General features: G+C 73.3%; 102 protein-coding genes and 1 pseudogene. 44 read left to right on the top strand and 59 right to left on the bottom strand.

The genetic code is table 11. From position 1 onward, the window contains the following. Positions 1-97: 97 nt before the first annotated feature. The 6 genes from ACZ6NC_RS17495 to ACZ6NC_RS17470 form a co-directional block, all read right to left on the bottom strand. The gene (locus ACZ6NC_RS17495; RefSeq protein ID WP_465733587.1) at positions 98-526 is read right to left on the bottom strand and encodes an SHOCT domain-containing protein; all 429 of its coding nucleotides are present in this window, start codon (positions 524-526) and stop codon (positions 98-100) included. Between the two features lie 112 nt (positions 527-638). Then, positions 639-1,214 (bottom strand): NUDIX domain-containing protein, encoded by a 576-nt coding sequence (locus ACZ6NC_RS17490; RefSeq protein ID WP_465733585.1) that lies wholly within the window; start codon positions 1,212-1,214, stop codon positions 639-641. Between the two features lie 84 nt (positions 1,215-1,298). Further along, complete coding sequence (locus ACZ6NC_RS17485; RefSeq protein WP_465733583.1) at positions 1,299-2,432, bottom strand: type III polyketide synthase; 1,134 nt, start codon at positions 2,430-2,432, stop codon at positions 1,299-1,301. A 100-nt stretch (positions 2,433-2,532) separates the two neighbouring features. After that, positions 2,533-3,741, bottom strand: a complete 1,209-nt coding sequence (locus tag ACZ6NC_RS17480; protein ID WP_465733581.1) for a cytochrome P450 — start codon at positions 3,739-3,741, stop codon at positions 2,533-2,535. Positions 3,742-3,939: 198 nt separating this feature from the next. Next, the gene (locus ACZ6NC_RS17475) at positions 3,940-4,611 is read right to left on the bottom strand and encodes a hypothetical protein (protein WP_465733579.1); all 672 of its coding nucleotides are present in this window, start codon (positions 4,609-4,611) and stop codon (positions 3,940-3,942) included. A gap of 48 nt (positions 4,612-4,659) precedes the next feature. Further along, positions 4,660-5,337, bottom strand: coding sequence for a hypothetical protein (locus ACZ6NC_RS17470; protein WP_465733577.1), 678 nt, complete (start codon positions 5,335-5,337; stop codon positions 4,660-4,662). Positions 5,338-5,694: 357 nt separating this feature from the next. On the opposite strand from ACZ6NC_RS17470, the gene ACZ6NC_RS17465 reads away from it, so the two are divergent. The 4 genes from ACZ6NC_RS17465 (at position 5,695) to ACZ6NC_RS17450 (ending at position 10,358) form a co-directional block, all read left to right on the top strand. Then, positions 5,695-7,146, top strand: coding sequence for a DUF4331 domain-containing protein (locus ACZ6NC_RS17465; RefSeq protein WP_465733575.1), 1,452 nt, complete (start codon positions 5,695-5,697; stop codon positions 7,144-7,146). Next, positions 7,143-8,465, top strand: coding sequence for a tetratricopeptide repeat protein (locus tag ACZ6NC_RS17460; protein ID WP_465733573.1), 1,323 nt, complete (start codon positions 7,143-7,145; stop codon positions 8,463-8,465). Before ACZ6NC_RS17465 ends, ACZ6NC_RS17460 begins: the two co-directional genes overlap by 4 nt. A 55-nt stretch (positions 8,466-8,520) precedes the next feature. After that, positions 8,521-10,020, top strand: coding sequence for a nickel transporter (locus tag ACZ6NC_RS17455; RefSeq protein WP_465733571.1), 1,500 nt, complete (start codon positions 8,521-8,523; stop codon positions 10,018-10,020). Positions 10,021-10,199: 179 nt separating this feature from the next. After that, on the top strand, positions 10,200-10,358 hold the full coding sequence (locus ACZ6NC_RS17450; RefSeq protein ID WP_465733569.1) for a hypothetical protein: 159 nt from the start codon (positions 10,200-10,202) through the stop codon (positions 10,356-10,358). 100 nt (positions 10,359-10,458) lie between these two features. Here the strand turns inward: ACZ6NC_RS17450 and ACZ6NC_RS17445 are convergent, their stop codons facing one another. After that, positions 10,459-11,118: a DUF1062 domain-containing protein gene (locus ACZ6NC_RS17445; RefSeq protein WP_465733568.1), complete on the bottom strand. Its 660-nt coding sequence runs from the start codon at positions 11,116-11,118 to the stop codon at positions 10,459-10,461. Positions 11,119-11,480: 362 nt separating this feature from the next. Further along, entirely contained in the window at positions 11,481-12,500 is a 1,020-nt protein-coding gene (locus tag ACZ6NC_RS17440; RefSeq protein ID WP_465733566.1) for an ArsR/SmtB family transcription factor, read from the bottom strand. A gap of 654 nt (positions 12,501-13,154) precedes the next feature. On the opposite strand from ACZ6NC_RS17440, the gene ACZ6NC_RS17435 reads away from it, so the two are divergent. Together ACZ6NC_RS17435 and ACZ6NC_RS17430 are read left to right on the top strand one after the other, a co-directional pair. Continuing rightward, positions 13,155-13,706: a VanZ family protein gene (locus tag ACZ6NC_RS17435; protein WP_465733564.1), complete on the top strand. Its 552-nt coding sequence runs from the start codon at positions 13,155-13,157 to the stop codon at positions 13,704-13,706. A gap of 309 nt (positions 13,707-14,015) precedes the next feature. Then, positions 14,016-14,657 (top strand): SCO2400 family protein, encoded by a 642-nt coding sequence (locus tag ACZ6NC_RS17430; protein WP_465733562.1) that lies wholly within the window; start codon positions 14,016-14,018, stop codon positions 14,655-14,657. 105 nt (positions 14,658-14,762) lie between these two features. On the opposite strand, the gene ACZ6NC_RS17425 is transcribed toward ACZ6NC_RS17430, so the two are convergent. Next, positions 14,763-15,500 (bottom strand): MBL fold metallo-hydrolase, encoded by a 738-nt coding sequence (locus tag ACZ6NC_RS17425; RefSeq protein WP_465733560.1) that lies wholly within the window; start codon positions 15,498-15,500, stop codon positions 14,763-14,765. 39 nt (positions 15,501-15,539) lie between these two features. Continuing rightward, positions 15,540-16,430 (bottom strand): phosphatidylinositol-specific phospholipase C, encoded by an 891-nt coding sequence (locus tag ACZ6NC_RS17420; RefSeq protein ID WP_465733558.1) that lies wholly within the window; start codon positions 16,428-16,430, stop codon positions 15,540-15,542. 229 nt (positions 16,431-16,659) lie between these two features. Between ACZ6NC_RS17420 and ACZ6NC_RS17415 the strand changes: the two genes are divergently transcribed. Then, entirely contained in the window at positions 16,660-17,340 is a 681-nt protein-coding gene (locus ACZ6NC_RS17415) for a hypothetical protein (RefSeq protein WP_465733556.1), read from the top strand. Here the strand turns inward: ACZ6NC_RS17415 and ACZ6NC_RS17410 are convergent. Next, a complete protein-coding gene (locus ACZ6NC_RS17410; protein WP_465733554.1) occupies positions 17,312-18,841 on the bottom strand; it encodes an SDR family oxidoreductase in 1,530 nt (509 codons plus the stop codon). The two genes, ACZ6NC_RS17415 and ACZ6NC_RS17410, sit on opposite strands and share 29 nt — an antisense overlap. A 224-nt stretch (positions 18,842-19,065) precedes the next feature. On the opposite strand from ACZ6NC_RS17410, the gene ACZ6NC_RS17405 reads away from it, so the two are divergent. After that, positions 19,066-19,716 (top strand): LysE family translocator, encoded by a 651-nt coding sequence (locus tag ACZ6NC_RS17405; protein ID WP_465733711.1) that lies wholly within the window; start codon positions 19,066-19,068, stop codon positions 19,714-19,716. A gap of 35 nt (positions 19,717-19,751) precedes the next feature. On the opposite strand, the gene ACZ6NC_RS17400 is transcribed toward ACZ6NC_RS17405, so the two are convergent. Continuing rightward, entirely contained in the window at positions 19,752-21,275 is a 1,524-nt protein-coding gene (locus tag ACZ6NC_RS17400) for a carbohydrate binding domain-containing protein (protein ID WP_465733552.1), read from the bottom strand. Between the two features lie 279 nt (positions 21,276-21,554). Between ACZ6NC_RS17400 and ACZ6NC_RS17395 the strand changes: the two genes are divergently transcribed. The 3 genes from ACZ6NC_RS17395 to ACZ6NC_RS17385 all read left to right on the top strand — a co-directional run bounded on the left by ACZ6NC_RS17395 (position 21,555) and on the right by ACZ6NC_RS17385 (position 24,112). Further along, positions 21,555-22,358, top strand: a complete 804-nt coding sequence (locus ACZ6NC_RS17395) for a hypothetical protein (protein ID WP_465733550.1) — start codon at positions 21,555-21,557, stop codon at positions 22,356-22,358. Between the two features lie 82 nt (positions 22,359-22,440). After that, positions 22,441-23,049: a GDSL-type esterase/lipase family protein gene (locus ACZ6NC_RS17390; protein WP_465733548.1), complete on the top strand. Its 609-nt coding sequence runs from the start codon at positions 22,441-22,443 to the stop codon at positions 23,047-23,049. A gap of 106 nt (positions 23,050-23,155) precedes the next feature. After that, a complete protein-coding gene (locus tag ACZ6NC_RS17385; protein ID WP_465733546.1) occupies positions 23,156-24,112 on the top strand; it encodes an aldo/keto reductase in 957 nt (318 codons plus the stop codon). 77 nt (positions 24,113-24,189) lie between these two features. Here the strand turns inward: ACZ6NC_RS17385 and ACZ6NC_RS17380 are convergent, their stop codons facing one another. The 4 genes from ACZ6NC_RS17380 to ACZ6NC_RS17365 all read right to left on the bottom strand — a co-directional run bounded on the left by ACZ6NC_RS17380 (position 24,190) and on the right by ACZ6NC_RS17365 (position 28,606). Further along, positions 24,190-24,771, bottom strand: a complete 582-nt coding sequence (locus tag ACZ6NC_RS17380) for a GNAT family N-acetyltransferase (RefSeq protein ID WP_465733544.1) — start codon at positions 24,769-24,771, stop codon at positions 24,190-24,192. Between the two features lie 75 nt (positions 24,772-24,846). Beyond that, positions 24,847-25,521 (bottom strand): nitroreductase family protein, encoded by a 675-nt coding sequence (locus ACZ6NC_RS17375; RefSeq protein WP_465733542.1) that lies wholly within the window; start codon positions 25,519-25,521, stop codon positions 24,847-24,849. Between the two features lie 76 nt (positions 25,522-25,597). Beyond that, complete coding sequence (locus ACZ6NC_RS17370; protein ID WP_465733541.1) at positions 25,598-27,235, bottom strand: ABC-F family ATP-binding cassette domain-containing protein; 1,638 nt, start codon at positions 27,233-27,235, stop codon at positions 25,598-25,600. A 162-nt stretch (positions 27,236-27,397) separates the two neighbouring features. Beyond that, on the bottom strand, positions 27,398-28,606 hold the full coding sequence (locus ACZ6NC_RS17365; RefSeq protein WP_465733539.1) for a hypothetical protein: 1,209 nt from the start codon (positions 28,604-28,606) through the stop codon (positions 27,398-27,400). Between the two features lie 435 nt (positions 28,607-29,041). Here ACZ6NC_RS17365 and ACZ6NC_RS17360 point away from each other — a divergent pair, with 435 nt between their 5' ends. Further along, positions 29,042-30,649 carry an ABC-F family ATP-binding cassette domain-containing protein gene (locus ACZ6NC_RS17360; protein WP_465733537.1) on the top strand — a complete coding sequence of 536 codons (1,608 nt, stop codon included), beginning with the start codon at positions 29,042-29,044 and terminating at the stop codon, positions 30,647-30,649. Between the two features lie 105 nt (positions 30,650-30,754). On the opposite strand, the gene ACZ6NC_RS17355 is transcribed toward ACZ6NC_RS17360, so the two are convergent. From ACZ6NC_RS17355 to ACZ6NC_RS17330, 6 genes are all read right to left on the bottom strand, one after another. Continuing rightward, entirely contained in the window at positions 30,755-31,438 is a 684-nt protein-coding gene (locus ACZ6NC_RS17355; RefSeq protein WP_465733535.1) for a Pr6Pr family membrane protein, read from the bottom strand. Between the two features lie 126 nt (positions 31,439-31,564). Next, a complete protein-coding gene (locus tag ACZ6NC_RS17350) occupies positions 31,565-32,284 on the bottom strand; it encodes a response regulator transcription factor (protein ID WP_465733533.1) in 720 nt (239 codons plus the stop codon). Further along, the gene (locus tag ACZ6NC_RS17345) at positions 32,281-33,570 is read right to left on the bottom strand and encodes a sensor histidine kinase (protein ID WP_465733531.1); all 1,290 of its coding nucleotides are present in this window, start codon (positions 33,568-33,570) and stop codon (positions 32,281-32,283) included. Before ACZ6NC_RS17345 ends, ACZ6NC_RS17350 begins: the two co-directional genes overlap by 4 nt. A 94-nt stretch (positions 33,571-33,664) precedes the next feature. Beyond that, on the bottom strand, positions 33,665-34,696 hold the full coding sequence (locus ACZ6NC_RS17340) for a hypothetical protein (protein ID WP_465733529.1): 1,032 nt from the start codon (positions 34,694-34,696) through the stop codon (positions 33,665-33,667). A 5-nt stretch (positions 34,697-34,701) separates the two neighbouring features. Beyond that, a complete protein-coding gene (locus ACZ6NC_RS17335; protein ID WP_465733527.1) occupies positions 34,702-36,867 on the bottom strand; it encodes a WXG100 family type VII secretion target in 2,166 nt (721 codons plus the stop codon). 32 nt (positions 36,868-36,899) lie between these two features. Next, positions 36,900-37,370: a hypothetical protein gene (locus ACZ6NC_RS17330; protein WP_465733525.1), complete on the bottom strand. Its 471-nt coding sequence runs from the start codon at positions 37,368-37,370 to the stop codon at positions 36,900-36,902. Positions 37,371-37,645: 275 nt separating this feature from the next. Between ACZ6NC_RS17330 and ACZ6NC_RS17325 the strand changes: the two genes are divergently transcribed. The 4 genes from ACZ6NC_RS17325 (at position 37,646) to ACZ6NC_RS17310 (ending at position 43,563) form a co-directional block, all read left to right on the top strand. After that, the gene (locus ACZ6NC_RS17325) at positions 37,646-38,842 is read left to right on the top strand and encodes a CaiB/BaiF CoA transferase family protein (protein WP_465733523.1); all 1,197 of its coding nucleotides are present in this window, start codon (positions 37,646-37,648) and stop codon (positions 38,840-38,842) included. 10 nt (positions 38,843-38,852) lie between these two features. Further along, positions 38,853-39,995, top strand: a complete 1,143-nt coding sequence (locus ACZ6NC_RS17320) for an acyl-CoA dehydrogenase family protein (protein WP_465733521.1) — start codon at positions 38,853-38,855, stop codon at positions 39,993-39,995. A 145-nt stretch (positions 39,996-40,140) separates the two neighbouring features. Then, positions 40,141-41,355 carry an acetyl-CoA C-acetyltransferase gene (locus ACZ6NC_RS17315; RefSeq protein ID WP_465733519.1) on the top strand — a complete coding sequence of 405 codons (1,215 nt, stop codon included), beginning with the start codon at positions 40,141-40,143 and terminating at the stop codon, positions 41,353-41,355. Positions 41,356-41,391: 36 nt separating this feature from the next. Then, positions 41,392-43,563: a 3-hydroxyacyl-CoA dehydrogenase NAD-binding domain-containing protein gene (locus tag ACZ6NC_RS17310; RefSeq protein ID WP_465733517.1), complete on the top strand. Its 2,172-nt coding sequence runs from the start codon at positions 41,392-41,394 to the stop codon at positions 43,561-43,563. A 110-nt stretch (positions 43,564-43,673) separates the two neighbouring features. Here ACZ6NC_RS17310 and ACZ6NC_RS17305 read toward each other — a convergent pair whose 3' ends face one another. Continuing rightward, positions 43,674-44,420, bottom strand: a complete 747-nt coding sequence (locus tag ACZ6NC_RS17305) for a MerR family transcriptional regulator (RefSeq protein WP_465733515.1) — start codon at positions 44,418-44,420, stop codon at positions 43,674-43,676. Positions 44,421-44,561: 141 nt separating this feature from the next. Between ACZ6NC_RS17305 and ACZ6NC_RS17300 the strand changes: the two genes are divergently transcribed. Next, positions 44,562-46,754, top strand: coding sequence for a hypothetical protein (locus tag ACZ6NC_RS17300; RefSeq protein WP_465733513.1), 2,193 nt, complete (start codon positions 44,562-44,564; stop codon positions 46,752-46,754). On the opposite strand, the gene ACZ6NC_RS17295 is transcribed toward ACZ6NC_RS17300, so the two are convergent. From ACZ6NC_RS17295 to ACZ6NC_RS17275, 5 genes are all read right to left on the bottom strand, one after another. Then, positions 46,719-48,065, bottom strand: a complete 1,347-nt coding sequence (locus ACZ6NC_RS17295; protein ID WP_465733511.1) for a hypothetical protein — start codon at positions 48,063-48,065, stop codon at positions 46,719-46,721. The genes ACZ6NC_RS17300 and ACZ6NC_RS17295 overlap by 36 nt on opposite strands. A gap of 14 nt (positions 48,066-48,079) precedes the next feature. Continuing rightward, positions 48,080-48,529: a hypothetical protein gene (locus ACZ6NC_RS17290; protein ID WP_465733509.1), complete on the bottom strand. Its 450-nt coding sequence runs from the start codon at positions 48,527-48,529 to the stop codon at positions 48,080-48,082. 213 nt (positions 48,530-48,742) lie between these two features. After that, the gene (locus ACZ6NC_RS17285) at positions 48,743-49,951 is read right to left on the bottom strand and encodes an isopenicillin N synthase family dioxygenase (RefSeq protein WP_465733507.1); all 1,209 of its coding nucleotides are present in this window, start codon (positions 49,949-49,951) and stop codon (positions 48,743-48,745) included. A 307-nt stretch (positions 49,952-50,258) separates the two neighbouring features. Beyond that, a complete protein-coding gene (locus tag ACZ6NC_RS17280; protein WP_465733505.1) occupies positions 50,259-50,948 on the bottom strand; it encodes a response regulator in 690 nt (229 codons plus the stop codon). Further along, the gene (locus ACZ6NC_RS17275; protein WP_465733503.1) at positions 50,900-52,369 is read right to left on the bottom strand and encodes a sensor histidine kinase; all 1,470 of its coding nucleotides are present in this window, start codon (positions 52,367-52,369) and stop codon (positions 50,900-50,902) included. The genes ACZ6NC_RS17280 and ACZ6NC_RS17275 overlap by 49 nt, the downstream gene beginning before the upstream one ends. 378 nt (positions 52,370-52,747) lie before the next feature. Between ACZ6NC_RS17275 and ACZ6NC_RS17270 the strand changes: the two genes are divergently transcribed. Both ACZ6NC_RS17270 and ACZ6NC_RS17265 read left to right on the top strand, forming a co-directional pair. Next, positions 52,748-53,452 carry an ABC transporter ATP-binding protein gene (locus tag ACZ6NC_RS17270; protein WP_465733501.1) on the top strand — a complete coding sequence of 235 codons (705 nt, stop codon included), beginning with the start codon at positions 52,748-52,750 and terminating at the stop codon, positions 53,450-53,452. Further along, a complete protein-coding gene (locus ACZ6NC_RS17265; protein WP_465733499.1) occupies positions 53,449-55,812 on the top strand; it encodes an ABC transporter permease in 2,364 nt (787 codons plus the stop codon). Before ACZ6NC_RS17270 ends, ACZ6NC_RS17265 begins: the two co-directional genes overlap by 4 nt. A 250-nt stretch (positions 55,813-56,062) precedes the next feature. Here the strand turns inward: ACZ6NC_RS17265 and ACZ6NC_RS17260 are convergent, their stop codons facing one another. Both ACZ6NC_RS17260 and ACZ6NC_RS17255 read right to left on the bottom strand, forming a co-directional pair. Further along, complete coding sequence (locus ACZ6NC_RS17260; protein ID WP_465733497.1) at positions 56,063-56,824, bottom strand: MerR family transcriptional regulator; 762 nt, start codon at positions 56,822-56,824, stop codon at positions 56,063-56,065. Positions 56,825-57,152: 328 nt separating this feature from the next. Further along, positions 57,153-57,290: a hypothetical protein gene (locus ACZ6NC_RS17255; protein WP_465733495.1), complete on the bottom strand. Its 138-nt coding sequence runs from the start codon at positions 57,288-57,290 to the stop codon at positions 57,153-57,155. Between the two features lie 184 nt (positions 57,291-57,474). On the opposite strand from ACZ6NC_RS17255, the gene ACZ6NC_RS17250 reads away from it, so the two are divergent. After that, on the top strand, positions 57,475-57,987 hold the full coding sequence (locus ACZ6NC_RS17250; RefSeq protein WP_465733493.1) for an SgcJ/EcaC family oxidoreductase: 513 nt from the start codon (positions 57,475-57,477) through the stop codon (positions 57,985-57,987). Positions 57,988-58,120: 133 nt separating this feature from the next. Here the strand turns inward: ACZ6NC_RS17250 and ACZ6NC_RS17245 are convergent, their stop codons facing one another. Both ACZ6NC_RS17245 and ACZ6NC_RS17240 read right to left on the bottom strand, forming a co-directional pair. Further along, a complete protein-coding gene (locus ACZ6NC_RS17245; RefSeq protein WP_465733491.1) occupies positions 58,121-59,704 on the bottom strand; it encodes a sensor histidine kinase in 1,584 nt (527 codons plus the stop codon). After that, positions 59,701-60,396 carry a response regulator transcription factor gene (locus ACZ6NC_RS17240; RefSeq protein WP_465733489.1) on the bottom strand — a complete coding sequence of 232 codons (696 nt, stop codon included), beginning with the start codon at positions 60,394-60,396 and terminating at the stop codon, positions 59,701-59,703. The genes ACZ6NC_RS17245 and ACZ6NC_RS17240 overlap by 4 nt, the downstream gene beginning before the upstream one ends. Before the next feature lie 372 nt (positions 60,397-60,768). On the opposite strand from ACZ6NC_RS17240, the gene ACZ6NC_RS17235 reads away from it, so the two are divergent. After that, positions 60,769-61,209 (top strand): hypothetical protein, encoded by a 441-nt coding sequence (locus ACZ6NC_RS17235; RefSeq protein ID WP_465733487.1) that lies wholly within the window; start codon positions 60,769-60,771, stop codon positions 61,207-61,209. A 113-nt stretch (positions 61,210-61,322) separates the two neighbouring features. Here ACZ6NC_RS17235 and ACZ6NC_RS17230 read toward each other — a convergent pair whose 3' ends face one another. Continuing rightward, positions 61,323-62,216 carry a LysR family transcriptional regulator gene (locus tag ACZ6NC_RS17230; RefSeq protein ID WP_465733709.1) on the bottom strand — a complete coding sequence of 298 codons (894 nt, stop codon included), beginning with the start codon at positions 62,214-62,216 and terminating at the stop codon, positions 61,323-61,325. A gap of 115 nt (positions 62,217-62,331) precedes the next feature. Between ACZ6NC_RS17230 and ACZ6NC_RS17225 the strand changes: the two genes are divergently transcribed. From ACZ6NC_RS17225 to ACZ6NC_RS17215, 3 genes are read left to right on the top strand one after another with little or no spacing between them, the layout of a single operon-like run. After that, positions 62,332-63,324 (top strand): DMT family transporter, encoded by a 993-nt coding sequence (locus tag ACZ6NC_RS17225; RefSeq protein WP_465733707.1) that lies wholly within the window; start codon positions 62,332-62,334, stop codon positions 63,322-63,324. Further along, the gene (locus tag ACZ6NC_RS17220) at positions 63,321-64,724 is read left to right on the top strand and encodes an MFS transporter (protein WP_465733485.1); all 1,404 of its coding nucleotides are present in this window, start codon (positions 63,321-63,323) and stop codon (positions 64,722-64,724) included. Before ACZ6NC_RS17225 ends, ACZ6NC_RS17220 begins: the two co-directional genes overlap by 4 nt. Before the next feature lie 9 nt (positions 64,725-64,733). After that, on the top strand, positions 64,734-65,171 hold the full coding sequence (locus ACZ6NC_RS17215) for an SgcJ/EcaC family oxidoreductase (RefSeq protein WP_465733483.1): 438 nt from the start codon (positions 64,734-64,736) through the stop codon (positions 65,169-65,171). 54 nt (positions 65,172-65,225) lie between these two features. Here the strand turns inward: ACZ6NC_RS17215 and ACZ6NC_RS17210 are convergent, their stop codons facing one another. The 5 genes and pseudogenes from ACZ6NC_RS17210 to ACZ6NC_RS17190 form a co-directional block, all read right to left on the bottom strand. Then, on the bottom strand, positions 65,226-65,549 hold the full coding sequence (locus ACZ6NC_RS17210; RefSeq protein ID WP_465733481.1) for a hypothetical protein: 324 nt from the start codon (positions 65,547-65,549) through the stop codon (positions 65,226-65,228). Between the two features lie 118 nt (positions 65,550-65,667). Next, the gene (locus tag ACZ6NC_RS17205) at positions 65,668-66,636 is read right to left on the bottom strand and encodes an oxygenase MpaB family protein (RefSeq protein WP_465733479.1); all 969 of its coding nucleotides are present in this window, start codon (positions 66,634-66,636) and stop codon (positions 65,668-65,670) included. A gap of 152 nt (positions 66,637-66,788) precedes the next feature. Then, a pseudogene (locus tag ACZ6NC_RS17200) lies at positions 66,789-67,021 on the bottom strand (DUF2199 domain-containing protein); the annotation flags it as partial. A gap of 2 nt (positions 67,022-67,023) precedes the next feature. Beyond that, on the bottom strand, positions 67,024-67,689 hold the full coding sequence (locus ACZ6NC_RS17195) for a response regulator (protein ID WP_465733477.1): 666 nt from the start codon (positions 67,687-67,689) through the stop codon (positions 67,024-67,026). Then, positions 67,686-69,017 carry a sensor histidine kinase gene (locus ACZ6NC_RS17190; RefSeq protein WP_465733475.1) on the bottom strand — a complete coding sequence of 444 codons (1,332 nt, stop codon included), beginning with the start codon at positions 69,015-69,017 and terminating at the stop codon, positions 67,686-67,688. The genes ACZ6NC_RS17195 and ACZ6NC_RS17190 overlap by 4 nt, the downstream gene beginning before the upstream one ends. A gap of 131 nt (positions 69,018-69,148) precedes the next feature. Between ACZ6NC_RS17190 and ACZ6NC_RS17185 the strand changes: the two genes are divergently transcribed. The 3 genes from ACZ6NC_RS17185 to ACZ6NC_RS17175 all read left to right on the top strand — a co-directional run bounded on the left by ACZ6NC_RS17185 (position 69,149) and on the right by ACZ6NC_RS17175 (position 71,699). Next, positions 69,149-70,069, top strand: coding sequence for an ATP-binding cassette domain-containing protein (locus tag ACZ6NC_RS17185; protein WP_465733473.1), 921 nt, complete (start codon positions 69,149-69,151; stop codon positions 70,067-70,069). Next, positions 70,066-70,929: an ABC transporter permease gene (locus ACZ6NC_RS17180; RefSeq protein WP_465733471.1), complete on the top strand. Its 864-nt coding sequence runs from the start codon at positions 70,066-70,068 to the stop codon at positions 70,927-70,929. Before ACZ6NC_RS17185 ends, ACZ6NC_RS17180 begins: the two co-directional genes overlap by 4 nt. Positions 70,930-70,991: 62 nt before the next feature. Then, positions 70,992-71,699 carry a formylglycine-generating enzyme family protein gene (locus ACZ6NC_RS17175; RefSeq protein ID WP_465733469.1) on the top strand — a complete coding sequence of 236 codons (708 nt, stop codon included), beginning with the start codon at positions 70,992-70,994 and terminating at the stop codon, positions 71,697-71,699. A gap of 226 nt (positions 71,700-71,925) precedes the next feature. Here ACZ6NC_RS17175 and ACZ6NC_RS17170 read toward each other — a convergent pair whose 3' ends face one another. After that, positions 71,926-72,396, bottom strand: a complete 471-nt coding sequence (locus tag ACZ6NC_RS17170) for a DUF6193 family natural product biosynthesis protein (RefSeq protein WP_465733467.1) — start codon at positions 72,394-72,396, stop codon at positions 71,926-71,928. 159 nt (positions 72,397-72,555) lie between these two features. Here ACZ6NC_RS17170 and ACZ6NC_RS17165 point away from each other — a divergent pair, with 159 nt between their 5' ends. The 5 genes from ACZ6NC_RS17165 (at position 72,556) to ACZ6NC_RS17145 (ending at position 80,101) form a co-directional block, all read left to right on the top strand. After that, positions 72,556-73,320, top strand: a complete 765-nt coding sequence (locus ACZ6NC_RS17165) for a hypothetical protein (protein ID WP_465733465.1) — start codon at positions 72,556-72,558, stop codon at positions 73,318-73,320. 1 nt (position 73,321) lies between these two features. Then, positions 73,322-75,409, top strand: a complete 2,088-nt coding sequence (locus tag ACZ6NC_RS17160; protein WP_465733463.1) for a DNA polymerase Y family protein — start codon at positions 73,322-73,324, stop codon at positions 75,407-75,409. 91 nt (positions 75,410-75,500) lie between these two features. Beyond that, positions 75,501-78,818, top strand: coding sequence for an error-prone DNA polymerase (locus ACZ6NC_RS17155; protein ID WP_465733461.1), 3,318 nt, complete (start codon positions 75,501-75,503; stop codon positions 78,816-78,818). Between the two features lie 85 nt (positions 78,819-78,903). Continuing rightward, positions 78,904-79,332 carry an NUDIX domain-containing protein gene (locus tag ACZ6NC_RS17150; RefSeq protein WP_465733459.1) on the top strand — a complete coding sequence of 143 codons (429 nt, stop codon included), beginning with the start codon at positions 78,904-78,906 and terminating at the stop codon, positions 79,330-79,332. A gap of 226 nt (positions 79,333-79,558) precedes the next feature. After that, the gene (locus ACZ6NC_RS17145) at positions 79,559-80,101 is read left to right on the top strand and encodes a DUF4232 domain-containing protein (protein WP_465733457.1); all 543 of its coding nucleotides are present in this window, start codon (positions 79,559-79,561) and stop codon (positions 80,099-80,101) included. A gap of 107 nt (positions 80,102-80,208) precedes the next feature. Here the strand turns inward: ACZ6NC_RS17145 and ACZ6NC_RS17140 are convergent, their stop codons facing one another. Then, on the bottom strand, positions 80,209-81,042 hold the full coding sequence (locus tag ACZ6NC_RS17140; RefSeq protein WP_465733455.1) for a TIGR03084 family metal-binding protein: 834 nt from the start codon (positions 81,040-81,042) through the stop codon (positions 80,209-80,211). A gap of 231 nt (positions 81,043-81,273) precedes the next feature. On the opposite strand from ACZ6NC_RS17140, the gene ACZ6NC_RS17135 reads away from it, so the two are divergent. After that, positions 81,274-82,107 (top strand): LuxR C-terminal-related transcriptional regulator, encoded by an 834-nt coding sequence (locus ACZ6NC_RS17135; RefSeq protein WP_465733453.1) that lies wholly within the window; start codon positions 81,274-81,276, stop codon positions 82,105-82,107. Here ACZ6NC_RS17135 and ACZ6NC_RS17130 read toward each other — a convergent pair. From ACZ6NC_RS17130 to ACZ6NC_RS17120, 3 genes are all read right to left on the bottom strand, one after another. Continuing rightward, the gene (locus ACZ6NC_RS17130) at positions 82,100-83,632 is read right to left on the bottom strand and encodes an AMP-binding protein (RefSeq protein WP_465733451.1); all 1,533 of its coding nucleotides are present in this window, start codon (positions 83,630-83,632) and stop codon (positions 82,100-82,102) included. The two genes, ACZ6NC_RS17135 and ACZ6NC_RS17130, sit on opposite strands and share 8 nt — an antisense overlap. 73 nt (positions 83,633-83,705) lie before the next feature. Continuing rightward, positions 83,706-84,134, bottom strand: a complete 429-nt coding sequence (locus ACZ6NC_RS17125; RefSeq protein ID WP_465733449.1) for a MerR family transcriptional regulator — start codon at positions 84,132-84,134, stop codon at positions 83,706-83,708. Between the two features lie 63 nt (positions 84,135-84,197). Further along, positions 84,198-84,989, bottom strand: coding sequence for an SDR family NAD(P)-dependent oxidoreductase (locus ACZ6NC_RS17120; protein WP_465733447.1), 792 nt, complete (start codon positions 84,987-84,989; stop codon positions 84,198-84,200). A gap of 180 nt (positions 84,990-85,169) precedes the next feature. Here ACZ6NC_RS17120 and ACZ6NC_RS17115 point away from each other — a divergent pair, with 180 nt between their 5' ends. Genes ACZ6NC_RS17115 through ACZ6NC_RS17105 form a run of 3 tightly spaced genes read left to right on the top strand, consistent with a single transcriptional unit; the run spans position 85,170 to position 86,609 of the window. Next, positions 85,170-85,631 (top strand): group II truncated hemoglobin, encoded by a 462-nt coding sequence (locus ACZ6NC_RS17115; protein ID WP_465733445.1) that lies wholly within the window; start codon positions 85,170-85,172, stop codon positions 85,629-85,631. Between the two features lie 5 nt (positions 85,632-85,636). Next, positions 85,637-86,188 (top strand): GNAT family N-acetyltransferase, encoded by a 552-nt coding sequence (locus ACZ6NC_RS17110; RefSeq protein ID WP_465733705.1) that lies wholly within the window; start codon positions 85,637-85,639, stop codon positions 86,186-86,188. 40 nt (positions 86,189-86,228) lie between these two features. Continuing rightward, positions 86,229-86,609: a VOC family protein gene (locus tag ACZ6NC_RS17105; protein WP_465733443.1), complete on the top strand. Its 381-nt coding sequence runs from the start codon at positions 86,229-86,231 to the stop codon at positions 86,607-86,609. Positions 86,610-86,773: 164 nt separating this feature from the next. Here ACZ6NC_RS17105 and ACZ6NC_RS17100 read toward each other — a convergent pair whose 3' ends face one another. The 6 genes from ACZ6NC_RS17100 to katG form a co-directional block, all read right to left on the bottom strand. Continuing rightward, positions 86,774-87,253, bottom strand: a complete 480-nt coding sequence (locus ACZ6NC_RS17100) for an ATP-binding protein (protein WP_465733441.1) — start codon at positions 87,251-87,253, stop codon at positions 86,774-86,776. A gap of 121 nt (positions 87,254-87,374) precedes the next feature. Then, positions 87,375-87,767 carry an STAS domain-containing protein gene (locus ACZ6NC_RS17095; RefSeq protein ID WP_465733439.1) on the bottom strand — a complete coding sequence of 131 codons (393 nt, stop codon included), beginning with the start codon at positions 87,765-87,767 and terminating at the stop codon, positions 87,375-87,377. Between the two features lie 143 nt (positions 87,768-87,910). After that, positions 87,911-88,864 carry a SigB/SigF/SigG family RNA polymerase sigma factor gene (locus ACZ6NC_RS17090; protein WP_465733437.1) on the bottom strand — a complete coding sequence of 318 codons (954 nt, stop codon included), beginning with the start codon at positions 88,862-88,864 and terminating at the stop codon, positions 87,911-87,913. Between the two features lie 39 nt (positions 88,865-88,903). Beyond that, positions 88,904-90,022: a mechanosensitive ion channel family protein gene (locus ACZ6NC_RS17085; RefSeq protein WP_465733435.1), complete on the bottom strand. Its 1,119-nt coding sequence runs from the start codon at positions 90,020-90,022 to the stop codon at positions 88,904-88,906. 135 nt (positions 90,023-90,157) lie between these two features. Next, positions 90,158-90,508 carry a WhiB family transcriptional regulator gene (locus tag ACZ6NC_RS17080; protein WP_465733433.1) on the bottom strand — a complete coding sequence of 117 codons (351 nt, stop codon included), beginning with the start codon at positions 90,506-90,508 and terminating at the stop codon, positions 90,158-90,160. 480 nt (positions 90,509-90,988) lie between these two features. After that, the gene (gene katG, locus ACZ6NC_RS17075) at positions 90,989-93,223 is read right to left on the bottom strand and encodes a catalase/peroxidase HPI (RefSeq protein ID WP_465733431.1); all 2,235 of its coding nucleotides are present in this window, start codon (positions 93,221-93,223) and stop codon (positions 90,989-90,991) included. A 325-nt stretch (positions 93,224-93,548) separates the two neighbouring features. On the opposite strand from katG, the gene ACZ6NC_RS17070 reads away from it, so the two are divergent. After that, complete coding sequence (locus ACZ6NC_RS17070) at positions 93,549-93,995, top strand: Fur family transcriptional regulator (protein ID WP_465733429.1); 447 nt, start codon at positions 93,549-93,551, stop codon at positions 93,993-93,995. 178 nt (positions 93,996-94,173) lie between these two features. Further along, on the top strand, positions 94,174-94,821 hold the full coding sequence (locus tag ACZ6NC_RS17065) for an NAD(P)-dependent oxidoreductase (RefSeq protein WP_465733427.1): 648 nt from the start codon (positions 94,174-94,176) through the stop codon (positions 94,819-94,821). A gap of 58 nt (positions 94,822-94,879) precedes the next feature. Here ACZ6NC_RS17065 and ACZ6NC_RS17060 read toward each other — a convergent pair whose 3' ends face one another. Beyond that, entirely contained in the window at positions 94,880-95,662 is a 783-nt protein-coding gene (locus tag ACZ6NC_RS17060) for a dioxygenase family protein (RefSeq protein WP_465733425.1), read from the bottom strand. A gap of 92 nt (positions 95,663-95,754) precedes the next feature. Here ACZ6NC_RS17060 and ACZ6NC_RS17055 point away from each other — a divergent pair, with 92 nt between their 5' ends. Next, positions 95,755-96,231: a MarR family winged helix-turn-helix transcriptional regulator gene (locus ACZ6NC_RS17055; protein WP_465733423.1), complete on the top strand. Its 477-nt coding sequence runs from the start codon at positions 95,755-95,757 to the stop codon at positions 96,229-96,231. Here ACZ6NC_RS17055 and ACZ6NC_RS17050 read toward each other — a convergent pair. The 4 genes from ACZ6NC_RS17050 to ACZ6NC_RS17035 form a co-directional block, all read right to left on the bottom strand. Further along, positions 96,197-97,495, bottom strand: coding sequence for an RNA polymerase sigma factor (locus ACZ6NC_RS17050; RefSeq protein WP_465733421.1), 1,299 nt, complete (start codon positions 97,493-97,495; stop codon positions 96,197-96,199). The genes ACZ6NC_RS17055 and ACZ6NC_RS17050 overlap by 35 nt on opposite strands. 136 nt (positions 97,496-97,631) lie before the next feature. Further along, positions 97,632-98,009, bottom strand: coding sequence for a YciI family protein (locus ACZ6NC_RS17045; protein WP_465733419.1), 378 nt, complete (start codon positions 98,007-98,009; stop codon positions 97,632-97,634). A 235-nt stretch (positions 98,010-98,244) separates the two neighbouring features. Beyond that, the gene (locus ACZ6NC_RS17040) at positions 98,245-98,748 is read right to left on the bottom strand and encodes a PucR family transcriptional regulator (protein WP_465733417.1); all 504 of its coding nucleotides are present in this window, start codon (positions 98,746-98,748) and stop codon (positions 98,245-98,247) included. Positions 98,749-98,828: 80 nt separating this feature from the next. Continuing rightward, positions 98,829-99,248 carry a TOBE domain-containing protein gene (locus ACZ6NC_RS17035; protein ID WP_465733415.1) on the bottom strand — a complete coding sequence of 140 codons (420 nt, stop codon included), beginning with the start codon at positions 99,246-99,248 and terminating at the stop codon, positions 98,829-98,831. A 266-nt stretch (positions 99,249-99,514) separates the two neighbouring features. Here ACZ6NC_RS17035 and ACZ6NC_RS17030 point away from each other — a divergent pair, with 266 nt between their 5' ends. Genes ACZ6NC_RS17030 through ACZ6NC_RS17020 form a run of 3 tightly spaced genes read left to right on the top strand, consistent with a single transcriptional unit; the run spans position 99,515 to position 101,091 of the window. Continuing rightward, positions 99,515-99,817 (top strand): ArsR/SmtB family transcription factor, encoded by a 303-nt coding sequence (locus ACZ6NC_RS17030; RefSeq protein ID WP_465733704.1) that lies wholly within the window; start codon positions 99,515-99,517, stop codon positions 99,815-99,817. A gap of 1 nt (position 99,818) precedes the next feature. Then, entirely contained in the window at positions 99,819-100,700 is an 882-nt protein-coding gene (locus ACZ6NC_RS17025) for a cation diffusion facilitator family transporter (RefSeq protein ID WP_465733413.1), read from the top strand. 25 nt (positions 100,701-100,725) lie between these two features. Further along, entirely contained in the window at positions 100,726-101,091 is a 366-nt protein-coding gene (locus tag ACZ6NC_RS17020; RefSeq protein WP_465733411.1) for a nuclear transport factor 2 family protein, read from the top strand. A 55-nt stretch (positions 101,092-101,146) separates the two neighbouring features. Here ACZ6NC_RS17020 and ACZ6NC_RS17015 read toward each other — a convergent pair whose 3' ends face one another. Continuing rightward, positions 101,147-101,788, bottom strand: coding sequence for a TetR/AcrR family transcriptional regulator (locus tag ACZ6NC_RS17015; RefSeq protein WP_465733409.1), 642 nt, complete (start codon positions 101,786-101,788; stop codon positions 101,147-101,149). 38 nt (positions 101,789-101,826) lie between these two features. Between ACZ6NC_RS17015 and ACZ6NC_RS17010 the strand changes: the two genes are divergently transcribed. Together ACZ6NC_RS17010 and ACZ6NC_RS17005 are read left to right on the top strand one after the other, a co-directional pair. Next, positions 101,827-102,153 carry a rhodanese-like domain-containing protein gene (locus tag ACZ6NC_RS17010; RefSeq protein ID WP_465733407.1) on the top strand — a complete coding sequence of 109 codons (327 nt, stop codon included), beginning with the start codon at positions 101,827-101,829 and terminating at the stop codon, positions 102,151-102,153. Between the two features lie 198 nt (positions 102,154-102,351). Further along, positions 102,352-103,281 (top strand): lysozyme, encoded by a 930-nt coding sequence (locus ACZ6NC_RS17005; protein WP_465733405.1) that lies wholly within the window; start codon positions 102,352-102,354, stop codon positions 103,279-103,281. 436 nt (positions 103,282-103,717) lie between these two features. On the opposite strand, the gene ACZ6NC_RS17000 is transcribed toward ACZ6NC_RS17005, so the two are convergent. The 4 genes from ACZ6NC_RS17000 to ACZ6NC_RS16985 all read right to left on the bottom strand — a co-directional run bounded on the left by ACZ6NC_RS17000 (position 103,718) and on the right by ACZ6NC_RS16985 (position 105,747). Further along, positions 103,718-104,206 (bottom strand): hypothetical protein, encoded by a 489-nt coding sequence (locus ACZ6NC_RS17000; RefSeq protein ID WP_465733403.1) that lies wholly within the window; start codon positions 104,204-104,206, stop codon positions 103,718-103,720. A 290-nt stretch (positions 104,207-104,496) separates the two neighbouring features. Next, complete coding sequence (locus tag ACZ6NC_RS16995) at positions 104,497-104,976, bottom strand: YybH family protein (RefSeq protein WP_465733401.1); 480 nt, start codon at positions 104,974-104,976, stop codon at positions 104,497-104,499. A 36-nt stretch (positions 104,977-105,012) separates the two neighbouring features. Continuing rightward, positions 105,013-105,549, bottom strand: a complete 537-nt coding sequence (locus ACZ6NC_RS16990; protein WP_465733399.1) for an allene oxide cyclase barrel-like domain-containing protein — start codon at positions 105,547-105,549, stop codon at positions 105,013-105,015. A gap of 54 nt (positions 105,550-105,603) precedes the next feature. Then, on the bottom strand, positions 105,604-105,747 hold the full coding sequence (locus ACZ6NC_RS16985) for a hypothetical protein (RefSeq protein WP_465733397.1): 144 nt from the start codon (positions 105,745-105,747) through the stop codon (positions 105,604-105,606). Between the last annotated feature and the right edge of the window lie 158 nt (positions 105,748-105,905).

Raw genomic sequence — 105,905 nt, 5'->3', positions numbered from 1 at the left:
AGAGGATGAGGAGAGGGGCGGCGGCGCGGGAGCGCAGGAGGCCGGGGCCGCGCGACCCCCCCCCCCCCCCCCCCCCCCCGACCTGCCGGGAGCGCGGTCAGGCCAGGAGCTTCTCCTTGGCCTTCTGGTACTCCTCCTCGGTGATGGCGCCGGCGGCCTTGAGATCGGCCAGCTTGGCCAGGTCCTCGACGTGGCTGCGGCCTCCGCCCCCGCCGCCCGGGGCCCCGCCGCCCTCGGGTGTGTCGGTGGCGGCGTCACGGATGTATGCCTTGAAGGCGGCCTCGCTCTTCTGGGCCTGGGCGACGTCCCGCTCGCCCATCGATTTGCCACGTGCGATGACGTACACGAGCACGCCGATGAGCGGCACCAGGATCACCAGGATCAGCCAGCCGGCCTTGCCCCAGCCGCTGAGGTCGTGGCTGCGGAAGATGTCCGTGATGATCTTGAAAAGCAGGAAGAACCAGAGGATCCAGAGGAACAGCTCCAGCATCGTCCAGAAGATGTTGAGCAGCGGGTAGTTGTCCATGACGCTCCCGTCGGTGCAGACCCGAGTTCAAACGAGTCATATCACCGCATATCGGACAGTACGCTGCGCTGTTCGGCCATCCCGGTGATCTTCGGCCCCGACAGGCATGGGTTCAGCCCGCGGCCGCGCGCCCCCGCAGCTCCACCGCCAGCCCGACCAGCTCGCCCCACCAGGCCTCGTGGCTGCGGACCAGCAGCCGCTGTGCCTCGGCCGGCTCGACCGCCCGCACCTCGACCACCTGCTCGCCGTCGTCGGGGTTGGTCGGCGTGGAGTCCACCGCCACCTCGGCCCAGCCCCAGAGCCACGCCTTCTCGGGGTGCGGCTGCCACGGCCGGTAGGGCACGGGGTTGTCGGTCACGCAGCGGTGCGCGCCCAGCCAGACCGGCTCGCCGAGCAGGCGGGCGCCGGCCTCCTCCTTGAGCTCCCGGGTCAGGCAGGACGCGATCGACTCGCCGTGCTCGCGGGTGCCGCCCGGCAGGAACCAGTGGTCGCGGTCGTCCCGGCAGAGCACGATGCGCCCGCCGTCGAAGCCCACGAGGTGGATGTTGGTGACGAGTTCGTCCGGCGGCAGCGCGGTGGAGAACTGGGCGTCGAAGCGCCCCCAGGCCCAGTACTGCGGCGCGTGCAACTTCGGGAACCGGGCCGGCAGGTCCGTCAGCCCGCCGGCTCTCTCGGTGGTGTCCGTCATCTACTGATCATAGTCCTCGGGGCTCGGGGCTCGGCCGGTCCGTCAGGCCGCCTGCCGGTGCCGTCATGCCACACCGCCGGTGCGTCAGGTCACCGCCGGCACACCGAACGTCGGCTGCAGGTCGGCGGTGCCGAGGGTGCGCGGGCGGTGCGGGATGGCCGCCTCGATCGGGGCGCCGGCCCAACTGCCCAGCGAGATCTCGGCGGTGATGCCCGGGCCGAAGCCGGCGATCAGGCCGTGGGTGCCGTCGGCGACGGTGCCCTCCGCGAAGAGGCGGGCCAGCGCGTCGAAGACCACCGCGCTGGCGATGTTGCCGCGTTCGGTGAGCGTGGCCCGGCTGAACCGGAAGGCGGCCGGCTCCAGTTCGAGGAAGTGGCAGAGGTCGTCCAGGATGCGCGGGCCGCCGGCGTGCACGATGTAGAAGCCCAGGCCGGAGACGTCCCAGTTGTGGTCGGTGGCGAGCGTGCGCAGGGCCGGGGCCAGCATCTCCATGGTGCCGGGGACGCGCTTGTCGAGCTGGAAGTGGAAGCCGGTGTCCTTCACGCCGTAGGAGATCCAGTCCTCGGTGTGCGGGACGAGGTGCGAGCCGTTGCGCTCGACGTGCACGCCGGTGCCGCCGCGGCCGCGCATCACGGCGGCGGCGATCGCGTCCCCGAACAGGCCGTTGGAGAGCAGCGAGCCGACGCCGAGGTCGGTCGGCTGGTAGCAGAGCGAGCAGAACTCGCAGGCCACGATGAGGACGTTGGCGCCGGGATAGGCGCGGCAGAAGTCGTGCGCGCGGTTGACCGCGGCGCCGCCGGCCGCGCAGCCGAGCTGGGCGATCGGCACCTGCCGGGTGTCGGAGCGGAAGCCCATGGTGTTGATCAGCCAGGCGGTCAGCGAGGGCATCATGAAGCCGGTGCAGGACACGTAGACGATCAGGTCGATGTCCCGGGCGGACAACTCGGCGTACCCGAGGGCGCGTTCGACCACCTCGGGGACGCGGCGCTTGGCCTCGCGCTCGTAGACGGCGTTGCGGGTGGTGAAGCCGGGGTGCCGCAGGGTCTCGTCGATCGGCTGGACCAGGTGCCGGGTCTGCACCCCGGTGTTCTCGATCAGCCGTAGCGCCAGGCCGAGTTGGGGGTGGCCGGCGTGCAGGGTGCGGGCCAGGTCGAGGGTCTGGTCGAGGGTGATGACGTGTTCGGGTACGGCGATGGCGGGACGGCAGAGTGTTGCCATGGGTGTGAGGTCTCCCCTGGTGACCCGCGCGGCCGACGGCCGGCGCGGGCGGTGGCCTACGGGTGCGGTGGACGGGCGCCGGGACAGTGCGGCGGGGAGGTCACCAGGCGACCGGCAGGGTACGGGGGTAGCGCCAGATCGAGCCGGTCTGCCAGTCCAGCTCGGCGGCCGGCACGGCCAGCCGGAGCCCGGGGAAGCGGGCCAGCAGCGTGCCGATGGCGACCTGGAGCTCCATCCGGGCCAGGTGGGCGCCGGCGCAGTGGTGGGTGCCGTAGCCGAAGGTCATGTGGTTGGCCGTGCCGCGGTCGAGGTCCAGCTCGTCGGGGCGTTCGAACATCGCCGGGTCGCGGTTGGCGGCCAGGTAGGAGACGTGCACGGCCTCGCCCGCCCTGATCAGTACGCCTCCGAGCTCGACGTCCTCGGTGGCGACCCGGGCGATGCCGACGCCCTGGCGGAACGGGATGAAGCGCAGCAGCTCCTCCAGGGCGCGCGGCAGCGTCTCCGGCTGGGCCCGCAGCTTGGCGAGCTGCTCGGGGTGGGTGAGCAGGGTGTAGGTGATGTTGCCGAGCTGGTAGGTGCTGGTGTCGTGGCCGGTGACCAGCAGGACCATGGCCATCACGGCGAGCTCCTGGTCGTCCAGCAGCTCCTCGTCGTCCCGTGCGGTGGCGAGCGCGCTGATCAAGTCCTCGCCGGGGTCGCGGCGGCGGGCGGCGGTCAGCTCGGAGAAGTAGGCGCGCAGGGCGGCCTTGGCGCGCACCTGGCCGTCGCCGCTGCCGGGGCCCATCGCCATCATCGCGACGGCGTTCCCGCGCAGCTCGGCGCGGTCCTGCTCGGGGATGTCGAGCATCTCGCAGATGGTGGTGAGCGGGAGCCGGTCGGAGAGGTGGTGGACGAGGTCGGCGGGGGAGCCGTGCTCCTCCATCGCGTCCAGGAGGCCGTCGACGATCCGTTGCGTCTTCGGGCGCATCCGTTCGACCTGGCGGTTGGTGAAGCCCTTGGCGACCAGCCTGCGCAGCCGGTTGTGGGCGGGCGGGTCCATCAGGTTGATCGCCTCGACCTGGGCGATCGGGGCGGGCGTCATCCGGGGGAGGTCCCGGCCGATGCCGGCCGCGCGGCTGAACCGGCGGTCGGTCGTGACGATGCGGACGTCCTCGTACCGGGTGGCCAGCCAGGCCTCGCCCTCGCCGTGTGGCAGCCGGATTCTGGCGATCCGCTCCTCGGTGAGCAGCAGTTGCTTGAGGAGGGGGTCGAACTCCAGGCCTTCGGTGTGGTTGAAGGGGCAGTCCCACACGGGGGCGGAGGTAGTCACGGGCTGATCCAAGTGGCCGGAGTCGGTACCGCCCGGACGTTGGTTCGTTCGGGCGCGGACGTGCTGATGTTCCCCCATCGGGCGGCCGAAATCCTGATACGGCGGATTGTTCGCTCGATCGAGCGAGATAGCTGATTGTCATGCGATATTGGCGAGTTGGGGCCGGGCCCGCCCCCGGGAGGACGGGCCCGGGGTGGGTCAGCCGGCGGGGACGTAGTCGAAGCGCGGGGTGAGGGTGCCGAGGACGCTGCCGGAGCGCGGGCCGGGGCGGCCGGCGTACCGGCCGATCAGGTCGGTGGTGTCCTGGGTGATGTGGAACGGCAGCCGCTCCAGCTTGAAGCCGGTGAAGGTCGGGCGGCCGCTCGCGATCACCTCGCCGTAACTGGTGTCCGCCACCGGGAACTCGGGTGACACCTCGACGCCGTCCACCTTGAGGCCCGAGGACCAGAGCGGGGTGGGCATCACGCGGATGTACGTCGGGACCAGGGTGAAGTCGTGGCCGGAGCCGGGGTGGTGGAGGGTGATGCCGCCCGGGTAGAAGATCCGGCCCTTCTCGTCCAGGTGGTCCCCGGCGGTCGAACCGATCGGCATCTCGAAGCCGTTGCCGTCCGCGTCCATCCTGAACGGCTCGATCGCGGTGACGGTGACGTGCTCGTCGGCGATCCACTTCCTGGTCTCCTCGCTCATCGCGAGGTGGGCGCTGCCCCAGGGGGAGATGTAGACACCGGTCGCGCGGGTGGTGGCGCCGGCGTCGGCGGAGGCGGCGGCCTGCGGAGCGGCCGAGGCGGTGGTGGTGGTCGCGAACGCGGCGGGGGCGAGCAGGGCGGTGGCGGCGGCCAGGACGGCGAGCCGGTGCAGGGTGCGGCGCATGGTGGGTTCCTCGGAAATCGGCAACGGAATAAGGGAGTCGGGGAGTGGTCAGGCCGGGAGGTAGCGGAACTCGCCGGAGAGGACGCCGAGCTCCTCGCCGGCCTTGAACCCGGTGCCGAGTGCGCGGTTCAGTCCGTCCGCGCCGAGCTGGGTGAGGGTCAGCGGCACCTTGGCGGTCTTCACGGCCACCTTGGCCGGGTCGAGGCCCCAGCCGCCGCCACCGATCGCCGCGCCGGGCAGCGTGTAGGTGACGAAGAGCTGCTCGCGGGTGCTCTTCTCGCCGTTGATCACCGGATAGGCGGAGAGCCCCTGGGTCGGGAAGAACCGCAGCCAGAAGTCGTCGGCGGTCCAACTCCCCCTGGTCTCGGTGTTGGTGAACGTCCAGCCGCCCTGGTAGTAGACCCGGCCGAACTCGATCAGGTCGATGGACGAGCCGGCCGTGGAGCCGATCGCGCTGGTCAGCCCGGAGTCCTCGGGCAGCCTGGTGACGGGCGCCAGCGGGGTCACGGTGACGTGGTGGGCGTCCAGTGTCGCCTTGAAGCCGGGGTTCCAGGCGACCTGGGCGTCGCCCCACGGCGAGACGTACGGGCCCGGGGCGGTGACGGCGGCCGGGGAGAGGGTGGCCGGCCCGGCGGCGGGGGTTGGGGCGGCGCCGACGGACGGCGCGCCGACCGCGGTGACGGTGGCGGCGGCCAGCAGGGCGGCCAGGGCGTGACGGATCTTCATGCTGATCTTCTGCTCCTTCGGGACGGGATCAGTGGGGTGGGGAATATGGGATGACGAACCGTCAAAAGCCTTGGCACACCGACTGGTCGGAAATGCGTTCGGCTGCGAAGGGTTCGTGATCAACAGGGATCGTAGGTGCACGGATGTGCTCGAACCCGCCACTTTCCCTCTCGCGGGGGAAAACCCGAACACGTCCGGGTGAGGACGCCGCCCCGAGGTCGAACCAAGATCGCTTGGCGGCCTAGGTTGAGCGGCGGCCCCTCGCTGTCGGCCCCGCTCTGCCCTCGTTTCTGCTTCCCGCTTCCCGCTTCCCCTTCTCCCCTCAACTCCCCCTCCCCCGGACTCCTGGAGAGCCCTGTGCGGAACCCGAACCCCTCGCGACGCGGCTTCCTCGCCGCCGCGACCACCCTGCTGACCGCCGCCTCGCTCGGTGGCCCGCTGCTCGGCACCGGCCGGGCCGGCGGTCACTTCGACGCGCCGTCCGTCGCCCTCGACCAGCCCGCCAACCTCACCGACGTCTACGCCTTCACCAGCCCCGACGCGCCGGACACCGTCACCCTGATCGCCGACGTGCAGTCCGCCCAACTCCCCGGCGCCGCACCACTGAACTACCCGTTCGCCACCCGCGCCCGGTACGAGATCCACGTCGACGCCACCGGCGACGGCGTCCCCGACCTCACCTACCGCTGGACCTTCCGCACCGAGGACCGCCGCCCCTTCGGCACGGGCCCGATCGCCGTCTCGCCGGTCCGTTCGCTGCGCGACCCCGGCCTGCTCCTCCGCCAGCGCTACACCCTGGAACGGATCCGACCCGGCCGCGCCCCCGAGACGCTGCTCGCCGACGGCACCGCCGCGCCCACCCACACCGGCCTCGCCCTGATGCCCGACTACCGCTCCCTGCGAACCGAGGCCACCCGCGGCCTCCCCGGCGGCGGCCGCACCGTCGCCACCCAGACCGCCGAGTCGTTCATCGCCGACATCCGGGTCTTCGGCCTCTTCGTGCTCGGCACCGTCGGCCCCGTCCCCGGCGCCCTGCCCGGCACCAACCCGCTCTCCGCCGTCAACGTGAGCAGCCTGATCCTCCAGGTACCCAAGAGCGAACTCGCCCTGAACGGCGACCCGCAGCGCAACCCCGTCGTCGGCGTCTGGGCCACCGTCTCCCGCGAGGGCGCCGACCTCGCCCGCGACCTGCGCGCCCAGGACGCCGTCTACCGACAGGTGGCCCGGCTCGGCAACCCGCACATCTGCTTCGCCCTCTGGGGCTCCTCCGCCGCCAACGCCACCCCCGGCGGCCCCGAGGACCGCTTCAACGCCCGCGCCGCCGCGGACGACCACAAGGACCAGGCGTTCCTCGACGCCACGCTCAACCCGGTGCCGCCGCAACGGATCCAGGCCGCCCAGGGGTACACGGCCCCGCCCGGCCCGCGCGAGGACATCCGCGCCCTCTTCCTCGGCGGCATCGGCCGCGACAACGGCGCGCGGTTCGGCTTCGACCTCAACACCCAGGCGGTGAACGCCGACGCCGACCCGCGCGCGCTGGTCTGGGCCGATGAACTGCGGCTCAACCTCGCCACCCCGGTCAGCAGTTCGCCCGACCCGGACGGCGTCCTCGGCGGCGACCTCCAGGGCTGGCCGAACGGCCGCCGCCCCAACGACATCATCGACCCGCCGCTGCTGCGGATGCTGGAGGGCGAGCCCTGGAACGGCCGCTCCGCCGCCGGACTGCTCCCGCCGCCCGCCTTCGACTGGCAGCCGAAGCCGGCCACAGCGGTCTTCCCGTACCTCAACCTCCCGCACGCCGGGCCGTGACGGGCAGGGTGGGGCGGGCCGCGCGGTCGGGCCTGCGGCCGGCGCTGCGGTTCCTGGCAGCCGGGGCCGTCGTGCTGGCCTGCGCGGGCGGGCTGCTCGCACTCGGGCCGCAGCCGGCGGCGCCGGGCGGGCCCGCCACCCGTGGGCCGGTATCGGCGCTGCCGCCACCGGACCGGCTGGCGGCGGCCCTCCTGGTCACCGAACAGCGACCGCAGGACCCTTCCGGCTGGGCCGAGTTGGCGCTCGCCCGGCTCGACCGGGCCCGCCTCACCCTGGACGCCGCCGACCTCGCGGCCGCCGAACGGGCACTCGACCGCTCCATCGCGCTGCGGCCCGAACGCAACTACGAGGCGGTGGTCGGGGCGGGACAACTGGCCGCCGCCCGACACGACTTCGCCCGGGCGAAGGATTCCGCACAGGCGGCGACGGCGATGGCCCCCGACCGGCCCGCCGGGTACGCCGTCCTCGCCGACGCCCAGATCCAGCTCGGCGACTACGCCGCCGCGACCGCGGCGGCCCAACGCCTGCTCGACCTCGCCCCGACCGTCGCCGGCTACACCCGTGCCGCCTACGACCTGGAGACCCACGGGCGTGCCGAGGAGGCCCGACTGGCCCTCGAACGCGCCCTGGAGACCGCGAGCACACCCGGCGACCAGGCCTTCTGCGAACACCGGCTGGGCGATCTCGCCTGGGAGGCCGGGCAGTCGGACGCCGCCGAGCGGCACTACCGGCGCGCGCTGGCCGCCGCTCCGGCCGACCAGAACGGGGAGGCCGGCCTAGCCCGGGTGCTCGCCGCACGGGGCGAGGTGGACGAGGCGGCGCGACGGTACCGGGCGCTGTCCACCCGGGCGCCGGTACCGCAGTTCCTACTGGAGGAGGCGGAGTTGCTGCTCGCGGCCGGTCGCCCCGCCGAGGTGCCGCTGAGCGCGCTCGCGGCCGAGGCCCGGCTCCTCCAGGCCTCCTCCAGTGGGGGACCGGTCGATCCGCACCTCGCCCTCTATCTCGCCGACCACGGCGACGCCGGTACCGCCGTCACCCTGCTGCGCGGCGAATGGGCCGCCCGGCACAGCGTGCTGGTCGCCGACGCGCTCGGTTGGGCCCTGCACCGCGCCGGCCGGGACGAGGAGGCCGTCGGCTACCTCCGCGAGGCCGCCCGGACCGGCTGGCACAGCGCCCCGCTGGACTACCACCTCGGTGCCGTGGAACACGCGCTCGGCCTCCCCGAGGCGCCCGACCACCTGCGCAACGCCCTCGCCCGCAACCCGCAGTTCTCCCCGTGGCACGCACCCCTGGCGGCGGCGCTGCTGGCGGATCGGTGACCCGTCTCTCCCCGCCCTCCGCCCCGGCACCCGCGCCGCCCTCCGAAGGACACGTATGACCCGCCCACCCGCCGCTCACACCGCGCTCGCGGCGGCGCTGCTCGCCCTGCCCCTCCTCCTCGCGGCCGCGCCCGCCGCGCAGGCACACCCGCTCGGGAACTTCACCGTCAACCGGTACGACGGCCTGCGGCTGCTGCCCGACCGGATCGAGGACACGGCCGTCGTCGACACCGCCGAGATCCCCACCGCCCAGGAACAACCGGCCACCGACACCGACCACGACGGCCGCATCAGCGACGCCGAGGCGGCCGGCCGGGCCGCCGCCCGCTGCGCCGAACTCGCCCGGACCGCACGGGGAACGGTGGACGGAACGGCGGTGTCCTGGGAGGTGGGCGCCGCCGCGCTGGAGTACCGGCCCGGCGCCGCCGACCTGCCCACCGCCCGGCTCAGCTGCACCCTCCGCGCGTCCGCCGAGCTCGGCCGGCCGGCCGCCGTCGCCTTCGACTCGGGCGCGGACCGGGGCCGGGTGGGCTGGAAGGAGGTCAGCGCGAGCGGCGACCACGTCCGGCTCGCCGCCTCCGACGTCCCGGCGGCCAGCGTCAGCGACGAACTGCGCAGCTACCCGGAGGAGTTGGCGCAGCAGCCGCCCGCCGTGGTGTCGGCGGCACTGCGGACCGAGCCGTCGGACGAGGGAGCCGCCGCCCTACCCGCGCACTCCGGGCGTCCCGGGGCGGCACCACCGCTCGCCGGTGAACCCGTCCTCTTCCCCGCGCTCGAACGGCGGCTGGCCTCGCTCGCCACCACCAGCGACCTCACCGTCCCGGTCGGTCTGCTCGCCCTCGCCCTCGCCCTGCTCCTCGGCGCCGGCCACGCCGCGCTGCCCGGCCACGCCAAACTCGCCGTCGCCGCCTGCCTGGCCCGCCGCCGGGGCGGCGTCCGGGCCGCCCTCGCGGTGGGGGCCACGGTGACCGCCACCCACACGGCGGGCGTGCTGGTCACCGGCCTGGTGCTGACGGCCTCGATGACCCTGGTCGGCGAACACCTGCTGGGCTGGCTCGGCGCGGCGGGCGGCGCGCTGATCGCGGCGATCGGCGTCGGGCTGGTGGTCACGGCGGTCCGCACGCTCTCGGGGCACGGCCACTCCCACCATCACCATGACCACCATCACCACTCCCACGACGGCGAGGGCCACCACGACAGGGGCCATCACGGCGAGGGACACCATCACCACCACGGCAGGCTCCCGCTGCTCGGCATCGGCCTGGCCGGCGGCCTCGTCCCCAGCCCCTCCGCCCTGGTCATCCTGCTCGGCGCGGTCGCCCTCGGCCGGACGGCCTTCGGCGTACTCCTCGTCCTCGGCTACGGCCTCGGCATGGCCCTCGCCCTCACCGCCGCCGGCCTCCTCCTCTCCGGCACCACCACCCGCCTGGCCGCCCTCGGTGCGGACCGCCTGCCGGGCCTTCGGAAGTACGCGCCCTACGGCAGCCTGGTGACGGCGGTGGTGGTGCTCGCGGTGGGCGTCGGTCTGGCGTTGCGGAGCGTGGCGTCGGTGTGAGGGGCGGGGCGGCGGTACCCGGTCCGGGCCTGGCCCTCGGCGGTGTGGCGGTGCTCGGCCGGCTCCCCGGAGCGAAGCCCGCCGGGCAAGCCCTAGATGATCGATTCCAAGAGGTTCAGCGGTCTGAGCAGGGTGAATTCGCCGAGACCACCGCCGACGCGGACGGTAGCGTGTTCCGGGTGGACCGCACCTCGCTGCGCTTCCTCGACGTCGAACCGCTCAACGCCCTCCTCGCCGAGGCCGGCTTCGAGGTGCAGGCCCAGTACGGCGACCCCGGCCACGGGCCGATCGGCGCGAACAGCAGCCAGATCATCACCATCGCCCGCCGCCGCACCTGAGCCACACGTTGCCGGGTGCGTCCGGACCGTTCCGGACGCACCCGGATCCACAAGCCGCAGTCGGCTGATCGCAGCTGCGATCAACTGCGATCAGCCGCGATCAGCGCTCGGCCGCCAGCACCAGCGTGTCCTGGCGTACCTGCCGGGCGACCGGGTGCGGGGCTTCCACCAGGCGGCCGGGGCCGGCCGGAGCAGCCCCGGCAACGGTGAACTCGAAGTCCTGGTGCACCTTGCCGTCCACGGGCACCGGTAGCTGCACGCGCCCGGCCGCGACCAGGCGGCGTATCCCGCTGCGGCTGAGCCCGAGGCCGAGCATCAGCAGCCGCTCCAGCCGGACCGGTACGGGCAGTTCGAAGGCCACCCGGACCGTGAGCGGACCCGGCCCGTCGAGCGCTGGGCTGGGCGTGTCGGTCTCCAGCGCCCAGGTACCGGCCCAGTCCAGGTGGTAGCCGTTCTTCGTGGCGAGCGACGCGCTCATCGCCAACTCACGGACCATCGCCGGTGAGTTGGCCTCGTACGCCTCCCGCCGGGCGGGCTTGAGCGCCGAGACGTGCACGCGCTCGTGGACCGGCGCCTTCGAGGTCCGGTCACAGCCGTCGCAGCTCAGCAGCAGCCAGACGTCGAGCAGCTTGCCGTTCGCGTTGACCCGGATCTTGCCGGAGGGGTGGTGCCGCGCGCTGGAGCAGTCAGGGCAGCGGCGGACGATGGTGGGCAGGCCGGACTGGCGCACGGCCCACTGGGCCTTGCGGTCGATATGCATGATGATGGGTTGCTTTCATGGCTGAGCGGGAGCTCTCGCGGCCCAGGGCCGCGGCTCCCAGCATCTGGAAAATGCACACGCGGGCGCGATCGACCGCTACGGCAGCCGGGTACTCAGGCTCCGAGGTCGTGCGCGCGACTGGTTCAGTTGTCGGTACGTGGCATCTCACAGGTCCATGCGGGCAATAGTGATCTAGCCCGCAGCCTGCGGCAACCGGTTTTTCCACCGGGCTAGATGATCTGGTGATTGTCGGCTTGGCCGGAAACCGGACGGCGCAGGACTGGATCATCAGCGGCGCGGGAGTCCCGGCCGCACCCTGACCGCCTACGACCATTGATGCCCGACGCCCTGGAATCGATCATCTAGGCGGGGGCCTGCCGCCCCGGAGGGCGGGCGGTGGTGGTGCGGTTGAGCAGGTCGGTGCCGAGCGGCGTGATCGTGTGCAGAACGGCGCCGCCGCGGCGCTGGGTGGTGATGAGGTTGGCGTTGCGCAGCACGGTGGCGTGCTGGCTGGCGGAGGCGGCCGAGACGTTGAGCCGGTGGGCCAGTTCGGTGGTGGTGGTGCAGCTCGCCGCGACCGCGTCCAGGGCGGCGGCCCTGGTCCGGCCGAGCAGGGCGGTGAGCGAGTGGCGTCCGGAGCCGTCCACCTCCTCGCCCCACAGCGAGGCGGCGGTCAGCACGTCGCGGACGGTCGGGATGGCGAGGGTGAGCGGCGCCTGAAGGTCCTGCTCGTCGGTGAGCAGCACGGGAGGGTCGGGGAGGAAGACCACCGGGGCCAGTACCAGCCCCCGGCCTTCGAGCCGGACGTCGTTGTCCCTGGGGTAGTCGACCTCCAGGACCGGGGCCCGCCAGCGGATCCGCTGCGGGTGGGCGGTGGCCAGCAGCAGTTCGACGCCGCCGTCCAGCAGGGTGCGCGCGTAGTCGGCCCGGACGGCGTCCAGGTGGGTGCGCAGCCGGCTCCAGTGCGGGCCGACGGTGAGGTCGTGGCAGGCCGCCAGCGAGTCCGCCAGCAGGCGGCGGGCGGACAGGTCGCCCTGCAGCAGGGCGGTGTGCCAGCGCGGGTCGGTGCGGGCGGTGGCGGTCCCGGCGATCTCCAGCCGGAAGGTCCGGTCGGGGGTGCCGAGCAGCTGGTCGATCCCGCCCTCGACCGTGGTGTCCCGCTTGGTGAGCGTGCCGAGGTCCAGGTGGGGGCTGAGCGAGGCCAGCGGTCGGAGCTCCTCGCCGATCCTCCGGGAGAACCGCCGGCGCCAGGGCCGGAACTGCGGGCAGCCGCCCGGGCCGGTGAGCTGGTGCAGGCCGAGGAAGGCCTCGGTGAGGGGGCCGAGCGTCGGCGCGACCCGGACCCGGGCGAGATCATCGGCGGTGAAGTGGATGCGGAGCAACGGCCCTCCCCAGCGGTTGCGTTGAGTCTCCCGCAGGCTGCGCACCGCGTCCAGCAGGGGCTTTAGGCGAGCGCTGAAACCCTTGGCCGAGGGCCCGGTCGGGCGGCCAGGATGGGTCCGACGCCGGTGCCCGGTACGGGGGTCCGGGCACCGGCCCGGTTCGTGCGCCGGGTCGTGGCCGATACCGGCCACGACCCGTGCGGCCGTCAACGCGACTGTGGCGCAACGGATATGGCATGCACGCCACTAGGCAACCGGTCGGTAGCCGCCCTACCGTCGAGCATCAGCACACCCCGCGCCGCCGTCACCATCGTCCGGGACAGGGCCGCCGGCATCCCGCGCATCACCGGTACCACCCGCTACGGAACCGAGTTCGGCGCGGAAATACGTCGGCGCCCAGGGCCGACTCTGGGTGAACCGGCGCCGCCCTGGCGGACCTGCGGGCCGAGGACGTGCTGCCCGAGCTGCTGAGGGTGATCCGCAGCGCCCCGGGGACCGACCCCAAGAGCACCTGGCAGAACCGCCCGACCTACCAGCAGGTGGTGCAGTTCTCCGCCCACCGCTGAGTGCGCTCCGGCGCCCGGTGCTCCGCCCTCCTTCCCTTCTAGCGGCGGGCGGAGAACCGGGCGGGCGTTCGACGGCGTCCGTTCTGGCGTGATCAAAGCTGTCCTCGGCACGATGCCGATGTTCTGGCCCGGGCTGCTCTGCTCGCTGGTGCCGGCCGCGCTGCTCAACCGGCCGGTGGGGCGGCTGCTGCGGGCGCACTGGGCGGTGGCGTTCGTGCTGCTGCTCGGACTGGGCGGGCTGGTGACGCTCTCGCTGCTCCCCGACACACAGGGCCCGTTCTGGGAGTACTCCCGCTTCGCCGTCCGGCACTGCACCCTCGACGGCGCGCGGCTGCGCCCGCCCGGCGAGTGGATCACATCCCGGCAGGCCGACCTCGACATCCTGGTGTTCCTGCCGATCGGCCTCGCCGCCGCCCTCGCCGGGACGAAGCCCCGGGTGGCGGCCGTCCTGGTGGGCGCGGCGGTACTGCCGTTCGCGGTCGAGTTCGCCCAGTACGCGGTGCCCGCGCTCGGGCGGGCCTGCGACCTGCAGGACGTCTGCGACAACCTGCTCGGCCTCGCCCTCGGCGCGGCGCTCGGCCTGCTTGCCGGCCCGTTCGCCCGGGCGGGCGCCCGTTCGCTGCGGGAGGGCCGCGCCTGACCGCCGACGGCTGCCGGTGCGGGAAGGAGGGCAGGCGAGAGGAAGGCAGCGGAGAGGAGGCCACCGCACAGGAGGGCAGGCGAGAGGAAGGCACCGCGGAGGAAGGCAGCGGTGGCGGTGGGCACGTTCGGCCGGGCCGGCCTGGCAGAAGTGCACTCTGCGGGGCGCAATCTTTGCAGAAGCGCCACAGAAGGGTCTGGAACCCTCACAGTCGGGATGCCTAGGCTCCGCATGCGCACGACGGTGTGCGCGGAGCCGGCCGACGACAACCGGCGTGTGCCGGCCGCCCCGGCAGCACGGGAAGATCACATGGACTACTGCGCACCCTGCCGCCGCCACCTGAACGGCGCCCTGGCCTGCCCCGGTTGCGGCACGCCCGCGGCGACCCCGGACCCGCCGGCGGACACCCTCGTCATCCCGCGTCCGGCACCCGGGCCGTCGCCCCTGCCGTCCGACGGGCCTCCCGGGCGGGCCGCCTCCCGGCGCGCTCCCCGGCGGGCCGGCCGCCGGCCGGGCGTGCTGGTGCTCTCGGTCGTCGGCCTGGCCGTCGCGGGGCTCGGCGCGGCGGCCCTGGCCGCGAACGGCTCGGAGGACGCGCCGCCCGCACCCGATGCGGGCCGGCCGGTCACGGTGGACTCGCGAAGCGGCCAGGCCACGGACCCTGCCACGCCCACCGCCGCACCGAGCGCGACCAGGGCCCCGGCCACGCCGACCACCCAGCGCAGCGGCTCCAGCCCCACCCCCTCGGCCAAACACAGCACACCGGCCGCACCGACGGCCACCCGCGCTCCGGACCCGGACCCGGGCCCGGCCACGCCCGCCCCACCGTCGCCGCCGAGCACCGCCCCGTCCACCGCTCCACAGCCCTCGACGGCCGTCCCACGGCCCTCGGCCACCCCGACACCGAAGCCGACGCCCAGCTGCACGCCGTTCCTGTTCTGGTGCAACTAGGGCTGGCGGTAGCGCCCGATCGGGCGGCCATGACCTCACATGGACGTGTGGTCGCAGGGTGGGCCCGTGCCCGCCGGGGCGGCCGACCGCGTGGTCCGCAGCCGCCTAGAGCGTGACCACCAGCCCTTCTTCGGCCGCGAGGACCTCACCGGCGAAGGTGTCCCGGGCCTCGGCGACCGAGCGGCCGCGGTCGCTGCCCGGCCAGAAGTGGGTGAGCATCAGGCGTCCGGCTCCCGCCCGGGCCGCCCAGGCGCCGGCCGTCGTGGCGCTCATCAGGTGGGGGTCGTCGCCGTCGGGCGCGGTGCCCTGCAGGGTGGCCCCGGCGATGAACAGATCGGCATCCGCTGCCAGTCGGGCGAGCGCCTCGTCCGGACCGGCGTCGCCGCTGTAGGCGAGCCTCAGGCCGGGGGCGGTCAACCGCACGCCGGCGTGCGGGACATGGTGCGGCAGCAGCGCCGCGTCGAGGTTGAAGGGGCCCACCCGGTGGCTCCCCGGGAGGTCGTGCACGTCGAAGACCTCGCGCAGGTCCTCGGTCGGTTCCATCGCCTGGACCCGTCCGACGACCCCCGGCGGGCAGTACAGCGGCAGGCGGGGTCCGCGCGGTTGCGCGAAGTAGCGGGCGCGGCAGAGGGCGCTGAGGTCGGCGCAGTGGTCGGGGTGTTCGTGGGTGACGACCACCGCGTCGACGTCCCCGGCGGGCGTGTGCTCCAGCAGCCGGGGGAGCGTCGCGTAGCCGAGGTCCAGCACGAGGCGGAACCCGTCGTACTCCAGCAGGAAGCCGCTGGCACCCCGCCCGGCCTCCGGCCAGGCCCCGCACGTTCCCAGCACCGTCAGTCTGCGCATCAGGTGATGCTCTCATGCGGCCGGGCGGGGCCGGCCGGGTCAGGCGCCGAAGTTCAGCGCGTACAGGGAGCGCACGGGATCGGCGGTGACGAAGTCCATGGGGACGGTGCCCAGCACCGGCCGGGCGGAACGGTCGAGGCCGCCGAGGTAGCCGCGCAGTCTGGGGCTGATCGCGTCGGCGGCCTGGCGCGGCCAGAGGCCCCAGCCGGAGCTGGAGGTGAAGGTGAGGAAGAGCCGTTGCGGGTCGGTGGCGGCGCGGGCGGCGTCGAGGTGGGCGGAAACCTCGGGCCACTTGCGGGAGTTGAGGTCGAAGATGGTGCCGATGTCGTAGTCGTCCTCGATGTCGGTGTGCGAGCCGCCCCATCGCAGGCCGGGCAGGCCGGAGTTGTCGGCGAGCAGGACGACCCGGCCGCGGACCTCGCCCAGGCGCGGGATCCGGTCCTCGGTCCAGAACAGGCCCGGCCACCGCCGCTGGTAGTCGGCGAAGAGGGTGCCGAACTCGGCGTCGGAGACGGTGGAGTACTCCTGCTTGACCCGCATCACCAGGGTCTCGGCGGGGTGTGCGGCGAGGAAGGCCTGGCACTGGTTGAGGACGTCGCCGAAGAAGATCCGCTGGAAGACGGGGCCGTGGTGGATCGCGAACACGCCGTCGATGAAGCGGCAGCGGATGTCGAGGAAGCGGATGCCGATGGCCAACTGATCGGGAACCGACAGTGTTTGGGTCTGCGTCAGGCCGCCTCCGTACAGCGAGCAGGTGTCGTGCGTGCCGGGGAGGGTGAGCCGCGCGAGGGAGGCCTGCGGATCGACGGCGCCCAGCCAGTCGGCCCCGCCCGGGACGGTGGCCGCCGAGGCGTGCGGCGTGCCCACCCCCAGCCCGGCGGTGGCGAGGGCGCCCAGCAGGGCGGTGCGGCCGAAGGTGCGCCTGCTCATCGGTGTACGGGTGCTCAAGGACACGGCGTGGTACCCCCGTTGGGTGTGGTGGGGCGGGAGGAGCGAGTGGCATGCTCATTGTCGGGACGCCGGCCCGCTTTGCCCAGGGGTGTGGACGGTGGAACCGGCACCCCGCGGGCACTCGTCCGGATGAATGCCGAGTCCGGGGCCGACCGACGGGAGCGTGATGGACCGCAGAACGGTGGGCAGGATACGGGTCGGAGTGGGCGTGCTCGGGCTGACGGGGACGGCGGTCTGCCTGGCCGTCGGCGTCTGGCCGACCGCCGACGGCGGCAGCCCGCTCTCCCGGGACGGCTGGATCCTCTGCGGGATCTTCTTCGCCGTCTCGGTGCTCGGCCATCCCAGGATGCGGTGGAGCGGCCCCGGCTGGCTCTACGGGACGGCCTACCTCGCACTGCTCGGCGTCGCGATCTGCGTCGGCAGCGTCCACGCGGGACTGCGCCGGAGCGGCATCCAGGACCGCACCACCCGGCCGGTGACGGCCACCCTGACCAAGTGCGACCAGATCCACCGGAGCGGGGACGGCCCGGACACCGGTCCCTTCCGCTGCCTCTACAGCTGGACCCTCGACGACCGGCAGTACCAGGAGACCCGGAGCACCATCGAGCCGCACCGGGACGGCGACCGCGTCCGCCTCTGGGTCGATCCGGAGAACGGCCAGACGGACGAGCACGACGCGAAGCGGCCGGTGATGATGTTCGCCCTGGCCGCCGTCACCGGCCTGCTCGTGCTCGGCTACCTGGTCCTGGTGGGTCGTGCCCTGGCGGCGGCCCGGCGCCGCCGGAGGCGGGCGGAGCAGCGGATGGCCGAGCGGGCCGCCCGGCGTACGGCCCGGCCGGGGGCTCGGGGTGCGAGTGAGGTCACCACGCCGCCTCGCGATAGTCCTTGAGGAAGACGCCCGACAGCGGCGCGCCCGCCTCGCCGCGGACGATCGGGTCGTAGACGCGGGCGGCGCCGTCGACGATGTCGAGCGGGGTGCGGAAGCCCTCGGCGGCGATCCGGGCCTTCTTGGGGGCCGGGTTCTCGTCGGTGATCCAGCCGGTGTCGACGGCGCACATGTGAACGCCCTGGCCGGCGAGCTCCTCGGCGCTGGTGCGGGTGAGCATGTTGAGGGCGGCCTTGGCCATGTTGGTGTGCGGGTGGCCGGCGGTCTTGTTGCGGACGGCGAACCGGCCCTCCACCGCGGTGACGTTGACGACGTAGCGCCGGGGGTGCGGGGAGGTGAGGAGCAGCGGGAGCAGCCGGTCGCAGAGCAGCGCGGGGGCGAGGGCGTTGACCAGCTGGGTCTCCAGAACCTCGCCGGGGTCGAGGCTGCCGAGCCGGGCGGACCAGGAGTTGGCCGGCGCGAGATCGGGCAGCAGGCCGGCCTCGTCGGCCAGCTCGGGCCGTACGTCGGCCGTCAACCCCGAGGGGGACACGTCGAGTTCGGCGGCGGGCCAGGCCGGGGAGAGGGCCGGCATCGGCCGGAACCCGGGCGCGTGCGTCACCGCGGCGGCGGAGGCGGCGGGCAGTGCGGCCCGCTCGCCGGCGGCCAGCAGCGCGTAGGAGTCGGGCGGGCGGCGCAGGGTCTGCGCGGCGTTGTTCACCAGGATGTCCAACGGGCGCCCGTCGGCGCGCAGTTGTCCGGTGAGGCCGAGTACCTGACGCGGGTCGCGCAGGTCGATGCCGACCACGGTGAGGCGGCTCCACCAGTCGGCGGAGCCCGGCGCGGCGCGGAAGCGGCGGACGGTGTCGTGCGGGAAGCGGCTGGTGACGATGAGCTCGGCGCCGTCGCGCAGCATCATCAGCGCGAGCTGGAAGCCGATCTTCACCCGGCCGCCGGTGAGCAGCGCGCGGCGGCCGCGTAGGTCGGTGGCGAGGGCGCGGCGGGCGGTGTTGTCGGCGGCGCAGGCCGGGCAGAGCAGGTGGTAGAAGGCGTCCACCTGGCGGTAGGGCTGTTTGCAGACGTAGCACCGGCGGCCGAGCCGGAGCTCGCCGAGCGGGGCCGTGGCCGGAGCCGTGGCCGGGTCCCAGGCCAGCGGCGCGTCCTCGCGGCGGTCGCGGGCCCCGGTGGCGGTGGCGGCGAGCAGGTCGGCGTCGGCCTGCCGGGCCTCGTCCTTGCGGCTCTGGCGGCGGCGCTTGCGGCTCTCGCGGACGAAGGACTCCAGCTGGCGCTCGGCGTGCATGCGGATCCGGTTGCCGGCGGGCAGGGCGCGCAGGCGTCCGAGGGTGCGGCTGAAGGCGGCCAGTTCCTCCGTGGTGACCTCGCCGGCTGTGGTGCACTCGTCGGCGGCGGTGACCTCGCCGGCTGTGGTGCACTCGTCGGCGGCGGTGACCTCGCCGGCTGTGGTGCACTCGTCGGCGGCGGTGACCTCGTCGGTCGTGGTGTGCTCGTCGCTCCGGACCGCCATGTCCGTCCCCCTTGTGCGCTGTGCTGCGGTGCCTCGGTGGTCCCGGCCGGATCGAACCGGCGTGCCCGATTCTGCAGATCGGTGCGCCTGCCTCCGCGCTCCACCCGGGCAGTGCGAGGGACTGTACCGGCTGCGCCGGAGGAGTGAGATCACATTATTCGTAGGATGAGGGCCTTGATCGCGGCGGGACGTGCCGCGAGCACGACGGGGAACGGGTGAGCATGATGGTGAGTCTCGGCGCGATAGCCGGAATCGCGATGGTGGAGCTGGGAATGGTGCTGTCCCCGGGGCCGAACATGATCTACCTGGTCTCCCGCTCGGTCGCCCAGGGCCGCCGGGCCGGGCTCATCTCGCTGGCGGGCGTCTTCGTCGGGTTTCTGACGTACCTGTTCGCGGCGACGGCGGGTATCGCGACGGTGTTCGCGCTGGTGCCGGAGATCTACCTGGCGATCAAGTTCGCCGGCGCCGGCTACCTGCTCTGGCTGGCCTGGAAGGCCGTCCGCCCGGGTGGCAGTTCGGCCTTCGCACCGACGGAGCTGGCCCCCGACCGGCCGGGCCGGCTCTTCGGCATGGGCCTGCTGACCTGCCTGCTGAACCCCAAGATCGCGATCCTCTACATCTCGCTGCTGCCGCAGTTCGTCCAGCCGGAGCGCGGCCACGTCGCCGTCCAGAGCCTGCTGCTGGGCCTGACGCAGATCGCGGTCGGGATGGCCGGAAACGCGGTGTTCGTGCTGACGGCCGGTTCGGTGTCCTCGTTCTTCTCCCGCCGCCCGCTCTGGCAGCGGGTGCACCGCTACCTGATGGGGACCGCGATGGCGGCCTTCGCGGTGCGGATCGCGGCCGACCGCTCGCGGGTGGTGCTGGCGACCCCCTGACCCTTCGACGGGCAGGGGGCCGCCGGCACCACGGCTCAGCCGCCGTACTGGGCGAAGATCTTCGCGAACTCGTACGGCTGCTGCGGGATGTTGGTGCACTTGAACAGCGCGCCGGTGCAGGCGTTGGCGTCCCGGGTGGCGTCCCAGAAGGCAAGCTCGCCGAGGTGGTGCTGCTTGGCGAAGGCGACCAGCTGCTGGGCGTCCGCCTGGTTGTAGATCTGGTGGTCGTCGTTCTCGCCGATCATCGGCGTGACCCCGACCATGGCCCAGAGCTGCGCGTCGCTCTTCGCCGGGTACAGCGTCTTGAGCTGCCCGTACAGCGACTGCGCCGCCTGGACGGCCGCGTCGCCGTAGTCGGCGCCGCTGCGGTAGTAGTCCATCGCCATGATGTTCACCAGGTCGACGGCCACGCCTGCGTCCCGGGCGGACTTCACGATCGCGACGCCCTCGGTGGTCAGGCCCTCGGGCAGCACCGGCAGGGTGAACGAGACCCTGAGGCCCGGGTTGGCCTTCTGCAGCTTGGCGAGCGCGGCCGAACGGCGGTCGTTGGCGACGGTGTCGGCGATCGCGGCGCCCTCGATGTCGAAGTCGACGTAGCGCAGGTTGTAGGCCTTCACCACGGCGTCGTACTCGGCGAACAGCGAGTCCACCGTGGTGCAGGCGGCGGCGAGTTCGGTGCCGCTGGCGCCGCCGAAGGATACCTTGACGTCGCCGCCGGCCGCCCGGAGCGCGTCCACCTGGTCCTTGGCCCAGCCGGTGCGCGGGTCGTAGGCGTTGAACCAGCTGGCCTTGCAGCCGACGCCGGTGACGAAGCCCATGGTGAAGGACTTCAGGTTGCCGGCCTGGGCCATCGCGGGCAGGGACGGGGTGGGCCAGGCGCCCATGTCGATGTAGGGGGCCACCGGGACGGCGACGTTCGGCGGTGGCGTGGTGGGCGTGCCCGTGGCGGTCGGCGACGCCGTCGGGCCGGTCGAAGTCGGCGGCGGGGTGGACGGGTTGCCGTCGGGGCCGGTGAGCGTGACGTCGTCGGCCAGGTAGGCGCCCTGCCCGTACCAGCCGTGCAGGTAGACGGTGACGCTGGTGGTGGCCGCGCCGGTGGTGAAGGTGGTGGAGAGCTGCTGCCAGTTGGCGCCGCCGGGCGTCCAGACGGCCGGGTCGGTGACCCCGCTGCCGGTGGCGCCGAGGTAGACGTACTGGCCCTGCACCCAGGCGCTCAGCGTGTACTTGGTGTTGGGCTGCACGGCGACGGTCTGGCCGCACTGCGCGGTGTCGCTGCTCCCCACGGCGCCCTTCAGTGCGTACGAGCCGCTGTGTGCACCCGAGTTGACGGTCGAGCCGGTGCCGCCGGAACAGCTCCAGGGGGCGGGCGAGCCGCTCTCGAAGCCGGCGTTGGCGAGCAGGTTGCCGTCGGCCGCGCCGGCGTTGCCGGCGAGGGTGGCGAGCCCGCCGGCGGCGAGTGCGGTGGCGGCGGCGAGGCTGAGCAGCTTGGCCCGGCCGGCGGGACGGCGGTGCCGGTTGGCGGTGTCGGGCGCGGAGGTGTCGTGGGGCGCGCGTGGCATGGGGGTGCCTCTCGGGACGGCGCCCGGCCGCCGCCCGCCGCGGTGGGGAGCGCGGGCGGGCGACCGTGGGCGGTGGGGGGGTGTCCGGTGTGGGGGAGGTGCGCGGTACTGGGCACCAACGTGGACTAGACCAGCTGTGCACGTCAAGAACTTCCGAGGCATCAAAGGTCCGCCAGGGAACGGCTTACGCGTGGTTTAAGGAAAGCCCGGGGGCGGCCCGGATGCCGGCCGGGGCAAAGGAAGATCATCCGATGGCCCGGCTGTGGTAGGACCATCGCCATGATCTCCACAGTCGGCGCCGGGTGGCGCCACCGCATCACGCTCGACGGCTACCGGGGCCCGCTGGTCCTCGCGGCGGCGATCGCGTTCGCCGTCGCCGTGCCGAAGACGCTCCTCGACATGTTCTACCTGCTGCCGCTGCTGTTCCTGTGCGGGATCTACAACATCGGGTCTGCCTACCCGGTATTCGTGTTCACGGTGCTGGCCCTGCCGATCGGCATACCGGCCGTGCTGCTGTGGACCAGGCGTGAGCGGTTGGCCCCGCCGGGCAACTCCGCCCTGCTGGGCGGGGTGCTGATCGCGGTGGCGGCGATGTTCGCGTTCAGCGGGCCGGCGGTCGACTGGGACATGCTGGGCCTGGCCGTCACCGCGGCGATCGCGCTCGCCGTGCTCTGGCCGGCCCGTCAGTTCTTCACCGACCCGGTGGAGCTGGGGCGCCCGAAGGGTGCCTGGCGCTGGGCGGTTCTCCCGTTGCTGCCGGCCGCCGCGGTCGGGCTCGTCTCCGCCCAGGTGCCGCAGCAGGCCCGGTTCCAGCTCAGCCGCCCGGCCATGACCTCCTTCGCGGAGCGGACGCTCGCCGACGGCGTGGCCCACGCGCCGAAGAGCGGCTGGATCGGCGGCTACCGGGCGACCGACGTGCAGGCGGTCGGCAGCGGCCTGCGCTTCGCCGTCGCCGGCGCCGGCCTGTTCGAGGTCGCCGGCTACGCCTACCTCCCGGACGGCCCGCCCGCCGAGCGGCACGGCGACACCTACACCCACCGCTCCGGCGCCTGGTACACGTGGACGGACAACGGCGACTTCTGACTGCTGCAAGGGAGTTCCGGTGCCGGTGTCCGCCTGTCGGAAAGCTGCCCGCACGCCCCGCGCAGCTCTCTAGGGTGGCGCGATGATCAGGAATCTGCGCATCTGCTTCCTCGGGGACTCCTTCACCCAGGGCGTCGGCGACCCGGAGTACCGCGGCTGGGTCGGCCGGGTGCTCCAGGCGACCGGCGGGGAGGTGACGGCGTTCAACCTGGGCGTCCGCAGGAACACCTCGGCGGACGTGCTGGCCAGGATCTGGCCGGAGGTGGACGCGCGGACGGTGCCCGGGGCGGACAGCCGGCTGGTCCTCTCGGTCGGCAGCAACGACACCGTGCGGGAGGCGGGCCGGCCGCGGGTGACGCCGGAGCGCTGCGTGGCCAACCTCGCCGCCCTGCTGGACGGTGCCCGTGAGCGCGGACTCGGCGTCCTGGTGGTCGGCCCGCCGCCGGTGGCCGACGCGGGCGCGAAGCACCTGGACCGGCTGCTGGCGCTCGCCGGCGCGTTGGCCGCGCTCTGCGCCGGGCGCGGTGTGCCCTTCGTCGACGTGACGGCCGCGCTCGCCGCCGATCCGGTCTGGACCGCCGAGGCCCTCGCCGGCGACGGCGCCCACCCGGGCGAGGGCGGCTACCGGTTCCTCGCCGGCCTGGTGCTGGCCGCCGGCTGGCGGGAGTGGGCGCTCGGAGCAGGGGCTTGACCTCGAGTGCACTCGAAGGGAGAGGCTGAAGCCGTTGATCCGCAACACGCGAGTTTGATCCGCAACACGCGAGTTTGATCCGCAACACACGAAGGAGCACCGGAAGATGCGTACCTCCACGCTTGGTCAGCAGGGCCCCGAGGTCGGCGTGGTCGGCCTCGGCTGCATGGGGATGACCTGGGCCTACGACCTGCAGAACCGCGACGACGAGACCTCGGTCCGGGTGATCCGGGAGGCGCTGGACCTCGGCGTCACCCTGATCGACACCGCCGACTACTACGGTCCGTACACCAATGAGGAGGTGGTCGGCGCCGCCCTGGCCGGCCCCTACCGGGAGCGCGCGGTGCTGGCCACCAAGGTCGGCCTGGTGTCGGGCCCCGGCGACAAGCGGATGGGCCGCAACGGACGGCCCGAGCACGTGCGGCGCTCGATCGACGAGAGCCTGCGCCGCCTCCGCACCGACCACGTCGACCTCTACCAGCTGCACCGGGTGGACCCGGAGGTGCCGATCGAGGAGACCTGGGGCGCGCTCGCCGAGGCCGTCGCGGCCGGCAAGGCGCGCCGGATCGGGCTCTCCGAGGTGAGCGTCGAGGAGATCAAGCGGGCGCAGGCGGTCCACCCGGTGGCGTCGGTCCAGTCCGAGCTGTCGCTCTGGACCCGGGACGCGCTGGCCGAGGTGGTGCCGTACACCGAGGCGGAGGGCATCGCCTTCCTGCCGTTCTCGCCGCTCGGCCGGGGCTTCCTGACCGGCAGCATCTCCTCCGCCGACCAGCTGCCGGCCGACGACTTCCGCCGCTCGCTGCCGCGGTTCCAGCAGGACGCGCTGGCGGCCAACCTGGCGCTGGTGGAGAAGGTGAGGGAGGTCGCCGCGCGGGTCGGGGCGACGCCGGCGCAGGTGGCGCTGGCCTGGGTGCTGGCGCAGGGCCGGTACGTCCTGCCGATCCCCGGCACCAAGACGCCCAAGTACCTGGTGGACAACGCGGGCGCCGCCGACGTGGTGCTCCCGGCGGCGGACCTCGCCGAGCTGGACGCGCTGCCGGCGCCGACCGGCGGCCGCTACTAGGGCTTGCCTGACAAGCCCCAGCGACCCCGGTGGCGGGGGGCCGGCCACCCCGGGGGCCGGCCGGCCCGGCTCCCCGCTCAGCGCTCCTTGACCCAGACCAGCTGCCGCCCCGTCTCGCCGGGCGCCCGCACCGCCGTGTCGGCGATCCGGTCGAGCCGGTAGCCGAGCTTGCGCGGCACGGCGGCGCTGGCGGTGTTGGCCTGGTCGCAACGGATCTCCACCCGCCCGATGCCGGGCAGGGCGAGCGCGGCACCGGTGAGCGCCTCGGCGGCGGTGGTGGCGATGCCCCGGCCGACGTGCTCCGTGCTCACCCAGTAGCCGATCTCCAGTGCGCCAGGACCGATCCGGCCGTGCAGGCCGAACGAGCCGATCACGCTGCCGGGCCGGGCGTCCAGGCCGATCAGGTAGATGAAGTCGGTGCCGGCCTCCCAGGCGGCGGTCCCGGCTCTGGTCACCTCGGCGGTCTGCGCGGGGCTGGGCGCCTCGGCGGCCCACTCCAGCCAGGGCCGCAGGTGGTCCAGGTTGGCCCGGACGGCGGCGTTGAGCGCGGCCGTGTGGTCGCTCGAGCGGCGGTGCAGCGAGACCCCGCCGGCCAGCCGCAGCAGCTCCGGCGGCCGGCCGGGGGAGACCTCACGGGACCGTGGCATGACAGGGCTCATGACCGCGATTATGGCCGTGGTCCAGACCTGCAACCACCAGGAGAACGCCGGTACGGGGCGCCGCCCGGGGGCGTGTCAGAGGCGCACCAGGACGTCGTCGAGCTCCTTGCGCCGCAGGTCGGGGACGCGCGCGCCGTCCGCCGGGTAGCCCACCGGGATGACGTAGGCGGCCCGTTCCTCGGCCGGCCGTTCGCACACCTCGTTGAGGAACCTCATCGGGCTCGGGGTGTGGGTGAGGGTGGCCAGCCCGGCCTGGTGCAGGGTGGCGAGCAGCAGGCCGACCGCGATGCCGACCGACTCCTTGGTGTAGTACGGGCGCGGCGAGTGCGGGCCCTTGTGCACCTCAAACACCACGATCACGGCGGGCGCGTCCTCCAGGAACGGCTTCTGCCAGTCGGTGCCGATCGGCGCCAGCGCGGCCAGCCACTCCTCGGAGGCCCGGTGCGCGTAGAACTCACGCTCCTCCGCCTCGGCGGCCTCGCGCAGCCGCCGCTTGCGCTCCGGGTCGGTGATGACCACGAACCGCCACGGCTGGACGTGCGCGCCGCTGGGCGCGGTGTTCGCGGTGCGGACCGCCCACTCGACCACGCCGTCAGGGATCGGACGGGTCGAGTAGTCGCGGACGGTCCGGCGCTGCGCCATCACGTCGTGGAAGGACCTGCTGCGTGCCTCGGCCTCGTGGGCGGGCACCGTCATCGGGCGGAGCGGGACGCTCGGGTACGAGGGGCCGTCCGCCGTGCTGTCAACCATCTGGCTCTCAACCATGGCCGACAGCACAGCACATGACGGACCCGCCGGGAAGAGGTCGAGACCAATCGGCGGGTGGTCAGCTCTCGTGGACGCGCCCGCCCCTGACCTCGATCCGCCGGTTCACCGAGACCGTGTCCAGCATCCGCCGGTCGTGCGTGACCAGCAGCAGCGTGCCGGTGTACGAGGCCAGAGCGGCCTCCAACTGCTCGATGGCGGGCAGGTCCAGATGGTTGGTGGGCTCGTCCAGCACCAGCAGGTTCACCCCGCGCGCCTGGAGCAGCGCCAGCGCCGCCCGGGTGCGCTCACCGGGGGAGAGGGTGTCGGCCGCGCGCAGCACGTGCACCGCCTTCAGCCCGAACTTGGCCAGCAGCGTGCGCACCTCCTCCGGCGTCAACTCCGGTACGGCGGAGGCGAACGCCTCCGCCAGCGGCTCGCCGCCGAGGAACAGCCCGCGCGCCTGGTCCACCTCGCCGACCACCACGCCGGAGCCCAGCACGGCGCTGCCGCCGTCGAGTTCGAGCCGGCCGAGCAACGCGGCCAGCAGGGTGGACTTGCCCGCCCCGTTGGCGCCGGTGATGGCGACCCGGTCGGCCCAGTCGATCTGCAGGTCCACCGGGCCGAGGGCGAAGTCGCCGCGGCGGGCGGTCGCCCCGCGCAGGGTGGCGACCACCGAGCCGGAGCGCGGCGCGGTGGCGATCTCCATCCGCAGCTCCCACTCCTTGCGCGGCTCCTCGACCACGTCCAGCCGCTCGATCATCCGCTGGGTCTGCCGGGCCTTGGAGGCCTGCTTCTCGGTGGACTCGGACCGCATCGCCCGGCCGATCTTGTCGTTGTCGGAGGACTTGCGGCGCGCGTTGCGCACCCCGTGCTCCATCCAGCCGCGCTGCATCCTGGCCCGGGCCTCCAGGCCGGCCTTGGTGTCGGCGTACTCGTCGTACTCCTCGCGGGCGTGCCGGCGGGCCGTCGCACGCTCCTCCAGGTACGCCTCGTAGCCGCCGCCGTACAGGTTGACCTGCTGCTGGGCGAGATCCAGCTCCAGCACCTTGGTGACGGTGCGGGCCAGGAACTCGCGGTCGTGGCTGATCACCACGGTGCCGGCACGCAGACCCTTGACGAAGGACTCCAGCCGCTCCAGGCCGTCCAGGTCGAGGTCGTTGGTGGGCTCGTCGAGCAGGAAGACGTCGTAGCGGGAGAGCAGCAGCGAGGCGAGGCCGGCCCGGGCGGCCTGGCCGCCGGAGAGCGCGGTCATCGGCAGGTCCAGCGAGACCTTCAGCCCGAGCGAGTCGGCGACCTCCTCGGCCCGCTCCTCCAGGTCGGCGCCGCCGAGATCCAGCCAGCGGTCAAGGCTGGTCGCATAGTCGTCGTCGGCGCCCGGGCGGCTCTCGACCAGGCCCTCGGTGGCGGCGTCCAGCGCGGCCTGCGCCGCCGCAACACCCGTGCGCCGGGCCAGGAAGTCGCGGACCGACTCGCCCTCCCGCCGCTCCGGCTCCTGCGGCAGGTGGCCGACGTTGGCGGACGCCGGGCTGAGCCGCAGCGATCCGCCCTCGGGGGTGTCCAGGCCGGCCAGCAGCCGCAGCAGCGTCGACTTGCCGGCGCCGTTCACGCCGACCAGCCCGATCACGTCCCCGGGGGCGACGACCAGGTCCAGGCCGGAGAAGAGGGTGCGGTCGCCGTGGCCGGCGCTGAGGTCCTTGACTACGAGTGTGGCGCTCATGATGCACCCGATTCTAGAAGAGCCGGGGATTCGGGAGGAGCCGGGGATTCCAGAAGAGCCGGGGACTGCGCAGGAGCCGGGGAACGCGCCGGGGCCGGGGAACGCGCCGGGGCCCGCGGCGGGAAGGCCGCGGGCCCCGGGAGGCTCGGGACGTGCCCGAGGTCACTTCTTCTTGGAGATGTACTCCAGCGCGTGCTGGGCGACGTCGTCCAGGTACGGGCCGGCCTCCCAGGTGTTGTCGTTGCCACCGATGGAGGTGTCCGACACCAGGACCTGCTTGCCGTCCTTGGTGGCGAACCAGCCGCCGCCGCTGTCGCCGCCGGTGCCGTTGCAGCCGATGGTCAGCATCGGCGGGCGGCTCGCGTCGATGGTGTGGCGGACCGGCTTGCCGCTGTCGCAGTGCTCCAGCTCCATGCCGTCGAAGGGCTTGCCGGCCGGGTAGCCGTAGCTGCTGACCGCGGTGATCTGGTCGCGCGGGGCGTTGAACCAGACCGGCACCGAACCGCCGACGACCTCCTCCAGCGACTTGTTGCTGCCGTCCGGGTTGGCCACCTTGATGATGCCGAAGTCGTACTGGCTCCAGGGGCCGCCGTACTCCGGGTCGGCCTCGTTCGACCAGGTCGGGGAGACGATGCCGGCGACCGCGCCCCACTCGCCGTACGGCTCGGCCTGCGCCAGCGAGGCCTGCTTGCCGCCGCTCAGCACGCCGGTGCTGTTGAAGGCCGGGGCGAAGGTGATGTTGGTGTGCGACTTGCCGCCCTTGCCGCCGTGCAGGCAGTGGCTGGCGGTCCAGACCAGGTTGCTCTTGCCCGGGTTGGCCGGGTCGGAGACCACGGTGCCGGAGCAGACGTACTCCTGGGTGCCGTCCTGGAAGAACAGCTTGCCGTTCACGTGGAAGTTCTTGGCGAACGGGTGCGGGACGGGCTTCTCCTCGACCAGCTTCGGCAGCGGGTCGTTACCGCCGTCCGTCGGCTGGGAGGTCGGCTGGGAGGTCGGCTGGCCCGGCGCCGTGGCGGTCGGCTGGGCGGTGGGCTGGGCCGTCGGCTGCGTGGTCGGCTGGCCGGGCTTGGACGGCTTGGCCTTCAGGATCTTCTGGAGGTCCCAGTAGCCCTTCACGGCCGGAGTGATCACGTTCTGCTGGGCGAACTTCTCCCAGTCCTCGTACTTCCACTTCTTCAGCTCGTCGAGGCTGGGCAGCTTGATCGGCGCCGCGCCCGGCTTGTCGGTGCTGGTTGCCGCGGTGGTGGGCGCCGCGGTCCCGGCCCCGGTCGTGTCGCTGTTGTCCGGCCCGCACGCCGTCGCGACCACCATCGTCAGCGCGACCACGGAGGCGCCCAGCGCAGCACGAGTCGTCCGGGATATGTGTGACATGAGTTCAATTCCCCCTGTGGATGAACGCCATACGGTCCGGGACGGCCCGGTCCGCAGGTATGGCAGGTGAGGAGTCTGCCATGTGGATAAAGACGTTCTTACATCCGCCCCGGACCGGGACAGAGCTGTCACGGGATCGGCACGTCATCGGCACGGGAAAAACCTGTTGCGGGCACCTGCGGGCCTCCGTAGCGTGATCCGTGCCACCCGTCAGAACAGGAGAAGGCCGTTGCTCTACTGAGGTCCCGAGACACCGCCCCCGCCGCGATGCAGCCCTGCTGCCCGCGGTCTGTGAGTGTGCGAGTGCGCGACCTCAGTGGTGAGCCGGTCCGTGGCCCTTGACGGCCCTCGGCCCCTTCCCGCTCCCTGCGCGCACTCCCGCGGTGTCTCCCGTGTCGCTCCCCAGACCGCAGGCAACCACCCGGGAGGCCACTCATGGCACAACCCAGCACCTCCGTCCTCTGCACCGACCTCGCCTTCGAATGGCCCGACGGCAAGACCGTCCTGGACGGCTTCCACCTCGCCGTCGGCCCCGGCCGGACGGGCCTGATCGGGCTCAACGGCGCCGGAAAGTCCACCCTGCTGCGCCTGGTCGCCGGCGAACTCACCCCGACCGCGGGCACCGTCAAGGTCGGCGGCGAGCTCGGCTACCTGCCGCAGGGCCTCACCCTCGACACCGGGCTGCGGGTCGACGAGGCGCTCGGCATCCGGGCCACCCGCGAGGCCCTGCACGCCATCGAGTCCGGCGACACCGACCAGCGCCACTTCGACGCGGTCGGCGACGACTGGGACGTCGAGGAGCGCGCCCGCGCCACCCTCGACCGGCTCGGCCTCCACCGGCTCGGCCTCGACCGCACCACCGGCGAGCTCTCCGGCGGCGAGGCCGTCCTGCTCCGGCTCGCGGCCCTGCTGCTGCGCCGCCCCGACGTCCTGCTGCTCGACGAGCCCACCAACAACCTCGACCGGGCCGCCCGCGAGCGGCTCTACGAGACGGTGGCCGGCTGGAGCGGCGTCATGCTGATCGTCAGCCACGACCGCGAGCTGCTCCAGCACGTCGACCAGATCGCCGACCTCCGGGACGGCCAGGTCAGCTGGTACGGGGGGAACTTCACCGAGTACGAGCGCACCCTCGCCGCCCAGCAGGAGACGGCCGAGCGGCTGCTGCGCAACGCCGAGGCCGACGTCCAGCGCCAGAAACGCGACCTGGCCGAGTCCCGCATCCGGCTGGAGCGCAGCGCCAGCTACGGCAAGAAGCGCTCGGTCACCCGCAACGACCCGCACATCTTCGCCGGCAAGCTGAAGCGCCAGGGCCAGGAGACGGCCGGCCGGCTCCAGGGCATGCACACCGAGCGGCTGGAGGAGGCCAAACAGCGGCTCACCGCCGCCGAGGAGGCGGTGCGCGACGACGCCGAGATCCGGATCGACCTGCCCCGCACCGCCGTCCCGGCCGGCCGTACCGTCCTCACCCTGCAGAAGGTCCGGCTGCCCTACGGCGCCACCGCCGACCTCGACCTGCGCGGCCCCGAGCGGATCGCCCTGGTCGGCCGCAACGGCTCCGGCAAGACCACCCTGCTGCGCACCATCGCCGGCGAACTCGCTCCGCTGGAGGGCGAGATCACCACCCCGGTGCCGGTGCGCCACCTGCCCCAGCGGCTCGACCTGCTGGACGACGGGCTCACCGTCGTGGGGAACGTCAAGCGGTTCGCACCGCACGCGGGGGACAACGCGATCCGGGCCCGGCTGGCCCGCTTCCTGTTCCGCGGCGGCCGGGCCGACCAGCCCGCCGCCACCCTCTCCGGCGGCGAGCGGTTCCGCGCAACCCTGGCCGCCCTGCTGCTGGCCGACCCGCCGCCGCAGCTCCTGCTGCTCGACGAGCCGACCAACAACCTCGACCTGGCGAGCGTCCGCCAGCTCACCGAGGCGCTCGCCGCCTACCAGGGGGCGCTGATCGTCGTCAGCCACGACCTGCCATTCCTGCGCGGCCTCGGGCTCACCCGCTGGCTGGAGCTGGACGGCGAACTGCGGGCGGTGGACGCGATGTAGCCGGCTGCCGAGGGGAGCCCAGCCGAGGAGCTGACGGGCCCGGGGCGGCGCCGAGCCGCCGGAGCCCGTCCAGCTCCTCGGGCGCGGGGTGCGCCTGGTTCCGCGTCAGACCCCGGTGGTCTCGGTGGCGCGCTCCGAAGCGGCCGCGGAGCCCGGCCGGAGCTTGCCCGCTACCAGGGTGCCCAGCCGGTCCAGCCCGATCACGGTGGCCGCGAGGACGACGAACTCGACGGTCAGCAGGGCGATCTGACCCCACACGTAGCCGTAGCCCTCGGTCGTCGGGTCGAAGAAGAAGTACGGGTACGGCATCGGGTAGTTGGAGAACAGCGCGTTGCGGACCAGCACGATCGCCGCGTAGCCGAGCGGGAAGGCCAGCCAGAGCGGGACGTCCCGCCAGGCGGAGGCGTTGCGCGGCTTCAGCGTCAGCCAGTCGATGATCACCATCACCGGCGTGACGTAGTGCAGGAAGAACGACGACCAGTGCTGCAGCTTGTCCGGCCCGTCGAAGAGCCCGGGCAGCGGGTTGGCGCCGTGCTCCAGCAGGATGTGCGAGACCAGCCCGGTGATCAGGATGTACAGCGTGGCGGCCCCGCGCAGCCGGGGCGCGGGCGCGTCCACCGTGCCGCGCTTGGTCATCCAGTAGACGGCGCCGATGAAGTAGCCGAGCACGATCACGTTGCTCTGGATGGTGAAGTACACCAGCGGCGCGGTCTGGAGGGTCAGGCCGAGGCCCGCGGAGAGCACGATGCCCATACGCCACCAGAGTGCGGGGCGGGTCCGGACTGACATGCGGCCACCAGTTCGTTTCAGGCGATACGGGAGGTATCGGGCGGTAGAGGGGGGAAGGCCGCACTCTACTCGCTGGTACGGCCGGGACGGAAGAATCGTCTCAGCAGGTGCTTCTTGCCCGTTCCGCTACCCCGGCAGGACGAAGCCCGACTCGTACGCGGCGATCACCGCCTGGGTGCGGTCGCGGGCGCCCAGTTTGGCCAGGACGCTGCCGACGTGCGTCTTGACCGTCTCCTGGCTGACCACCAGCCGCCCGGCGATCTCGCCGTTGTTCAGCCCCGCGGCCATCAGCCGCAGCACCTGGCCCTCCCGCTCGGTGAGCCGCCTGATCGGCCCCTGCGCGGGCGCGGCCGCGCGCTGCCCGGCCGGGGTGTGGCGCAGGGCCAGCTCGCGCACCGCGGCCGGGAAGAGCAGCGAGTCCCCGCGCGCGACCAGCCGCACCGCCTGGACCATCTCCTCCGCGCTGGCCCGCTTCAGCAGGAACCCGGCGGCGCCGGCCCGCAGCGCGTCGTACACGTGGTCGTCATGCTCGAAGGTGGTGACCACCATGATCTTCGGCGGGTCGGCCATCCCGCCGACCAGCTGTTCGGTGGCTCGGATGCCGTCGATGCCGGGCATCCGGACGTCCATCAGCACCACGTCCGGGCGCAGCTCGCGCACCAGCGACACCGCCTCGGCGCCGTCGGCGGCCTCGCCGACCACGGTCAGGTCCGGTTCGGCGTCGATCACCACCCGCAGGCCCATCCGCACCAGCCGCTCGTCGTCGGCGATCACCACCCGGACCGCGGCACCCGGCTCGCCCGGCCCGCCCGTCGGGTTCGTCGTTCCGCTCGTCGTCCCGCTCATCGCGTCCCTCCCATCGGCAGCCAGACGGCCAGCCGCCACGTCGTTCCGTCCTCCGCCGGACCGGCCTCGCAGCCGCCGTGCAGCACTGCCGCCCGCTCGCCGATGCCGCGCAGCCCACGGCCGCCGCCGGGGCGGCTGGGGCGGTCGGGGCCCAGCGGGTTGGTCAGTTCGATCTCCAGCCGGCCCGCGGCCAGCCCCACCCGCAGCCCGGCGGGCGCGGCCGGGCCGGCGTGCCGCAGGACGTTGGTCAGGCCCTCCTGGACGATCCGGTACGCCTCGCGGGAGAACGCGGCCGGCAGCCGGTCCAGGCCGGGCGGCAGCTCGGCGTCGACGCTCAGCCCGGTGCGGGCGAGCTGGCGCAGCAGGTCGTCCAGCCCGGCCAGGGTCGGCCCGGCGGGCTCGGTGCCGGCCCGGTCCTCCTCGCGCAGCAGGCCGAGCACGGCGTCCAGCTCGGCGACGGCGGCCCGCGCCGTCTCGCCGATCGCCTGGAGCGCCTCCTCGGCGAAGTCCGGATCGGTCCGCAGCACCCGGGCGGCCGCCGAGGCCTGGATGCCGACCGCGCTGAGCGCATGGCCGACCGAGTCGTGCAGCTCGCGCGCCAGCCGGTTGCGCTGGGCGAGCACCGTGGCCCGCCGTTCGGCGGCGGCCACCCGCTCGTCCGGGGTCGGGCCGAGCAGGACGGGCGCCCAGCGGGCCAGCAACGCGCCCAGGCCGGCGCTGGAGGAGACGATCAGCAACATCAGCGCGAGGCCCATGAGCGGCCCTGGCAGCCAGGACGGGAACCCGCGGTCCTGCCAGAACTGCACCAGCCTGTCCACCGGCGGCCCGCCCAGCGGCTCGATCACCAGGACCACCGCGAACGGCACCCCGCTCAGCGTCATCCCGCTGACCACCCCGCCGAAGAGCAGGTGCAGGACGTACCAGGCGACGGTCCGCCGCCGGGCCGCCCAGGACCGGCCCGGGCCGGTGGCGACCTCGTCCGGCCGGCTCGGTGCGCAGAGGGCTCGCGCGGCGGCCCCCTCCAGCGCGCGGACCGTCGGCACCAGCGCGGTGACGGCGGCCATCGGCAAGGACGTCCCGAGCGCGGCGAAGGAGAGGAGCACCTGGACCATCGGGTCGTGCTGCGGGTTGAGTGCCCCGATCAGCACGACCGAGAGCATCCAGTAGGGCATCAGCAGCGCGCCGCCGAGCACCAGGTGCACCCAGCGCAGCCGGGCCCGCCGCCCGAACAGCGCACCCCCGGTGTGCCGCAGCCCCCACCGATCCGTGCCCGCCCCCGTGTTCACCCGGCCGACTCTACGTCAGCGGTCACCCTGCCGGCGCGGGCCGCCCGCGGGCCCGCACGAGCGAAGGGCTCGGACGGGCCCGGGGCGCGTACCGCTACGGGATGATCGGCTCGCAACCGATCGCCTTGCCACCGGCGGTGAGGAACTGCTTCCACAGGTCCGCGACGTCGGGGAAGAGCGTCCGGTCGCCCGGCAGCCGCATCTTGAAATAGGTGGGCTTGCCCTGACAGGTCACGACGACCTCGTCGTTGTTCGGGAACGAGAGGCCCATGGTCCAGTGGGCCCGGCCGAACGCCTCCGGGGTGTCCTTGTCGGCGTCCTGTGCCCTGAGCCGGGGTTCGGTCCCGATGGCGAAGGTCGCGGCCGTACTGCCCATCCCGATGTCGCAGGACCAGAGCGGGGCGAACCCGGTGGTGGCCTGCTGCTTGTACCCGCGGGCGGCGGACGCGCCACCGGGGACCGTCAGGCCGGGCAGGCCGCAGACGTTGCCGCTGTCCAGCTCCTGCTTCGCGCCCTGGGCCGACAGGCTTCCGGGCGCCGGGAGCTTCGGTGCCGTGCAGTTCCGCTGCGCCGCGAGTCCGTTGGCGGTCGCCACCGCGAGCCGGGCGAGCTCGCCGTCGCCGACGGAACCCCCCTTGGTCGAGTCCACCCGCGCACGTAGTCCTCCGGTGCCGCAGCCTTCCGGCAGCAAGGCCCACGCCACGGGGCCCGCGACGCCGCCGGCCGATCCGCCGTTGGCCGAGGCGGCGAAGAGGCGGGCGCCGGCCTCGGCCTCGGCCACGGCCGTGTCCCGGTTTGCGCGGACCCCCACCAGGACGGACTTGTGCCCGCCGAACGCCCCGGTGCTCACCACCGCCGTGCAGGAGGATCCGCCGTCGCGCAGCGGTGCCGGCTCGCCGTTGTCCTCCTCGCTGATCCGTCCGGGCCCCAGCGCGTCGTGCAGGGCGTCGGCGCTCACCACGCCGTTGCACACGGTGTCCGGACCGAGCACGTTGGTGAGGCTGTAGAGCAGCACCCCCGAGACGCCGGCGGTGATCGCACCGAGCACGGCCGCCGCCCGCAGGCGCAGCCGCCGGGTGGTGAATCCGCGCCGGGTGAGGGCCTGGTCGAGTTTCTCCGTCGTCATACGGGTCACGGGTTTCCGAGCGCGTTGTGGTAGGCCCGGTCGATCGACGAGCGGTAGTGCACCCCGGCGCTGTCGGCCAGTTGCTTCGTCACGCTGCCGGTCGCGTCGATGTCCTGGTCCGAAACGCCGGACCGGCGGGCCTTCTCCTGGATCATGGTCATCAGCTGGGACTCGCCGGCCGTGTAGTTCTTGCTCACCTCGCCCTGGGTCTTGACGTCGAGTTCGGCGTTGGCCTTGTTCGCCCAGTCGGAGGTGCCGATGTCGACCAGACGCTGGGCGACGTCACCCAGCGGGAACCAGGAGGCACCCGGGATCTTCAGCATGTTCGCCGCGGTGCCGTAGACGTGGTAGTCCATCTTGGCTTTCCAGTTGTTCTTGAACTGTTCGTCCGACTTGTGGTCGATGAAGGTGTCCGCGCGCACGGCGTCGAGCGCTCCGAGCGCCTTCCCGGACTCGTCGAGGAAGCCGGCGAACTTCGGGTTCGGGCGGCCGGTCACGTCGGGCTTGAAGTTCTCCGGACCGAACTCGTCCATCCGGCGGCCGACTTCCCGGCTCTCGGACAGGTGGATGACGGCGAACGCCTCCGGGTCCTCGGTCACGCCGCGGATGACGCGCAACAGTTGTTCCCGGGTGGCCGTGAGCCCCTCCGGATGGGAGGGACCGGAGAGGTCCTTGCTGAGGATGTCGTGGGTGTCCGCCGGGAACTCGGAGATCATGTTCGCCAGCGGGCGGCGCAGGACGGGTGAGAGGTCGTTCTCGTGGCCGGCCCGGTCCCCGCCGAGGGTGGTGAGCGTCTTGTCCATGATGCGTACCATCCCCTCGTCGTGGGGGCGTACGGGCTTCCCGTTGCCGTGCGGGTCACGGCCGGTCGTGGCGGCTTCCAGGACGTCGGCGAAGGCCGCGTGCGAGCTCGCCTTGAGGTCGGCGGGGAACAGCTTGCCCTCGTTGTCCTGGTTGGGCCACTTGCGGTCCTTGAGCAGGTAGTCCAGGTTGCCGCTGGTGGCCGGGTCGAGGAACGCCTTCGACGCCTCCGGGTTGTGGCTCATCGCCCGCATCAGGCCGCCCATCGGGTCGGTCGACTTGTCGCCCGGCACGGTGTAGAACGGGCCCCAGAGGTCCTCGCCCTTGTGCTTGCTGGTCTTCTCGTAGTCGACCAGGTCGTTCCCGACCCTCTCCAGGAACCCCTTGTCGTAGTTCCCGCCGGCGCCCATCAGCTGGGTGAGCGCCGGGTAGCCCTCGTTGTACCCGGCGGCCGAACCGCCGGGCTTGCGGGCGGCCTTGAGCAGGTTGTCCTCCCACTCCCTGCCCATGCCGCCGTCCTTGGTGGCGGTGGCGAGCACCTTCGAGAGGCTGCCGTAGATGTCCTGGTAGTCGCCGGCGTTGTGATCGCCGTGGGCGTAGCCGTTGTAGGCCTTGGAGTACTCCAGCAGCGCCTCCGGGCCGGTCTTGTCGCCCGCCCTGAGGCCGCCCAGCAGCGTGGTGGAGAACTCCTTGGAGCCGGAGCCGGCGGCCATCAGGTCCTGCAGCCGCTTGCGCTCCTCGTCGGAGAGGCTCCCGCCCTTGCCCAGCAGGTCGGTGGCCCGCCTGGCGTCGGCCGCGTCGCCGCCGCCGTACGGGCGGGCGTTGAAGGCGGTGGTGCTGGTACCGAGGTCGCTCTGCAGGGAGGCCGAGGCGCGCTGGTCGGCGGAGGTGGCCTTCGCGACGGCCTGGGCGATCCGCGTGGACATCGCCTCGGCCTTGCCCTTCATGTCGGCCTGGTACGTGCGCAGGATCTCCTGGTAGTCGGGGTCGTTGTGGCCGTCGCTGGACATCGGCGGCCAGCTGACCGACCCGTCGTCGGCGACGATGAGCTTCTGCTCGCTCGCGTCGTGGAGCGCGGTGTCGAGGTCCTTGCGGGCCGCGGTGAAGTCCTCGCCCGCGTCCCGGATGATCGCGGCGAGGGCCGTGGCGACACCGGATGCCTGGGTGAAGTCGGTGTCGATGCCCTGAAGCGCCCGGCTCGCGTCGTCGGCGGCCGCGCCCTGCCAGCCGGCCCGCTGCGGGGTGTTGGTGAGTTCCCGGCCCACCCGGCCGTCCAGTGTTTCCAGCGCCTTGGCCATGTTGGTCCAGGCCTCGGCGGTCTCCGTGACGCCGGAGAAGTCGGCTTCGCGCAGTTCCTTGAAGGACACCATGCTTTGGGGGCTCCTTTCCGTTCTCTCGGGTCTCAGGCGCCGAAACCGGCGGCGGTGGCGTGCTCGTTGGACCGGTAGTTGCGCTGGGTGTCCTCGAGCTTCTCGGCGGTGCCGGTCAGCTTGTCGTGCAGGCTCTTGCACTGCTGCAGCCAGCGCTCGGTGGAGCCGGTGAGGGCGCCGCCGAAGGAGAAGCCGCGGATCCTCGTGGCCGCGGTGGAGGCGTGTTCGGCGAGGTTGTTGCCGCCCTTGCCGTTGGCGTTGTCGAGGTCGGTGGCGATCTGCCGGGCGATGCCGGCCGAGGCGCCCAGCTCGGTCGGGTGGTCCAGCCGGGTGGTCGGAGCGGACGGTGCCGGGCCGGGGGAGGGGCTCGGGGTGGGGCCGGCCGCGAACGGGGAGGTGCCCGGTGCGGAGATCGGAATGATGGTGCCCGGTGCCGGGTTGCGCGGGGCGCCCGGCGGGGACGCCGGTGCGACCGGTCCGGTGGTGAACCCTGGGTTACCCATGTGCGTCTGCTCTCTTCCTCCGGCCGGCGGCCGGAACCCCTCCGAACAAGCAGGACGGCCCTGTCGGCCCTTCCGTCGGTTTACCGACGCACCCTTCGTGGTCGCGGTTGCGCCGAGCGCGTCAAGGATCCGTCAGGAAGGGAAGGGAAGGGCGGGCGCGGGGATGGCGAACGGGCCGGGGTGTCCGGGCCCGAAGGTCTTGTTACCGGCGGGTCGCTTCCCTATCATCGCGAGTGTGACAGCTTTACTGTCAAACCCCGGAAGGTCTGTAGCCAGTGCATGACACCAGCAGTCCCGGCCCGCTGGCCGGCGTCCGGGTGGTCGAGCTCGCGGGGATCGGGCCCGGCCCCTTCGCCGCCATGCTGCTGGCCGACCTCGGCGCCGACGTCGTGCGCGTCGACCGGCCGAACGCCTCGCCGCTCGGCATCGACCCGGCGTACGACGTCACCAACCGCAACAAGCGCTCGGTGCTGGTCGACCTCAAGTCCCCCGAGGGGGCCGGCCAGGTGCTCGACCTGGTCGAGCGGGCCCACCTGCTGATCGAGGGCTACCGCCCCGGCGTCGCCGAACGCCTCGGCGTCGGCCCGGAGGCCTGCCTGGCCCGCAACCCCGCCCTGGTCTACGGCCGGATGACCGGCTGGGGCCAGCACGGCCCGCTCGCCGCCCGGGCCGGCCACGACATCGGCTACTCGGCGGTGGCCGGCGTCCTCGGCATGATCGGCCCGGCCGACGGACCGCCCGCCATCCCGGTCAACCTGCTCGGCGACTTCGCCGGCGGCTCGCTCTACCTGGTCGTGGGCCTGCTCGCCGCACTCCACCACGCCCGCGAGACCGGTGCCGGCCAGGTCGTCGACGCCGCCATCGTGGACGGCGCCGCCCACCTCACCTCCGTGCTCTGGGGCCTGCTCGCGTCCGGCCAGTGGCAGGACCGCCGGGGTGTCAACCTGCTTGACGGCGGCGCCCCCTGCTACGCCGTCTACCAGGCCCAGGACGGCGGCCACCTCGCCGTCGGCGCGCTGGAGCCGCAGTTCTACGCCGAGTTCGCCCGGCTGCTGGAGCTCGGCCCGGACGCGCCCGGCCAGTGGGACACGGCCCGCTGGCCCGAACTCCGCGCCCTGATCGCCGCCCGCTTCGCCACCCGGACCAGGGCCGACTGGGAGGCCGTCTTCGCCGGCTCCGACGCCTGCGTGGAACCCGTCCTGACGATGCGTCAAGCAGCTTCGTCCGAACACCTGGTGGCGCGCGGAACTTACGTCGAGGCGGACGGCTTCACCCAGCCCGCCCCCGCGCCCCGGTTCTCCGCCACCCCCGGCACGCTGCGCCGCCCGCCGGCCCGGCCGGGCGCGGACGCCGCCGAGGTCGCCCGCGACTGGGGCCTGCCCGGGCCGGCGGCTTCCGCCGTCCCCGCGAACTCCCTGCCCTCCGCCGACGCCCCGAACTCCCTGCCCTCCGCCGACTCCGAGGCCCGATAAGGAGCTTGCCGTGCAACGCGACATCTACACCGAGGAGCACGAGGACTTCCGGACGACCGTCCGCGCCTTCCTCGCCAAGGAGGTGCTGCCGCACTACGACCGCTGGGAGCAGGCCGGCATCGTGGACCGCTCCGCCTGGCTCGCCGCCGGCCGGCAGGGCCTGCTCGGCCTGGCCGTCCCCGAGGAGTACGGCGGCGGGGGCAGCGCGGACTTCCGCTACGCCGCCGTGCTGGCCGAGGAGTTCGCCCGGGCCGGCGCCTCCGGCCTCGCGCTCGGCCTGCACAACGACATCATCGGCCCGTACCTCACCTCGCTCGCCACCGACGAGCAGAAGCGCCGCTGGCTGCCCGGGTTCTGCACCGGCGAGCTGATCACCGCCATCGCGATGACCGAACCGGGCGCCGGCTCCGACCTCCAGGGCATCCGCACCCACGCCGTCGACCAGGGCGACCACTACCTGCTGAACGGCGCCAAGACCTTCATCTCCAACGGCATCCTCGCCGACCTGGTGGTCGTGGTCGCCCGCACCACCCCCGAGGGCGGCGCGCACGGGCTCAGCCTGCTGGTGGTCGAGCGCGGCACGCCCGGTTTCGAGCGCGGCCGCAACCTCGACAAGATCGGCCAGAAGTCCCAGGACACCGCCGAGTTGTTCTTCGAGGACGTCCGCGTCCCGAAGGAGAACCTGCTCGGCGAGGAGAACCAGGGCTTCGTCTACCTGATGCAGAACCTCGCCCAGGAGCGGCTCACCATCGCCGCCGCCGCGATCGCCGGCGCCGAGTACCTGGTCGAGATCACCACCGCCTACGTGAAGCAGCGCGAGGCCTTCGGCCGGCCGCTCGCCAAGCTCCAGCACATCCGCTTCGAGATCGCCGAACTCGCCACCGAGTGCGCCGTCACCCGCGCTTTCGTGGACCGCTGCATCACCGAGCACAATCGGTACGCGCTCACCCCGGCGGACGCCTCGATGGCCAAGTGGTGGGCCACCGAACTGCAGAAGCGCACCGCCGACCGCTGCCTCCAACTCCACGGCGGGTACGGGTACATGAGCGAGTTCCCGGTCGCCCGCGCGTTCACCGACGGTCGGATCCAGACCATCTACGGCGGGACCACCGAGATCATGAAGGAGATCGTCGGCCGTTCCCTCCTCGGCTAGCCCTGCTCCCGGCCGGCCCCTCCCGCCCGGCCCTTCCACGGACCGCCGGGACCCCCGGACCACCCGTACCGCCCGGACCGCCAGGACCCCGGACCACCCCTCCCCGGACCCCCGGACCACCCTTTTGCCCGAAAGGCTCTCCACCGTGACCACCGAAGCGTACGTCTACGACGCGATCCGCACCCCGCGCGGCCGGGGCAAGGCCAACGGCTCCCTGCACGGCACCAAGCCGATCGACCTGGTCGTCGGCCTGATCCACGAACTGCGCCGCCGCTTCCCGGACCTGGACCCGGCGGCGGTCGACGACATCGTGCTCGGCGTGGTCAGCCCGATCGGCGACCAGGGCTCCGACATCGCCCGGATCGCCGCCGTCACCGCCGGCCTGCCCGACACCGTGGCCGGCGTCCAGGAGAACCGCTTCTGCGCCTCCGGCCTGGAAGCCGTCAACCTGGCTGCCGCCAAGGTCCGTTCTGGCTGGGAGGACCTCATCCTGGCCGGCGGCGTCGAGTCGATGTCCCGGGTGCGGATGGGCTCCGACGGCGGCGCCTGGGCGATGGACCCGATGACCAACTACGAGAACTACTTCGTCCCGCAGGGCATCGGCGCCGACCTGATCGCCACCATCGAGGGCTTCTCCCGCACCGACGTGGACGCCTTCGCCGCCGAGTCCCAGGCCCGCGCCGCCAAGGCGCAGGCCGACGGCCTCTTCGACCGCTCGGTCGTCCCGGTCCGCGACCGCAACGGCCTGGTCGTGCTGGACCGCGACGAGTTCATCCGCCCCGGCACCACCGTGGAGAGCCTGGCCGCCCTCAAGCCGTCCTTCGCCGGCATCGGCGACGCCGGCGGCTTCGACGCCGTCGCCCTGCAGAAGTACCACTGGGTGGAGGGCATCGACCACGTCCACCACGCCGGCAACTCCTCCGGCATCGTGGACGGCGCCGCCCTGGTCGCCATCGGCAACCGCGAGATCGGTGAGCGGTACGGGCTGCGTCCGCGCGCCCGGATCGTCTCCGCCGCCGTCTCCGGCTCCGAGCCCACCATCATGCTCACCGGCCCGGCCCCGGCCACCCGCAAGGCGCTCGCCAAGGCCGGGCTGACCGCCGCCGACATCGACCTGGTCGAGATCAACGAGGCCTTCGCCGCCGTCGCCCTGCGGTTCGTCCGGGAGATGGGGTTCCGGCACGACCAGGTGAACGTCAACGGCGGCGCGATCGCCCTCGGCCACCCGCTGGGCGCCACCGGCGCGATGATCCTCGGCACCCTGATCGACGAGCTGGAGCGGCGCGACCTGCGCTACGGCCTGGCCACCCTCTGCGTCGGCGGCGGCATGGGCATCGCCACCGTCGTCGAGCGCATCTGACCTCCTGACCTCCTCTTTTCTCCCGGAGACCCGAATATGAGCGACACCACCACCATCCGCTGGGAGCAGGACCAGGACGGCGTGGTCACCCTCGTCCTCGACGACCCCACCCAGTCCGTCAACACCATGAACGAGGCCTTCACGGCCGACTTCGACGCCACCGTCGAGCGCCTGGCCGGCCTCGGCGACGAACTGCGCGGCGTCGTCATCACCTCCGCGAAGAAGACCTTCTTCGCCGGCGGCGACCTCAAGATGCTCTCCGCCGCCCGCCCCGAGGACGCCGCCGCCGTCTTCGAGAAGTCGATGCGGATCAAGCGCGCCCTGCGCCGGCTGGAGACGCTCGGCAAGCCGGTGGTCGCCGCCGTCAACGGCAGCGCCCTCGGCGGCGGCCTGGAGATCGCCCTCGCCTGCCACCACCGGATCGCCCTGAACACCTCCGCCAGCCGGATCGGCCTGCCCGAGGTCACCCTCGGCCTGCTCCCGGGCGGCGGCGGGGTCGTCCGCACGGTCCGCCTGTTCGGCATCACCGACGCCCTGCTGAATGTGCTCCTCCAGGGCCGCCAGTACCGGCCGGCGCAGGCGCTCCAGCACGGCCTGGTCCACGAACTGGTCGACACCCCCGAGGAGTTGTCCGACCGGGCGCGCGCCTGGATCGACGCCAACCCGACCGCCGTCCAGCCCTGGGACGTCAAGGGCTACAAGATCCCCGGCGGCACCCCGAACACCCCGGCGCTCGCCGCCAACCTGCCCGCCTTCCCCTCCAACCTGCGCAAGCAGCTGGCCGGCGCCCCCTACCCGGCCCCGCGCAACGTGCTGGCGGCGGCGGTGGAGAGCGCCCAGGTGGACGTCGACACCGCCATGGTGATCGAGGCCCGCTACTTCACCGAGCTGGCCTGCGGGCAGACCAGCAAGAACATGATCCAGGCACTCTTCTTCGACATGCAGGCGGTCAACTCCGGCGTCGGGCGGCCGAGTTCCTTCGAGAAGCGGACGGTCCGCAAGGTCGCCGTGCTCGGCGCCGGGATGATGGGCGCGGGCATCGCCTACACCTGTGCCAAGGCGGGCATCGAGGTGCTGCTCAAGGACGTGACGGTCGAGGCCGCCGAGCGCGGCAAGGCCTACTCCGCCGGGCTGCTGGAGAAGGCGATCGCGCGCGGCCGCTCCACCGAGGCGAAGCGCGACGAGCTGCTCGCCCGGATCACCCCCACCGCCGAGGCCACCGACCTGGCCGACTGCGACGCGGTGATCGAGGCCGTCTTCGAGAACCCCGAGCTGAAGCACAAGGTGTTCCAGGAGATCGAGGCCGTGGTTGCGCCGGACGCGCTGCTCTGCTCCAACACCTCCACCCTGCCGATCGGCCTGCTCGCCGAGGGTGTCCAGCGCACCGCCGACTTCATCGGCCTGCACTTCTTCTCGCCGGTCGACAAGATGCGGCTGGTGGAGATCATCCGCGGTCCGCAGACCGGCGACGAGGCGCTGGCCCGCGCCTTCGACCTGGTCCGGCAGATCGACCGGACCCCGATCGTGGTCAACGACTCGCGGGGCTTCTTCACCTCCCGGGTGATCGGCCAGTTCATCAACGAGGGCGTCGCCATGGTCGGCGAGGGCGTCGACCCGTCCTCCGTCGAGCAGGCCGCCGCCCAGGCCGGCTACCCCGCCAAGGTGCTCTCGCTGCTCGACGAGCTGACGCTCACCCTGCCCCGCAAGATCCGCAACGAGCACCGGCGCGCGATCGAGGCGGCGGGCGGCGAGTGGACCGCCCACCCGGCCGACGCCGTGGTGGACCGGATGGTCGACGAGTTCGGCCGCCCCGGCCGCAGCGGCGGCGCCGGCTTCTACGAGTACGGCGAGGACGGCAGGCGCGGGCGGCTCTGGCCGGGGCTGCGCGAGCACTTCACGCGAGGTGACGTCGCCGTGCCGTTCGAGGACCTCAAGGAACGGATGCTGTTCAGCGAGGCGCTGGACTCGGTCCGCTGCCTGGAGGAGGGCGTGCTCACCTCGGTCGCCGACGGCAACGTGGGTTCCATCCTCGGCATCGGCTTCCCGGCCTGGACCGGCGGCGTCTTCCAGTACATCAACGGCTACGAGGGCGGCCCGGCCGGCTTCGCGGCCCGAGCCCGCGAACTGGCCGCCGCCTACGGCGAGCGGTTCGCGCCGCCCGCCCTGCTGGAGCGGATCGCGGCGGAGGGGCGGACGTTCACGGACTGACGTCCGCCTGAGGGCGGCGGCCTGCGGTCAGCGGCCGGGGGTCCGTTGCCTGAGGGCAGCGGTCTGGGGCCCGTTGCCTCAGGTCCCGCGACCGGCGGGCCCGTTGTCGGTCAGCTGGGCGAGTCCGCGTCACCGCGCGCGGCCTCGCCCAGCTCCTCCCTGAGGGAGCGCTGGAACGCCGTCACCAGTGCCTGCGCCACCATCGGCTGGATGTGGTCGGTCAGCGCCTTCATCCGCTCCAGCTCCGCCGGGGCCGGCTCGCTCTCCCGGTACGGCCTCCACACCGTCTCGCGGAACAGCCGGTGCAACTCGTGCGCCGTCGCCCGGCTGTGCTCCAGCACCACGGCGCGCGCCGCCAGCAGGGTCTCCAGCGGGATCGGCACGTCCAGGATCCGCACCCCGAGCGGCAGCAGCCCCGGATCCACCCGGAACACCTCGGCATCCGCCGTCCGCTCCAGCGCCCCCATCGCACCCAGCCGGTCCAGCTGCGCCTCCGACAGCGCCCGGCCGGCTCGCCGCTCCAGCTGCCCCCGGCTGACCTCCTCCGGCGCCTCCGGCGTCCACGACGCCACCAGCGCACGGTGGATCGCCAGGTCCAGCGGCGTACTGTCCTGCGGCAGCCGCGCCAGATACCGCTCGATCGCCGCCAACGTCAGCCCCTGGCGCTGCAACTCCTCGATCAGCCCCAGCCGGTCCAGGTGCTCCGCCCCGTACAGACCCACCCGTCGCGGCCCCAGCTCCGGCGGCGGCAGCAGCCCCTTCGTCCCGTAGAACCGCACCGTCCGCACCGTCACCCCCGCGCGCGCCGCCAGCTCGTCCACCGTCAGCCGCACCTCGACACCCTCGCTCGCGCTCATCCGTGCAGCCTCCCGTAGCACTTCCGCTGTAACAGCAGAAGTGTGACAGTGGCCGTCAACACAGGTCCACCCCGTGCTTGAGCCAGCCCGCCGATGCCGCCAGGATGGGGAAGGCGTGGCGGGCGGGGGAGAGGCGGGGGAGTGCACAACTCGATCAGCGGCGGCGAGTTCCAGAACGTCTTCATGGCGCACACCATCAATGTCGCGGCGCCCCTGGACCCGGCGGAGCGGGTCATCCTGATGGACGTTCCGGTGATACGGCACTACGTGAACAACCACGAGCTGTTCACGCGGATGGACACCATCCGGGCCGGCTGCCGGGCGGAGGACGTGGCCACCCGGATCCTGCTGTGGGGCATGCCCGGAATCGGCGTGACGGCCGCCGCCGACCGCTGGGTGCGCCAACACCAGGCGGACCTGCCGACCATCCAGCTGCGGGCGGAGCTCTCCCCGAACGGTCAGCACACGGACGCCACCGCCGTCCTGGAGGACTGGCTCGACCAGCTCGGCGTGCCGAGGCAGGACCGGCCCGGCGACCAGGCCGCGCTGGCGCGTTGCTTCCAACGCCGCACCGCCGGTCTGCCGGTGCTGGTCCTCATCGACGGCGCGCGAACGGCCGGGCAGGTCAGGCCCCTGCTGCCCGGCTCACGCAAGAGCATCGCGCTGATCACCAGCCACGACCGCCTCAGCGGGCTGCGCGGCTCCCACGACGTCGAACAGCTGAGGGTCGGACCGCTGGACGACGAGCACAGCGACGCCCTCTTCGCCCGCGTCGCCGACCTCGGAGACGAGACCAAGGCCGCCCGGCTGCCCCTCATCCGCGCCTGCGCGGGCATCCCGTTGGCCCTGCGGATCCTCGCCGCCCGGCTGGTCTCGCTCGGACCGGCTGCGCTGCAGGAGCTCGCCGCCCAACTCGACAGCGGCACATCGCGCCTGGAGGCACTGGCCGTGGACGACGTCTCCCTCCCGCGCCTGCTCGACGAGATGTACCGGAGCCTGGACGCCGACAGCGCCCGCGCCTACCGGCTGCTCGGTCTGCACCCCACCCTGCTGCTGGACGAAGGGGCGATCCGGGCGCTCCTCGGAGCCGCCGGACCGCTCGGCCCGACCCTGGACGCACTGCGCATCGCCAACCTGCTGGACCGCCGGGGGGACGGTCGCCACCTGCTCAACGGCGTCGTCCACGAGCACGCCGGGCTCGCCGCCCGGCTGCCCGCGCACGCGCAGGAGCGCGAGGCCGCGTTGGACCGCGTCCTGGCGTACTACACCGATCTCGCGGAGGCGGGGGAGGCGGCGCAGTCCAAGCGCTGGCGCCACGACCCGGCGGGCGCCTACCGGCGGTGGGCCCCGGTGGCCGACGGCGCGGTGCTCGGCGGTCAGGTGGTCGACGGTGCGGTGCTCGGCGGTCAGGTGGCGGACGGTGCGGTGCTCGGCGGTCAGGTGGCCGACGGTGTGGCGCTCGACGGGTACCGGACCACTCTGGTCGCCGCCGTCGAGACGGCCAACCGGGCCGGGCGGCACGATCACGCCTGGCGGATCTGCCAGGGCCTGTGGACGCACTGCCTCCGTGGCGGCCACCACACCGACTGGATCCGGGCCTTGCGGATCGGTGTCGCGTCCGCGCTGGAGACCGGGGATCTGCTGGCGCTCGCCCGGATGCACTACGAACTGGGCTTCGCGCTGCTCGACCGCTTCGATGCGGGGGAGGGCGATCCGCGCCTCGCCCGGGAGCACCTTGCCGAGGCGTTGCGCATCGCGCGCGGGCGTACGGGGGGCGAGGGCCACCGTCGGACGGCGTCCTCGGCCCTGGAGGCGCTCGGCCTGCTGAGCCTCCGCGAGGGGGACCCCGGTAAGGCGCTCGGTCTGCTGGACGAGGCGCTCGGCGCGCTCGACGGGGTCGACCACCGGCGCGGCCTGGCGCTGCTCGGCTACCACCGGGGGCGCGTGCTGACCGCGCTCGGCCGGCACGCGGACGCCGAGGCCGTACTCCAGGGAGCCGGCGAGGAGTTCGCCCGGCTCGGCGACGGCTACAACGTGGCTCGCAGCCTCACCCGCCTCGCCGAGGACCGGCTGGCCGCCGGCCTCCCCGACGCGACCCTGACCCTGCTGACCCAGGCGCTGGAGGCGATCCCCGACCGCCCGGACACCGCCTACCAGCGGGCCGAGATCCTGCGGCAACGCGGCGACCTGCACCGGACGTCCGGTGCCGAGGCCGAGGCGATCGCGGACTGGACGGGCGCTCGTGCGTTCTACGCCCAGGCCGGCAGTACCAAGGTCGCCGAGGTCGAGCGCCTGCTGTCACCGGGGGGCTCGGCAGGGGCGGACCAGGAGTAGCCCGACCGGCTGCCCGGCGCCCGTTGCCACCCGCACCACTCCGCCGGGCGCCGGCTCGCCGTACAGCTGTTCATGGACGACGGACGCCGCCACCGCGAACGAGGCCCACCCCGGACGCTCCTGCCACACGGCCGCCAGACGGCGCCCGTCGGGAAGCAGCGCCAGACAGCCGCCGGCCGGCTGCTCCACCGCGATCAGCGCGCAGCCGGCCGGCCCCCGTCGGAGCTCCCGCCAGGTGGACTCGGCCGTCGACTCGGTGGTGGAATCGGCGGCGGACTCGGCCCGTTCGGCGGGTACCAGCAGCACATCCGCCGACCGCCGGACCCCGCTGTCGGGCTCCGCGAAGTCCGCGACCAGATGGGTGTCCGCGCCGAGATGGTCGCGCCGGGATCGCTGCAACCCGGCCGGGTACCTGCGCAGCCTCATGCTTCGCCCGCCCCCGGAAGCCTGGGCCGACGCCTCGGCTGGCTCCACGACCGACACCGCGACCACCGTCGGTGGCAGCACCGTCGGCCGGGCGGCTGGCAGCGACGGTACCGGGACCACCCGGGTGACCGCCGGCCCGGCGGGCTCGTCCAGCCCGAGGTGGCGGTAGAACACGGCGCGCAGCCGGGCGGCGGACTCCCCCGGCACCGAGCTGACGAGGCCGCCGACCTCGGCGAGCGCCTGGTCCGCGCGCTGGGTGTCCGCCGCGCTCAGCAACTGCGGCAGGACACCCTCCCACCCGGACAACCGGGGGGCGAGCTTCCCGAGCTGCTCCATCGGCGAACCGGGTGCCACGGCGTCCTCCGCGAAGGCACCCAGAACGGTCGGAATTCCCAGCGCGGCGCCGTACAGCGTCACCGAACCGTGGTCGCCCACCAGGAAATCGGCGGCGATCAGCGCCGCCTTCCAGATTTCCGTCTCGGGCCCCGGAAGTATCAGGCCGGCCTCGACGAATTCGCCCAACCAGCGTTGCATCTGCCACCGCCCGTGGGCGTACCAGGCATTCGGGTGGACGGCCGCGACCACCCGGAATTCATCGGACGGCAATTCCGCCAGTACGCGGCGCAGCGCATCCGCCTCGGCCTGTCCGATCAGCGAATGCGGGCCCCAGGTGGACGACACCACCACCAGCTTCTGCCCCGGCCGGACCCCGAACGCGCCCCGGTACGCCGAGCGCAGGGGCGTGCTCGCCCGCAACTGGTCCAGGCAGGGATCGCCGACCACGGCACTCACCGGGACGGCCTCGGGGCACCCCGCTCGCAGCCGATCGAGCTGTTCCTGATGGGACAGCAGGACGGCGGACGGCACGACCCGGCCGTTGTGCATCAACCACTCGGCCGTCAGGCCGAAGGCTCCCGGCTCCCGGCTCCCGGCTCCCGGCTCCCGGCTCCCGGCTCCCGGCTGAGCATTTTATTGTATCCAGCGCCGTGCGGTGCTCCGATCAGCGGTGCGCGCAGTGCGTGCAAATCCCCGCCCCGGTTCGTGGCTATCGCGAGATCGAACGGGAATTCCTTGGCCGATTCCCATGGTATTTCGATCATCCCGCGTTCCCGGAGGAAATCCGAGGTGCCGGAGTCCAGCGCCGACGAGCCGGGGCAGCTGAACAGCACCTCCACCCGCCGGTCCGCCCCGAACACGGCGAGCAGGTCCAGCAACCGGGTCGCGGCGGTGATGTTGTGCACCACGCCGAGGACGCGCCGCTCGGGCCGGACGGTCGACCAACGGGCGCGGTCGTCCGCGATCGCCGGGTGTACCCGCTGTGCCCGCACGGTGTTCGTCGTCAACGCCACGCCCCCGCCTTTCGCCAAGTCGACCCATTCTGCCAGCTCGGGGATGGTGGACGGGCGCGGCCGGGGGACGGGCGGGGCGGGACGGGCGCGGCCGGGGGACGGACGGGGGCGGGAGGGCGGCCGTGCGCGAGCCGGCCTGCGCCCCTCTGGCTCCTTCGGCGGATTCCAGAAGGTGCAGGCCGGCGGTGGGTCGGGTTCTGCGGGGGCCGGGGCTCAGGAGCGGGTCGGTTCCGCAGGGGTGGTGTCGACCAGGTCGGGGTGGTGGCGGCGGGTGACCTCGGGGTGGGCGCGGGTGTAGCCCTTCCACTCGTTGAGGCCGAACTCGGCGAAGAGCGGGTTGGCCGGGTCCTGGGTGGCCCCGGGGGCGTGGTGGGCCAGGGGGAAGTCGAGCGGCTCGATGTGGGCGTCGAGGCGCGGGTTGTAGAAGAACGGGACGGAGAAGCGCTCCCGGGCGCCGGGCGGGCTGACCACGCGGTGACTGGTGGCCTTGAGGTAACCGTCGGTGGCGACCTCCAGCAGCTCGCCCAGGTTGACCACGAAGGCGCCCTCCATCGGCGGGACCTCCAGGAAGCTGCCGTCCGGACGCTCCACCTGGAGGCCGCCGACGGTGTCCTGGAGGAGGAGGGTGATGAAGCCGTAGTCCTTGTGCGCGCCGACGCCCTGGCCGGCCCCGTCGGGCGCCGTCCCGGGGTAGCGGACCAGCTTCAGCCGCAGGTGCGGGTGCCCGGCGAAGGCGTAGTCGTAGAAGTCCGGGCGGGCGCCGATCGCGGTGAGCAGCTCGTGCAGCAGCCGCTTGGCGACGTCACCGAGGCGGTCGATCCAGTCGAGCGCGGCGGACCGCAGCTCGGGGAGCGCCGTGGGCCACTGGTTCGGGCCCTCCAGCCACCAGTACGGCGGCTCGCCGTGGCCCGGGACGTGCGGGGGCAGCTCGGCGCCGATGTCCAGCTGGTCGCGCCAGTCCTGGCTGCCGCCGGTGCGCTCGTCGCCGGTGCGGGTGTAGCCGCGGAAGTGCGGGGAGTTGAGGTTGCTCACGCCGAGCCGGTCGGCCTCGGGGAGGTCGAAGAAGGCCCGCATCGCCCCGGTGAGGGCGGCCGTCTCGACCGGGGTGACACCGTGGCCGACGAGCTGGAAGAAGCCGACGCCGGTGGCCGCGGCCCGCAGCTCGTCGTGCAGCCGGAGCCGGTCCTCGGGGCTGCCGCCGGCGAGCGAGAGGTCGATCACCGGGAGGGCGTCGGCGAGGGCGCCGGGAGCCGCGCCGGCCGAGGCCTTCGGGGCACTCGGATCGGTCGGGGCGTTCGCGGGCGTGCTCGCGGAAGTCTTCGCGGCCGTGTCTGCGGCCGTGTCCGCGGCCGTGTCCGCGAGGGCGTTCGACCGGGCGTCCGCGGGGGCGGACGGGGTGGTGGAGGGGTGCTGCTGCGTCATGGGTGACATCCGCTGGGTCTCGTCCCGACCGTTCCCGGTGGTCGACCGGGGGCGCCGGGGCCACGCCTGGTGCGGCGGGTGCCCCGGGGGCCGGGAAGGGGGACGCGGCCTGGTGAGGACCGCGCATGAGGGTGGGAGGCGCGAGGTTCAGCCGGAGCGTCGACAGGACATGGTCGTCACGCGGAGCAGGTCCACGTGGCGGCGGCGAACAAGTATGAGCACGTCACCAGCCTAAATGACGGTCGTACCAGCGGGGAGGCCTCGGGTCCAAACTGTTGTCGTGTGCGTGCCAAGTGGCGGGAGTTGGTCAGGTGTGGAGGCCGTTGAGGCCGCTGCGGTCACTGGGTCCGGTGTGGTCGTTGAGGTAGGCCAGCACCGCGAGGACCCGCCGGTTGTCGTCGTCCGAGGGCAGGAGGTCCAGCCGGACGAAGATCGACGCGGTGTGCTTGGCGACCGCCCGCTCGGTGATCACCAGCTGCTGGGCGATGGCTGCGTTCGACCGGCCCTCCGCCATCAATGCGAGCACCTGCCGTTCGCGCGGGCTGAGCGCGGCCACCGGGCCGGAGGAGGAGTTGTGGGTGAGTAGTCGGCTGATCACCTCCGGGTCCATCGCCGTGCCGCCCTGTGCGACCCGGCGTACCGCTTCCAGGAACTGGGAGCCGTCCATGACGCGGTCCTTGAGCAGGTAGCCGATCCCGCCGCTGCCGTCCGCCAGCAGCTCGCGTGCGTAGAGCTGCTCGACGTACTGCGACAGCACCAGCACCGGCAGCCCGGGGTGCTTCTGACGGGCTGCCAGAGCGGCGCGCAAGCCCTCGTCGGTGAACGAGGGCGGCAGCCGGACGTCCACCACGGCGATGTCCGGCCGGTCCGCGGCCACCGCCGCCAGCAGCTCGTCACCGGTCTCGACGGCCGCGGTGACCGTCATGCCGTTCGCCTCCAGCAGCCGGGTCAGGCCGTCCCGGAGGAGGAAGAGGTCTTCGGCGATGACAACGCGCACGGGATCTCCAGCTGTGCGATGGTGGGGCCGCCCGGCGGGCTGCTGACGGCGAGCACCCCGTCGAACGCGGCCAGCCGCCGCTCTGTTCCGCGCAGACCGGTGCCCTTGGACGGGTCTGCGCCGCCGCGCCCGTCGTCGGTCACCGATATCCGCAGCAGCCCCTCGGCGCTGTCATGGCCGATCTCGATCCAGACCTGGCCGGCCCCGGCGTGCTTGACCACATTGGCCAGCAGCTCGCTCGCCGCGAAGTAGGCCGCGGATTCGACCGGTGCGGGTGGTCGGCCCGGCAGCCCGCCGGTGAACCGGACCGGCAGCGGCAGGTCGAGGGCCATGGCGTGCACCGCGTCGGCCAGACCGCGGTCGGCGAGCACCGGCGGATGGATGCCCCGGACCAGGTCGCGCAGCTCGCCCAGTGCCCTGGCCGAGGACGTCCGGGCCTCCGCGAGCAGCGGCCGCAGGGCGTGCGGGTCGTGGTCGAGCAGTTGCTCGGCCACGCTCAGCAGCATCCCCAGCGCCACCAGCCGGGCCTGCGCCCCGTCGTGCAGGTCCCGCTCGATCCGGCGCAGCTCGGCCGCTCCGGCGTCGATGGTGTCCGCCCTCGTCCGGGCCAGATGGCTGACCTGGAGGGCCAGCTCGGTCTGCCGGGACGGCCCAAGCAGGGCCCGGGCGGCCCGCTCGTGCAGCGCCAGCACGGGCCGGGCGGCCCAGAGGGCGACGGGCGCTGCCATCCAGAGCGCCATCGTGTAGAGCGCCAGCAGGGAGATGAACGGACCGCCCCGGCCGAACACTTGGACCAGTACCGGGACCAGGATCAGCAGTATGGCGGCGAGCAGGACGGTGATGCCGGAGAACACCGACCAGGCCGTGTCCCGCCAGGTCGCCGGGTCGCCCGGCCAGCCGCCGGCCTGCCGCCACAGCAGCCGCCACCGCGGACCTCCGTCGGCCGTCGGCCGGTAGGGCGGCTCTATCGCCCTACCGCTCCAACGCGCGACCAGCCGCCTCGTCTCCACCGCCACCCAGCGGGAGCCGATCACGCCGAGCATCAGCATTGGAAGCGCCAGCAGCAGTGCCCCGGAACGGCCGCTCGGTGCCGCGCCCCCGTAGATGACCGTGGCCGTCACCGCCAGCGTTCCCGGTGCGAGCAGAGCGGCCCCCGCCGCCCGGCCGGCCGCCCCGGTGGCCCAGCTCAGCGCCCAGACGGCGACCGGCAGCGTCGCCAGCAAGAGCCCCGTCATGGCGCGGAACCGGTTGGGCGCGGACGTGTCGTCAGGGCCCAGCAGGGCGGCGAGCACCAGGACGGGAGCGGCTACGGCGGCGACCGCGCCCGCCACCGCCAGGATGACCGCGTACAGCGCGCGCACGCTGTCCACGAGCGCCCGGCCCACCCGTGTGGCGGCCCTGGCCACGACAACCGTGCTCATCACGCACCTCCTGCCCCTTGCTGCGTCGTCCTGCAGCGTTCCTCGCGGAGCCCGGACCGGGCCCCGTCGATCGTGCGGTGGCCAGTCTGCCGGGCGGTCCACGGGCGGCGCACGGGGTCTGAACCCCGAACCTGAGGTGTACCTGAATACACCCCAAGGAGGCCGCCCAGCCGTCTGTCGAGGCCCTGCCGCCGGTTCGTAGCGTCGTTCCCGTCAGCCGGCTCGGGGCGTTCCGGGGCCGGATCCGCTCCCGAGTGCCCAACCTTCCCGAGCGCCCAAGTGTCGGCCCGGGCCTCGCTGTTCCTGCCAGGCCCGATCCCGTCCCCGGTCCCTTGTCCGCCCCTCGCTCCGCCCCTGTTCCCGACCCCTGGAGGGCCCGTGACCGCGCCGATCATCCAGCTCCGCGACATCAGCAAGACCTACGACACGTCCGACACCGCCCGCCCGGCCCTGGCCGCGCTGGACCTGGAGGTCCGGGCCGGCGAGGCGCTGGCCGTGCTCGGCCGCTCCGGCAGCGGCAAGTCCACCCTGCTCAACCTGATCGCCGGCCTCGACCGCCCCAGCACCGGCAGCGTGGTGGTGGACGGAGTCGCCGTCCACGAGCTGGGTGAGGCCGCGTTGGCGGGGTACCGGCGGGCGCGGATCGGCATGGTGTTCCAGTTCTTCAACCTGCTGGACGACCTCAGCGTCGAGGACAACGTGCTGCTCCCCGCCCAGCTGTCCGGGATGCGCCGAGACCAGGCACGGGCCCGCGCCGCCGAGCTGCTGGACCGGCTCGGCGTGGCCCGGCACGCCCGGACGTTCCCCGGCCTGCTCTCCGGCGGCGAGCGCCAGCGCGTCGCGGTGGCGCGGGCCCTGATGAACCGGCCGCCGCTGCTGCTCGCCGACGAGCCGACCGGCGCCCTGGACACCACCTCCGCCGCCGACGTCCGCGCGCTGCTCACCGAGTTGAACGCGGAGGGCCAGACGATCCTGCTGGTCACCCACGACACCGCGCTCGCCGAGGCCTGCGCCACCCGGACGATCGAGCTGCTCGACGGCCGCCTGCACCGCGACACGCTGCACGCGGGGGCCGCCCGATGAGCGCGCTCGGCAAGGTGGTCCGGGCCGGCGTCGGCCGCAAGCGGGTGCAGACGCTGGTCATGGTGCTCACCACGATGATGGCCGTCACGGCCTGCGTCCTCGCCACCGGGCTGCTGGCCGCCGCCGAGGGGCCGTTCGACCACGCCTTCGCCCAGCAGCGCGGCGCTCACCTGAACGCCCTGGTCGACCCGGCGAAGGCCGAGCCGGCGAAACTGACCGCCACCGCCCACGCCCCGGGGGTGACAGCGATGGCCGGCCCGTACCCGGCGCTGCCCCTGCGGCCGCATGCGGGCGAGAACACCAGCGCCCTCCCGGAGGGCGCCGCGCTGGCCCCGATGACCTTCGTCGCCCGCGCCTCGGACGAGCCGCTGGACGGCCTGCGGGTGACGCTCGGCCGCTGGCTCGCCGGGCCGGGCGAGGTCGTCCTCCCGGACGGCCGCTCCCCACTCGCCCTCGGTGACCGGATGACCTTCCCCGACCTGCCCGGCGGCCCGACGCTGACCGTGGTCGGGCTGGCCGCCTCGGTCTCCTGGAGCGCGGACGGCTGGGTCGCCCCCGAGCAGGCCGCCGCGCTGACCGCACCCGGCAGCACACCTCCGGTCCAGCTGCTCTACCGCTTCGCCCACGCCGGCACGGATGCCGAGGTGGACGCCGACCGCGCGGCGCTCGCCGCCGCCCTGCCGCCGGGCACGCTGACCGGTGTCACCTCCTACCTCCCGGTCAAGCAGCATGCCGACCGGACGGCCGCGACCTTCGTCCCGTTCGTTGTCGCCTTCGGCCTGCTCGGCCTCGCCATGTCCGTGCTGACCATCGGGGTGGTGGTCAGCGGCGCGGTCACCGCCGCCACCCGGCGGATCGGCATCCTCAAGTCCGTGGGCTTCACCCCGGCCCAGGTGGTCCGGGCCTACGTCGGCCAGGCGCTCGTCCCGGCGTCGGTCGGGACGGCACTCGGCGTCCTCGGGGGGAACCTGCTGGCCGTCCCCGTCCTCGGCCTGGCTGACAAGGCGCTGCGCAGCGGTCTGCTGGGCATCCCGCTCTGGGTCGACCTCGCCGTTCCGGCGGTGGCACTCGCCGCGGTGGCCGGGACGGCCCTGGTGCCCGCGCTGCGGGCCGGTCGGTTGCGCACCGTCGAGGCGCTCGCGGTCGGCCGGACGGCGCCCGGTACGCGGTCCGGGGCCTCCCGGACCGTCGCGGCGGCTCAGCGGCTGCTGGCCGGGCTACCGGTGCCGCGTGCTCTGAGCTTGGGCCTGGCCGGCCCGCTCACCCGGCCGGTGCGTACGGCCACCACAACGGCGGCGGTGTTGCTCGGCACGGTCGGCGTGACGCTGGGTGCGGGCCTGGCGGTCTCCCTGAACGGGATCCAGGACGGCCTCAACGCCGACCACACGGGCGCGGTCGTCGTGGAACCGCCGATGGACCGCTCGGCCAAACCCGTCGACCGCCTGGACGAGGCCGCCGTCGTGGCCGCGATCACCGCCCGCCCGGGCACCCGGGCCTGGTTCAGCACGGTCCTCGCCCCGGTCACCGTGGCGGGCCACACCGGGCGGGCCGGTGTGCTCGCCTACGGCGGGGACTCCTCCTGGAGCGGGTACCAGATGATTTCCGGCCGGTGGTTCCACGGCGGGGGAGAGGCGGTCGTGGGGTCCGGGTTCCTGAGCACCAACCAGGTCCGGGTCGGCGACACGATCACCCTCACCGACCACGGCCGCAGCACCCCGGTCCGGATCGTCGGCGAGGCGCTCTCCACGGAGGACGTGGTGCTGACCGACCGATCCACGCTGATACCCCTCGACACCGCCGTCCTTCCGGCTTCCGTGCGGTTCCACGTCGACCTCGCGCACGGCACCGACCGGCGGGCCTACGCGGACGCGCTGGACGATGCGTTGCGGCCGCTCGGCCTCGGGGCAGAGCCGGGCGAGGCGGGGCTGAACATCACTGTCCTGGCGATGAACTCACTGGCCGCTGTACTCACCCTGCTGCTGGTCGCGGTGGCGGGCCTCGGGGTGCTCAACACCGTCCTGCTGGACACCCGGGAGCGGGTCCACGACCTCGGGGTGCTCAAGGCGCTCGGGATGTCACCGCGCCAGACCGTGGGGATGGTGCTCACCTCGGTCTGCGGCAGCGGCCTCCTCGCCGGCCTGGTGGGCGTCCCGGTCGGGGTCGCCGTCCACCACTGGATAGTCCCGGCGATGGCCCGCGCCGCGGGGACGGGCGTACCGGAGGCGGACCTCGCGGTCTACGAGCCGGGAGTGGTCCTGCCACTGGTGCTCGGCGGGCTGGTGATGGCACTGCTCGGCGCCCTCCCGCCGGCCACCTGGGCGGCACGCACCCGGACGGTGACGGCGCTGCGCACCGAGTAGCGGTCCAACAGTCCGCCTGGGTGTTGGGCCGCCGCCCCGGAACCCGTCCTTCCGGGGCGGCGGCCTGGCTCGATTCGCCCAAGCCTGGGCGAGCCGCCCGAGTACGCCGGCCCCCCTGCTCGCGCGGGCCGTCCGAGCAGGGGGCGAACCGAGCCCGGGTGGCCGAACCCGGGTGGCCGAACCCGGGCGAGCCGCCCGAGTCAGGGAAACCGAGCAGGGGGGCGAACTCGGCCCGGGCGGGCCGTCCGGTTCAGGCCAGCCGGGTGGCGGCGTACGCCTCGATGGCGTCCCGCTGGTACGCGGCGAGGCCCGGCGCGATCGCCTCGTACGCGGCGCGCCACTGCTCGTTCTCCACGCACGAGCGGCCGATCGCGCGGTACTCCTCGGCGGTGACCGGCAGGAACGCGCTGACGGCGCGGTACTGCCCGTCGACCTCGGCCTGCACGGCGTGGGCGTCGACGGGAGTGCCGGCGGCCATCAGTTCGGCCAGCCGGATCATCAGCGCGGTGCGCTCGCGCTGCCCGGCCTCGATCTCGGCCGCGGTCATCGTCGCGGTCGCCCGCCCGATCCCCTCGGCCAGCTCCGGGAAGTCGCGCAGGCTGTCCTCGTACTGGGCGGGCTGGATGCCCTCGAAGAGGTTCTCCGGTCGGTTGATGCTGGTCATGGGGCTACCGTCCTTCCTGGACTGTTCCAGTTCGGTGATCGTGCGGGAGACGGTGGCGGCCAGGGCGGTGAGCCGGTCGCGCTCGGCGAGCAGCCGGTGGTGGTGGCCGCGCAGGGCCTCCAGCTCGTCCACCTGCGAGGCCAGGATCCGGCCGACCTCGGACAGGCTCACCCCGAGCGCCCGCAGCACGAGGATCTGCTGCAGCCGCAGCAACTGGCGCTCCTCGTAGTAGCGGTGGCCGTTGGAGCCGATCCACGCGGGCGGCAGCAGATCGATCTCGTCGTAGTGCCGGAGCGTCCGGGCGGTCACGCCCGACATCCGCGCCACCTCCGCGATCGGCCAGGCCATCGCCGTCTCCTCTCACCTGTGTGAGACCGGCTGCCACCGGCTGGTCAGGCCCCCGGAGCGCCGGCCGGTCAGGCCCCGGGGCACCGATCGGGCCCCCGGCCCCGGCCGCCGCCGGTCTCACGCTTGTGGCACCGGGCCGGTCTTTCCGGCCCTGAACAGGACGGTAGAACCTGCCGTTGCGGCAACTTCAAGTCCCCGACCTCCAACCCCCGAATCCAAGTCCCAAGCCTCAGAGCCCTCAAGCCCCCGAGCCCTCAAGCCCCCGAGTCCCAAGCCCCCGAGCCCTCAAGCCCCCGAGTCCCCGGCTCACCCCCCCCGGGGAGCCGCGCTACTCGCCGAGCCAGTCCAGCGACTGCCCGTGCGGCCCGGTCAGCGCCACTGGCCGTTCGTCCAGGGCGAGCGCGAACAACGTCCGGTCGCCCGGCACCTGCGCGGACGGCAGCAGTCGGCCCACGGCGGGCAGCACGCTGGGCGCCTCGTTGGAGATCCAGTGCCCGGGTAGTCTCGGCGTCCCAAATTTTCCCGTTGTCCCGAACGATTTTGGCAGAGCCTTGTCTCTGCCTTTGCCGTGCGCTGTACGGGTGCTAACTCGCCCGCCGCGAGAGTGAATCCACGTCCGACGCAGTCAACTCTCGGAAGCAGGAGCCCCGATGAACCCCAGGATCCGCACTCGCGCTGCTATCGCCACGGCCGTGGCCGTCGCCGCCGTCGGCACTTTCACCGCCGGTGTCGGCGTCGCCCAGGCGGGCGACGAGCAGAGCCGGCGCGGCAGGGTCGCCGAGCGCGAGATCGCCGGTCTCTTCGACCAGTGGAACGCGGCCCTGCAGACCGGCGACCCGGAGAAGGTCGCCGACCGCTACGCCCAGGACGCGGTGCTCCTGCCCACCGCCTCGCCGAAGATCCGTACCAACCATGAGGAGATCGCGGACTACTTCGAGCACTTCCTGCAGAAGAAGCCGCGCGGCGAGAAGATCCGTTCGGTGATCCACATCCTGGACGCCAACTCGGCGATCGACGCCGGTCTCTACCGCTTCCACCTCACCGACCCGGTGACCGGCGTGACCAAGACGGTCGAGGCCCGCTACACGTACGAGTACGAGAAGCGCGGTGGCAAGTGGCTGATCGTCAACCACCACTCCTCGGTGCTCCCGGCCGAGGGCTGAGCCCCGGCCGGCGGCCGCCCCCCAGCCCCGCTCGATGCCCTGCGCCGGACGCCTGCCGCATACCGCCGCTCACGCCTGCCGCCCGACGCCTGCCGCCTGCCGCCCGAGCCCAGGCTCACGCCCGAGCCCAGGCTCACGGCCGAGGGCCCGCCCCCGGCCGGGGGCCGAGCCGGGCGCCGGTGCGCGCGTCGGTGCGCGGCCCGGGCGCCCGCAGGCAGACCCGCAGGCCGATCCGGACGGCCAGCCCGCCGCCGGGCGCGTCCCGCAGGGCCACCGTGCCGCCGTCGTCGGTCACCAGCTGCTTGACGATGGCGAGTCCGAGCCCCGAGCCCGACCGCCCGGTGAGGCCCTGGCCGCGCCAGAACCGGTCGAACGCCCGGGACTGTTCGGCGGCGGACATGCCCGGCCCCTGGTCGAGCACCTCCAGCACCGCCTCGTCCCCGGCCGCCGCCTCCAGCCGGACGGTGATGGTGCCGCCGTCGGGGGAGACCTCCAGGGCGTTGGAGAGCACGTTGTCCAGCACCTGGTCCAGGTTGCCGGGCCCGGCCAGCACGTGCAGGCGCTCGTCGGGGGCCCCGGTGAGCGCGATGGTCACCCCACGCTCGTCGGCGGCGGGGCGCCAGACGCTGAGCCGCTCCTCGACCAGCTCGCGCAGCGCCAGCGGCTCCGGGGCCGAGACCTTGGCCTCGGCCCGGGCCAGCACCAGCAGCCCACTGACCAGTCGGCTCATCCGGACCACCTCGGCGGTGGCCTGGTCCACGTCCTCGCGCACGAACTCGTCGTCCGCGCCGTCGGCGATGTTGTCGAGGGAGAGGCGCAGTGCGGTGAGCGGGGTGCGCAGTTGGTGCGAGGCGTCCGCGACGAAGATCCGCTGCGAGGCGACCAGGGTGTCGAGCCGCTCGGCGCCCTGGTTCAGCGTCCGGGCCAGGGTCTTTGTCTCCTGCGGGCCGGTGACGGGGGAGCGTGCGGTGAGGTCTCCGTCGCTGAACCGGCTGGCCATGTCGTTGAGTTGGCGCAGCGGCTTGGTGAGCAGCCGGGCCACGATCGCGCCGAGCCCGGCGGCAACCGCGAGCACGCCGACGGCGAGGATCGCGCGGAAGCCCCAGATTCGCCAGAGCCGGTCGCTGAGGTCGGCGGTTGCGTACCGGATCCGCACCGCGCCGACGATCCGCTCCCCGCCGGCCACACCCGCTGCGCTCGCCGTACCGGCCGCGCTCGCTGCACCCGCTGTGCTCGCTCCACCCGCTCCACCCGCTGCACTCGCCGTACCGGCCGCACCCGCCCCGCTCTCGCTGCCCTTCCCGTCCGTCGCATCCGACCGGGCGTGCGCGGGCACGGTGACCACCAGCTCCGGGCCCCAGACGAGGCGTGAACCCCAGTCCGCCGTGCTCCGCCCGCTGCGCAGCGCCTCGGTGAACGCCTGGTCCGCCGGGTGGGCGGGCAGCGGCAGCGGCGGAACGGCCGTCCCGTCGGCGGCCACCACCTCCACCGTCCCCGGCGTCTCGTCCGCGTACGCGCCCGCCACCCGGGCCAGTGCCTGCAGGGCGGGGGCGTCGCCGTCGCCGAGCAGCAGTGCCATGGTGGTCGCCTCGCGGCGCACCGACTCCTCGGTGTCACCGCGCAGTTGGGCGGTGAGCGTGAACGCCACCGGCACGGTGAACGCCGCCAGTGCCACGCCGACCAGCAGGACGTAGCTGACGATCAGCCGGCGGATCATGAGGCGCGGTCACCGTCGACCGCCGAATCGGCTGTCACCAGCCGGAAGCCCACGCCGCGCACCGCCTCGATCGCCACCGCACCGGCGAGTTTGCGCCGCAGCGCCGCCACGTGCACATCCAGCGTCTTGGTCGGCCCGAACCAGTTGGCGTCCCAGACCGCCTCCATGATCTGCTCGCGCGACATCAGCGCGCCCGGCTCCTCGGTGAGGAAGGCCAGCAGGTCGTACTCCTTCGGCGTGAGCGCCACCTCCGCCCCGTCCAGCCGCACCCGCGCCGCTTTCCGGTCGATGGTGAGCCGTGCCCCGTACCGGTCCGGGCCGACCGTCGGCTGCGCCTGCGGCCGCACCCGCCGCATCACCGCCCTGATCCGGGCGATCACCTCGCGCACCCCGAACGGTTTGGACACGTAGTCGTCCGCCCCGATCTCCAGCCCGACGACCCGGTCCGTCTCGTCACTGCGCGCGCTGATCACGATGATGGGCACATCCCCGCGCCGGCGCAGCACCCGGCAGACGTCCAGCCCGTCGGTGTCCGGCAGCCCGAGGTCCAGCAGCACCAGGTCGTAGGGCGCGGTGACGGCCAACGCGGCCGTCCCGGTGGTCACCCACTCGACCTCGAACCCGTACCGCACCAGCCCACGCCGCAGCGACTCCGCTACCGGCTCATCGTCCTCCACCAGCAATACACGCACGAGCCGAACCCTATTGACCCGCCCCGGACCTCCTCACACCGCCACCCCACGCCGGGCCCCGGGCCCTCCGGGGCTACCGGAGGGAGGGCCTGCTGTTCCCGGTCGGTCCGGTTGAAGCTGCGCAAAGCCGTGACGGATCCGCGGTACCCGCCGACTTCAGGTGGGCAGGGCAGGGCAGGGCAGGGCAGGCAGTCGCGTCGCCAGCCTTCGTGGCATGAAGACCCGGCCGGACGACATCGACGATCAGCGGGCTGCGAACTTCCCTACGGGAGCTCGGCATTGACGCGGCCGGTAGAGCCAGAGCAGACAGAGGCGCCGTCCGAGATCGAAAACCGCTTGCCGCGCTGCGGGCCCGTGCGGGGATACTCCCGCATGAGCAGAATCGCGCAGGTCATCGTCCTGGCGACGTACGCGGACGAGGTCATGGAACCGCTGACCAGGCCCGATGAGTCGCGCAGTTGGTCGGGCGAATTCAGACCGCTGGACCTGTTCGTGGGCGGCTGGGTCATCGAGTTCTATCGCATGCGGCCGCGGACCGGACTGCTGAAGCACCTCGAATCGCTCCCGTGGCCCAACCCGGGGCAGGTCCAGGTGCTGATCCACGACGAGGAGGACGACTGCTTCGGCCTCTGGATGATCCACGACGGCAGGCTCGTCGAGGTGCCACTGCCGCGCACCCAGCGGTACCACGGCCCGGCACCCGCCACCCACGAATTCCCGGCTGGCCCGGGCTACCTGTGGCGGACGGACGCCGGCAGCACCGTCCCGGCCGAGCTCTCGACCCAACGCCAGGACCTGCGACCGGCCTGGTAGCGGCAGCGGGCCCACCCGACCCCTGGCCCACCCCTGGCCCACCCCGACCCCGCGACCGACCACACCCCGAGAGCTCGCGACCGACCCCACCCCCGACCACACCCCCCGAGAGCTCACCTCCGAGCCGTCTCCCGGAGCGCGGTGACGAGCCGGGAGAGGGCCGGCTGCCCCCAGGCGGTCTCGCGGACGGCGGCGTGGATGGCGCGGACCGGTTCGGGGTTGCGCAGCTTCCGGACGGTCACACCCGGGTGGCGCCGGGCGGCGAGCCCCAACAGGGGGACGAGGGCGACGCCGAGGCCGGCCGCGACGAAGCCCTGAGCGGTCGGGTAGTCCTCGCTGTCCACCGCGAATGCGGGGCGGAAACCGGCGGCGGCGCAGGCGTCGAGGACGATGTCCTGGCAGGTGCCGGGCCGTTCGCTGCCGACCCAGGGTTCGCCGGCGAAGTCGGCGAGGTCGAGGACGCGCTTCGCGGCGAGCGGGTGGCCCTTCGGCAGCACGGCGCGGTACGGGTCGTCGAGCAGGTGGACGAGGCGCAGGCCGGGGTGGTCCTCGGCCCGGGGCCGGACGGCCACGGCGAGGTCGGCACGGCCCTGGAGCACCTCGTGCAGAGGGTCCTCTGGGTCGGTCATGCCGAGGTCGAGACGGACGCCCGGGTGGTCGGCGCGGAAGGCGGCGACCGCGGGGGCGACCAGGGTGGCTCCCGCGGTGGCGAAGTAGCGGACCGTCAGCGACCCGGTCCGCCCGGCCAGCAGGTCGGCGAGCGCGGCCCCGGCTTCGGCGACCTGCCGTTCGATGACGGCGGCGTGTTCGGCCAGCAGCCGCCCGGCGGCGGTCGGCCGGACGCCGCGGCCGGCCCGTTCGAGCAGCGCCGTCCCGGTCTGCTTCTCCAGGGCCGCGATCTGCTGGCTGACGGCGGACGGGGTGTAGCTGAGGGCCGTGGCGGCGGCGGTCACCGAACCGCCGCTGACCACGGCCCGGAGCACCTGGAGACGTCGCACGTCGAGCATGTAGTCCAGCTTAAAGGTGATGCAGAACATTTCACTTGTCCTGTCGGATTCCGGCAGGCAGCGTTCGTACCACCACCTCTGACGTCCGATGAAAGGCAGGTGCCCCGTGGTGCGGATGGCCGTCCTCGCGCTGCTCTGGGGCTCGGGCTTCCTCTGGACCAAGCTCGCGCTGCGCCACGGGCTCTCCCCGCTGCAGATCACCGTGCTGCGCTCCGCCCTCGGGGCGGCCGTGCTGCTGGTCCTCGCCCGTTCCGCCCGCCGGCGCCTGCCGCGAGGCTCCGCGACCTGGCTGCGCCTCGTCGTCGCGGCCTTCCTCTGCAACACCCTGCCGTTCTTCCTGACCGCGCTGGGTGTGCAGACCGTCGGCTCGGGGCTGGCCGGGGTGCTCAACGCGACGACGCCGCTCTGGTCCCTGCTGATCGGGCTCGCCGTCGGTACGGAACGCGGCCGGAATCCGCTGCGCCTCGGCGGTCTGCTGCTCGGCTTCGCGGGCGTGTTGCTGATCTTCTCGCCGTGGCAGGGGAATCCGGCGCAGCACGGCGGCGGGTTCGGCTGGGGCGCGCTGGCGCTGCTCGGCGCGGCCGCCAGCTATGCGGTCGCTTTCACCTACATGGGGCGTGTGCTCACCGACACCGGCACCGAGCCGCTCGCCCTCTCCGCCGCCCAGCTCAGCGTCGCGGCCGCGCTCAGCACACTGGCCCTACCGGCCGGCGGCGGCATCACGGACGGGTTCAGCATCCCGGCACTGGCGGCCGTCGCCGTCCTCGGGGTGTTCTGCACCGGGCTCACCTTCCACCTCAACTACCGGCTCATCGCCATCGAGGGCGCCACCGGTGCGGCCACCGTCGGCTACCTGCTGCCGGTCGTCTCGACGGCGCTCGGCGCGCTCGTCCTCGACGAGGCATTGAGCGTGCGGACCGTCGCGGGAATGATCGTGGTGCTGGCCGGGGTCTTCCTGACCAGGCAGCATCGTGAACGACCCACCCGCCCCACGGCACCGGCACCGGCTCCCACGCCGGCCGCCGCCACCGCCGCCACTGCGTCCACCTCCACTGCGTCCACCCCCACTGCGTCCACCACCACTCGCGACCGAACGAACGGACCATGAGCCCCGAATCACCCTGGCGGACAGGCGACTTCCGCACCCTCTTCACCGCCACCGCGCTCGCCCAGCTCGGCACCAACATCGGCTACGTCGCCCTCCCGCTGATCGCCGTCACCGCGCTGGACGCGAGCGCCGGTCAGGTCGGGGCACTGGCCACGCTGAGCACCCTCGCCTTCCTGCTGATCGGCCTGCCCGCCGGGGCTTGGGTGGACCGGATGCGCCACCGCCGCGTCCTCATCGTCGCGGACCTCGTGAAGGCCGCGCTGTACGCGTCCGTCCCGCTCGCCTGGTGGCTGGGCGGGCTCACCCTCTGGCAGCTGTACGCCGTCGCCCTGCTGAGCGGGTGCGCGACCGTCTTCTTCGACGTCGCCTCACAGAGCGTGCTCCCGCAACTGGTCGGCCGCGGCCACCTGGTGCAGGCGAACGCGGCCGTGGTGAGTCTGATGGCCGTCGGCAACATCGCCGGCCGCGGCGCGGGCGGTGCGCTCGTCCAACTGCTCACCGCGCCGGCCGCCATCGCCGCGACGGCGGCCAGCCACCTCGGTTCGGCGCTGCGCCTGATCGCCCTGCGCCGTACCCCCGCGCCCGCGCCGCCTCCGGTGCGTGGCGACGGGCCCGGACTGGGTGCGCAGATCGGGGAGGGCCTGCGTCACGTCCTCGGCAACGCCGAACTGCGGGCGCTCGCGCTCACCGCCTCCCTCACCAATCTCGGCTTCCAGATCGTCAACACCCTGCTGCCGGTGCTGTTCGTGCGGGAGCTCCACCTCCCCGCCGGCGCGCTGGGCCTGTACTGGGCGGTCGGCGGCCTGGGCATCCTGCTCGGCTCCCGCTGCGCCCGGCCGATCGCGGCCCGGGTCGGCTACGGCCGGGCGCTCGGCCTGGCCGGTCTCTGTGCGGCGCCGGCCGGTCTGTTGATCCCGCTGAACGGTGCCGGCGTCTGGTTGTACGTGGCGGGGTTCGGCTCGCTGGCGCTGGCCTTCAAGACCGGGATGGACAACGTGCTCGGCGTCAGCCTGCGGCAGCGGATGACCCCGGACGCCCTGCTCGGCCGGATGAACGCCACCTTCCGCTTCCTGCTCACCGGTTCGCTGGCGATCGGCGCCGCCCTGGCCGGCCTGCTCGGCGAACTGGCCGGCCTCCACCCGACCCTCTGGCTCGGCGGTGTGCTTCTCGCCTCGGCCTTCCTCCCCGTCTACCTCTCGCCGATCCGCACCCGCCGCCTCCTCCCCGACCAGCCGGCCGTGACCGTGACCGGGGCCGTGACAGGAGCCGTGACAGGAGCCGTGACCGGGGCTGTGGCAGCGGCCGAGACCGGGGCCGGGGCCGAGACCGGGGCCGGGGCCGGGGCCGAGACCGATGCTCCCCGCGACGCGAGGCCGGCCCTTGACCTCAAGCGCACTTGAAGGTCCATCATGGTCACCATGAACACGGACACGAACCAGAGCACCGCTGCCGAGATCGAAGCCGTCGAAGCCATCAAGCAGGTCGTCGCCGCCGTCGAGCACGCCCAACTGAACGAACTCACCGAGGAGTTCATAGGCCTCTTCCGCGAGGACGCGATCTGGACCACCGGCCACGGCAAGCGCCTCACCGGCCGCGACGAGATCGCCGAGTTCACCCGCAAGGTACTCCCCGGCACCTTCACGGGCACCGGGAACACCGCCAGCTACGAGGTGGTGCACATCCTCTTCATCCGCCCCGACGTCGCCGCCGTGAAGGTCCGCCAGCGCTACCTGGGCGCGGACGGCGAGCAGATCGGCGACGAGGGCAGCCCGCTCTACGTCATGGCTAAGGAGAACGGCCGCTGGCTGTTGACGGCCAACCAGAACACCGTCGTGGTGCGCGACTAGGCGGACGGGCTCCCCGGTGAGGCCGCGCCCCGTCGCACCCGGCCGTCCGCGGCCTCACCGCGCCGTCGCGCGCCGCCGGCCGCGGAACAGGCTCACAGCCGCCCACACCCCGAGCGCCACCAACGCGTAGAACAGCACCTTCACCCAGAGCGGCGCCGTGGAGACCGCCCCCCGCTCGTACCGGCACCAGCCGTTCGGGGGGAACCAGCCCGTCCCCGTCTCCAGCAGTCGCCCGTACCCGCGGTAGTACCCCTGCGAGCACATCTCCTCGAACTCCAGCGCCGGGACGAACAGCACCGCCCACACGCCGGCCGCCAGCAGCGGCGCGAGACACGCCGCCACCTCCACCCAGATCCGCCGCCGAGGCCCGTCCACCATCCCAGTACCCTACCGACGCCCTCGCCCCACCCCAGCGGTCACCACGGAACGGCAGGACCGGGCCTGAGGACGCTCGGCCGTCAGCCCCGAAGCCCTCCGCCGTTCAGCACTCCGCCGTTCAGCTTTCGGTCGTCGGGGCCTGGGTCGTCGGGGCCTGGGCCGTCGGGGACTCGGCGACCGGGGTCGGAGCCGTCGAGGCCTGGGCGGCATGGGGGAACGGGCAGCCGCCGGCCGTCGCGGGCCCGTCCTCGAAGGTGCCCAGCTCGCTCACCCGGTAGCCGCCGGGGTAGCCGCGCACCTGGCGGCCGTCGCGGGCCAGGTGCGGCTTGCGGCGGGGCGGGAGGAGGCGGACGAAGCGGCCGCGCAGCCACATGCCGGTCCGGACGGCGCGCCGCAGGGCGGCCGGTGGCGCCGGGTATCCGAAGGCCTCGCGCAGCGGGTCGTCCAGGAGGCAGAGGGATGAGGTGCGCATGGAGGGCCGCATCGGGGCCGGGTACCAGGAGGCCATCAGCCCGAGCGTGGCGTCCGAGACGTCGCGGCCGCCCTGGTCGTAGCCGAAGTGGGCGCGCTCGTAGTCGTCGAGCAGCCGCTCGAACTCCTCGTACGTCTCCGGGATGCCGCTCAGGCCCATGTGGCGGCCGAGTTCCCGGTAGTAGTTGGTGGTGGCCCGGATCTCGTGCGGCGAGTACGGGCGCCAGCCGTAGTCGTCCAGCCAGCGCTTGGGCACCACGACGAAGGTGGCGAGCACGTACACGAAGTCGTCGTTGGAGATGTCGTACCGGCGGTGCATCTGGTTCATCCGCCGGATCGCCTCGCGCCCCTGCTCGGAGGCGAAGCCGTGCTCGACGACGGCCTCCAGGATCAGCACGGTGTCGTCGTACCGCTTCTGTGCCCGCCCGGTGAACTCGCCGGTCTGCGCGAGCAGCCGGCCGATGCTGGGCACGGCGTAGGTGCGGTAGAGGGCGAAGCTGAGCGACTGGGTGGTGTCCCAGGGGAACTCGTACCAGCTGCTGATCCGGTAGATCTCGGTGAACTCGGTCTCCGGATCCATGCGCTGAATCGTCTTCAGCCAGTCGTATCGCTGCACAGGCCGACCTTAGGGGCAGGTCAGGTGCGGGTCAACGCGTCCCGGACGACGCCCGACGGCGAACGGGGCCGGGTCGCCGCCGGGTGTCGCTGCGCCGCTGCGGTCGGTGGCTCCCGCTGACTTTTCCGCGGATTCCCGTCGAGGAGCGCCGCTCATGCTCCCAGGTGGAGGACGGTTTCGGCGATCTCGCGGACCCGCTCCGGAGTGATGCCGGTGCGCTGTTCGACGGCGAGCGGGTGGTCGGTGGGCTCCAGTTCGACGGTGGGCGTTGGGCGACGGGCTGGGTGCGGACGTTGGTCTTGAGGCAGAGGGTGCCGGGGGAGTAGAGGCCGAGGCTGGTGGTCAGCCAGCCGAAGTACGACGGCTCGCTCTCCCGGCCGGGGGTGGTCACCCGGTCGGGCTGGCCAGTCCCGTCTCGTACGCGGTGATCACCAGCTGGACCCGGTCGCGGGCGCCCAGTTTGCTGAGCAGCCGGGCCACGTGGGACTTGGCGGTGGGGACCGAGATGAACAGCTCTTCGGCGATCTCGGCGTTCGAGCGGCCCCGGCCGACCAGGGTGAGGACCTCCCGCTCGCGTTCGGTGATGCCCTCGATCGCCCGGGCGGGCGCGGGGACGCTGACGGGCCCGGGGCGGTCGAGGAAGTCGGCGATGAGGCGCCGGGTGACGCCCGGGGCGATCAGGGCGTCACCGGCGGCGACCACGCGGATGGCCGCCAGGATGTCGTCGACCGCCATGTCCTTGACCACGAACCCGCTGGCGCCGGCCCGGAGCGCGCCGTAGACGTGTTCGTCCTCGTCGAAGGTGGTCAGGACCAGGACGCGGGTGGTGCCGGAGGCGGCGGTGATCAGGCGGGTGGCCTCGATGCCGTCCATGCCGGGCATCCGGATGTCCATCACGACCACGTCGGGGCTGGCCTCTTGGGCCAGCCGGACCGCCTCGGTGCCCGATCCGGCCTCGCCGACGACGTCCAGGTCGGGGTGGTCGGCCATGATCACGCGCAGGCCGGAGCGGACCAGCGGCTGGTCGTCGACGAGGACGACGCGGATGCTCATCGGGCGCCCGCCCGACCGGCTCCGGCCGGCTGTGACACCGGCACCGGCACCGGCAGCGGCAGGCAGGCCGCCACCCGGAACCCGCCCTCCGGACGCGGTCCGGCACTGAACCGGCCGTGCAGCAGGTTGACGCGCTCCCGCATGCCGGTGATTCCGAAACCGGATCCCACCGCACTCGGCATCCCGCGCCCGTCGTCCAGCACCTCCACGGACAACTCCTCCACCCCGTAGTCGATGACCACCCGGCAGTGCCCGGTGCCCGCGTGGCGGACCACGTTCGTCACCGCCTCCTGCACGATACGGTAGGCGGACAGGTCGAGGTCGGCCGGCAGCCGCCGCCGCTCGCCGGCCCACTGCACCTCGACCCGGACCCCCGCGTCCGCGGTCGCCGCCACCAGCTGTTCGACGTCCGCGAGCCCCGGCGTCGGAGCGAGCGGTGCGGATGCCGAGCCGGGGTCAGGATCGGCCTGACGGAGCGCCACCAGCGTGCGCCGAAGGCCCGCCAGGGTTTCCCGGCTGGTGGACTCGATCGCCCGCAGTGCCTCGCGGGCCTCCGCCGGCTGTGTCTCGATGACCCGGCTGCCGACCCCGGCCTGGATGGCGATGATGCCGATGCTGTGCGCGACCATGTCGTGCAACTCGCGGGCGATCCGCAGCCGTTCGGCGGTCACCGCCTCGGCCACCTCCTGCGAGCGCAGGGCCACGGTGTGCTCGCGGCGTTCGCGGAGCAGCAGGCCGACCGTGCAGCAGGTGACCAGCACCAGGAGGGCGACCAGGCCGACGCCCACCATGTTGTCCGCGTGCGTGAACAGGCCGACGGCGAAGAATTGCAGCAGGAACGACACCGCGACGGCGACGACCGAGGTGCGCCGCGACCGGGTGGCGACCACGAGGCCCAGCACGAGGTCCACCGTCAGGAACGGCAGGAACCGGATCGAGCCCTGGCCGTGGCTCGATACCACCACGCTGAGTGCACCGAACAGGGCCAGTGCCAGGGCCGCCGGCGGGCGGCGGCGCAGCAGCCCGAGGAGCAGGCCGCCGGCGAGCAGTCCTCCGACGGCGTGCAGGCCGGCTTCGGCTCGCGGTGAGCCGGTCAGCAGCAGCAACACCACGAAGGGGTAGAGCACCGCGCCGCCCCAGGCCGCGAGCCGGCCCTGCGCCGCTCCGGTCACCGCATCCGCTCCGGTCACCGCGTCCGCTCCGGTCTTCCCACCCGCTCCGCTCGCCTCGCCCAGCCCGCTCGCCTCGCCCAGCCCGCTCGTCCCGCTCAGCCTGCCCGGCCTGCTCGTCGTCCTGCTCGTCGTCCCGCTCGTCGTCCCGCTCGTCATGGCGCGAGACTAGCCGCCGGCCGTCCGCCGGACATTGGCCCACGGGCGTACGCCCCCGGGCGGACCGGCCCGGGCGATTGCCGCCCCCGGCCCGATGCCGGGTACGGGGCCCGGACGGAAGAGTCGGTGCCGTGATCGAAGTCAACGAACTCACCAAGACCTACGGCGGCAGGACCGCCGTCCACCAGCTGTCGTTCACCGTCAGGCCCGGGCAGGTCACCGGGTTCCTCGGGCCCAACGGCGCCGGCAAGACCACCACACTGCGGCTGATCCTCGGCCTGGACGCGCCCACCGCCGGCACCGCCACCGTCGGCGGCGTCCCGTTCCGCAGCCACAACCGGGGCCTGCGGCACGCCGGCGCCCTGCTGGACGCGGGGCACGTCCACGGCGGTCGGACCGCCACCGCCCACCTGGCGGCGCTGGCCCGCAGCAACGGCCTCCCGGCGCGCAGGGTGGCCGAGGTACTGGAGGAGGTGGGCCTCGCCGAGGCCGCGCGCCGCCGGATCGGCGGGTTCTCGCTCGGTATGAAGCAGCGGCTCGGTATCGCCGCCGCGCTGCTCGGCGACCCGCCCGTGCTGATGTTCGACGAGCCGATCAACGGCATGGATCCGGAGGGCGTGCTCTGGGTGCGCCACCTGTTCCGCCGGCTGGCGGCGGAGGGCCGCACGGTCTTCCTCTCCAGCCACCTGATGTCGGAGATGGAGCAGACCGCCGACCAGCTCGTCGTCATCGGCCAGGGCCGGCTGATCGCCGCCGAGTCGGTGCGCGACTTCGCGGCCCGCAGCACCCGGCGGACCGTCGTGGTCGGCACGCCGCAGGCCGCCGAGCTGACCGAGCTGCTGACGGCGGCCGGCGCGACGGTCGAGCCGGAGGGTTCGGCCGGGGCCGAGCGGCTCGTCGTGACCGGGCTGCCCGCCGAACGGATCGGTGCGCTCGCCTTCGAGCGCAGGATCGAGCTGAGCGAACTGACCACCCACAGCGCCTCCTTGGAGGAGGCGTTCATGGAACTGACCGCCGACCACGTCGAGTACCAGGCAGGACGGACCCGATGACCGCACGCACCTCCGCCGTTCCCGTCGCCCCCGCCGTTCCCGGCGGGCGGGCGGCCGCACCTCCCGCCCGCTTCGGTGACCTGGTCGCCGCCGAGTGGATCAAGCTGCGCTCGCTGCGCTCCACCCCTTGGCTACTCGCCTTCGCCACGCTCTTCGTGGTCGGTTCCTCTGCGGCGGCGTCGATCGCGGAGTCCGCCAACCTCGGCGGGACGGACATGGCGGTACGCCCCAACGAGGGGTTCCTGGTGTTCGACGCCTATCCGGTGCCCGGCTACCTGACGCTGATGCTGCTGGCCGGTACCGTCGGTGCGCTCACCGTCGTCGCCGAGTACGGCAGCGGACTGATCCGCGCCACCACGGTGGCGGTGCCGGCCCGCGGCTCGGTGGTGCTGGCCAAGGGGGCGGTGCTCGTCGCGGTCTGGGGCGTGGTCGGCACGGTGATATCGATCGGCTCGTTCACCGTCTCCCAGGCGATTCTGAGCGGTCGCCACGCCGATGTCGCGTTCGGTCACCCCGGGGTGCTGCGGGCCGTGGTGGTGTCCGCGCTGCTGGCCCCGGTCTGTGCGCTGATCGGGCTGGGCATCGGCGTCCTGGTCCGCCACGGCGCGGCGGCTACGGCCACCACCGGCTTCGTGCTGCTGATGCTGCCGGTGTTCTTCTCGACCTCCATCCGCTGGTCCGCCGACGTCAACCACCTGATGGTGTGCTCCGCTTGGAAGCGGCTGGTGCAGCACTGGTCACCGCCACCCGGCAGCGGCTTCGACTACGCCACTGTCTCCGGCTCGTGGACGGTGCTCGCGCTCTGGCCGCTGGTGGCGCTCGCCCTGGCCCTGCTGGTGGTCCGGCGGCGCGACGTCTGACGAAGCGTCGGGGAGTCGGCGGGTCCGGCGGCGCAGGGCGGGTGTCCTAGGATCGCCTGCCTATGGACACCAACGCGGAAGACCCGATGATCACCGTCCCGGCGGGGCGGGTGACGCTGTCCGACCGTCGGACGCAGCGCAGTTGGCCGGTGGAGCTCGCCTCCTACCGGCTCGCTGCGGTTCCGGTCACCCAGGCGCTGTACGCGGCGGTGACCGGTGACCGGCCGAGCGCGGCCCGGGGCGACCGGCTGCCCGTGGAGGGCGTCTCCTGGTGGGACGCGGTCCGCTTCTGCAACGCCCTGTCCCGGCGTGACGGACTCACCCCCGCCTACCGTCTCGGCCCCGCCGACGGCGAGGACGGCGAGAACGGCGGGGACGGCGGCGAGGGCATCGATTGGGACCGGGCCGCCGACGGGTACCGGCTGCCGACCGAGGCCGAGTGGGAGCACGCCTGCCGCGCCGGCACCGATGGACCGCACTACGGCCCGCTGGACGAGATCGCCTGGTACCGCGGCAACTCGGACGAGCGGATCCACGAGGTGGGCGGCAAGCGGCCCAACCCTTGGGGCTTCCACGACATGCTCGGCAACGTCTGGAACTGGTGCTGGGACGTCTACGACGCCGAGGTCTACGGCAGCTACCGGGTCCTGCGGGGCGGCGGCTGGTTCGACGAACACTGGAGCCTGCGCGCCTCCGCCCGCCGTCGCAGCCACCCGACCTACCGCGTCGACGACGTCGGCTTCCGGGTGGCCCGCTCCCTCACCGCCTGAGGCGCCCGGACCGCTGGGTGGGAAGGGCGCCGGGGAAGCAGGGTGGTGAGGTGGTGTCAGGTACTGTGACGGCGGCCCCGGGCGGCTCTCGATCACTGTCGTATGACGGTGGCGCCGCCCTTTGAAGCGGACGGCGGACGTCCATCGCCGGACAACACATTCCGACACCCCGGAACTCGTGCCGCCGGGCGGTCCGGTACGGGGCCGGGTCGGCGGTGGCGGAGTGTCAGGGATTCTCCGCGTCTGTCACGGGACCGGAGATCATCGGGATCCGCCCCGGTTGACCACCGCTCTCTTTGCCGGCGTCCGCGCCGAGGTGGGCCGGGAGGTGCGCGACAACAAGCGCGACGGCCTGGTCGGCGGTGACGGCCTCGCCGATGGTCTCGCCCCAGCGACCGGCTTTGACCCGGTATGGGCCACCTTGTTGGGCTGCGACCGCAGGCGCCTCGTCAACGGAAGGATCGTCCGTCCGGGAGCTGAAGCACAGGGTCCACATGCTGGTGAACGGGAAGAGCTGCCGCAGCCGAGGCTCACGAGCCGCCGCGTCTACGAATGCAAGAAGCTCGGGATAGTCGGCCTCAAGCACTTGTTCGCGTAGCCGCCGCCATTGAACGTCTACGACGTGGGCGGGGCCGCGCATGCGGGCCGCGGCGAGCTCGGCTTCTCGGATCTCTGCAAAGTTGTTCCAGTCCACCATCGCAGTGTGACGCTGCGCGGCGCGGTGCCTCGCGGCGGCCCCGGTCAAGGTTCGGTGAGATCGACCACCCTTCGTCAAGACGGGACATTCACGGAGGGTGACCGCTTGGGTGGGGGAATCGGACTTGAATCTTTGCGAACGAATGTTCGATCCTGAGGTGTGCCCGTTTTCGAACCTGCTTTCGAATCCACCGCCGAGCGGCAGCCGCTCCGCCCGGTGGTGTCGGCGGCTGCGCTCGTTGACGGGGGCGGTGCCGAGGCGGGGGCCGGGCGGCGGGGGCTGCTGCCGGTGCTGCCGGCGCTGGGGGCGGTGCTGCCGGAGGACGGGCTGAGGCGGGGGACGGTGGTGTCGGTCGGCGGCGGGGACCTCGGGCTGCTGCTGGCGCTGGCGGCCGGGGTACGGGAGTCGGACGGCGGGTGGGCGGCGGCGGTCGGGCTGCCGGACCTGGGACTGGCCGCGGCCGCCGGGTACGGGCTGGACCTGCGGCGGCTCCTGGTCGCGGACGACCCCGGTGCGCACTGGGCCGAGGTGGTGTCGGTGCTGGCCGGGGCGGTCGAGCTGATCATGCTGCGCCCGGACGGGCCGGTGGCGCCGAAGCCGGCCGCCCGGCTGGCGGCCGTGCTGCGGCGCAGCGGGTGCGTGCTGCTGGTGGCCGGGCCCTGGCCGGGGGCGGGGCTGCGGCTGGGGGTGCGGTCCGGGCGGTGGTTCGGGCTGGGCGACGGGCACGGGCAGCTCACCGGGCGGCAGGTGGAGGTGGTGGCCGAGGGGCGTGGTTCGGCGGTGCGCGGGCGTACCGCCCGGCTCTGGCTGCCGGACGAGCACGGCGAGGTGCGGGCGGTGACGGAGGCCGCCGAGGTGGTCGGGGCGGGGGAGGACGTGACGTCGGGGGCCGGGGCGGGCCTCGAACGTATGGCGGTGGTGTGAGATGACCGACACCGGAGCGACCGGAGCGACCGGGGCGACCGGAGCGGCCGGGACGGCCGGGACGCCGCGGGTGCTGGTGGTCTGGTGCCCGGACTGGCCGGTGGTGGCCGTCATGGGGACCGCGGACGGCGGCGAGGACGGCGGCGACGCCCCGGTGGCGGTGGTCGCCGGCGGGCGGATCCTGGCGTGCTCGGAGACGGCCCGGGCGGCCGGGGTGCGGCAGGGGCAGCGGCTCAAGCTGGCCCAGCGGCTCTGCCCGGCGCTGGAGCTGCGCGACCGCGACCCCGAGGCGGAGACCCGGCGGTTCGAACCGGTGGTCGCGGCGGTGGAGGCGTTCACGCCCCGGGTGGAGGTGCTGCGCCCGGGCCTGTGCGCGATCCCGGTGAAGGGGCCGAGCCGCTACTTCGGCGGCGAGGAGGCGTTGGCGGCCAAGGTACAGGGCGCGGTGACGGCTGCCCTGGCCCGGCCGGTGGACGAGGACGAGGACGGAAGCAGGGACGGAAGCAGGAACAGGGCCGGAGCCGGGATCGGGGGCAGCGGGTCGGAGGTGCAGGACCACCCCGCCGACGCGGACCCCGCCGGGCGGGCGCACCCGGTCCCCGGCCCCGGCCGTACGGAGGCGCATCCGACGGACGCCGACCGGGCCGGTGCCCGGCGCCGGGCGGCGGCCGTGGACGAGCTGTTCGCCGCCGCACCCGCGGCCCGGGACGGTGCGCGGGGCGGGTTCGCCCACCCGGCCGCGTACCCGCCGCCGGCCCGACCCGTCGAAGCTGCCACCGGAACCACCCCCGCCGCCCCCGACAACCGTCCTGCCCCCGACAGCCGGCCCCGGCCGGCCGGCCGGCCCGCCCCTCACGGCCAGGTCGGCGTCGCCGATGGCCTGTTCGCCGCCGTGCTGGCCGCCCGGGCCGGGGTGCTGGTGCCGGCCGGGCGGACGGCGGAGTTCCTCGCGCCCTACCCGGTGGCCGCGCTCGGCGACGAGGTGCTGGCGGAGCTGCTGGACCGGCTCGGCCTGCCCACCGTCGGGGCGTTCGCCGCTCTGCCCGCCGAGTCGGTCGCGGACCGGTTCGGCCCGGCCGGCACGACCGCCCACCGGCTGGCCCGGGGCCTGCAGCCGCGCCCGCTGGTGCCGCGTACGGAGGGGCCGGACCTCTCCGTCGAGCAGCGCTTCGACCCGCCGGAGCCGCTCGCCGAGCCGTTGGTATTCGTCGCCCGCACGCTCGCCGAGCGGCTGCACCAGCGGCTCGCCGGGGCGGGGCTGACCTGTCAGCGGGTCGCGGTCGAGGTGTCCTGCGCCGACGGGCGGATCGTCTCGCGGCTCTGGCGGCACGAGGGCCGGCTGTCGGCGACGGCGCTGGCCGAGCGCGTCCGCTGGCAGCTCCAGGCCTGGCAGGGCACGGGCACCTTCGCGGTACGGGACAAGCCGGACGCGCACCACGACGCACGCCACGACACGAACCACGACGCACGCCACGACACGAACCACGACGCACGCCACGACGCGGGCTTCGACACGGACCACGACGCGGGCTTCACCGCCCTGCGCCTCGTCCCCGACGATCTCTCCCCCGACCAGGGCCGGCAGCTGGCGCTCTGGGGGCAGGCGGTCGCGGACGACCGGGTGGAGCGCGCGGTGGCCCGGGTGCAGGCGGTGCTCGGGCATGCCGGGCTGCGCCGGATCGAACCGGCCGGCGGGCGGGGGCCGGGCGAGCAGGTGGTCCGGGTGCCCTGGGGCGAGCCGTACGACCCGGCGGCGCCGGCCGACGCGCCGTGGCCGGGCCGGCTGCGGGACGTCTGGCCGGCCGTGGTGCACCGCACCCCGGTGCCGGTCGTGGTGCTGGACGCGGAGGGGCGGCCGGTGGTGGTGGACGGCCGGGCAGGGGTGTCGGCCCGGCCGGCCCGGGTGGCGGTGCGGGGGCGGGAGCTGGTGGTGGACGGCTGGACCGGGCCCTGGCCGGCGGTCGAGTACTGGTGGGACCAGTCGCTGGCCCGCCGCCGGGCGCGCTTCCAGGTCACGGTGGCGGACGGCCGGGCGCTGCTGCTCACGGTGGAGGGCGGTGAGTGGTTCATGGAGGCCGGTTACGACTGACCGGGCCGGCCGCTGAGGGGAGAGGGAACACCGGAGGGGAGAACACCGGGGGGAGAAACCGAACAGGCACGACCGAAGGCAACAACCCCCGATGGGATTCACCAGCCATCCCACGCTCCCCTGGAGCGAACTGCACCGACGCCTGGCCGGCGGCAGCCCGGGCCCGGCGGGTGGCGCGGTCATCCCGCTGCGCCGCCGCACCGAGGCCCGCCTCCCCGCACAACCCGCCGAGCCGGCCGGCCCGACCGCCCAGGCCGGTCCGGGCGCCCCGGCCTGGGCCGAACTGCACGTGCACTCCGCCTTCAGCTTCCTCGACGGCGCCAGCGACCCCGAGGAACTGGTCGCCGAGGCGGCCCGGCTGGGCGTCGAGGTGCTCGCGCTCACCGACCACGACGGCCTCTACGGCGCGGTGCGGTTCGCCGAGGCGGCCCGGGAGGCGGGCGTCGGCACGGTGTTCGGCGCCGAGCTGACCCTGCGCCAGGACGGACGGACCGAGCACCTGCTCGTCCTGGCCCGCGACCCGGCCGGCTACCGCCGCCTCTCCGCGGCGATCAGCGCCGCCCAGCTGGCGGGCGGGGCCAAGGGCCGCCCGGCGTACGACGCCGCGGCGCTGGCCGACGCGCACGGCGGCCACTGGGCGGTGCTCACCGGCTGCCGCCTCGGCCGGGTCCCGGCCGCACTCGACGCAAGCCGTGACACACCCGGCACCGGCCGGGACACACTCGGCGCAAGCCGCGACACACTCGGCACCGGCCGGGACGCCGAGCACCGGCTGCGCACCCTCACCGAGGCGTTCGGCCGTGACAACGTGTACGTCGAGCTGATCGACCAGTGGCTGCCCGGCGACGACCTGCGCAACGATGCCCTGGCCGCGCTCGCCACCAAGCTGGGCCTGCCCACCGTCGCCTCCACCAACGCCCACCACGCCGGCCCGGCCCAGGGCCGGCTGGCACAGAGCCTCGCCGCCCTGCACGAGCGCCGCACCCTGCAGGACGCGGCGGGCTGGACGCAGGCGGCCGGCACCGCGCACCTGCGCTCGGGCCGGGAGATGGCCGCCCGGCTGGCGCGCTTCCCGGGGGTCCGGGAGGCCACCGTCGACCTGGCCCGGGCCTGCGCCTTCGACTTCACCAGGCTCGACCCGGAGCTGCCCGGCTTCCCCGTCCCGCCCGGGCACACCGAGATCAGCCATCTGCGCGAGCTGGTCGCCCGGGGCGGCCCGGTCCGCTTCGGCCCCGGCAACGGGCCCGCCCGCCGGCAGCTCGCCAAGGAGCTGGACGTCATCGAGGACCTGAGGCTGGCCGGCTACTTCCTGATCGTCCACGACATCGTCGACTTCTGCCGCCGTGAGGACATCTGGTGCCAGGGCCGGGGGTCGGCGGCCAACTCGGCGGTCTGCTACGCGCTCGGGATCACCGCCGTCGACCCGATCCACTACAAGCTCCTCTTCGAACGCTTCCTCTCCACCGCCCGCGACGGGCCGCCCGACATCGACCTGGACATCGAGAACCGCCGCCGCGAGGAGGTCATCCAGTACGTCTACCGCCGCTACGGGCGCGAGCACGCCGCCCAGGTCGCCAACGTGATCACCTACCGGCCCCGGCTGGCGCTGCGCGACGCCGCCCGGGTGCTCGGCTACCCGCAGGGGCAGGTGGACGCGTTCAGCCGGCAGAGCGACTTCCGCTCGCCGCCCGGCGCGGACGCCGTCATCCCCGCCGACGTGCTCGCCCTGGCCGGACAGCTCCACGGCCTGCCCCGCCACCTGGGCATCCACTCGGGCGGCATGGTGCTCACCAAGGAGCCGATCGGCGAGATCTGCCCGACCGAGTGGGCCCGGATGCCGGGCCGGTCCGTGCTGCAGTGGGACAAGGACTCCACGGCCGGCGCCGGGCTGGTCAAGATCGACCTGCTCGGCCTCGGCATGCTCGCCGCGCTGCACGACACCTGCGACCTGATCGCCGAACACCACGGCGTGCGGCACACCCTGGCCACCGTCCCGGACGACGACCCGGGCGTCTACACGATGCTGCGACGGGCCGACACGGTCGGCGTCTTCCAGGTCGAGTCGCGCGCCCAGATGGCCACCCTGCCGCGGCTCAAGCCGGACCACTTCTACGACCTGGTGGTCGAGGTCGCGCTGATCCGCCCGGGGCCGATCCAGGGCGGGTCCGTCCACCCGTACCTGCGGCGCCGCGCCGGGCTCGAACCGGCCGGCTGCCCGCACCCGTTGATGGAGAACGCGCTCGGAAAGACCCTCGGGGTACCGCTGTTCCAGGAACAGATGATGCAACTGGCCATCGACTGCGCGGGGTTCAGCCCCGCCGAGGCCGACCGACTGCGCCAGGCGATGGGTTCCAAGCGCTCGCACGAACGCGTCGCCCGCCTGCGCGAGCGGCTGCTGAGCGGCATGGCCGCGCGCGGCATCCCCGAGGAGACCGCCGAGGACGTCTACACCAAGATCGAGGCCTTCTCCAACTACGGCTTCCCGGAGAGCCATGCGATCAGCTTCGCCTACCTGGTGTACGCGAGTGCCTGGCTCAAGTACCACTACCCCGCGGCCTTCACCTGTGCCCTGCTGGCCAACCAGCCGATGGGCTTCTACTCGCCGCTCAGCCTGATCGCGGACGCCCGGCGGCACGGCGTCCGGGTCCGCGGCGTGGACGTCAACGCCAGCGGGCCGCGGCCCACCCTGGAACCGTACCGGGGGCCGACGCCCAAGCCGCCGCTCACCGCGGGCAAGCCGCAGCCGGCCATCCGGCTCGGCCTGGACACCGTCCGCGGCATCGGCGCCCCGCAGGCCGAGGCGATCGCGGCCGGACAGCCGTACGCGGACCTGGAGGACTTCGCCCGCCGGACGGGCCTGTCCGCGCCGGTGCTGGAGGCGCTCGCCACGGCGGGTGCGTTCGGCTGCTTCGGGCTGGGCCGGCGTCAGGCGCTCTGGGCGGCCGGGGCGTTCGCGGGCGTCTCGGCGGCGCTGATCCCCGGCACCACCCCCGGCACCGAGGCGCCGCCGCTGCCGGAGATGACCCCGGTCGAGGAGACCATCGCCGACCTCTGGGCCACCGGCGCCTCCGCCACCAGCCACCCCGTCCAGCACCTGCGCGCCCACCTCGAACGCGGCGGCGCACTGACCGCCGCCCAGCTTCCGGACGTGGCGCCCGGCACCGCCGTGGTGGTCGGCGGGCTGGTGACGCACCGCCAGCGCCCGCCGACGGCCGGCGGGGTGCTCTTCCTCAGCCTGGAGGACGAGACCGGCCTGATCAACGTGATCTGCAGCCGCCCGGTCTGGGAGTCCCAGCGCCGCACCGCCCTCGACCGCGCCGGCCTGCTGGTCCACGGCCACATCGAACGCGACCGCGGCGCCACCAACCTGGTCGCCACCCGGCTCGGCCCGCTTCGCCTGGGGATCTGAGGGCGGGTGCGCCGGAGGGGCTAAGCTCATGATCAAGAGCGCTTCCGTCAAGGGAAGTTCATCGCGTGACCTCCGGAGGCAGGCCTTGGCCGAGCAGATACGTTCCCGCGTTTCGGCGTATGCGATCGCCACGTCGGAGGAGCGGCTGCTGCTGACGCAGCTCTCCGAGGCCTCACCGGTCTTCCTCCCCGGGCTCTGGCACCTGCCCGGCGGCGGGATCGACCCGGGCGAGCAGCCGCAGGAGACTCTCGCGCGTGAGCTGCACGAGGAGACCGGCCTCGAACTCCGCAGCGCCCGGCTGGTGGACGCGCGAAGCTACACGGCCCACCGGCTCGGCGTGCACTGGCACCTGGTCGGCCTGTTCTACCGCGTCGAGCTCAATCCCGGCCCGCTGACCGTCAACGAGGTCGACGGGTCGACCGCCGGCGTCCGGTGGATGCCGCTCTCCGGCCTCACCGAGTCGATGCTCTCGCCGGCGGCGGTCGACGGCCTCGGCCTGCTCGGGCAGCTGTAGCGCCGGGGGCCGCCGGACCGTTCGTGCAATGATCGTTCCCATGAACTCGACGCTGTCGAACGGACGCCGCCGGACGCCGCTCCCCGCGCGGGAGAGCCGGCGGGCGAGCCTAGGGATGGGCCCACGGGTGGGCCTACGGGCGGGCCTGCTCTGTGCGGGAGTCGCCCTGCTCGCGGGGTGCGGCAGTACGAGCGTGACCGGAGCGGGCGGAGGGGCGCCGGGGGTGGTGAGCGCGGACCCGCTGCCCACCGTGAGTGCCACCGCGTCCGCCACCCCCACGCAGGCCGCCTCGATCTGTTCGCCCGAGGGCGTGTCGCTGACTGCGGAGGAGGCGAACGCCGCGATGGGCCTGCGGGTGATGGACATCCGCCTGACCAACTGCGGCACCCAGCCCTACACCCTGAACGGCCACCCGGGCGTCCGCGTTCTCGACGCCGAGCGGGCGCCGCTCGACATCGCCGTCCGGCGCGGCTCGGCGGGCATCGCCACCCTGGACGCGTTCGACGCGGCGCCGAAGCCGGTGACGCTCCAGCCGGGGGAGTCCGCGCGCTTCGGGCTGGTCTGGCGCAACACCGTCACCTCGGGCACCAAGCAGGCCGACAACGGCCGCTACCTCGACATCGCCCCACTCCCCGGCCGCCCCCGGCTCACCGTCCCCGCCGAGCTCGACCTCGGCACCACCGGCAAGCTGGGTCTCTCCCCCTGGAGCAAGCCGGCGGACGACCGGCCCGCCGCCACCCGCCCGCCGGCCGCCCCTCAGGCCGGGTAGCCGATCCCGGCGATGTGCTCGGCTGACCGACCGACCGACCGACCGGCCGGCCGGCCGGCGCGGCGCAGCCGTGGGGCTTGGTGGCTGCGCGTTTGACGATTGTTCGGCTACTCGGCAGACCCCACCTCCCGTCCCTTCCCGGGGGCGCCCGCGAAGACCTGGGCGATCGGCAGCCAGGCCGTCGCCGTCGCGCCGGCGGCGGTCAGGGCGAGGTCGTCCCGGTGTCGGCGCTGGGTGACCAGCAGGCAGAAGTCCAGCGCGGGCCCGCTCACCCGGTCCGCCGCGTCCTCCGGGCCCCAGGCCCACAATTCGCCGTCCGGCCCGGTCAGTTCCACCCGGACCGGGGCCTCCGGTGCCGGCAGTCCGTGCAGCGAGAAGGCGAACCCCATGGTCCGCACCCCCAGATGGGCGATGTGCCGCAGCCGCGGGGTCGGCTCCCGGACCGCGCCCAGCGCGTCCGCGACGTCCTGCCCGTGCGCCCAGGTCTCCATCAGCCGCGCGGTCGCCATCGACGGGGCCTTCATCGGCGGCCCGAACCACGGCAGGCGGACGTCTCCCGGCACCGCGGCCAGAGCGGTCAGCAGCCGTTCCCGGCCCGCCCGCCAGCGGGCCAGCAGCGCCGCCGGCTCCTCGGCCGCCCCCTGTGCGGCGCCCTCGTCCACCGGGTCCAGGCCCGCCGACAGCAGTTCGCCGAAGACGCGGCCGGTCTGCGCGACGAAGCCCTCCGGGTCGCGCGCGGAGAGTTCGGTCCAGTCGTCCGTCCAGGCCAGGTGGGCGATCTGGTGCGCGATCGTCCACCCCTGGGCCGGGGTGTCGGCCGCCCAGCCCTCCGGCTCCAGCCCGGCCACCAGCCCGTCCAGCACCGCGCTCTCGGCCCGCAGGTCGTCGAGCAGGCCGGTCAGCACGTCCGTGGCGCGAGGCTCCTTCGGTTCCGTCGTCATGGGTATCCCTTTCACGTTTCGCAGCAAGTAAGCGGCAGCAGTAACGACAGCACGTCACGGCAGCACGTAGCGGCACCAAGCAGTGCAGCAGCAGTGGTGGCCACCCGGTAGTGACTCGCCGGTAACCCAGGCCCGCACCCTACGCCGCGCCCGCCGCCGCCACCCCGGACTCCATGGAACACGCACGTCACACCCCTCGCCACGGGCCGCACCGCGTGTGACAATCGCGCGATGACAAGGGCTGCGGAGACCCCGGCCGGGGCTGCGGACACCCCCGGGCGGGAGGCCGACGACCTCGCCGCGCGCGCCGCCGAACTGGTCCGGGACGCCGTGCTCGGCGATCTCGCCCGCCGGGTGGTCGCCGAGTGCGGCGCCGATGTCGGGCTGGTCGGTGTGCCCGAGCCGGGCCGCGCCGGGTCTGCCCGGGGCCGGCGGGCCGGGGCCCCCGACAGGATGGTGCTGCGCCGCTGGGCCGGTACCCGGGCCGACCTGCTGCACGACCTCGCCGTCCCGGCCGGGACCGGCCTCGGCGGCCGGGCGCTGGCCGAACGCGTCCCCAACTGGGTGCCGGACTACCGGGCCGCGACCACCATCTCGCACCACTACGACGCCGCCGTCACCGCCGAGGACCTCTACGCGATGCTCACCGTCCCGCTGCTGTACGGCGGCACGGTGCACGGTGTGGTGTACGCGTCGCTGCGCGCGGTCGTGCCGTTCGGGGACGTCCGGATCGCCGCCGTCGTCAAGCTCGCCGCGGCCGCCACCCGGGCGCTGGCGGGGGCCGCCGCCTGGAGCGGCCCGCCGGCCCGGAAGGCGTCCCCCGCGCCACCGTTGACCCCACTCGCCCCGTTGACCCCGCTCACCCCGCTCACCCCGCGCGAGCACGAGGTGCTGCGCTGGGCGGCGACCGGCCGGACCAACCCGGAGATCGCCGCCCAGCTGGGCCTCACCTGCAACACGGTGACCGGCTACCTGAAGGGCGCCATGCACAAGCTCCGCGTCCGCAACCGGACCGAACTCGCCCTGGCCGCCCGCGAGTCGGGCCTGTTGGAAGCGGCTAGTTGACCTTCCGCTCCAGTCCCGCCCAGTACGGCTCGCGGAGCCGGAACTTCTGCAGCTTGCCGGTGGTGGTCCGCGGCAGCGCGTCCCGGAACTCCACCGAGGTGGGCGACTTGTAGCCGGCCAGCCGCTGCTTGCAGTGCGCGATGAGGTCCGCCTCGCTGATGTCGGAGCCGGGCTTGAGCACCACCAGCGCCTTGACCGTCTCGCCCCACTTCTCGTCCGGCACGCCGATCACCGCGACCTCGCCGACCGCAGGGTGGTCGTACAGGCAGTCCTCCACCTCGATCGAGGAGACGTTCTCCCCGCCGCTGATGATGACGTCCTTCTTCCGGTCCGAGATGGTCAGGTAGCCGTCGGTGAGGGTGCCGCCGTCCCCGGTGTGGAACCAGCCGTCCCGGATCGCCTCCGAAGTCTCCTGCGGCTGCTGCCAGTAGCCGTCCAACACCACGTTGGAGCGGACCAGCACCTCGCCCTGGCCGTCCACCCGGACCTGGTTGCCGATCGCCGGCGCACCCGCCTGCACCAGCTTCTCCGCCCTTTCGGCGGGGGGCAGTCGGTCCCACTCATGGCGGGAGCGGTTGACCGTCACCACCGGCGAGGTCTCGGTCAGGCCGTAGATCTGCATGAACTCCCAGCCGAGTTCGGCCTCGATCCGCTGCACCACCGAGGTCGGCGGCGGGGCGCCGGCCACGATGATCCGCACCTTGTCCCGGCCGGGGACGGGCCCGTCCCAGTCGGCTGCCGCGTCCAGCACCATCTGGATCACCGCCGGCGCGCCGCACAGGAAGGTCACGCCGTGCCGCTCGACCCGGCGCAGGATCTCGGTACCGTCCACCTTCCGCAGCACGATGTGCTGCGCGCCCAGCCCGGTGAGCGCGAACGGCAGGCCCCAGCCGTTGGCGTGGAACATCGGCAGGGTGTGCAGGTAGACGTCCCGGTCGTTGGCCCCGAAGTGCAGTCCCATGAGGACGGCGTTCAGCCAGACGTTCCGGTGGGTGAGTTGAACGCCCTTGGGGCGCGCGGTGGTTCCGCTGGTGTAGTTGATCGTCGCGGTGTCGTTCTCGCCGATCTCGTACCGGCGCGGCGCGTGGTCGAAGTCGTACAGCAGCGCGTCGGTGTCCGCGCCGATCACGAACTTGTGCCTGGCGACCACCCCGGCCAGCGGGTCGGCGAGTTCGGGGTCGACCAGCAGCACGGACGCGCCGCTCTGCTCGACGATGTACGACACCTCCTCCGCCTTCAGCCGGAAGTTCACCGGCACCAGTACCCGGCCGTGCCCGCTCACGCCGTACAGCGAGGTCATCAGCCGGGCCGAGTTGTGCGACACCATCGCGACCCGTTCGCCCGGCCCGACCCCGAGGCGGTCCAGCCCGGCCGCCTGCGCCCGCGCCAGCTCGGCGACCCGCCGGTAGCTCAGCTCGCCCCAGGATTCGGCCGGTTGCACCGGCTCGTCGACGATGCCGACCCGGTCGCCGTAGACCAGCTCGGCCCGGTCGAGGAAGTCCATCACGGAGAGTGGAATCTGCATGCGCCCACTGTCCTCCGCCCGGCGCCCCCTGCACACCCCCGATCGGGGGTGTCACCCGGACGGACAGCGGGATTCAGCCCGCCCCCGCGACCGCCCCCGCCGCGCCCTCCGCCACCGAGGCCACCGAGGCCGCCGGGCCCGCCGACTCCGCCGCCCCCTCCGCCGCCGCCAGCGCGGCGACCAGCCGGTCCCGGGCCTCGGTCTGCGCGGCGATCCGGCGCTCCAGGACGGACAGCCGCTCCCGGGCGATCCGCAGCGCCGCCGGCGACGGCGGCTTGGCGAGCACGTCCCCGTCCAGGCAGGGCAGGAAGAGCCGGACGTCCTCCAGGGTGAACCCGGCGGCCAGCAGGGAGCGGATGTTGCGCACCCGCACGGCTGCCGCCTCGTCGTACTCGCGGTAGCCGTTGGCGGCGCGGGAGGAGCCGATCAGCCCGGCCTGCTCGTAGTGGCGCAGGGCCCGGGCCGTACTGCCCGTCACCTGGGCCAGCTCTCCGATCAGCACTGCCGCTCCCCGCCCCTCCACCGCTCCCGGCCCCTTCGCCGTTCCCCGGTGCTGCCACCGGCCTCACCCCACGATGGCGCCGCCGTCCACCGGCAAGACTACTCCGGTGACGAACGAGGCCTGCGGGGAGGCGAGTTGCCCGATGGCCCAGGCCACCTCGGCGGGCCGGCCGATCCGACCGAGCGGGGTGTGGGCGATCTGCCACCGCCGGACGGCCTCCTGCTGCTCGGCGCTGAGCCCGGAGTGTTCGCCGATCGGTGTCTCGATCGCCCCCGGCGCCACCGCCACCACCCGGATGCCGCGCGGCGCCAGCTCCACCGCCCAGCTGCGGGTGACCGACTCCAGCGCCGCCTTGCCCGCCGCGTACACCGAGTTGCCCGGCCAGCCCCGCTGGCCGACCGTGGTCGTGACATTGACGATCACGCCGCGGCTCGCCTCCAGCGGCGCCACGGCGGCCTGGCCGAGCAGGACGGCGGCGGTGAGGTTGGTGGCGAGCTGCGACTCGATCGAGTCCCTGGTGAGGCCGCCGACGGCGCCGCTGCGGACGATCCCGGCATTGTTGACCAGCACGTCGAGCCGCCCGTGCCGGTCCAGGACCTCGCGCACGACCGCCTCCGGCGCGTCGGCACCGGTGATGTCCGCGACCAGCGGGTGGATCCGCCCGGGGTGGCTGCTCGCCGTCTCCGCCAGCGGTCCGGGCCGCCGCCCGACCACCACCACCGAGACCTCCGGCCCCTGTGCGGCGAAGGCCTGCGCGGTGGCCCGCCCGATCCCCGTCCCCGCGCCGGTGACCAGGACGATCCGGGACGGCCGCTCCTGGCGGGTTTCCTGCCGAGTGCTCTCGTTCGCGTTCATGCGCAGAGCCTCCGACCCTGCCGCCAGTGTCAAGGTCAAGCGCGAGTGCCGGGCCGCGAGCGGGAACCGCCTCCTCCGCTTGCTGTGCCGGGCGCGAACAGGAGGCCGGGAAGGGACGCGAACGGCGCCGGGGGCTGTTAGGAAGGTGCCAACGCACCTACCCACGGGGAGAGAACACGCATGAGTGACGAACGGTCCGAGAACCTGTACGACGCCGTCGGGGGCATCGACGGGCTCCGCCGGCTGAGCAACACCTTCTACGAGGGCGTCCTCGCCGACCCGCTCCTGGCGCCGGTCTTCGCGAACTTCACCACCACCCACATCGAGCACGTCGCCGTCTGGCTGGGCGAGATCTTCGGCGGCCCGGCCCGCTTCACCGCCGAGCTGGGCGGACACCAGGCGCTGCTCAGTACGCACCTCGGTCTCGCCATCACCGAGGAGCAGCGCGGCCGTTGGATGGAGCTGATGGGCGCCGCCGTGCAGAAGGAGCTGCCCGACGACGAGCTGCTGCGCCGGCGGGTGCTGGAGTACTTCGACTGGGGCACGAAGATCGCCAAGGACGTGTCGGCGGCGCCGGTCGGCGCGGACCTCGGCGACCCGGGCCCGACGCCGCGCTGGGGCTGGGAGGGGCTGAAGAAGTGACGGCCATCGCCGAACTCCCGGCCGCCGAGGGCCTCCTGCTGCGGCCGTTCCGGGACGAGGACGCGCCCGCCCTGGTGGAGATCTACCGGGACGAGACGCTGCGCCGCTTCACCCGGATCCCGGTGACCGACACGGACGACGCGGCCCGCTGGCTCGACGCGCAGTACCTCGGCTGGGCGGACGGCGACCGGTACAGCTTCGCCGTTCTGGAGCCCCGGCCGGGGCGCCGCGCCGAGCTGGTCGCCAATGTGGTGCTCAAGCGCGGCGTGCCCGGCGGGGCGTCCGCCGAGGTGGGGTACTGGACGGCGGCCGCCGCGCGGGGCCGGGGTCTGGCGCCGCGGGCGCTGGAGGCGGTCACCGCCTGGGCGTTCGCGGCCTTCGCCGCCGACGGCCTGGTCCGGCTCGACCTGCTGCACCAGGCGGACAACACGGCCTCCTGCCGGGTGGCCGAGAAGGCCGGGTACCGTTTCGCGTCCGTTCTTCCGGCCCTCCCGCCGGAGTTCCCGCTGGACGGCCACCTCCATACCCGCTCCGCGACCGCCACCGCGACCGGTTAATCGCTGGACCGCGAGGGAGGAGGAGGTCACAGTGGCGCACATGGCTTCTCTTGTACGACATGTGACGATCGACTGCGCCGACCCCTTCCGCCTGGCCGGGTTCTGGGCGGAGGTGCTGGACAGCAAGGTCAGCGAGGACGACAACCCGGGGGACCCAGAGGCGCTGGTCGAGTCGCCGGGCGCCGCGCTGCTGTTCATCCGGGTGCCCGAGGGCAAGACGGTGAAGAACCGTCTCCACCTCGACCTCCAGCCGCAGGACCGCACCCGGGACGAGGAGGTGGAGCGCCTGCTGGCACTGGGAGCCACCGTCCACGACGACCAGCGCACCCCGGACGGCAGGGGCTGGGTGACCATGCTCGACATCGAGGGCAACGAGTTCTGCGTCGAGCGCAGCGCGGCCGAGCGGATCGCCACCTCCTGACCCGTCGTCACCCGGTCTGAACGGCCGCCCGCCAGGTCCACGAGGCCCTGCGCGGGCGGCCGTCCTGCCTCTCCGCGCCCGGCTCCCCGACTGTGCCGGCTCTTCGTCCGCGCGCCCGGCTTCCCGTCCGCTACCCGCCTCCCGTCCGCGCGCCCGGCCCGGGGTCAACCGGGGGTGGGGACCAGCCGCCGTGTGTCGATCTCCGCCCAGACCGCCTTGCCCCGGGAGTGCGGCGTGGCGCCCCACCGGTCCGCCGTCTGCTGCACGATGAACAGGCCGTGACCGCCCGGCAGGCCGGGCAGGTGCGGCCGGCGAGGCTCGGGCAGCGCCGAGGACCCGTCGCTGACCTCGATCCGCAGCCGGGCATCCGAGGCGTCCAGCACCAGCTCCAGCGGGCCGCCGCCGTGCAGCATCGCATTGGCGACCAGCTCGGAGACCAGCAGCAGGACGTCCTCGACGACGTCGGGGTCGGCCCCGTCCTCGGGGCGCAACCAGGCCCAGTCCGTGAGGGCCTGGCCGGTGAACGCACGGGACCGGGCGACCGGCTTGGGAAGCCCGGCCAGGCGCAGTCGCCGTCGCTGGCCTGTCGCCGGACGTCCGGCGTCGGGTCGGCTGCCGTCGAGGGCGCCCCGGCTCGCCGTCATACGCGGTTCACCCCTTTTCGCGTGCGGGTGACGAGAGATCGTCTGTCGGTTTCCCGGGACGTGCCGGGCTATTCCTCGGGCGGCCACCCGGTTGTTCCCCTCGGGCCGCCGCCCCGGGTGTTCACCCGGCCAGTGCCGCGCTCACCGAGGCGTGGATGGAGAACACGCCGCCGGCGCCGGTGAGTTCCAGCAGTCGGGTGACCTGCGGCGAGGGCGAGGCGAGCCGGAATTCGATGTCCGCGGTGGCGGCGGCGAGCCGTGTCTTGAGCAGCAGGTTGAGGCCGGAGGAGTCGCAGAACGCCACATCGCTCAGGTCCACCACCATCCGCTGCGGCCGCTCTTCGACGAGCCGGCGGAGGGCCTGCTCGGCAGGGCTGAGACTGTCGATGTCGAGATCGCCGCTCAGGGCGCAGACGGCCGCCTGCGCGCCGTCGTGGCGGACCTCCACGCCGGGCGCGACGGGTGTCGCGGACGTCGGCGCGGCCGCCGGATAGCGTTCGTCCTCGACCGACATGTCAGGTGCCTCCTCCGTCCGGGCTCCCTCCGGGTGCTGATTCGTGACCATACGCGGATGGGAGGCCGTCGGCCAGGCCGCGGGCGGCCCGGGAGCCCGGTCCGCGTCATGACGGCGGACGGGGCGGGCGGCCGGATTCCGGTTCACTCCTGGTCGAGGCCCTCGCGGAGCCGCTGGAGGACGCGGCCGAGCAGGCGGGAGACGTGCATCTGGGAGACCCCGAGCCGCGCCCCGATCTGGGACTGGGTGAGCTCCTCGGTGAAACGCATCGAGAGGAGCAGGCGGTCACGCTCCGCGAGCTCGGCGATCAGCGGTTTCAACGCGATGAGGTTCTCGGCCAGTTCGAGTCGCGCGTCCTCGCCGCCCAGCCGGTGCGCGGCGGTGCCGCGGCGGTCGTCCTCCGGGTCGGCGGCCACGTCCAGCGAGCCGGCCGAGTGGCCGTTGGCGGCGGTGAGGCCCTCGACGACCTCCTCTGGCGTGAGCGAGAGGTGCTCCGCGAGCTCGGCGACGGTCGGAGCGCGGTCGAGGCGTTGCGCGAGCCGGTCCTGCGCCTTGGCGAGGCTCAGCCTGAGCTCCTGGAGCCGGCGCGGCACGTGGACGGCCCAGGTGGTGTCGCGGAAGTGCCGCCGGATCTCGCCGAGGACGGTCGGCAGGGCGAAGGTGGTGAACTCCACCCCGTGGCCGTGGTCGAACCGGTCGATCGCCTTGATCAGGCCGATGGTGCCGACCTGGAGGAGGTCCTCCCGGGGCTCGTGGACGGAGGAGAACCGGCGTAGGGCGAACCGGACCAGGGAGAGGTTCAGCTCGACCAGTGTGCCGCGGACGTAGGAGTACTCCGGGGTGCCTTCCTCCAGGGCGTCGAGGCGCCGGAGCAGGGCCCTGGTCAGCTCCCGCGCGTCGGCCGGGGCCACCTCGGTCGGATCTTCGGGCAGCGCGGGCATCTCGGGTATCTCGGGCAGGACGGTCGGGTCGGGCAGCGCGGGCGCTCCGGGCATCGGCGCGGTCCGGAGAGTGCCCGCCGTGCCGCCCTCCGGTCGGGCCTGGCTGGGGACGACCGTGGGGACGTGGGCGAGGAGAGCATCACTGGGCGCAGCCATGTCAGTCCTTTCATCGGTTCCGCGTCGGCTCGAACCGCTCTACCCCGGATCGGCTGAGGGATGTGCCCTGGCAGTGTGATGCTTTGGTGAAACCGGTCGGTCGCTGAGCCGGCTGTCGCTCCCGAGGCCGGGGGCCGGCGCCACCGGCAGGCGGGGGAGCGCGGCGGGATGGCGCTCGACCAGGTAGGCCAGCAAGTGCTCACGGACCTGGCAGCGCAGCTCGAACGCGTTGTCGGCGTCGGCGGCGGTCATGAGCGCGCGGACCACGATGGTGGTCGGCGTCGTGTCGACCACCTGGAGCGCTCTGCCCTCGCCGTCCCAGAGCTCGTTCTTCTCCAGGAAGCCCTCGAACTCCCGCCGCAGTTCGGGGACCGGCGTGCCGGGATCGAGGTGGAGCAGTGCGGTGCCGGTGATCCGGGTGGTGCGACGGGACCAGTTCTCGAACGGCCGGCCGGCGAAGTACGACATCGGCATCACCAGCCGCCGCTGGTCCCAGGTGGCGACCACCACCGAGGTCAGGGTGATCTCCTCGACCGTGCCCCACTCGCCGCCGACCACCACGACGTCGCCGAGCCGGACCAGGTCACCGAAGGCCATCTGCACCCCGGCGAAGAGGTTGGCCAGAGTGCTCTGCGCGGCGATGCCGGCCACCAGGCCCACGAGCCCGGCGGAGGCCAGCAGGCTGGCGCCCAGCCCGCGGACGGCCGGGAAGGTCATCAGCATGGCCGCCAGCGCCACCACGGCCAGTGCTGCCTGGCAGATCCGGCTCAGCAGGCCGACCTGGGTGCGGGCCCGGCCTGCCCAGCCCGGTTCGCGCCGGCGGACGGCCAGGCGCAGCGCGCCCTCGGCGGCCAGGGAGATCAGGCGTGCTCCGAGCCAGGCACAGGATGCGAGGGCGGCGAGGACGAGCAGGTGGCGGACGGCACCGTGCACGGCCGGGGTGGTGCCGGTCCAGGGCTCGCCGGCGAGCAGCAGGGCGCAGGTGGTCGCGGCGAGCAGGGGCGGCCGGCAGGCGCGCAGGAGCGGTGGTGCCGCCTCCGCCCGGTGGCGGACCAGGGGCAGCCGGGCGACCGCCTCTGTCAGCAGGTTCAGGGCGCAGGCGGCGAGGACCGATGACACGGCGACGACGAGCAGGCGGACGATGCTCCACCCCTCCACGCGGATCACTCCTTCGGCGGGTATGCGGTCGGAACCCGCCCGGGCCCGCCGGTGCGAGCGGACGGACGGGCGGCTCGGCAGACGGACTGCGGGCAGGCCGAGGCAGGGCGCCGGTGGTCGGCGGCCGTGGTGCCGTCAGGCCGCATCGCGGGTCCGGCTGGACGGGCGTCCGGGTCGGGGTGGAGCCGTGACCGGTGACGGGTGTCCCGGGCGCCCCGGCCTGAGCAGGGCGGCGCGCTCGGTCTCGGTCAGGCCGCCCCAGACGCCGTAGGTCTCGTGGACCCGCAGGGCGTGTTCCAGGCACGCACGGCGTACCGGACAGCGGGCGCAGACCCGTTTGGCCTCCTGCTCACGCTCGTCGTGGGCCTGGCCGCGTTCACCCGCGGGGTGGAAGAAGAGGGCGGTGTCGCAGCCGCGGCAGGCCGCGCGGGCCTGCCAGTTCCAGTGGTGGTCGAGGGCGCCGGGGAGGCGGGAGACATCGGTCATGGCGATCCGTCTGACCCGTCGGCCCGGGAACAAACCATCCGACAGCCCGACAGCCCGACCATCCGGTCATCGGGCAGTGGGCCCGCTGCGGGTGGGCGGCGCCACGGCCGGTCAGGGCCGCGGGCCCGTCGCCGGCCCGCGAACATGACCCGGTCCAACCGGGGAAGGCGCACCGGGCGGACCGCCGTCTGGCGGCCGGCACCCGGAGAAGGGACGGACCCATGACGAGGATCGAGGAATCGGTCGAGGTGGAGATCCCGCTGGCGGCGGCCTACGAGCAGTGGACCAGGTTGGAGGAGTTTCCGGCGTTCATCGGATACCTCCAAGGAAACCTCGGCCTTTGGGCCGGGGAGGAATTGGATCTCCCGCGTAGCGGGTCAGGGGAAGCCGGACTGCCGTCAAGGCAGCACGGAGTCTCGGCCGGTGCTCCGACCGCCCGGGCCGGCCCTGAGGCCGGCCCGGACGATCCGGACGGCACGGTCAGGCGAGGTCGAACCGGTCGAGGTTCATCACCTTGTCCCAGGCCGCGACGAAGTCGGTCACGAACTTCTCCTTCGCGTCGTCGCTCGCGTAGACCTCGGCGAGCGCCCGCAGCTCGGAGTTCGAGCCGAAGACGAGGTCGGCCCGGCTGCCGGTCCACCTGACCTCGCCGGTGGCGGCGTCGCGGCCCTCGAAGGTGTTGGCGTCCGCGGACGTGGCCTTCCAGGTCGTGCCCAGGTCGAGCAGGTTGACGAAGAAGTCGTTGGTCAGCGTCCCCGGCGCCTTGGTGAGAACGCCGAGCGGCGACTGCTGGTGGTTCACGCCCAGGACACGGAGGCCGCCGACGAGGACGGTCAGCTGCGGGGCGCTCAGGGTCAGCAGGTTCGCCCGGTCGAGCAGCAGGTACTCGGCCTGGAGACGGTTGCCCTTGCCGAGGTAGTTGCGGAACCCGTCGGCGGCCGGTTCGAGCGCGGCGAACGACTCGACGTCGGTCTGCTCCTGCGAGGCGTCCACGCGGCCGGGCGTGAACGGCACCAGGATGTCGACGCCGGCGTCCTTGGCGGCCTTCTCGACGGCCGCGGCGCCGGCGAGGACGATCAGGTCCGCGATCGAGATCCGCTTGCCGTCGGTCCGGGCCGCGTTGAAGGACTCCTGGATCCCCTCCAGGGTGCGCAGCACCGCCGCCAGCTGGTCGGGCTCGTTGACCTCCCACCCGCTCTGCGGCTCCAGGCGGATCCGCCCGCCGTTGGCGCCGCCGCGCTTGTCGCTGCCGCGGAACGACGAGGCCGCCGCCCATGCGGTGGAGGCCAGCTGAGCCACCGACAGGCCGGAGGCGAGGACGCGCTCCTTGAGCGCGGCGACGTCCTCGGCATCGACGAGCTCGTGCGTGACCGGGGGGAGGGGGTCCTGCCAGAGCAGCGCCTCGGACGGGACCTCCGGGCCGAGGTAGCGCACGACCGGGCCCATGTCACGGTGGGTCAGCTTGAACCACGCGCGGGCGAAGGCGTCCGCGAACTGGTCGGGGTGCTCCAGGAAGCGCCGGGAGATCTGCTCGTAGACCGGGTCGAACCGGAGCGAGAGGTCGGTGGTGAGCATCGTCGGGGCGTGGCGCTTGGACGGGTCGTGCGCGTCGGGGACGCTGCCCGCGCCGGCGCCGTCCTTCGGCCGCCACTGGTGTGCGCCGGCCGGGCTCTCGAACTTCTCCCACTCGTAGCCGAAGAGGATCTCGAAGAAGCTGTTGTTCCAGGTGGTGGGCGTGTCGGTCCAGATGCCCTCAAGGCCGCTGGTGATCGTGTCGCCGCCCTTGCCGGTGCCGTAGGAGCTCCTCCAGCCCAGGCCCTGCTCCTCGAGCGGGGCGGCCTCGGGGTCGAGGCCGACGCTGTCGGCCGGACCGGCGCCGTGGGTCTTGCCGAAGGTGTGGCCGCCCGCGATCAGGGCGACGGTCTCCTCGTCGTTCATCGCCATCCGGCGGAAGGTCTCCCGGATGTCGACGGCCGCGGCGATCGGGTCCGGGTTGCCGTTGGGGCCCTGCGGGTTGACGTAGATGAGGCCCATCTGGACCGCGCCGAAAGGGTCCTCCAGGTCGCGGTCGCCGGTGTAGCGCTCGTCGTCGAGCCAGGTGGACTCCGGGCCCCAGTAGACGTCCTCCTCGGGCTCCCAGACGTCCTCGCGACCGCCGCCGAAGCCGAAGGTCGCGAAGCCCATCGACTCCAGGGCGACGTTGCCGGCGAGGATCATGAGGTCGGCCCACGAGATGCTCTGGCCGTACTTCTTCTTGACCGGCCAGAGCAGGCGGCGGGCCTTGTCGAGGTTGGCGTTGTCGGGCCAGCTGTTGAGCGGGGCGAAGCGCTGCTGGCCGGCGCCGGCTCCGCCGCGGCCGTCGCTGATCCGGTAGGTGCCGGCGCTGTGCCAGGCCATCCGGATGATGAACGGGCCGTAGTGGCCGAAGTCCGCCGGCCACCAGTCCTGCGACGTGGTGAGTGCCACTTCGAGGTCCCGCTTCACGGCCGCGAGGTCGAGCGCGTTGAAGGCCTCGGCGTAGTCGAAGTCGGCGCCGAGCGGGTTGGCGACGGCGGGGTTCTTGGCAAGGATCTTCACATTGAGCCGGTCCGGCCACCACTGGCGGTTCCCGCCGCCCTGCGTCGGATGCGGTGCGCGCTCGTGTGCGACCGGGCAGCCGCCTCCTGCGCCCTCCGCCTGCGCGTCTACGACGATGGCGTCATTGTTCTCAGACATGGGAATCCTTCCGGGCCGGGCGGATCACGGTGTTCAGGAACTATGGGCGGTGTCTCGGCCAGGGCTCGGGCCCCGGCGGACGACCTGGGTCTTCGCGTTCTCGGCCGGGGAGCAGCGGCGGTCTCCGCGGTTTCGGCGGGTTCTCCCGGATTCTTTCGGGGCCTTTACCGCACTGGAGCGTTACTGTCCCTGGGCTATCTCCAGAACCGATCCTACGATGGACGGAATCCAAGTCAAGAAGCATGCCGAGCCCCTGTCCCGTCGGAACCCGGGTATCCGCCGCCGGAATCCGGATTCCCCCCGAAATCCGAAGAGGTGGAACGATATGAGCGACCTGCTGGAGCGCTTGCGGGGTCGAGGCTGGCGGATGACCGCGCAGCGGCGTGTCGTGGCGGAGGTCCTGGACGGCGACCACGTGCACCTGACCGCCGACGAGGTGCACGCCCGCGCGGTGCGGCGGCTGCCCGAGATCTCCCGGGCGACCGTCTACAACACGCTGGGCGAGCTGGTCTCCCTCGGCGAGGTCACGGAGGTCGCCACCGACGGCCGCGCCAGGCGCTACGACCCCAACGGGCACGACCCGCACCACCACCTGGTGTGCTCCGGCTGCGGCACCATCCGTGACGTCCGTCCGACCGGCGACCCGCTGGCCTGGCTCCCGGCGGGTGAGCGGTTCGACTTCACGGTCCTCGAAGCCGAGGTCACCTACCGGGGCCTCTGCCCGTCCTGCGCCCCCGCCCCCGGACCGCGCCCGGCGTCGGCCGGGGGTTGAGCGCGGCCCGGGGCGTCGTCACCGTTCGTGGGCTCCGGCCTCCACCGGCGTCAAGGCGTCCTCGCCCGCCCGGACGCCCGCCCAGGCGCACGCCCCGCGTGTCCGTGCGGCGTGCCCGGGTGGTGGGTGCTAGTGCTGTGACGCACCCTCCACCGCAGCCCGGAAGGCAGGTCCCCCCATGGCCAGAATCGCCGTGATCGGCGCCAACGGCACCGTCGGCGCCGCCGTCGTCGCGGAGGCCGTCGCCCGCGGCCACCAGGTGACGGCCGTCGTCCGCGACCCGGCCCGCTACCGGGGCGGGGCGGCCGCCGTCGTGCCGGGTGACGTTCTCGTCGCCGCGGACGTGGCGCGCGTCGCGGCCGGGCAGGACGTGCTGGTGAGCGCCGTCGGCGGCGGTGACGGCCCGGGCCGTCGGGGGCTGATCGGGCCGGCCGCCCGGTCGCTGGTCGAGGGCCTGCGGGCGCTCGGCGACGAGGCGCCCCGGCTGGTGGTGGTCAGCGGCGCGGGCAGCCTGGAGACGGCGCCGGGCGTGCGGGTCTGGGACGCCCCCGGCCTGCCCGAGCCGCTGCTGCAGGTCATGCACGCCCACGGCGCCGCCCTGGAGTACCTGCGCACCGTCGCGGACGTCCGCTGGACGGCGCTCAGCCCGGCCGCCGAGCTCGTGCCGGGCGAGCGCACCGGCCGCTACCGCACGGGGCTGGAACAGGCGCTCACCGACGCGTCCGGCCGGAGCTGGATCTCGGTGCCGGACTACGCCGTCGCCCTGGTCGACGAGATCGAGCAGCCGGAACACATCGGCGAGCGCTTCACCTGTGGCCCCGGTTGAGGCCTGCCTCGGCGGTGTGCGCCGGTGGTCTGCATGGGCGGTGCGTGGGCGGTGTGCGTCAGCCCAGCTGGATCGAGCGCTTCGCCAGCCCCATCCAGAATCCGTCGATCACGCTGCGCTGACTGGCGAGGTCGGCCTCGCCGGCGCCGAGGGTGACGAAGAGCGGGGCGAAGTGCTCGGTGCGCGGGTGGGCGAGCCGTCCGGCAGGGGCTTTCTCCTCGAAGTCGAGCAGTGCGTCGAGGTCCTTCGCCTCCAGGGCGCGCCGGCCCCAGTCGTCGAACTCGGCCATCACCGAGGTGACCCGGCCGTCGGAGCTGAGCGCCCGCAGGTTGTGGGTGAAGAAGCCGCTGCCGACGATCAGCACGCCCTCGTCGCGCAGCGGGGCGAGCCGGCGGCCGATCTCCAGCAGTCGCTGCGGGTCGAGGGTGGGCAGGGAGACCTGGAGGACGGGGACGTCGGCCTCCGGGAACATCTCCACCAGCGGCACGTACGCGCCGTGGTCGAGGCCGCGGTCGGGGATGTCCTGGACCGGGGTGCCGGGGGCGCGGAGCAGCTTGCGCACGCGCTCGGCGAGCTCCGGTGCGCCGGGGGCGGCGTACCGGACCTGGTAGTAGTGCTCGGGGAAGCCCCAGAAGTCGTAGACCAGTGGCACGGTGGTGACGGCGCCGAGGGCGAGCGGGGCCTCCTCCCAGTGCGCGGAGACCATGAGGATCGCCCTGGGGCGCGGCAGGTCGGCCGACCAGGCGGCGAGCTGGCCGGGCCAGACCGGGTCGTCGGCGAGCGGCGGCGCGCCGTGGGAGAGGTAGAGGGCGGGCATGCGCTCGGGGGCGGCGGTGCTCATGGCTGCTCCTCGGCTAGTAGTTCAAATTTAAACCTCGACACTTCGAAGGTACACCTTGGTTCGAATTTGAACAACAGGAGTAGGCTTCCCCCATGTCCTCCACGAACGAACCGCGCTGGCTCGACCAGGACGAAATGGCCGCCTGGCGGGGCTTCGTCGCCGCGAGCAATCTGCTCAACCGCCGGCTGGAGCGCCAGCTCAAGGAGGACTCCGGCCTCTCCCACACCCAGTACGAGATCCTGGTGCACCTCTCCGCCGCCCCGGCCGGCTCGCTGCGGATGACCGAACTGGCGGAGAAGCTGATCACCTCCAAGAGCGGCCTCACCTACCAGGTCACCCAGCTGGAGCGGATGGGGCTGGTCGGCCGCCGCTCCTGCCCGAGCGACGTGCGCGGCGTCTTCGCCGAACTCACCGACGAGGGCCGGGAGATGCTGCGCCAGGCCGCCCCCGGGCACGTTGCCCTCGTCCGCGAGCTGCTGATCGACGTGCTCACCCGCGAGCAGCTCGCCGTCCTCGCCGATGGTCTCGGCGAGGTCAGCGCCCGTCTGAGGCTGGAGGACCAGGCGTAGTCGGCGGGTCGGGCGTAGTCGGGGGGTTGGGCGCAGCCCCCGTGTTCTCCGCCCGCTCCAGCAGCAGCTCACGCTCCCGCGCGTTGCGGGTCAGCGCCGCCGCCCGCTCGAACTCCGCCCGCGCTTCCGCCGCCCGCCCGAGCCGCGCCAGCAGGTCGCCGCGGACGCTCGGCAGCAGGTGGTACTCGCGCAGTGCGGGCTCGGCCGCCAGCGCGTCCACCAACTCCAGTGCGGCCGCCGGGCCGTGGGCCATCGAGACGGCCACCGCCCGGTTCAGCTCGACCACCGGAGACGGCGTCAGCGCCATCAGCCGCCCGTACAGTGCGGCGATCGTCGCCCAGTCGGTCTCCTCGTAGCGCACCGCCTTCGCATGGCAGGCGGCGATCGCGGCCTGCACCGAGTACGGGCCGGTGCCCGCCCGTTGCAGCGCGGCGAACCCGCGCCGGATCAGCAGCCGGTCCCAGCGGGCCCGGTTCTGGTCGGCCAGCAGCACCGGCTGCCCGTCCGGGCCCGTCCGGGTCGCCGTCCGGGACGCCTGGAACTCCAATAGTGCGGCCAGGCCGTGCACTTCGGGCTCCTGCGGGGCGAGCCCGGCCAGCACCCGGGCCAGCCGCAGCGCGTCCTCGCAGAGCGCCGGCCGCAGCAGGTCGTCGCCGGCCGTGGCCGAGTACCCCTCGTTGAAGATCAGATAGATGACCTCCAGCACCGAGGAGAGCCGGGCCGCGCGCTCCTCCCCGTACGGCACCTCGAACGGCACCCGCGCCTGGGCGAGCGTCCGTTTGGCGCGGACGATCCGCTGCGCCACCGTCGGCTCGGGCGCGAGGAACGCACGTGCGATCTCCTGCGTGGTGAGCCCGCCCAGCAGTCGCAGCGTCAGCGCGATCCGGGCCTCCGCCGACAGCACCGGGTGGCAGGCGGTGAAGATCAGCCGCAGCAGGTCGTCGTCGAAGTCGTCCGGCTCGGCCGGCTCCGGCGGCGGCACGTCCTCCAGCGACCGCCCGACCTCGGCGAGCTTGCGCGCGTACGTCTCCTTGCGGCGGACCAGGTCGATCGCGCGGTGCTTGGCGGTCGTCATCAGCCAGGCCCCCGGCCGGTCCGGGACGCCCTGCTCCGGCCACTGCTCCAGCGCGGCCACCAGTGCGTCCTGTGCCAGCTCCTCGGCGATGCCCACGTCCCGCACGATGCGGGTGACACCGGCGATGATCCGCGCGGACTCGATCCTGAACACCGCCTCGACCGCCACGGCCGCGTTGCTCCCGTTCACGGCCACCTATCAGAGCAGCCGCCCGTGGCCGGGGCAAACGCGGACGCGACGGTCAGGCGTCGTACCGGGGACAAGGCCTTGGGATCAGGCCTTGGGATCAGGCCTTGGGATCAGGCCTTGGGATCAGGCCTTGGGATCAGGCCTCCGGCGGGGTGGTGTTCCCGTCGATCTGGCGCAGCTCGGCGCCGACCGTCCAGCTCACCGGGTGGATCTCCAGGAACCGCTTGGTCCACTCCACCGCCTCGGCCTTGTCCTTGCACTGCATGATGGCGTAGCCGCCGACGACCTCCTTGGTCTCGGTGAACGGCCCGTCGGTGAAGCTCAGCTTCCCGCCCTCCCAGGTGATCCGGGTGCCTTCGGCGGTCGGCAGCAGCCCGGCGGTGTCCAGCATCACCCCGGCCTTGGTGATCTCCTCGAACAGCGCCCCCATCCGCTTCTCGAAGTCCGGGCCCGCCGACTGCATGTCCGGGGCGTCCTGCTCGTTGATACGGATCAGTGACATGAAGCGCGGCATGGTGACTCCTCGGTCAGGAGGCGGGGCCTCTCCCCGCCTCTCTCACCCCTGCGTCGAACGGGGAACGGCCGGATCGACAGCCGCCCGGAAATTCTTCCGGGAGATTTCCGGGGCGGCCACCGCAGCCGTTTCCCGGCCGACCGGCGGCGGGTTCGGCGGCCCGGCGCGGAGGCTCACTGCGCCGGAGTGCAGGCTTGGCGGCCGGCGCGAAGGCTCGGTGGCCCGCTGTGCGGATTCAGCGTGTCGGTGCGCAGAGGAGGGCCACGCGGAGGTCGAGGCGGTCCCGGAGGCGGGCGAGGTTGCGGCCGGTGAGGTCCTCGATGCGGCGGATGCGGTAGTGCACGGTGTTGACGTGAATATGAAGGGTCTCGGCGGTCCGGGCCCAGGAGCCGTCGTGGTCGAGGAAGGCCGCGAGGGTGCCGAGCAGGGAGACGCCGTTCTCCTGGTCGTGGGCGGTGAGCGGGGCCAGCAGGCGGGCGTGGAAGGCCGCGGTGACCTCGGGCGGGATGCCGCGCAGCAACCCGGCCAGCGAGTCCAGCTCGGCGGCGGTGCCGATCGCTCCGGACGGGCCGTCCAGCAGGTACCGGGCCTGGACCAGGGCCGCCCGCAGCGGGCCCGCCGCGGCCGGTGCGGCCGGGCCGACGCCGAAGCGCAGGGTGCGCCGCCCGCTGAGGCGGGCCTGGAGCGCGGGCCGGGCGCGGCGCAGCCGGTCGGCGACCTGCGCCGCGGGCGCGGCCACTACGGCGGCGGCCTGCCGGCCGCGGTCGGCCGAAATATTCCTTTCAGGGCCGCATGCGCGAATGTCCTGGTTCCCGCCCCTCACGCGGCGGAGAGCGAGACCTCCGTCGACTTGATCAGCGCGACCACCGGCGTGCCGGCCGTCAGGCCCAGCTCGGCCGCCGCGTCGGCGGTGATCGCGGCGGTCAGCGCGCCGTCCGCCACGTCGACCTTCACCCCGGCCATCGCGGCACCGGTGGCCACCTCGGCGACCGTGCCCGGGATCTGGTTGCGGATGCTCAGCCCGGCGACCGGGCCGGTGGCCAATGAGACCTCGGTGGACTTCACCAGCGCCTGCACCGCGCTGCCCGCGCCGAGGCCGAGGTCCTTCACGGCGTCCACGGTGACCGCCGCGGTGAGCTCCTGTCCGGAGTCGAGCCGGACCTTGACGGTGGCCATGACCTCGCCGGTGGTGACGGCGGTGACGGTGCCGGGGAGCTGGTTGCGAATGCTCAGGCTCATGGGTGGTTCCTCGTACTTTCGATCATGGAGTTGCGGGTTCCCGATCGTGCCGTGATCCACCCTAGTGGCCGGAAAATCCCAGGTCACAAGCTGCGTGGCGGCCTCTCGCAGCTGCCGGGGCCGAGCCTTCGCGGGCCTCGCATCTGCCGTTTTGCCGAGAGTTCATTCCTAGCTGAATTCAGCGCTCGCTGTACTATTGAGCCATGGAACCGACCGCCGAGAGCACCCGCAACCCGCACCTGCCCGCCGAAGCGCAGGAGGCGGCCATGGAACGGGTCGGCAAGGCGCTCGCCGACACCAGCCGGCGCCGCATCCTGCTGGCCCTGCTCGCCGCCCCGCACTACCCGGCCGACCTCGCCGAGGAGCTGGGCCTGACCAGGGCCAACGTCTCCAACCACCTCGCCTGCCTGCGCGACTGCGGCCTCGTGCGGACCGTCCCCGAAGGCCGCCGCACCCGCTACCACCTGGCCGACGACCGCCTCGCCCACGCGCTGCGGGACCTCCTCGCCGCGGTCCTGCCGCTCGCGGTCCCGCCCCTTGAAGTCCTGCCCCGTGAAGAGGAGCACTGACATGGAGCCCGCCACCGTCAGCGGCACCTACCGCCGCCGGATGCTGTTGACCATCGCCGTCACCGGCACCGTCCTCGTCCTCCAGGTGATCGGCGGCCTGCTCTCCGGCAGCCTCGCCCTGCTCGCCGACTCCGGCCACATGCTCACCGACCTCTCCGGCGTCACCCTCGCCCTCCTTGCCGTCCAGGTCGCCCAGCGCTCGCCCACCCTCCGCCGCACCTTCGGTCACTACCGGCTGGAGATCCTCGCCGCCCTCGCCAACGCCCTCCTGCTGATCGGCGTCTTCGTCTGGGTCGCCTACCAGGCCGTCCGACGGTTCGGCCAACCCGTCGAGGTACAGGGCGGGTTGATGCTGACCGTCGCCCTGATCGGCCTCGCCGCCAACCTCGTCGGCGTCGCCCTGCTGCGCGGCGGCAAGGACCACAGCCTCAACCTGCGCGGCGCCTACCTCGAAGTGCTCGGCGACGCGCTCGGTTCGGTCGCCGCCATCGCCGCCGCCGTCGTCATCCAGCTCACCGGCTGGCAGTACGCGGACCCGACCGCCTCACTCCTCATCGGCGTGATGATCCTCCCGCGCGCCTACCTCCTGCTCCGCGACGCCGTGCGGGTCCTGCTGGAGGCCACCCCGGCCGGCCTCGACCTCGCCGACCTCCGTACCCACCTCCTCGCCGAGGAGGGCGTCCACGAGGTCCACGACCTGCACGCCTGGACCATCACCTCCGGCATGCCCGTCCTCACCGCCCACGTGGTCACCGGGGACGCGCCCACCGACCTCCTCACCCGCCTGCGCCGCTGCGTGGCCGATCACTTCGGCATCGCCCACGCCACACTGCAGTTGGAACCGGCCGCCACCCGGCCGTGCGCCCCGCCGGTACATGCCTGAGCGTCGGATGGGGAGGATGAGGCGCATGAGTATCGATCACGCCTTCGGGCAGCGCTTTGCCGAGGAGTGGGTCGCGGTCTGGAACTCCCGCGACCTGGAGGCCGTCCTCGCCCACTACACCGACGATGTCGTCTTCGCCTCGCCCAGGATCGTCGCCCTGTTCGGTGACCCTTCGGGCGAGGTGCGCGGCAAGGAGGCCCTGCGCGCCTACTGGGCGAAGGCGCTGGAGCTCCTCCCGGACCTGCACTTCATGCTGGAGGACGTCCGGGTCTCGGTGGACACCGTTGTCATCAACTACCGCAACGAGCGCGGCGTCGCCGTCTCCGAGGCGCTGACCTTCCGCGACGGCCTGGTCTGCCGGGGTTTCGGGGCGTACGGGGCCGAGGGCTGACGCCCAGGGCGTGTCTGACGATTCCCGCCTGGCGCGCGGAATTGTCGGACACGCCCTACGGTGCGAGCCGGGCGGCGAGCCTCTGTGCTCCCGCCCGGATCCGGGGTTCTCCCAACTCCGGTAGCAGTGCGGCCACATGTTCGGCCGCGAGCGCCGCCAGCAGTGCGTGCGCGTCGTGTTCGGGGTCGGCCGTGCCCGCCCCGGTGAGCAGGATCGACGCGTGCCGGTGCCAGAACCGGTACGCCCCGATGCGGTAGCGGGCGCCGCGGGAGGCCGTCTCCGACATCCGCACCAGGTCCAGGTGCTCCAGTAGGTAGTCCAGGTAGGCGTCCACGAACGCCGCCAGCCGGTCGGCCGGTCGCGCCTGTGGGGAGCCGTCGCCGGGGCCGAGCGGCGCGGGCCCGCGCAGGATCGCCTCCTGGAGTGCCCGCTCGCGCGCGTCCAGCAGGGCGACCCCCAGCCCGGCCTTGTCGCCGAAGCGCCGGAACAGCGTGCCCTTGCCGACGCCGGCCTCCGCCGCCACCTGGTCCATCGAGACCGCCTCCACCCCGTGCTCGGCGAACAGCCGTGCGGCGGCCTCCAGTACGGCGGCCCGGTTCCGGGCGGCGTCGGCCCGTTCGGCGGGCGGTGGGGTGCGCAGCAACTCCAACGGGACGATTGCGGAAGCGGACTGCGGTCCGTTACTGTCGTGAGCCATAACCGGACTATAGTCCGAATCTCTAGGAGGTAGCGGCAATGACTGCACTCATCACCCGGGACGAGCTGGCCGCGGCGATCGAAACGGGCTCCGTGACCGTGATCGACGCCCTCGGCGGCGAGTACTACGCCAAGCAGCACCTGCCCGGCGCCGTCGCGCTCGTCCGGGCCGACGTGGACGAGCTGGCGCCCACCCTGCTCCCCGACCGCGACGCCGCGATCGTCACCTACTGCTCCAACCCGGGCTGCGCCAACAGTGGCCAGGTCGCCGACCGTCTCACCGCCCTCGGCTACACCGACGTCCGCAAGTACCGCGAGGGCATCGAGGACTGGACCGACGCCGGCCTGCCCACCGAGTCCGCCTGACCAGGCCCCCGGCGGAGGAGGGGTGACGCGGGGGCGCCCCTCCCTCGCCGGGGCCGAACGTGCTGCACATGACGGTTGGTCAGGATGCCTGGCCGAGGGTGCTGGCATTGGCGCCGGGCGCATGGCACTCTCTCAGAACCCGACAAACCGCCCATATCGGCTCAATGCTGACCTTTCAGTGCGAACCGAAGGAGTGTCATGTCCAGCAGCTCCAGCCCGGCCAGACCGACCCCGGCAAGCCACGCAGCCACGCCCGGGCCCCACGCACCCGCCCCGACCCGCACGCGGCTCCTCCGCTTCCTGGCCGCGCTCGCTGTCACCGTCTCCTCGCTGGCCGCCTCCGCCTCCGGCCCCGCCTACGCCGCCGGGCTCGCACCCCAGGCCGGCCCCGGCCGCGCGCGGTCACCGATCCTCCACCCCGAGCGCGACTTCGCGGGATCCACCGTCGGCGCACACGAGGGCAGATGGGGCCGCCCCGACCTCCGGCCGTTGACGGCCGCCGTGCAGACCCCGGGTCTGGACGTCTCCAGCCGGCAGGGCAACTTCGACTGGTCCCAGGTCGCCGCCAACGGGGCCCGGTTCGCCTATGTGAAGGCCACCGAAGGCACGACGTACACCAACCCCAACTTCAAGCAGCAGTACGGCGACTCCTACAACGAAGGGCTGATCCGGGGCGCGTACCACTTCGCCCTGCCGGACCATTCCTCCGGTGAGGCGCAGGCCAACTGGTTCGTCGACCACGGCGGCGCCTGGTCCGGCGACGGCAGCACGCTCCCGCCCGCGCTCGACATCGAGTACAACCCGTACGGGGCGACCTGCTACGGACTCGGCCAGGGCGACATGGTCGACTGGATCCGCTCGTTCAGCGACACCGTACGCGACCGCACCGGGCGGTACCCGACGATCTACACCACCACCAACTGGTGGACTCAGTGCACCGGCAACGACGGCAGCTTCGGCGCCACCAACCCGCTCTGGATCGCCCGCTACGCCTCCACCGTCGGGACACTGCCCAACGGGTGGCTCTACCAGACGTTCTGGCAGTACGCCAACTCCGGTACGTTCCCCGGCGACCAGGACTCCTTCAACGGCACCTACGAGCGTCTCCAAGCCATCGCCAACGGCTGACGCCGCCTCCACGGCGGCGCGGGCCCGGACGCGACCTCCTCGGAGTTCGGCGAGCGGGGCTTCCTGCCGGTCGGCGGCCGGTCACCCGCGTGGGTCAGCCGGTCAGGGCGCGGGTGACGGACCCGGCAAGTCGGCCCGGTAGGCCGGGTGGCTGCGACGCCGGTCGGTCACGAGATCAAGAGCTTCTCCAGCGCGGCCTGGTTGCCAAAGGGGAAAAAACCGGCGCCCCCGGCCTCCCCAATGGCCCCCCCGGGTGGGGGGGGGGTGTCCGTGGTTAAGAACCTCCATTTGAGGGGGGGGTTCCCCCCCCCCCCCCCCCCCCCCCCCCCCCCCCCCCCCCCCCCCCCCCCCCCCCCCCCCCCCCCCCCCCCCCCCCCCCCCCCGCCGCCCTGGGCATCCCGAGTGCATCCCGTGGCTGGGAGGCGAGTGTCAGTGGTCAGGACTCGCAGTTGACGGGGGCGTTCCCGCCACTCACGCGACAGGCGTCGAACTGAGTGCCGCCGTTCACGACGCCGTTGTTGAAGCCGGTCTGCAGATAGTCGTTTCCCGCCCCGCCGGCGACGGCGCCCGTGGAGGCCACGGTGCCGTTCACCACGACGAAGTCGGAGCCGTCGCCCCCGGCGATCGTGCCGGTGATGCCGGCGGTGGAGATGTAGTCGCTGCCCGTGCCGCCGTCGATGGTCCCTGCCATGGGGCCGGTGACCACGATGTTGTCGTTGCCGCCGAGGCCGTTGACCTGGTCGCCGACGCCGACGAAGTTGCAGCGGATGAAGTCGCTTCCGGGCGTGCCCGAGATGACCGGCCCTGAGGCGGGGACGCCATTGACCGTGCACGAGCTCGCCGCGTGGGCGGGTGTCACGGAGAGCGCGAGCGGGGCAAGGGTGATGGAGGCGGCGCAGAGCGCGCGCACGCTTTGTCTGATCACGAGATGAGTTACACACGGCTACCGGGGTTTCGCAATTCGTCACCATCGGATGCCTGTGAGGATCGGCGCCCTGAGTTCGCTCGGCCGGACCATCGACCCGGCCCTGTCCTCGTATGGCTACCGCGAGGTGGCGTGTAGCGCCGAGTAACTACCTGGGGCTGCGGTCGCGCTGTCGGAGGACGGCGAAGTCGGCGGGGGTTGGAGTTCGGAGCGCGTGCCGGACTCGCCTCCGGCCAGGTTCGCGTGCTGCCATTACTGCTGGTCGAGGGCGACGGCGACCTTGTGATCTGTCAGGGCTCGAGGTCGACCGCTCCTTTGCCGCTCGCGATGTCCAGCGGCACCGAGACGTGGTCGTGCGTGATCAACCACGAGTCGTCGATCTTCCGGAAGCAGTACGTGACCCTGACCCACATACCGCCCATCGCCGTCCCGTCCTTCAGCGTGCCGCTGAGACGAGCAAAGGCGTGCCCGAAGGCCACGTCATCGCCCACGGTGGGGGTCAGCTCGCGAACCTCGTAGGTCACGCTCTCGAAGAACGCGAACACGGGCGCCCAGTTCTTGAGTTTCGCCTCCACCCCCACACTCTGGAGCGGCGGCTCGATGTCGAAGGACACGATGTCCGTTGCGTACAGCCTCTTCAGGCCCTCGGGATCCTTGGCCTGGAGCCTCTCGGCGATCATGCCGACTTGCCGGCGAATCTCGGCTTCGTCTGTCTCACTTTGCGTAGGCATCGCGACCCCACCTTCCCTTTCGTGGAGGAACCCTGGCATCTCACACGCTCCGCTCTGCGGATCACGCTTCACCTATCAGCGCAGAATTTCGGCCCGCACCCTCTCGTTCGGTGTTGCGATGTCCCAGTAGCGAACGATGCCCCGCGCATTACCGAAGTCGCCGGTACCGCCGGTGATGGCCATGTCGAGCGAGCTCGTTCCGCTCACCCAGAGCGACTGCATCGTCAGAGAGCCACGCTTGATTTCCATCGTGATCAGGCACTGTGTCGTGAGTTCTTCGCCATTGATGTGGATGACCTGGCACGACCCACCACCGCGTCCGACACTGCGGCCGTCCCTTATCGCGGTGCCGGAGTAGACGTACGCATCGCCCAGGCTCGGCCCTTTCGGGTCGAGATCGGTATACGCGTACTGATCGTTCTGAACCTCGAGTTCGAGGACCTCGACTTGCCGCCCTTCCGGGGTATCGGCGTCTGCGCTGTTCACGGCAGAGACGCCGACCAAGGCGGTGGCCAGCGAAATGGCGAAGAATTTCGTGAGCGATACCCGTGCGTTGTTGTTCCTGCGCTCCCTCTCGTGCACGCCGACGGATCCCAGCCTTCTCGTGGCCATGATGGAACCTCCTCATTCGCTCAAGCAGTTTCTGCCCCTGGCGGGCGTTGCCGGTCAGGCGGGCGCCGGAGGGTCGACCTCGCCGCCCCTGGAGCGCCCGGTGGGTATGCCGACGAGCTGAGCGCCGACAGCCGCCCGCTCCAGACGCTGCGCAGGCGCCGGGTCGGTGAACAGCGTTGCCGCCATTGAGGTCGTCATGATGAACTCCCTGCTCGCTGGGTGGTGTGTTCGTCTCAGCGGTTCGACAACACAGCCCCGCGGAATGTGAGGGGGGGACAACACCTCCCCCCCCCCCTGGCGTTTTTTTTCTACCCCACCAGCACGACGAACAGAAAAAAAAGATCTCGAACCACCAA

Source organism: Kitasatospora sp. NPDC041988 (assembly GCF_055588525.1).
This window is presented reverse-complemented; position numbering and strand designations above follow the sequence as displayed.

Excerpts from the sequence above, each read along its gene's own strand:
- ACZ6NC_RS17495 (WP_465733587.1), bottom strand. The coding sequence starts at position 526 with ATGGACAACTACCCGCTGCTCAACATCTTCTGGACGATGCTGGAGCTG.
- ACZ6NC_RS17490 (WP_465733585.1), bottom strand. The coding sequence starts at position 1,214 with ATGACGGACACCACCGAGAGAGCCGGCGGGCTGACGGACCTGCCGGCC.
- ACZ6NC_RS17485 (WP_465733583.1), bottom strand. The coding sequence starts at position 2,432 with ATGGCAACACTCTGCCGTCCCGCCATCGCCGTACCCGAACACGTCATC.
- ACZ6NC_RS17475 (WP_465733579.1), bottom strand. The coding sequence starts at position 4,611 with ATGCGCCGCACCCTGCACCGGCTCGCCGTCCTGGCCGCCGCCACCGCC.
- ACZ6NC_RS17470 (WP_465733577.1), bottom strand. The coding sequence starts at position 5,337 with ATGAAGATCCGTCACGCCCTGGCCGCCCTGCTGGCCGCCGCCACCGTC.
- ACZ6NC_RS17455 (WP_465733571.1), top strand. The coding sequence starts at position 8,521 with ATGACCCGCCCACCCGCCGCTCACACCGCGCTCGCGGCGGCGCTGCTC.
- ACZ6NC_RS17445 (WP_465733568.1), bottom strand. The coding sequence starts at position 11,118 with ATGCATATCGACCGCAAGGCCCAGTGGGCCGTGCGCCAGTCCGGCCTG.
- ACZ6NC_RS17430 (WP_465733562.1), top strand. The coding sequence starts at position 14,016 with ATGGACTACTGCGCACCCTGCCGCCGCCACCTGAACGGCGCCCTGGCC.
- ACZ6NC_RS17425 (WP_465733560.1), bottom strand. The coding sequence starts at position 15,500 with ATGCGCAGACTGACGGTGCTGGGAACGTGCGGGGCCTGGCCGGAGGCC.
- ACZ6NC_RS17420 (WP_465733558.1), bottom strand. The coding sequence starts at position 16,430 with ATGAGCAGGCGCACCTTCGGCCGCACCGCCCTGCTGGGCGCCCTCGCC.
- ACZ6NC_RS17410 (WP_465733554.1), bottom strand. The coding sequence starts at position 18,841 with ATGGCGGTCCGGAGCGACGAGCACACCACGACCGACGAGGTCACCGCC.
- ACZ6NC_RS17405 (WP_465733711.1), top strand. The coding sequence starts at position 19,066 with ATGGTGAGTCTCGGCGCGATAGCCGGAATCGCGATGGTGGAGCTGGGA.
- ACZ6NC_RS17400 (WP_465733552.1), bottom strand. The coding sequence starts at position 21,275 with ATGCCACGCGCGCCCCACGACACCTCCGCGCCCGACACCGCCAACCGG.
- ACZ6NC_RS17395 (WP_465733550.1), top strand. The coding sequence starts at position 21,555 with ATGATCTCCACAGTCGGCGCCGGGTGGCGCCACCGCATCACGCTCGAC.
- ACZ6NC_RS17390 (WP_465733548.1), top strand. The coding sequence starts at position 22,441 with ATGATCAGGAATCTGCGCATCTGCTTCCTCGGGGACTCCTTCACCCAG.
- ACZ6NC_RS17385 (WP_465733546.1), top strand. The coding sequence starts at position 23,156 with ATGCGTACCTCCACGCTTGGTCAGCAGGGCCCCGAGGTCGGCGTGGTC.
- ACZ6NC_RS17380 (WP_465733544.1), bottom strand. The coding sequence starts at position 24,771 with ATGAGCCCTGTCATGCCACGGTCCCGTGAGGTCTCCCCCGGCCGGCCG.
- ACZ6NC_RS17375 (WP_465733542.1), bottom strand. The coding sequence starts at position 25,521 with ATGGTTGACAGCACGGCGGACGGCCCCTCGTACCCGAGCGTCCCGCTC.
- ACZ6NC_RS17370 (WP_465733541.1), bottom strand. The coding sequence starts at position 27,235 with ATGAGCGCCACACTCGTAGTCAAGGACCTCAGCGCCGGCCACGGCGAC.
- ACZ6NC_RS17365 (WP_465733539.1), bottom strand. The coding sequence starts at position 28,606 with ATGTCACACATATCCCGGACGACTCGTGCTGCGCTGGGCGCCTCCGTG.
- ACZ6NC_RS17360 (WP_465733537.1), top strand. The coding sequence starts at position 29,042 with ATGGCACAACCCAGCACCTCCGTCCTCTGCACCGACCTCGCCTTCGAA.
- ACZ6NC_RS17355 (WP_465733535.1), bottom strand. The coding sequence starts at position 31,438 with ATGTCAGTCCGGACCCGCCCCGCACTCTGGTGGCGTATGGGCATCGTG.
- ACZ6NC_RS17350 (WP_465733533.1), bottom strand. The coding sequence starts at position 32,284 with ATGAGCGGGACGACGAGCGGAACGACGAACCCGACGGGCGGGCCGGGC.
- ACZ6NC_RS17340 (WP_465733529.1), bottom strand. The coding sequence starts at position 34,696 with ATGACGACGGAGAAACTCGACCAGGCCCTCACCCGGCGCGGATTCACC.
- ACZ6NC_RS17335 (WP_465733527.1), bottom strand. The coding sequence starts at position 36,867 with ATGGTGTCCTTCAAGGAACTGCGCGAAGCCGACTTCTCCGGCGTCACG.
- ACZ6NC_RS17330 (WP_465733525.1), bottom strand. The coding sequence starts at position 37,370 with ATGGGTAACCCAGGGTTCACCACCGGACCGGTCGCACCGGCGTCCCCG.
- ACZ6NC_RS17310 (WP_465733517.1), top strand. The coding sequence starts at position 41,392 with ATGAGCGACACCACCACCATCCGCTGGGAGCAGGACCAGGACGGCGTG.
- ACZ6NC_RS17305 (WP_465733515.1), bottom strand. The coding sequence starts at position 44,420 with ATGAGCGCGAGCGAGGGTGTCGAGGTGCGGCTGACGGTGGACGAGCTG.
- ACZ6NC_RS17295 (WP_465733511.1), bottom strand. The coding sequence starts at position 48,065 with ATGCACAACGGCCGGGTCGTGCCGTCCGCCGTCCTGCTGTCCCATCAG.
- ACZ6NC_RS17285 (WP_465733507.1), bottom strand. The coding sequence starts at position 49,951 with ATGACGCAGCAGCACCCCTCCACCACCCCGTCCGCCCCCGCGGACGCC.
- ACZ6NC_RS17275 (WP_465733503.1), bottom strand. The coding sequence starts at position 52,369 with ATGAGCACGGTTGTCGTGGCCAGGGCCGCCACACGGGTGGGCCGGGCG.
- ACZ6NC_RS17265 (WP_465733499.1), top strand. The coding sequence starts at position 53,449 with ATGAGCGCGCTCGGCAAGGTGGTCCGGGCCGGCGTCGGCCGCAAGCGG.
- ACZ6NC_RS17260 (WP_465733497.1), bottom strand. The coding sequence starts at position 56,824 with ATGGCCTGGCCGATCGCGGAGGTGGCGCGGATGTCGGGCGTGACCGCC.
- ACZ6NC_RS17250 (WP_465733493.1), top strand. The coding sequence starts at position 57,475 with ATGAACCCCAGGATCCGCACTCGCGCTGCTATCGCCACGGCCGTGGCC.
- ACZ6NC_RS17245 (WP_465733491.1), bottom strand. The coding sequence starts at position 59,704 with ATGATCCGCCGGCTGATCGTCAGCTACGTCCTGCTGGTCGGCGTGGCA.
- ACZ6NC_RS17235 (WP_465733487.1), top strand. The coding sequence starts at position 60,769 with ATGAGCAGAATCGCGCAGGTCATCGTCCTGGCGACGTACGCGGACGAG.
- ACZ6NC_RS17230 (WP_465733709.1), bottom strand. The coding sequence starts at position 62,216 with ATGCTCGACGTGCGACGTCTCCAGGTGCTCCGGGCCGTGGTCAGCGGC.
- ACZ6NC_RS17225 (WP_465733707.1), top strand. The coding sequence starts at position 62,332 with ATGGCCGTCCTCGCGCTGCTCTGGGGCTCGGGCTTCCTCTGGACCAAG.
- ACZ6NC_RS17220 (WP_465733485.1), top strand. The coding sequence starts at position 63,321 with ATGAGCCCCGAATCACCCTGGCGGACAGGCGACTTCCGCACCCTCTTC.
- ACZ6NC_RS17215 (WP_465733483.1), top strand. The coding sequence starts at position 64,734 with ATGGTCACCATGAACACGGACACGAACCAGAGCACCGCTGCCGAGATC.
- ACZ6NC_RS17210 (WP_465733481.1), bottom strand. The coding sequence starts at position 65,549 with ATGGTGGACGGGCCTCGGCGGCGGATCTGGGTGGAGGTGGCGGCGTGT.
- ACZ6NC_RS17195 (WP_465733477.1), bottom strand. The coding sequence starts at position 67,689 with ATGAGCATCCGCGTCGTCCTCGTCGACGACCAGCCGCTGGTCCGCTCC.
- ACZ6NC_RS17190 (WP_465733475.1), bottom strand. The coding sequence starts at position 69,017 with ATGACGAGCGGGACGACGAGCGGGACGACGAGCAGGACGACGAGCAGG.
- ACZ6NC_RS17180 (WP_465733471.1), top strand. The coding sequence starts at position 70,066 with ATGACCGCACGCACCTCCGCCGTTCCCGTCGCCCCCGCCGTTCCCGGC.
- ACZ6NC_RS17175 (WP_465733469.1), top strand. The coding sequence starts at position 70,992 with ATGGACACCAACGCGGAAGACCCGATGATCACCGTCCCGGCGGGGCGG.
- ACZ6NC_RS17170 (WP_465733467.1), bottom strand. The coding sequence starts at position 72,396 with ATGGTGGACTGGAACAACTTTGCAGAGATCCGAGAAGCCGAGCTCGCC.
- ACZ6NC_RS17160 (WP_465733463.1), top strand. The coding sequence starts at position 73,322 with ATGACCGACACCGGAGCGACCGGAGCGACCGGGGCGACCGGAGCGGCC.
- ACZ6NC_RS17155 (WP_465733461.1), top strand. The coding sequence starts at position 75,501 with ATGGGATTCACCAGCCATCCCACGCTCCCCTGGAGCGAACTGCACCGA.
- ACZ6NC_RS17140 (WP_465733455.1), bottom strand. The coding sequence starts at position 81,042 with ATGACGACGGAACCGAAGGAGCCTCGCGCCACGGACGTGCTGACCGGC.
- ACZ6NC_RS17135 (WP_465733453.1), top strand. The coding sequence starts at position 81,274 with ATGACAAGGGCTGCGGAGACCCCGGCCGGGGCTGCGGACACCCCCGGG.
- ACZ6NC_RS17130 (WP_465733451.1), bottom strand. The coding sequence starts at position 83,632 with ATGCAGATTCCACTCTCCGTGATGGACTTCCTCGACCGGGCCGAGCTG.
- ACZ6NC_RS17120 (WP_465733447.1), bottom strand. The coding sequence starts at position 84,989 with ATGAACGCGAACGAGAGCACTCGGCAGGAAACCCGCCAGGAGCGGCCG.
- ACZ6NC_RS17115 (WP_465733445.1), top strand. The coding sequence starts at position 85,170 with ATGAGTGACGAACGGTCCGAGAACCTGTACGACGCCGTCGGGGGCATC.
- ACZ6NC_RS17105 (WP_465733443.1), top strand. The coding sequence starts at position 86,229 with ATGGCTTCTCTTGTACGACATGTGACGATCGACTGCGCCGACCCCTTC.
- ACZ6NC_RS17100 (WP_465733441.1), bottom strand. The coding sequence starts at position 87,253 with ATGACGGCGAGCCGGGGCGCCCTCGACGGCAGCCGACCCGACGCCGGA.
- ACZ6NC_RS17095 (WP_465733439.1), bottom strand. The coding sequence starts at position 87,767 with ATGTCGGTCGAGGACGAACGCTATCCGGCGGCCGCGCCGACGTCCGCG.
- ACZ6NC_RS17090 (WP_465733437.1), bottom strand. The coding sequence starts at position 88,864 with ATGGCTGCGCCCAGTGATGCTCTCCTCGCCCACGTCCCCACGGTCGTC.
- ACZ6NC_RS17080 (WP_465733433.1), bottom strand. The coding sequence starts at position 90,508 with ATGACCGATGTCTCCCGCCTCCCCGGCGCCCTCGACCACCACTGGAAC.
- katG (WP_465733431.1), bottom strand. The coding sequence starts at position 93,223 with ATGTCTGAGAACAATGACGCCATCGTCGTAGACGCGCAGGCGGAGGGC.
- ACZ6NC_RS17070 (WP_465733429.1), top strand. The coding sequence starts at position 93,549 with ATGAGCGACCTGCTGGAGCGCTTGCGGGGTCGAGGCTGGCGGATGACC.
- ACZ6NC_RS17065 (WP_465733427.1), top strand. The coding sequence starts at position 94,174 with ATGGCCAGAATCGCCGTGATCGGCGCCAACGGCACCGTCGGCGCCGCC.
- ACZ6NC_RS17060 (WP_465733425.1), bottom strand. The coding sequence starts at position 95,662 with ATGAGCACCGCCGCCCCCGAGCGCATGCCCGCCCTCTACCTCTCCCAC.
- ACZ6NC_RS17055 (WP_465733423.1), top strand. The coding sequence starts at position 95,755 with ATGTCCTCCACGAACGAACCGCGCTGGCTCGACCAGGACGAAATGGCC.
- ACZ6NC_RS17045 (WP_465733419.1), bottom strand. The coding sequence starts at position 98,009 with ATGCCGCGCTTCATGTCACTGATCCGTATCAACGAGCAGGACGCCCCG.
- ACZ6NC_RS17035 (WP_465733415.1), bottom strand. The coding sequence starts at position 99,248 with ATGAGCCTGAGCATTCGCAACCAGCTCCCCGGCACCGTCACCGCCGTC.
- ACZ6NC_RS17030 (WP_465733704.1), top strand. The coding sequence starts at position 99,515 with ATGGAACGGGTCGGCAAGGCGCTCGCCGACACCAGCCGGCGCCGCATC.
- ACZ6NC_RS17025 (WP_465733413.1), top strand. The coding sequence starts at position 99,819 with ATGGAGCCCGCCACCGTCAGCGGCACCTACCGCCGCCGGATGCTGTTG.
- ACZ6NC_RS17020 (WP_465733411.1), top strand. The coding sequence starts at position 100,726 with ATGAGTATCGATCACGCCTTCGGGCAGCGCTTTGCCGAGGAGTGGGTC.
- ACZ6NC_RS17015 (WP_465733409.1), bottom strand. The coding sequence starts at position 101,788 with ATGGCTCACGACAGTAACGGACCGCAGTCCGCTTCCGCAATCGTCCCG.
- ACZ6NC_RS17010 (WP_465733407.1), top strand. The coding sequence starts at position 101,827 with ATGACTGCACTCATCACCCGGGACGAGCTGGCCGCGGCGATCGAAACG.
- ACZ6NC_RS17005 (WP_465733405.1), top strand. The coding sequence starts at position 102,352 with ATGTCCAGCAGCTCCAGCCCGGCCAGACCGACCCCGGCAAGCCACGCA.
- ACZ6NC_RS16995 (WP_465733401.1), bottom strand. The coding sequence starts at position 104,976 with ATGCCAGGGTTCCTCCACGAAAGGGAAGGTGGGGTCGCGATGCCTACG.
- ACZ6NC_RS16990 (WP_465733399.1), bottom strand. The coding sequence starts at position 105,549 with ATGGCCACGAGAAGGCTGGGATCCGTCGGCGTGCACGAGAGGGAGCGC.
- ACZ6NC_RS16985 (WP_465733397.1), bottom strand. The coding sequence starts at position 105,747 with ATGACGACCTCAATGGCGGCAACGCTGTTCACCGACCCGGCGCCTGCG.